Raw genomic sequence first — 84,011 nt, 5'->3', positions numbered from 1 at the left:
GCTTAACAGCCTGTGCCACTTTGCGCTGAAACTTTAATGAAGTTCCGGTTAAACGACGTGGTAATACTTTACCCTGGTCGTTAATGAATTTCAATAAAAAGTTAGCGTCTTTGTAGTCGATATACTTAATTCCGTTCTTTTTGAAACGGCAGTATTTCTTACGTGTGTCCTCTACTTTAGGGGCTGTAACGTATTTAATTTGTTCGTTTGCCATTAGTGTGCTGCCTCCTCTGTTTTAGGTTTTTTGTTGAAAGCGCCACTGCGTTTTTTGTCGTTATAAGCAACAGCGTGCTTATCTAAGGCAATGGTTAAAAAGCGTAATACGCGTTCGTCACGACGTAGTTCCACTTCCAATTTGTTGATTAAATCACCCGGAGCCTTAAATTCAGTTAAGTGATAGTACCCTGTAGTCTTCTTTTGAATAGGGTACGCAAGTTTTTTCAAACCCCAATTATCCTCCTGGACAATTTCGGCTCCGTTGTCAGTTAAAATCTTGCTGTATTTGGCGATAGCCTCGGCAGCAGTTTCGGTAGACAACAACGGGGTTAGAACGATCACGATTTCGTACTGTTGCATTGTTATACTTTGATTTTTAATTAAATACCCGCTATTACGGGGCTGCAAATGTAGTAAGTTTTTTTGGTTTTTAAAATCAATTTTTGTTGTATTTTAACTGCCCGAACACGGTATTACCCATATAACTAAATTTTTATGATGAAAAAGCTCACGCTGTTAATATTTACGCTATTTTTTGCCACGCTGCTGCATGCCCAGACTAACATAGGCCCGGTGCAAAAAAAGATGCTCGATTCGCTGTGCAATTGTATGAACAGACTCGATTTTTCTAAGATCACCACCCCGGCACAGGCTAATAAGGCCTTTACGGATTGTTTTACGGCGCATACCGAGTTGCTTGGCGAGGTTGCGGATGAACTGCACCTGAATTTGGCCGACGATGCAGCCGGAGATAGCATTGGCAGTATAATAGGCAAAAACTTACTTAACGAAAAATGTAGCTCGTTTTTGAAGCTGGCCGGCATTTTGGCAAAACAAAGCATGGCAGAGCCGGAAGTTGTACAGCAAAGCACCGCCGGTACTTTTAAACGGGTTGATCTGAAGGGATTCAATTATATTATTATAACCGATAAGGCTGGCAGCGAGCGGTCCTTCCTTTGGTTGCGTGAGTTCCCGGGGTCGGAAAAATTTACCGCTGCGCCTGCAAGCCTTGCAGGTAAAAAGGTGAAAATTACCTTTCAGGAGCTGGAGGTTTACCTGCCGCAGGCGAAGGGGTATTACAAGGTGAAGGAAATAACTGCCGTTGAATTCTTATAAACAATTGTTAAGGCTTTTATAAGGCATTTTTTAAAACATATGCAGCTGGTCATCGTTTCATCTGTAAACTATACCGTTATGCAATTTTCTGAAAGCAGGTACCAGGAAGCAGGTACATCAGGGTTTATGTATGATACGCTTTTCTTACAGGCTCCGGGTGGTGATGATGAAGTTTTTGAGGGTGATTGGAATGATGAGGAAGACGAAGATTTTGACGACCAAATGGAAAGCACCAATGATGAGCACGAGATCCGTGTAGGCGATGATGTGCGCGAGCCCGACCCGGATGAGGACGACCATCTGCCGGATGATGATCTGCAATAGCCGGCGGCAATTTATTCACAATCCATTTCTCAAGCTTTCAGGTAAAGCAATTTCTTGCTACCTTTATACCTGTGGATAATTTTATTGTTTCGGCACGCAAATACCGCCCGGCTACCTTTGAAACCGTTGTTGGTCAGCAACATATCACCAACACGTTAAAAAACGCCATAAAAAATAACCAGCTGGCGCAGGCATTTTTGTTCTGCGGGCCAAGGGGCGTGGGTAAAACTACCTGCGCGCGTATCCTTGCTAAAACCATCAACTGTACCAATTTGCTGCCCAATGGCGAAGCTTGCGGTACTTGCGACAGCTGCCGTGCGTTTTCCAATGGAAACTCCTTTAATGTACATGAGCTGGATGCGGCATCCAACAACTCGGTAGACGATATCCGCAGTTTGATAGAGCAGGTGCGCATACCGCCACAGGCTGCCCGTTACAAGGTTTATATTATTGATGAGGTGCACATGCTTTCGCAGGCGGCGTTCAATGCCTTCCTGAAAACGCTGGAGGAGCCACCCAATTACGCTATATTTATATTAGCTACTACCGAGAAGCATAAGATCCTGCCCACTATTTTGTCGCGATGCCAGATCTTTGATTTTAATCGCATCAGGGTAGAGGATATGGCCGGGCATCTCGCTAACATCGCGCAGAAAGAAAGCATTACATACGAGAACGACGGCCTGCACATCATCGCCCAAAAGGCTGATGGCGGTTTGAGGGACGCGCTTTCGATGTTTGATCAGATCGTAAGCTTCAGTGGCGGTAACGTTACCTACCGTTCGGTTATTGATAACCTGAACATCCTCGATTACGATTACTACTTCAGCATAACCGATAAACTGCTGGGCGAGGATAACGCGCAATCGCTGCTGCTTTTTGATGAGATATTATCTAAAGGATTTGATGGTGCGCATTTTATATCCGGTCTGTCCGAACACTTCCGTAACCTGCTGGTAGGGAAGGATGCATCTACCATAAAATTACTGGAAGTAAGCGAAACCATCAAGGCCCGTTACCTGCAGCAATCGCAGGCAGCAAGTACCTCATTCTTGCTTTCGGCCATGAATATTGCCAACCAATGCGATATCAATTATAAGCAGAGCAAGAACCAGCGCTTACAGGTAGAACTTGCCTTGCTGAAAATGTGTCACCTGCAATCGGTATTTAACCTGGCAACGGCACCAATGCCCCAGGCAGTAGCTGTCCCGCAAGGGGAGGTAAAAAAAAAACCTGATACAGTAGCACAAAGCACCCCGCAACAGCTAGAAAGGGCCGACGAAGTGCCTTTGCTGCGCGATACTGCACCTGCTGTTTATCAGAAAATACCGCCGCAACAAACTGCCCCGCCGGTTGCCGCAGCCGCCCCGCCCGAAGCTGAAAAGCCAAAGAACCAATTTATTGCTAACGTGCATTCCGGCGTAACTTCGGTTAAAATACCGAGTATGAAGGACCTGGGCAAGCAGGTAGAAGAAGCCCTGGCGGTTGAGGAAGACCCTTATTTAAAAGGCGATGATAAAGAACCCTTTACCATGGATGAATTTTTGCAACTATGGACCAACCACGGCGCTAAGCTAAAGGCCGAAGGCAAATCTGCCAGTTTGTACAACATTTTTACATCGGTTACGCCAAAGGTACTTTCGCCCGGAAATTTCGAAGTTTCCGTATCTAATAAAGTACAAGAGAAGGATTTTAGGGACGAGCGGCCAAATGTGCTCAACTTTTTGCGCACCACTCTAAAAAACTTTAGCATAGAGGTGAACGCGAGGGTAGAAGAATCTACCGCGGTGCGTAAGCCTTATACTTCACTGGAGAAATTCCAGCATATGGCAGCCAAAAACCCGCAGCTGATAGACTTGAAGAATAAGTTTAATTTGGATTTTGATTAACACTAATTCATTCGAATTTCACGAATTAGAATGTAAATAAAACAGGGATGGCTCCGTAAGAACCATCCCTGTTGCTTTAAATACATTTATCGTTTAAATCCTTCGGGTGTATCGTTTTTTGGATAACCTTCTTCGTCCAGATCGTCGCGGTCATCCTCGGGGGTGTGGGCCAGTTTGGCATCCAGCGGATCAAGTTCTACAATTTTGCCACTATCAATATGCATTCCCAGCGAATCGGCATCGGTTTCTATATTGCGTGCCGCATCATATTCACCTTTGGTATCGTAAGGGTTTGCCTCATCGTAGGTTGAACTGATATCGTCGCCGTTTTTTACGGTGGTGTCGTAAGGGTCGGGGTGATCGTAATCGGGGTCGTCGCCTTTTACATCATACTCAAAACTGCCTTCGGCCTCGTTAAAATTAAGGTCCTCGCTGTCTACAGTATCTTCGGCGTTGTTGTCCAGGTCGTTATCCCTGTATTCAGGGTCGATCTTGGTTTCCGGGCTTTCGTTATTGGTTATCATAGGTCTTTGTTTTGTACGTTTATATACACTAAAAACCCTGCCAAAAACGTCGGGGGCAAAAAACGGAGTTAGTAATGTATTTGCTTGCGGTATGAGGTAACGCCGCCAATTGCAAATTTTAAACCGATGCTGTATTGTATGAGTTTATCTTTGCTTTTACCCGCGTCGAAACCGTCCATATTGTCGCCAAAGTCCATATTGTACTGCGCACCAAGGTCTATTTTAAAGGATGGTTCGTTGTAGCGGTTAAATACTTTAAACTCGTAACCCAACCTTATGGGTAAAAAAAGCTCGTTGCTTTTATCAAGGCCGGTGGTAACAAAACCAGGTGTTACTATTGATTCGCGGTTGATATTGCCGTCCCGTATATCATTCATTAAATAACCCAGGCCCGCAGAAATGTACAGGTTTTTAAGCACGTTGGCAGCGCCGCTGCGCGAGTAGTCCATCAATTCGCCGGCCTGTAATTGTCCTTTAAATACAAAGGCTGTATAGTTGTTTTTAAAATACCTGCCCGATTTGGAAAGTAAAAGTTTATCGCCGCCCTCAAGCGTACCAACCTGCACCTCTACTACGTAGTTAACAAACGGAGTATGGTTATAGGTAAAGCTGATAGAGGCAGAGGGGGTTTTTGTAACGGATTCGGCATCGCCATAAACCATGTTTATGTTTCCACCCAAGCCAAAATCATATTGGGCGTAATCGTAGCCAATTTGTGCTTTTGATATGGATGCAACCGAGGTTAGCACCAGAACGAAGAATGTTGTTTTTAAAAGCAACTTTATCATAATATAACAGCAATGCTACGGGAAAAATAGCGGATGATTAAATTTTTATAAAAATAGCACCTCAAGGTTTAAAAGCAATACTGCCCTTAAATTAATTGCCGGGGTTAAAATACACTAAATATTTTATTGTTTAATTATTAGGTAAGTGAATTTTTATGTGTGAGAATTGTAAATAATATAACTAATGCACGTAATTAACGCTGTTTTTTTAAAATTATGTGCGCTTTGTGAAAATTTACAAATAAAATTTTATGTAAGTTTGAAACCGTTAAATCAAAAAATAACCCATAATAAGGTATGTCAAAAATTAAAGTAGAAAACCCGGTAGTTGAACTGGATGGCGACGAAATGACACGCATCATCTGGAAATTTATAAAGGATAAATTGATCATCCCTTATCTTGATGTGGACATAAAGTATTATGACCTGGGTATTGAGTATCGTGATGAAACAGATGACCAGGTAACCATTGATGCCGCTAACGCCATTAAACAATATGGTGTGGGTATTAAATGCGCTACTATAACGCCTGATGAAGACCGTGTAAAAGAATTTGGTTTGAAACAAATGTGGCGTTCGCCAAACGGAACTATCCGTAATATATTAGATGGTACGGTTTTCCGTGAGCCAATTGTTATGGCAAACGTTCCGCGTTTAGTACCAAACTGGACCGCCCCAATATGCATTGGCCGCCACGCTTTTGGCGATCAGTACCGTGCTACCGATTTCCTTACTAAAGGGAAAGGTAAACTTACGGTTAAGTTTACACCAGAAGATGGCAGCCCTGAACAATCATTTGAAGTATTTAACTTTAAAGGCGATGGCGTGGCTTTAACCATGTACAACACCGACGAATCTATCATAGGTTTTGCGCACGCTTGTTTTAACCAGGCGCTGATGAAAGGCTGGCCTTTATACTTATCAACCAAAAACACCATTCTTAAAAAGTACGATGGCCGTTTTAAAGATATTTTTGAAGAGATATACCAGGCAGATTACAAAGCCAAGTTTGTAGAAGCCGGTATTACTTACGAGCACCGACTGATTGACGACATGGTTGCATCGGCTCTTAAATGGAACGGTAACTTTGTTTGGGCCTGTAAAAACTACGATGGCGACGTACAGAGCGACACCGTAGCCCAAGGTTTTGGTTCGTTAGGTTTAATGACCTCTACATTGGTTACGCCTGATGGTACCGTAATGGAAGCCGAAGCAGCACACGGTACAGTAACCCGCCACTACCGCGAGCACCAGGCCGGCCGCCCAACATCTACCAACCCTATCGCATCTATTTTTGCATGGACTCGTGGTTTAGAGTTCCGTGGTATATTGGATGGTAACCAGGAGTTGATCGATTTCTGTAAAGCTTTGGAAGAAGTTTGCGTGGAAACTGTAGAAAGCGGCAAAATGACCAAAGATTTGGCAATCACCATAAAACCAAAGGTAGAACACGGTACCGATTACCTGTACACCGAAGAGTTTTTAGAAGCTATCGACGAAAATTTGAAAGCTAAGTTGGGTAAGTAATTATCCGCTTTTGATAAAAGAAAGCCCTGCGGTTAACGCGGGGCTTTTTGTTTTAAAGTGTTTTGAAATATTACATTTTTTGTCTGCCTATTTCATTGTAGCATTCGCCTGCGATTTTATACACCACATCCTTAGGAAGGGGAAATGTAATTGTAGTAGGATTTAGTTGCTTTAATTTTTCAATAACGCAATCACATAACTTGTTGTATTCTGCAAGTTCTTCTTTTTTTACATCTTTCAAAAATGCCTCGCGAATAAGACTTTCAACATCCTTTGTCCACGGTTGGGGAGCAGGTATTATGCCGATATTCGGTTTGTCGGAGTGTAAATATGCATACTCCTTACCTATTTTTCTGCTTAGCCTAATTACACTATCTAACTTAACAGATTCTATCCCTTGCGGTAATTCTTTTTTAAGCCTTTTAATAGTATAGTTTAAAAACTCTTTGCGGCTAATGCTATCGGGCAACCGGGGCCTAAAGTCCTTATCAAGTTGATCGTACCAACGCTGTTCGTATTCGTTTGTCCAAACTGTAGCACCTTGGCCGAACGAATTAACAGATATTAAAATGGATAGCGCAGAAAAGAAAAGGTATCGTTTCATTTAATGTAAGACTAATAGTGACCTAACGACATAAAAGTATGGAAATACGGAATGGTTAGCGGTATTTTGTTAAATCTCTTTTTATTTGCAACAGCAAATTCTATAATTTAGCCCTTCAAACACATTACCTATGTCAGCATTATATCCGCTAAAATTCAAAACCATTTACAAAGATAAAATTTGGGGTGGCCACAAAATAGAAACCTACCTGCATAAAGATATCGGCGACCTGCCAAACTGCGGCGAAACCTGGGAAATATCGGGCGTAAAATCTGATGTATCGGTTGTGAACGGTGGCGAATTTGATGGCGAATCGTTAGCAGACCTGCTGGAGAAATTCCAGGGCGAGCTGGTGGGCGATAAGGTATACGCGCATTTCGGTAACATCTTTCCGTTGCTGATCAAATTCATTGATGCTAACGACGACCTGAGCGTACAGGTACACCCCGATGATAAACTGGCTAAGGAGCGCCACAACTCCTTCGGTAAAACCGAAATGTGGTATGTGATAGAGGCGGACCCGGGCAGTACCCTCATCACCGGCTTTAACCGCGAAATGAACGAACAGGAATATGTAGAGGCGCTAAATAGCGGCCACATTATGGATATCCTGAACAAAGAGGAGGTTACCGCTGGCGAGGTTTACTTTTTACCTGCCGGCCGCGTGCATACTATAGGTAAAGGATTGCTGATCGCCGAGATCCAGCAAACATCTGATATCACGTACCGTATTTACGATTTCGACCGTGTAGACGATAAAGGAAACAAACGCGAATTGCATACCGAGGAAGCTCTCGCTGCTATAGATTACAAGCATTACGGCGAATACAAAACCCTGTACACATCGCAAAAAGATGAGACCGTGCATGTGGTGAGTTGCCCTTATTTCACCACCAATATTATGGATTTTACTCACGGTACCGAAAAGGATTACTCGGGTTTAGATTCTTTTGTAATACACGTTTGCGTGGAGGGCGAGTATACCATTAAGCATAACGATCTTGCCTACCCGGTTAAAATGGGCGAGTGCATCTTATTGCCAAAAACAATAGATAAGGTTATCCTCGAAACTACTTCGGGCTTTAAAATACTGGAAAGCTATATACAATAGTTTTAGAAAATCCGACCACTTTTTGTAGAGACGCGATACTTCGCGTCTCTTTTTATTTGCCGCAAATTAGTTCATGCTAATGAACCCGGGGCTGATATCGTGAGAGTTTATAATATCCGCCACATAGCTTTCACTTATGGGCTTAAGGATATAATCTTCTATTGCAGGATTATTTTTCGCGCGGCTAATATCATTGATATCTACAGAAGAACTAATGAAGTAAACAGAGATTTTTTTTCCCATATGGGATTTTATTTCCTCGAAGTTTTGGGTAAACTCCCATCCATCCATAACCGGCATATTAATATCAACAAATATAATATCAGGCAAATTGTTAGCGTAAAACGGATTTTTTAAATAGTCAATAGCTTCTTTTCCGTTGCTGAAATTGAGTATTTCAGCGGAAACCCCCCTTATCTCCATAAATTTTTTGAAGCCATAGATAAAGATATCATCGTCATCAATAATACAGGCTGTCACCATTTTTCTCTCTACACTCATTTTTTTCGGGTTGTTTATACCAACCTTACTGTAAATTTTGTGCCAACATCTACGGTGCTCTCCACAGCGATGCTTCCGCCGAGTGCCTCCACCTGGTTACGGGTAATAAAAAGGCCAATTCCTTTGGCGTCTTTATTTTGGTGGAAGGTGCGGTACATGCCAAATAATTGGTCGCCAAAGCGTTTCATATCTATACCCATTCCATTGTCCTCAAATACCAGGTATACATGCTTTTCGTGTATGTGGGTATAGCAATTTATAACCGGCTCGCGGTTAGGGTGTTTGTATTTAATAGCATTGGTAAGCAGGTTTTGAAAAATGCTCTCCAGGTACGCCGGGATATAACTTATCTCGGGCACCTCACTAAAATCGGCGCTTATTTGCGTGTCGCTGGCCTCTATATTGGCCCTCAGCGTGGCAATCACGTTATTAAATATGGTTTCGAAGGCAACGGACTTGCGCTCCTTGCTTATCTCCGATTGGATCTTTACGATCTCATCCAAATGGCCCATGGTAGCGCTCAGGCTGTCGCTGATGGTTTTGATATGCGAAAAGATCTCTTCCTTATCGTTCTCCGTTTTGGTCTCCTCAAATAGGTTAACCATAAATTTAAGGTTACCGGCATGCGAGCGGAGGTTGTGTGATACAATGTAAGCAAAGTTTTGCAGGCGTTTGTTCTGATCATCTAACAGGTTTATAGATGATTGCATGCTCAACCCGCTGCGTTTAATGATATCGATATCCTGAAAAATACCGCGCACTTTTACGCAGCTGCCATAATCATTAATAATAGGGATGCCCTTAGCACGTACCCAAATCACGTTGTTTTTAGCGGTCTTGAATAACACCTCCAGATCGTAGGGCTTGCAATATTTTATAGCGTCATCAATGGCTTTGGTTAGTACCGGGCGATAAGCCGGTTCAAAAAAGCTGATGGCTTCATCCACGCTGAGCTTAATATCTCCATACAGCTCATAAATGTTATAGATCTCTCGCGACATGTTCAGCGCCATGGAGGATATGTCAATTTCCCAGCCGCCAAGGCGCGCTATACGGCCCGTTTCAGCAGCCATAAAATCGGCTTCTGCAGCCCTAAACTCAGCAAGTTTATATTTATTGATGTTGTTTAAAACGCCGTGTATAAACTGCCCGTCATCATCGTCGTGTTTTAGGGCCGAGCTTTCGAACCACTGGTAGCCATTGTTTTTGGTGAGCAACCTTATTTGTGCGAGAGGGGCGGGGCCCGTACCGGCGTAATGTGTTGCCTTTAAAAAGATCTGCTTATCGTGGAAATAGAGGATGTTTTCGAAAAAGTTGTGATAGGAACATTCTATCTCGCCGGGTTGGTAACCTAAAATTGCGTAAAAGCCGTCAGACCACTTAGCCTTTTTGGTAGTGGTGTTATATTCCCAGATGCCGGTGTTAATATTATTTATTAAACGCGCAAGATGAGCTGTGCTTTCGCCAAAAAAGTTATGACCCTCAAAAAAACTCATTTTCCCGCGTTGTTCCTATTCATTTTAGTTATCACATCATTGCTAATAAACATGCCAAAAAAAAGCTATGGCTGCCAATACAACCTTGAGTTGTTGCAATTATTTTGTTGCAATAAGCATTACCCGAATTATAATTGATCTATTATTTTTTTACGAAAGTATCAAAGTAATTCGGTTTTAGTGTGCTTATTATTAGTGTTATAGCATAAAAAATAAACATACTTTAAAAAGTATGTAAGGCATTTATACGGTAAAATGTAATTATAGTTATGAATATTATATAGCTGATATTTAAGATACCGTTTCATCTGTTTTACACTAAGTATTTGAGGGTTTAATAAGTTGCCATAAGTTTGCTTATATACAGGTGCAGTTGAATTTGGCACCATAATTTGTAGCACCGCATTAGCCATAACGGCGGGACTCACCTAAACTCCTTCAACAGCAAACAAATTTTATATATTTACTCCTGCCAATTATTTTTCATGAAAAACATACACTACAAAATTTTTGCAGCTGCTTTAATTGCTGCCTTTACAACAACCGCCGCCTTTGCTCAAAAAGCACCTGTTGGTAAAATTTGGTCGCCGGCCAAAGCTAATGCATGGTATGCGCAGCATAAATGGATAAGCGGCAGCGATTTTATTCCAAGCACAGCCATTAATCAATTAGAAATGTGGCAAGCTGCTACCTTTGATGCTGCCACGATAGACAAGGAACTTGGCTATGCCGAGGGTATAGGCTTTAACACCATGAGGGTGTTTTTATACAGCCTTGCCTGGAAGCAGGATAAACCGGGGTTTAAAAAACGGGTGGAGCAGTATCTTACTATCGCTAACAAGCATCATATCCAAACGATGTTTGTGTTTTTTGATGATTGCTGGAATGCCGACGCTAAAATAGGCCTACAGCCGATACCAAAAGTGGGTATCCATAATTCGGGCTGGTTACAGGACCCTGGCAACAGGATAAAGGATGCCGGCATCTACCCCGAACTGGAAGCCTATGTAAAGGATGTAATGGGTGCCTTTAAACACGATAAACGTATTTTGCTTTGGGATTTGTTTAACGAGCCGGGCAACTCGGGCAAAAAGGAAGCATCGATGGGTCTGCTTGCCAAAGTATTTGGTTGGGCGAGGGAAGTGAACCCAGATCAGCCGGTATCTGTTGGGTTGTGGGACTGGAACTTTGAAAAACTCAACGCCTGCCAGGCGCTAAACTCGGATATAATTACTTACCATGATTATACCGACGAAAACTCGCATTTGAAAACAATACAATTGCTAAAAAGCCACGGCAAGCCGCTTATTTGTACCGAATATATGGCGCGTACCCGGGGGAGCAAATTTGCCAACGTAATGCCCATGCTGAAGAAGGAAAACGTGGGCGCGCTAAACTGGGGCTTTGTTATGGGGAAAACCAATACCATTTACGCCTGGGATAACCCTATGCCTGATGGCAGCGAGCCGAAGGAATGGTTTCATGATATCTTCCGTAAGAACGGCACGCCGTATAAGAAGGAAGAGGTGGACCTGATCAAAAAATTAAACGGTAAATAACATCACGATGAAAGAAAACCTTTTGTTTATCGTGGGTTTATGGGTGGCCATGCTTGGTGCGCAGAGTAGCTATGCACAGGCTGTGAAGAGGGCGCGGACACGGCCCATAACATTTACTACCAGGGATGCTGCAAATAAAAAGGTGCTGTATCCCCTTGCCGAGATGTTAAAAGCAGGGGAACTGGAACTGGTGAACCGGGAAGCCACAGCGTTTGAGGCCGATGGTAAAAAAGGCATTAAACTATCAGCCCGAGAAAATGACGGGGTAGCATGGCTAAAAAATGTGGACTTTACCGACGGTGTAATTGAGCTGGATATAAAAGGTAAGGATGTATTGCAGCACAGTTTTGTAGGCATTGCTTTCCATGGCACAGGTGCGCCAAATATAATGGATGTGGTGTATTTCAGGCCCTTCAACTTTAGGGCGCCGGATTCGGTAAGACGGATCCATGCGGTGCAATATGTATCGTTGCCGCAGTTTGATTGGGAGATACTCCGCGAGAAATACAACGGGCAATACGAAAAAGAAATAAGGCTGCCTCCTATGGCTGACGGCTGGTTCCACGTAAAGATAATGGTAAAGAACCTTCACGTACTTGTATTTGTAGATGGACACAGCAACCCGAGCCTTGCAGTTAAAAAGCTAAACAGCACTACCCATGGCAAAGTAGGCTTGTGGGTTGGCAATACCTCTGATGGAGAATTTGCAAATTTAACGGTTACCTACGAGCCCTAAGGAAACTACTGCGTTAGATTCTGTGTTGCTTGCAACGTATAATACATTTTTTATTTTGCTACTTAAAGGATTAAACGGGCTGGAGGCTCATTAAGAATATTAAATTCCTTGTAACTATTTGGATGCGTTTATCGTCTTCCAAGTAGTTTAACTGTTTATGAAAAAAATACTTTTTTGTTTTATCGCTTTCTTCCCCATAAGTACGTTTGCACAGAATTGTGATTGCCTTGTAAATTTTGATTACACCACCAGCCACATAGCTGACAGTTATTCGGGGTACAGCGACAAAGTAAAAAGTAAAAACCTTAAGGAGTTTAATAATTTCACCGAACGCCTGCGGAAAAGGGCAGCAAATGCAACCGGTACAGATTCTTGTTATGTTATATTAAAAACATTTGTCAACTACTTTAAAGATCAGCACCTGCGGGTACAATTAGACTGGAAGTACCGGAAAAAGTACCCCGAACAGGTTAAACAGCTTAATAAATTTTTTGAAAAGAAACCGGCTTCACCCGCGTCTGATGAAAGGTTAGACAACCAAACCAGTATAAAGCAGTTAAGCGCAAATACCGTATTATTAAGGCTACCTTCTTTTGAATGGGGCGAGAAAAAAATAATTGACAGCTTGTTTAAAGCCAATTATGAAAGCTTTAAAAAGATACCTAATTGGATTATAGATGTTCGTGGTAACGGCGGCGGTACCGACTACGCCTTCAATTCGTTACTGCCGTATATTTACGCCAACCCCACTTATATTAAACCGGATGAGTATCGGTCGTCGGAAAATAATATTGCTGTTTTAGAAGGTAATTTAAAAGATCCTGACATTTCCGGGTCGGCCAAAGAGCTTTTAAGCAACGTTATTGGCCTGATGAAATTACATCCTAACCAATTTGTAAATCCATCCGGTAAAGAGTCGTTCGAGGTCAAGCTTGACTCTGTTTACTCATTCCCCCAAAAAGTGGCGATATTAATAGACAGAAACAGTGCAAGCTCTACCGAATCATTTCTGTTAATGGTGATGCAAAGCAAAAAGGTAAAAGTTTACGGAGAAAATTCGGCAGGTATGTTGGATTATAGCAGCTATCAATATTTCGATATTCCCTGTGCCGACCTCAATCTTGTGATTCCTATAGCGAGGTCCAAAAGGTTACCTCAATACCCTATAGATAATATTGGGATAGCCCCAAACGTAAAGATTAAAGCTACTGAAAAAGACAAGATTAAGTTTGTTCAAAAACGATTGGAGCGATAAGCAAAACATTTCATACTAAGGCTGCCACTACGATCATCATTGTTCTGGAATCCCATCGATCCTTCGATCAAGTAAATCATGGTCAGCAAATGCGTTAGATAGAAGCGGAAACCCCGGAATGGAGTGCCGCTTCTATCCGCGGCGCGGATAGAGGAGTTGCAGTAGATGGCCCGGCCTGCCTGCCTGCCGGTAGGGCCGAAGGCAACGCCAAAAACTAGATATTGGTTGTCTCGGCTTTTTTTCTTGTTGATTTTCAATTTGTTAATACTAATTCACAATAAAATAATAAAGTCTATAGGAATTATAGTTTTTATGTCTACTTTTGTGATGTAATCGTTCTTTAAAATACTTATCCAGAAAGACAGAGGGAAAGGCCCTATGATGTCTTAGCAACCTGTACCGGCTTTAAGCCTGGTGTAAGGTGCTAATTCCTGCTTCGTTTAACGAGGACAGATAAGCTGATTTAAAAGAAATTGACCGCAGGTAATTGCGGGCTCTTCAGCTTTTTAGGCATTTCCATTCCACACTTTCCAGCGATAATTTTATTGATCCGCATTTGCAATTTTGCATAGCTTTATTGCAGCAAAACGATATTTAAAATTTAAACAAAACTAAAAAATTATGAGCTTACGAATTGGCGACGATGCCCCAAACTTTAAAGCAAATACATCACTGGGTGAAATTGATTTTTACGAATACCTGGGCGATAGTTGGGGCGTACTCTTCTCTCACCCGGCAGATTACACACCGGTATGCACTACCGAACTGGGCAAAACCGCATCTTTAAAAGATGAGTTTGAGAAACGCAGCGTAAAGGTAATTGCGCTGAGTACGGATAATGTAGAATCGCACAAGGGCTGGATAAACGATATTAACGAAACCCAGGGCGTAGAAGTTACCTTCCCTATCATTGGCGATGAGAGCCGCGAGATCTCGCTGGCTTATGATATGATCCACCCCAATGCTTCACTTGTTGCAACCGTGCGCTCACTGTTTATTATAGGCCCCGATAAAAAGATAAAGCTCATCATCAGCTACCCGGCATCAACTGGCAGAAATTTCCAGGAAATATTAAGGGTGATAGATTCATTACAATTAACCGCATACCATAGCGTTGCCACCCCGGCCGACTGGAAAGACGGCGAACAGGTTGTGGTGTTACCATCTATCAAAACAGAGGATATCCCTGCTAAATTCCCTAAAGGGTTTGTAGAGGTAAAACCATATTTGCGCTTAACACCGCAGCCTAACAAATAGTTAGAAATAAAGTCGTGTGGCCGAGAGGATAGGCATGGGTCTGCAAAACCTACAACGGTAGTTCGAATCTACCCACGACGTCTCATTTAGGTGATTTTAGTTTTCAGAAAGCGGCAAGCTGAGGGGCTTGTCGCTTTTTTTTGTGCCCGCTTTCGCCGGTTAAGATTATGCCAGTGTTAGTTTTTCTGCACGCACCAGGTGGTCATGCATCTTAAATTTTGTACGTTGGTAGTTTTTATAGGCTCAAACAGTTTGCCGTTTAGTTCCTGCGTGTATTCCAGTAAAATTTGTTCGTTCACCAAAAAGCGCTCGCTGCCATCGGGCAGAGCGTAACGGCTGTTGCCTAAGGGGATAACGAGGTCTTCTATGCCAATATCTGATGCCAGCCGGGCAAACAGATACCCACCGGGTTTTAGTACTCTCCAGGTGGAGCGGAGCATAGCATCGAAGTGGTTGCTGTCTTCGGCAAAGTGTAGTACGGCGCTGCAAATGACGAGGTCGAAGGTGGCGTCCTCAAACGGCATACTTTCGGCGGTGCAATTCACAAAATTTTTTACGGGGTTGGCAGGTGCCAGTATTTTGCATAAGGCCTGCACTTCTGTCACAGCATTCGGGTTGGGGTCCACGCCGTAAACATCATAATGGTTTTGGAGGAAATACACGATATTTCGCCCGCCGCCGCAACCAACATCCAGCACTTTTTTACAGTCGTTAAAACGCCCTTTCAACACCTGGTCGAACAGGTAAATATCAATATTGCCGTAAAGCTGCTGTGGGGTGTTTTCCATAAGTTAAATTAGGATAATATGCCGATAATAATTGATGGTGCGGTAATGACTCAGTTTGAAAACTTAATTCTCACTCGTAACCTCAACCCCATATCGTATGGCCGCTTCAAGTACATCAAGGTTGATATCTTTCAGTGCTTTAAACTTAATGCAATACCCCGTCACGCTCGCTTTGCCCAGTGTTTTCCCATAGGTTTGGGCTAAGTAAGTTTTATCCTCAATACCAAGAATATATACAGAGATGCCTGTTGTGTTAGCACTCAAGCCAATTTGGTAAAACTCTCTTGTTGTTCCATTGGTGTATTTCATGGTGTAAAACCCGTAGCCTATATTGGGGTTAGAAACAACTTTACCTTCTTCGTTTTTACCATCCAGGAACCATAACTTACATCCCGGTAATGTTTGAAGTATGTGCTTATGCAACGTTTCCATGTCACTCCGTTTTGGTTGGGGTTGACTATTAATATATTCCGCTATTTGTTCTTGTACGTCCATATGAAATATTAATTGATGGGTTACTAAATTGCCTTATCCAAATGTCGCTTTATTTTTAGTTATACACTAATTTGAAACCAACGCACTTTAGATAATGCCTTAAGTAACAATTGTGTGTAAAATACACTTTGATATATTTTTACCGGATAATATCTATATACTTGTTTTTCGTAGCCAAGTATTCAAAACCATTATTTTTCATCCATTGTCAACAGGAAAACTCACCTTACTGCTGCTTTGCTTTTGCCTGCCCGGCTTAACAGCTTTCGCCCAAAAAAAGAACGCCGCTTACCAGTATCATATTAAACGGGCCGCAGCCCCAATTAAAATAGACGGCATTGTTGATGACGCTGATTGGCAACGCGCCGATTCGGCCGCCAACTTCTTTTTGGTTTTACCCATGGATACCAGTTTTGCTAAGGTGAAAACCACGGTAAAAATGACCTACGATAACGATAACCTGTACGTAGTTGCCATTTGTTACGGCGGCCTGCCAGGGCAAAACATGGTGGAGTCGCTGAAGCGCGATTTTAACTTTGGGAAGAACGATAACTTTTTGCTTTTTATGGATCCCTTCGACGCCCGCACCGATGGCTTTAGCTTTGGTGCTAACGCGGCAGGCGCACAATGGGACGGCACCATGTACGAAGGTGGTAAGGTAGACCTCAGCTGGGACAACAAATGGTACTCCGTAGTAAAAAACTATCCCGACAGGTATGTATGGGAAGCGGCTATCCCGTTCAAAAGCATCCGCTATAAAAAAGGCATCCGCGAGTGGGGTATTAACTTTAGCCGTAACGACCTTAAATCTACCGAAAAATCGAGCTGGGCACCAGTGCCCAGGCAGTTCCCTACCGCGTCGCTGGCATATACCGGCACCTTGGTTTGGGACGAGGAGCCACCCGTTGCCAGCAGCAACGTATCGGTAATACCGTATGCGCTGGCCGGCTTAACCAAAGATTATCAAACCAAAACACCTATAGACTGGCGCAAAGATATCGGCGGCGACGTAAAAATAGGGCTCACCTCATCCCTAAACCTGGATCTCACCGTTAACCCCGATTTTTCGCAGGTGGATGTAGATCAGCAGGCTATTAACCTAAACCGCTATGAACTTTTCTTCCCCGAAAAACGGCAGTTCTTTTTAGAGAACGGCGACCTGTTCTCCAACTTCGGGTACTCGGATATCCGCCCATTCTTTTCGCGCAGGATAGGGCTCAACGCCCCCATTCGTTTTGGTACGCGGCTAACGGGTAAAATAAATAAAGACTGGCGTGTAGGGGTGATGGATGTGCAGACCGGACAAACAGGCATTAATAACTTGCCCGGCCAAAACTTTGGAGTGGTTACACTGCAAAGGCGGGTGTTCTCCCGCTCCAACATAGGCATTATGTTTATTAACAAGGATGCTACCGGCAGCGCGCCAAGCTCCGGTAATACGGCACCGGGCTATAACCGCAACGTAGGTGTAGAATATAACCTGGCATCCTCCAATAATTTATGGACGGGTAAACTGTTGGGCTTAAAGTCCTTCAGCCCGGGCGTTACCGGGCACGACTATGTGCAGGCCGCGCATCTGCAGTACCTCAGTAAATATTGGACGCTGTACATGCAGCAGCAATACGTGGGCAGTAACTACAATGCCGAGGTAGGCTATGTGCCACGAAGGGGTTACAACAAGTTGAGTCCGCTGTTGTTGCGTAACTTCTTCCCTAAAAGCGGGTCGGTGCTGATCCATAGCCTGCAACTAACTTCCACCTATTTTTTTGATGAGCATTTTAAACGCACAGATAACGAAACTGACCTAAGCTATATTATCACCTTCCGCAACCGTAGCCAGCTGTGGTTCTCCGGGTTTGATACTTACGTAAAACTGCTGCGCCCATACGATCCTACAAACATTGGCAAGGGCAACCTGCCCATTGGCTTCGAAAGTCACTGGAATACTGCCGATGTGCAATACATCTCCAAACCGCAAAGCGTTTTCACCTATGTGTTTGAAGGTGCCTATGGTGGCTACTACGACAACGGTACCAAGCTCACGCTCAGCAGCCAGCTGGGCTACCGCTTTCAGCCTTATGTAAATATAGCGGTGAACGCATCTTATAACGACCTGCGCCTGCCGCAGCCCTACGGCCGCAATACCTTTTGGCTGATAGGCCCGCGTACGGATGTTACCTTTACCAATAACTTATACTTTACCACCTTTGTGCAGTACAACGAGCAGGCACGTAACATGAACATCAATACCCGTCTGCAATGGCGCTACCGCCCGGCATCAGATGTGTTTATTGTGTATGGCGACAATTCCATCCCATCGCCCTTTATGGTTAAAAACAGGCAGTTGACGGTAAAGTGGACTTACTGGTGGAATATATAGTTAAATAAAAGGCTAATCAGGGTTAACATAACTTAACATAATTCAAAGTTCACTTTTATAAAGTATTAGTAATCAATTATTTGCATTTTTTCAGGGTTAACATAAAAAGCAATTTTTTCAGGATAATTTTTTGCATCTATAATCTTTCAAATCTCCAACCCAAATTGTAAAGGCTGTTTTATGCTGTGCAATTACTCGTTTGGCGGCATTGGAGAATTGATAACCCGCCAAAGAAGTACAATTATATGAGCAAAGAGCAAACCACCGATTTGCTAAAGTTTATGGAGCCCTTTAAGCCCGAAACCATCGAACTGGCTTTATGGCTGCGCGATTTCGCCTGGGATATGTTTCCTGAGACGAATGAGTTGGTTTACGACGCGTATAATGCCGTAGCGTTTGGCTGGTCGCCTACCGAGAAGTTGGGGCAGGTGTTTTGCAATGTGGCTATATGGCGCACCAATCAAAACGTGATATTCGGCTTCAATTGGGGCAGCGAACTGCACGACCCGCAAAAAATGCTGATAGGTAACGGTAAGCAGTTTCGCTATATACCGGTTACCAATAAGGATGATTTCCCCAAAGAATACATGTACAAATTAATGGCCGATGCCTATATCAACGCACTGGCCAAAGTGAAAAACCCGAAAGACATCATCAAAGGCTTTACCATTACCAAATCTATTTCACCGGTAAAAAGGGAGTTGAAGGCCAAAGTGGCAAAGAAGAAATAGACAGTAGTTATTGTTTAGAATAAAACGTCTCCCTTATCTCCACCAAAATATTTTCCGCTTTTTTAATATCCGGCCTATCGGGTAGGGATGATTTAGCATAGTTCACCTTTATCTCTTCTGTTTTTTCTTCCACCATTTGCATTAACCGTTCAAAGGTGTAGTCGCCGTTCCTTATTTTTAATAGAAAATCGCGGTCGGTTCTGTGCACGTTAACCTGTTGGTGTAGCGCTATCTCATTAGCCATGCTCAGCAGCCTGAAGGTATGCATCATGTTTTTAGCATCGTAATTTTGCCCGTGCGCTAAAGTGCTTTTATACCGTGCGTCGTTGCGCTTTTCTTCCCACTCTTTATATTCCCGATACTCTTTGCAATAAACCGAATAACCGTCTTTATTAAAATTCATCACCGCCAGTGGCTCTATTCCTTTTGGCACATGGCTTAATTGCACATCTTCGGCCGATGGGCCTGATATGATACCGTAAAGTTTCCCCTCGCCATTTAGCTGCGTTTGGTGGTAAAGCTGGTAACCATCCCTAAAATGTGGCACGCTGGTTAGCCCGCAACCTTGCTGATCGAACTGGTGTGCTGTGAGCCATTCGGTAACGGGGATGCTCCCGGTTCCGCTTACAACGTGGCAAAATTCAAGTACAGACTTCCGTTCTGGCTCGAATGTTTTATTGATTTTTTTATTTAAGCCTTTAGCTTTTTTAATTTGGGTTTGCGCGTAGCCGGCAAAAGTATCGAGGCATAATTTTGAAAGGAAATCTTCGGCCCGCACAAGATTCATCAGCGGATGGCGATACAACACGTGGGCCTGCGGCGTGCTTAATAGCTCCAATATATTGGGATTATTTTTGGTAAGCAGATCCAAAAACCGGGCTATCTCAAAATACACTTCGTCATTGGTGGCATTTGCAACCTGTTCTGTGTTGCCAAAGCCATATAGCTCCCGTTGTGGTAAAATAAAAATGCCTTTTTTGTCGATGTCCGACGTTGCGATGGCTAGGTTGTAGGCGTGGCTGCCGCTAACGCAATCAAGCAGTAAAAATTCGGGCTGTTGTTTTAATCCCTCAAAGGTCATTTAGTTACGTGTTTTCTAAAGATAGCGTTTAACTCGTCGGTTCCATTATTAGTAACGGGTAGTTCGGGCACTACAATTTTGCAGGCGCTGAGTGTATCGCTTAGCCATTCGTTCAGCAACGTAACCGGGCTTATCATCGTTTTCTCATCAGAAACCAATTTTCGTTCCATTAATTCATCAATCGCAGATTGAATAATGCTATCATTGATAAGCACCCTTAAATGCGCAAACTCCATGGGCGGCATGGTCCCTTTTTCAATTATCCACTGGCAAGCCAAAGCAGGGCGGAGCGCGTAAAAGTAGCGTTTCATTTTTACCTCGCTGCTTTGCAGGTCATTTGCCAGGGTATTAAACGCCATTGACAAGTAATGGTTAGCGCCTGATCTTTTTGAATAATAGGCCGGCATCAACGCCTGCAAGGTGGTTGCAAAACTATCGTCCTGCTGATATATAATTGGCGATTGCAGCCACTCATAAAGTGGCGAGTTTGACTTCAGGAAAAGCTTGAGTGCTTTGCGGAGATCCCATCCGCCAATATCTAAAATTTCGTTCACCGGCAATTCAACAACATCTTTAATATCAGCGATGTTCAGATAGTCGTTCAGTTGGCGCGCGTAAATAAAGCGCACATCAAAATCACTATCGGGCGATGCAAAGCCCCAGGCCCGGCTGCCCGATTCGCAGGCATACAATATCCTGATGTTTTGCTGCTGCTTCAGTTCGGCTAACTTTTGATTTATTGTTTCCCGCATCACCCCTTTTTCACCCCCACTACATTCACAATTATAAAACTCGAATGCGGTATACCAAGTGTGCTGCCGGGCGTTACGTTGAGGTAAGCTTTAAAGTATCCGTCTACAATGCCTTTCATAGCCCGGTTAGACGAGGCCACAAATTCCTCGTACATAAAGTTAACCGATCGTAAAAAATGCATGCTTCCGTCGGCATCTATCCTTACCGAAAAAGCATACTTGAAATCATCGTAGGCTTTTTTTATGGTGATGTTGTACTCGGGCAGCATGTAATCCTGGTTCATGCCTTCGCGCTGGTCATCTTCGGCTATGGGGTCTATCTGTTTTATGGTAAGCAGCGGCGTTTTGCTTTTTAACACGGCCTGGTCGCGGGCAGAGAAGGCTTTAGCGGTATCCTTGCTCGCCAGTGCCGCTTTCTTTTGGATGAACAGGGTGTCGGCCTTTGTGGGTTTCATCAGGGCTGCAGCATCGGTATGTAACTTGTTTTTAATGTAATCGTCTGCATAGAGGGTCATATATACCACCGAGCTGTCGCGCATCAGTTTACGCCCTTTTACCTTCATCACCTGGAAAATGATACTATCGCGGCTTAATCTACGCAGGCGCAACCACGACCATGCCACGTTAAAAAGGGAATCATGATCGAACAGTATCGGCGCGTTTACAAACATTTTGCGTTTGGGATTATAAATGTTCACCGAATCGTCCGACAGGAAGGAGAGGTGCCACTCCGGCTCCAACTGGTAGCCATCGTTATTAAAGGATACACCATTTTTAAAGGCGCGGCGCACTTCGGTGTAACGGATGCCCTTTACAGGCATAAAAGATGGCTTTACAGACTCATCCGCCTGAATGCTGGTATATACTTTATTCTTCTTACTGCCGCCGCATGCGCTCAAAAGGAAGGCTAATGCGAGAACGGTAAGAATGCTGAATTTGTAGCTTTTAAGGTAAGTGTACATCATACAATGGCGAAGATAATACAATGGCGGTAAACGTAAACAGGTAATGAGTATCCTTTTTCAGGTTCAATTTTCGAAGTCTGCAAATTTTATTACTTTTGCCCCATAGCAAAACAAGCTATTACCGCATTTTCGTGTAGTGTAACGGTAGCACCCCAGACTCTGACTCTGTTAGTAGTGGTTCGAATCCATTCACGAAAACATTAACGGGCGAGCGATTTAATAAATTGCCGTCCGTTTTTTTTGCCCTCCGTACGCCCACCTGCCAATACAGTGCATAACAGTTATCAAGTTGCCGTTAGGTAGCTTAGCCACGTTAATTGCCAATTAACCCCATTTCGCCCGGTTTAAATAATAAACTTAAATGTCGTTAAAACACATATGCTTTTACTTGCTGCCCTTTTGTTTGGCTGCAACCCAATCAAAAGGCCAAAAAGCGCCCGTTGCTGCTCCGTATCATTCGTCTAATTTCAAAGCTATCGAAACCGGGTTTATCACCATTCCCGATTCGGTACAAACCAGTGTTTACTGGTATTGGATCTCCGGGAATATTTCTAAGGAAGGTGTTGTGAAGGATCTGGAGGCCATGAAAAAGGTAGGCATCAACCGGGCTTTTATCGGCAACATTGGTTTGGACGAGGTGCCCTACGGAAAAGTGAACATGCTTTCTGACGAGTGGTGGGATATTATGCACACCGCGCTTAAAACAGCCACCAGGTTAAATATAGAGATAGGCATCTTCAACAGCCCCGGCTGGAGCCAATCCGGCGGGCCGTGGGTGAAACCGCAACAGGCCATGCGTTATTTAACATCGTCGCAGGTGATGATTAAAGGGCCGTTATTGTTCAAGCAGAAATTAGTAAAACCCCTGGAGAATTTTCAGGATGTAAAAGTGATAGCCTACCCGGTAGCGGATAATTACACAGCAGATATCTGCACCTTGAAGCCGAAATTTTCATCAGTTCCAGCCGTAGATTCATTGGCTAACTTGTTTGATGGGAATGATGCATCAGGCGTAAGTTTAAAGAACGGACAGCAATTTTCTGTTGAAGTGAATACGCAAAGCCCGTACACAGTGCGCAGTGTAGTAGTAAATACCGCCAGGAAGCCGGTTTACTTAGAAGGGGATATCCAGGCTAAAGTAAATGTGGATTACGTAACCGTAAAGCACTTTTCCATAGATCGTACAAACCCCGAGCTGAATACCGGCTTTAAGCCTTATGGCCCGGCCAATATTTCTATACCCGCTACCACATCAACAAGTTTCCGGGTGGTGTTTACAAAAGTTACTTCCAATTCCGGGCTCACGGAATTAAAATTGTCTGCGGTGCCGATGGTGGAGAATTACATGGAGAAGTCGCTGGCTAAAATGTGGCCAACGCCGCATCCTTTCTGGACGGCTTACCAGTGGGCGCCGCAACCTAACGAAACATCCAGCTATGCCATCGACCCGGTAAAAGTGCAGGATATATCATCCGCAATGGCCGCCGACGGAACCCTTAATTGGAAAGTGCCGGCAGGCAACTGGATCATTGAGCGCACGGGTATGACGCCCACCAAGGTTACAAACGCCCCCGCACCACCCGAAGGCCGCGGCCTGGAGGTAGATAAGATGAGCAAAGAGCATGTGGCGGATCACTTTAACGCGTTTATGGGACAGATCTTAAAACGTATCCCGGCAGCAGATCGCAAAACCTGGAAGGTGGTAGTACAAGATAGTTACGAAACCGGCAGCCAAAACTGGACGGATCACCTCGCGGATGAATTTAAGCAGGCATATCATTACAACCCGATACCCTACCTGCCCACGTTGCAGGGCAAAGTTGTGGGCAGCCAGGACATGTCCGACAGGTTTTTGTGGGACCTGAGAAGGCTGATAGCCGACGACGTGTCCTATAAATATGTGGGCGGCTTGCGCGAGATCAGCCATAAAAATGGCTTAACTACCTGGCTGGAAAATTACGGGCACTGGGGCTACCCCGGCGAGTTTTTGCAATACGGCGGGCAATCTGATGAGATAGGCGGCGAATTTTGGAGCGAGGGCGATCTTGGTGATATAGAGAACCGCGCGGCCTCATCTTCGGCGCATATTTATGGCAAGATAAAAGTTTCGGCAGAGTCGTTCACAGCAGCCGGGGCGCCTTTTGCACGCTACCCGGCGATGTTCAAAAAACGTGGTGACCGCTTTTTTACGGAGGGGATAAACAACACCCTGCTACATGTATTTATTCAGCAGCCGGTTGAAAACACTGCCCCCGGTTTAACCGCCTGGTTTGGCGTGGAATTTAACAGGCTCAATACCTGGTTTTTTGATATGGATGTATTGATGCGTTACTTAAAACGCTGCAATATGATGCTGCAGCAGGGGCAGTACGTGGCAGATGCAGCCTACTTTATAGGCGAAGATGCACCCAAAATGATAGGCGTTACAGATCCCGGATTGCCAACGGGCTACTCCTTCGATTATATTAACGGCGAAGTGATCAAACAAAAGCTTTCTGTAAAAAATGGTAAGCTTATGCTGCCAAATGGCATTAGTTACAGCATACTGGTATTGCCAAAGTTAGAGACCATGCGGCCGGAACTGTTGGCGAAAATAAAAGAGCTGGTACGGCAGGGCGCGGTTGTTTTAGGGCCGAGGCCATTGCGCTCGCCCAGCTTAAAGGATTACCCGGCATCCGACAAATCAGTTCAGGACATGGCCGCCGAGCTTTGGGGAAATATCGATGGCAAAACCAACAAATTGAACCATTACGGCAAGGGTATGGTGATAAGCGGCATGGACCTACAGGAAGCTTTAAACATACTTAAGGTTGGTGCCGACTTTAAAGCTGTTAAAAGCGACGACGTATTATTTATCCATAGGCAACTGAAGGAAGGCGAGCTTTATTTTGTATCGAATCAGAAGGATGTGCCTGTAAAATTTGATGCGGACTTTCGTGTTAAGGGCAAAAGTCCCGAACTGTGGGATGCGATAAGCGGAAGTGTACGCGACCTGCCTTCGTATCAGCAAACGGCAAACACAACCCGGGTGCCAATGCAGCTTGCACCCTTGGAGAGCGCGTTCGTGATCTTTAGAAAACCAGCGTCGGTAAACAAATCAAACCGCTCAAATTATCCCGACCCAATGCGATCAATAACCATTACCCAACCGTGGATGGTGAGCTTTGATAAAAGCATGCGCGGCCCGGCGCAACCGGTTAAATTCGAAACACTGACGGATTGGGCCAGAAGCGCTAACGACAGTATAAAATATTATTCGGGAACGGCTTATTATCGTACTACGTTTAAAACCGGTAAGTTGGAAAAAGGGGCCAATTACATCATAGATTTAGGTTTAGCCAAATCGATAGCCAAAGTATTTGTTAACGGGGTAGAAATGGGTGGAGCATGGACGCCGCCATACCGGGTTGATATTACTAAAGCGCTTAAGCCGGGAGAAAATAAACTCGAAATTAAGGTAGTGAACAATTGGGTGAACAGGCTGGTTGGCGATAGCCTGATGCCTGCCGGTACGCGGCCAACATCTGTAATTTTTGGTCCCGATCCGAAGGGTGGCTTGCAATCGTCAGGGTTATTGGGCCCTGTTAAAATTGAGGTTATAAAATATTAGCACTAATGAACAAAGTAAAGATGGTTATAACGTTATTGGTTTCCTGTTGTTTCACTATCATCAAAAAGGCAACAAATTGAAAAATGCTATGAAATTAAAAACAATTGCGGCAAGCTTACCGGCAGGCATTGGGTTTCTCCTTCTGTTTTCGTCGTTCACCGGCGCACCCAAACCAAAGGTAAAACCGCGGATAGTGAATATTGTAAACTTTATCCGTTTGCTGGAACCGAGAGACCAGGCAATAACCGAGGATGTGTTGTATCAAACGGTTGTAAAACAGGTAGAGATTATGAACAAGTATCAGCTGCGCGGAACATTTTTGCTGCAATACGATGCACTGATGGATACCCGTTACCAAAAACTGCTTAAAAGCCTGCCTGCGGATAGTTTTGAAATTGGCGCCTGGTGGGAGATCCCCCAGCCCATGGTGGAGAAAGCCGGCTTAAAATGGCGCGGCCGCTACCCCTGGGACTGGCACGCCAACATTGGTTTCTCTACCGGCTACACACCCGAAGAAAGAGAAAAGCTGGCTGATGTTTACATGCAGGATTTTAAAAGCATTTTCGGTTATTACCCAAAATCGGTTGGCTCCTGGTTTATAGATGAGCATACATTAAACTATTTGTACGAGAAATATCATATCGTAGCATCCAGCAATTGCAAGGATCAGTACGGTACTGACGGCTATACCCTTTGGGGTGGCTATTGGAACCAGGCTTACTATCCCAGCAAGGTAAACTCTTACATGCCGGCGCAGAACGAGAAGAACCAGACCCCGGTGCCGATTTTCCGGATGCTGGGGAGCGACCCGGTGAGGCAGTATGATACCGGCTTTGGAACCACCTGGCAGGGCGTAATCACTCTCGAACCCGTTTATCCCAAAGCGGGCGGCAGTGCCGAATGGGTAAACTGGTTTTTTAAGCAGCTGGTAGAGGGCGAACCGATGGAATTTGGATACACCCAGGCCGGGCAGGAAAACTCATTTACCTGGGATGCCATGGCCAAAGGCTTTGAGATCCAAATGCCGCTGATAGCAAAGTTGAGAGACGAGAAAAAAGTAAAGGTAGAAACGCTGGTAGAATCGGGAACGTGGTTCCGGAAGCATTACAAAACCACGCCAGCCACGTCGGTAACCGTTAACGAGGATATCGGCAACAGCGACCGTAAAACCGTGTGGTTCAACAGCCGGTTTTACCGCACCAATTTACTTTGGGAAAAAGGCACCTTGCGTTTTAGGGATATCCACCTGTTTAACGAAAAACTGCCATCGGCTTACCTAACAAAAAAGGTGGAAACCAATGTTTGCTCCTTTTACACCCTGCCGTTTGTAGATGGGTACTTGTGGAGCACTGCGGATGATATAGCCGGCTTAAGCTTTAAAACTATGGAAAACGGCGAGGTTGTACCCTTAACCGGCGGTAACCCAAAGGTCACTAACCCCTCGCCCGGTAAATTACATATTGCCTGGCCGCTGAGATCAGGCAAGGGTACCCTGGTGATAGATTTGGATGAAAAGAAACTAACTGTAAGCACTATAGGCAAAGCGGCAGGCGGGTGGTTCCTTGATCTTAATGTAGCGGCGAAGGCAGATCTGCCTTTTCAGGCTATCGGCGACTCTGATATCAGCTGTAAGTTCCAGGGGCTCGACTACCGCATTCATACGCCCAATGGCAGGTTTTCTAAGCTTACAGGTAAAAATATATTTCGAATAAAACCGGTAACAAATAGCCTGACGTTGAATTTTTCTGAGGGATATTAGCTATTCTTGAAGCTGAAATGGCTTTGTTTAAAATGATGGCACGAAATAGCATGGTCCCTGGTTATATCAGTCCGAAATATCTGATGCTTTGCGCGCTGCTGCCGGTGTTCAACAGCACTTGGGCGCAAACGCCCTGGCAGAAGGTAAAGGAGGAATTGGTATTCAGCAACCCACCCTTTGAGCAGTGCCATGCATCCACAATTGTTGAAACAAAAAAAGGGGAACTGTTGATGGCCTGTTTTGGCGGCTCCGCCGAAAGCAGGCCCGATGTTTCGATATGGCTTACGACGCTTAGCGGCGCAAATGGAAAAACGGAGCCAAAAATGGTGGCCGATGGTGTAATAGACAGCGCCACCCGTTTTCCGTCGTGGAACCCGGTGCTGTTTCAAACGAAAATAGGTAAGCTGTTTCTTTTTTATAAAGTTGGCCCCAATCCAAGGGACTGGTGGGGGATGGTAAAAACATCAACCGACAATGGGGCAACCTGGTCTGCGGGCAAAGCCTTGCCGAAGGGGATCCTCGGGCCTATCAAAAATAAACCTGTTCAGTTGGCCGATGGCAGTATTTTATCTCCGTCGAGCATTGAGGAAGCTAACGGGCGCTGGAAGGTACACATTGAGAGATCGACAGATATGGGTAATTCCTGGACGGCTATACAGGTAGATACCGCCGGTAAATTTGATGTGATCCAGCCGAGTATCCTCAAATACAAAAATGGCAGTCTGCAGATCTTATGCCGCAGCAAGCAAGGTAAGGTGGTGCAGGCATGGTCCTATGATAAAGGGAAAAGCTGGAGCGCACTTTCGGCGACGACGCTGTTGAATCCAAATTCGGGTACGGATGCCGTTACGCTTAAAAGCGGTAAGCAATTGATCGTTTATAACCCGGATGTGCCCGGTAAAGATTGGTTCAACGGGCGTGGTAAACTGCGTGTTGCCTGCTCTGCCGACGGTAAAACCTGGCACGATATATCGGTTTTAGAGGATGGCACCAAAGAGGAGTATAGTTACCCAGCCATCATTCAAACAAAAGATGGACTTATCCATATTACGTACACCTTCAATCGTAAAAACATAAAGCATGTGGTGCTCAAAGAAGGCGTATAGCTAATAAGTTACAATTACTTATCCCACCAAACCCGAGCTTTTTCATTAAAATCGTTCATGCCGCCGTATGCCGAAAGGGCGCTGGTTATGTTGGCATTGTTCAGCGTAAACTCAATTTGCGGGTAGGGCACTTTCCTTGGGATAACGCCCGGCGAGTTGCTGTTCCCGGTTACGGTGTTTGGGTTGGGAATCAGCTTTGGATAACCCGTGCGGCGCCAGTTGGCGTAAACCTCATCAGCATCTGCTATAAAACCGGCCACCCAAAATTCGGTGTTAATAATTTCTATCGACCGTTCTGTTGTTGGGTCCTTTGCATCAACCATCGGGTTTTTGGCCAGGTAGGCGCTGATCTGCGCGTTACTTATGGATGGGGCAGTAGGTAACATAGCTAAAGACTGCATGTGTGCGGTAATACCTGCCTGGTAGTGGGCGTTAGCGTCGCCGGTAATAAAACCCCTCAGGACGGCTTCGGCCAGCAAAAACTCCACCTCCGCGTACTGAAAGTCAAAAAAAGGAGTATCCTTAGGCTGATAAACAGCATAATTTACACGGGTGTTGGGTAAAGGGTCGGCTACATTAAAACTATAGCCTATGAATTTTGAGGTGTCTGAAGAAGTGATAATTCCGCCAAGGAAAGCTTCTTTATCGTAAACCCCGCCATATATTTTTAGCCTTGGATCGCCGCTTGCCCGCATGTGGTCTACCAGCGTTTTGTGTAAAAAAAAGTGCTGATCGGAAAGGTTAAACGCATAGCCGTTTGGCGCGTTGATATTGTGTTTCAGCACCGGCATATCTGAGTTTGACGCCATTACGCCATGGTTGTACGCCTCTTTAACCAGAGTCTCCGCCTGCGTTGCATCTACCTTGATCAGGCGCATCCCCATTCTAAGTAATAAAGAAGCGGCAAGTTTTTTCCAGCGTTCGGTGCTGCCTGCATAAAACTGATCACCCTGCACGGCCTCTGGCGCATTGTTGCTCAGCAGGGTAATAGATGCCCGCAATTCGCTGATGAGGTCAGCATAAATCATTTGCTGCTTATCGTATGCCGGTGTGAAAATTCCGCTCTCCAGCGCTTTTCCGGCCTGACTGTAAGGGATATCGCCGTAGTAGTCGGTTAGTTTTTGATAGATGAAAACACGCCAGATACGGGCTGCCGCATAGGTAGTAACCATGCTGGTATTTGTTTTTAACAGCGGCATGATAAACTCCAGGTTTTGCAGTACCGGGATGTAAAAGTTGTTCCAGTAACGCCGGGCAATATCATCAGACAACGTATAGCTTGTGCCCGACCAGAAATCGGAATACCCATATTGCATAAAGGCGTGGCAGTAGTTGGTGCGCGGCTCCATGTCAAGCCCGGAAGTTTTCACCAGCGCATCAGAAAACATGTAGGCAGGTTGCGGCGTGGTAACACCATCTGGATTGAGGTTGTATTCGGCAAAATTCTTCGTACAAGCCAATGGCGCAAAGGCCATCAGCAGCAGTAAGAGTAATTTTGGCGGTGTATACTTCATGTCGATATTAAAAACTTACGCTTAAATTAAAACCAAAGGTGCGGCTGCCGGGCAAACCGCCGGTGTCATAACCATAACCGTTGCCAATACTGTCGGAAGATTCCGGGTCGAATATAGGGAGGTCTTTCCTGATAAAGAATAAATTACGTGCTATTAGCGAGAATGTAGCGCTCTTGACAGGTGTTGCGCTGAGTATTTTTTTTGGAAACGAGTAGCCCAGCGAGATCTGCCTGAACTTGATGAACGTACGGCTGAATACCGACATCTCATCAGCATAATAGGCAAGAGAGGCAAATGAGTTATATTGCTGATATGGGCTGTATGGCAGGGTGTTTTTTACGTAAACGGGTGCCGCATCTGTACCGGTGTTTACCATGCCTTGCGGTATATAGGTGCCATCGCGGCCCAGCAGGGTGGCCCTTGAATTTCCGAAAAAGTTGGCCCACCTGGCCCCGTCTTCAAAGATCTTTCCGCCAAATTGCCCGTCTATTAAAAAACTGAACCTAAAATTTTTGTACCGGAAAGTGTTGGTAATACCGCCCGACCAATCGGGATTTACGTTGCCCAGGTAGGTTTCATTATCAACAACCAATGCGCCCGCCGCATTTTTTACAGGGTTGCCATTCCCGTCATAAGATAGCGCCCCTTTGTCTATAACAACCGCTGCTTTTACGTTGCTGCCGTCGATACTTACCGCTTTATAAAGCAAATTCCCGTTCCCGTCCCGGCGCAGTGGCGTCCCAAAAATCGAACCCAGTGGATAGCCGGCTTTGGCTTTTATGGTATAGTAAAACGCAACGCCGTTGGTGCCAAGGGCATCGCTTAAAGTTGTTACTTTGTTATTGTTATGGGCATAAGTAACTATAATGTTCCACGAGAAATTCTTCGTTTTTATAGCCGTTCCGTTTAGCATGATCTCCAGGCCCCGGTTGATCATCGAGCCCGCATTTTGGTAAGTGGAGTTAAACCCGGTGGTAGTTGGCAAGGTTACCGGCAACAAAAAATTCTTCGATTTTTTATTGTACCAGGCCACATCTAAATAAAACAGATCCTTAAAAAATTTAAGCTCAGTACCTATTTCCGTCTCGGTAGTGGTTTCGGGTTTTAAGGATGAAGGTGGCAGCGAGGTGTTACTTATTTGCTGCCCCGGTATATTGTTAACCGTTTCGGTATATTTAAAACTAAGGTCGGTTTGGTTAGGGTTGGGGTTGCTCCCGGTTTGGCCTACAGATAGGCGCAATTTTCCAAAAGAAAGCACTTTAGGGTTTATCCTAAACGCGTCGGAAAAAATATAACTCAAATTGGCCGATGGGTAGAAAATGTGGTTTACAAAGCCCGGGCGGACAGAGGACAGTGCCGAATACCAGTCGTTACGGGCCGTTACCTCTAAAAAAAGGAAGTTTTTGTAACCTAATTGCGTTGCGCCAAAAATGGCGTTGGTTTTTGAGCGGGGCGTAGATACCTGCACAGGCAGGCCGATGGTGGTATTATTTAAGTTGGTGGAGGTAGGGCCGGTAAGGCCTGTACCCGTGATATTTAGCGAACTAAAGGTGGATTTCTGGAACTCGGTGCCAGCAAACGCACTTACGCTAAAGTCGGCAAAAGTGCGGTCGTAATTCAACAATGCCCGCACATCACTTCTGCGCTGGGTAATGGTTGAATTGTTAATGGTACCGTTTCCGTTCTTATTGTTTGGAAAATTGACAAAAAGCCCATCGGTACCTACATAATCCAACCCGCCGATGAGGTTAAAATGAAAATGGCTGGATATATCGTAAGTAATATTGGCTGCCGATAAAACCCGGTTTTGAGTTTGATTATTGATCACTTTCTGAAGCTGTATATACGGGTTGGTGTATACATACAGGTAATTGCCGTTGGTATCTTTCTGGTTCAAAAAATCAATATCGGTTACATTGTCCGATCGGATGAAGTATTTGGAAAACGAGCCCCTGTCGTCGCCTCTTAGCAAGGGGGCATTGGTGCGCATCGTTTTAGATAGATCTACCTTAAAATCAGTATGGATCTTGCTGCCAAAATCCTGTACAAAACGCAGCACGCCGTTATAACGTTCATAACCCGAACCCGGCGTAGGTGTATTGTTTTTGGTTTGTGATAACGAAATCCTAAAACTATTGTTATCGGTGGTTTTTGCGAACGCGAGGCTATTGGTTGTGGTGATGCCGTTCTGGTATAATTTATTAAAACGTTCCCGGATAGTTTGGGGTTCGTATGGCTCAACTTTGCCATCGGCACCCAAGGCCTGTTGGCCCGCGAATTTAACACCCCATGACTGACCGGTTAAGTAGTTGCTGTTGCTGATATTATCGGCGACGGTGTAAAGCTTCCCATTGTTCCCGCGGCCATATTCGTACTGAAAGCTATCGTAGGGGATCATTTTTTCCATTACGGTATTGCTGTTAAAAGCGATACCTACCCCCGGGCTTTTTAATCCTTTTTTTGTACTGATCAGTATAACCCCGCCTTGCGCCCCGCCACCATAAAGCGCCGCAGCTGAGGCCCCTTTCAGGATACTTATCGATTCGATATCGTCCGGATTGATAGAGGATAAGCCATCACCGGGATCGCTGCCGCCGAACACCTTTAAAGGTTCTTCGGTATTCTCTTTAGTACTGCTGTTGATCGGCACACCATCTACCACGTAGAGTGGCTGGTTTGAGCCTGAGAACGACGAGTACCCCCTGAGAATAATCCTGGAAGAGCCACCCGGCCCGTTGGGTGGCGACTGTACTGTTAGCCCCGCAACTTTACCCGCAAGGGCATTGATAAAAGTGGTCTCGCGGGTTTCCGATACCTCGTTGCCGCTTAATTGCGTAATGGAGTAACCAAGCCGCCGTTCTTCTTTGTTTAAACCAAGCGCAGTAACAACAACCTCGTTAAGGGCCTTATCGTTCGGCGACATCCTGATGGTTAGGATAGCCGTTTCGTCGTAGGGGATCTCTACCGTGTTGTAACCAACATAGGTAACTACCAGTACCGAATTATCCGGCGCAACTATGGTAAAGTCGCCGTTGTTGTCAGTAATAGTGGTAAATGATGTTTTTTTGATCTGGATGCTGGCTCCGGGTAAAGGGTTATCGTTCTCATCTACCACCTGGCCTATGGCCTTGCCGGTATTGATCTGTTCGCCGGCAAGCAGGATAACGATCAGGTTGTTGGCCAATTTTTTATAAGTGTAGCCGGTGTTGGCGAATACCTCATCCAAAACACCGGTAACCTCCACGTTTTGAACATTAATGGTTACTTTTTTGTTGACGGGTATTTTACTCTCGCTGTAAACAAAATGGTAGTCGCTTTGCTTTTCTATCGATTTTAAAACTTTCTTAAAATCGGCGTTCTTTAAATTCAGCGAGATTTTATTTTGAGCAACCGCAGGCAGAATTGCCAGGGTGTTTATGACAACTATTAAAAGAATTTTCAGTTTCATATCAACGGTCTTTCAATAGCTTGCTTTCGCAATTTTACGCCCGGGGGATTGCATATACATTTATGGTAATAACCGCTTGCCAAATGTTGTTATGGATATTAATCTGCGTATAATTATTTAATTCTTTTTCGATTTGTTGTAGGCAATTAAGCCTGTAAAATTGTTCTTATAGCGGAGGGCAACTTCCGTACGTATAATATTTGATGAGAGGGTTAAATTGCGTTCATCAGAGAATTGATTGGTTGATTAGCCGGGGAGGAGTCCCCGGTTTTTTCTCAAAAAATCCCCATAAACAGCTATAACATATCACCCCTCTTAAAGCCAATTAAGATAGGTCAATAATCTTAGCAATACAAATAACTGGTTTGTTTTATTGCAACAATTCGCTATTTAATAACGAATTGTTGCAGAATAGCCTTGTCGGCAGCATCACGCCCAACCTTAAGTGTGTAAGTTCCGGGGAATAATTTAAGTTTATGTCTTTCAGCATCCCATTTTTGCAATTCAGCTACGGGGATCTTCAGTAGAACTGTTTTACTTTTTCCCGGTTCAAGGCTGAGTTTATCAAACGCTTTTAATTCCTGTACAGGTAAATTGTCGTTAGTAGGGTAAACAATATAGGCCTGCGCGGTTTCAATTCCCATCGCTTTTCCGCTGTTGCTGACGCTGCAGGCCACCTCGATGGTGTCGCCCAGCTTATATTCGGCTTTTACCTTGCTTTTTGCCTCGTAAGTAAAAGTTGTATAATTAAGGCCATAGCCAAAAGGGTATTGTACTTTACCGGTGTAATAACGATAGGTACGGCCCTTCATACTATAGTCGCCAAACGCTGGCAGATCATTTACCGAATTGTAGAAGGTTAAGGGCAACCTGCCTGATGGCACTACTTTACCATATATGAGGTCGGCAAGTGCATTGCCTCCCTGTTCGCCGGGATACCAGGCTAAAATAACAGCGTCGGCATATGGCGCGATAGCTGCAATATCAACATCGCTGCCCGCCGTTACTACGGCAATGATAGGTTTTTTAACATCCTTGCGCAAAGCCTTCATGAAGGCGATATGGCTTGCCGGTAAGCTTAAGGTTTTTTTATCACCGCCTGCTGCCGAAAGGAAGGCATCTCCGGCCTCGCCTTCATCAAGCGGGGTGAGCCCAATTACGGCAATGGTCAGGTCGGCATTGCCGGCTGCCCAAATGCCACCAAAATGGGTGGTGTCGGTTTGGCCGGCACCCAGATCATATTCTACACGGGTGCCCTTATCTACCGCTGCGGAGACCCCTTCTACAAAGTTCACCATATTGGCGTTGATGCCGTGGTAACTCCCCACCAGCGCATCAAGCGATGCGGCGTTAGGGCCTAACACCATGATGCTTTTGTAGGCTTCCTTTTTTAAAGGCAGTACGTTGTTTTTGTTCTCCAGCAAAACCATGCTTTGCTGCGCGGCTGCACGGGCAAGGCTGATGTGGGCTTGGTTGTGAATGCTATCCGCACCAAAAGTATAGTAGGGCGAAAGCTTTGGGTCATTGTAAAAACCCAGTTTTATTTGTGTTAGCAGCACGGGCGTTAAAGCCAGGTCAACATCTTTGGTACTGATCATCTTTTGCTTTACGGCCTCTTCTACATCAGATTGTAATACGCCGGAGCAATCTAAATTAAGCCCGGCCTTTATGCCTGCAGCAGCAGTTTCGGTACGCGTCTTTAGATATTTGTGGGTTAGGTAAACATCATCAAGCGCGCCGCAATCGGTAACTATGTAGCCTTTAAAGCCCCATTCTTTCCGCAGGATATTTTGCAATAAAGCATTGTTTACCGAGTTGGGGACACCGTTAACGCTGTTATACGCCGTCATTACGCTGGATACGCCGCCGTTAACTAATTTATGAAAAGCATACAGGTAGGTGTTACGCAGATCCTGCTCGCTTACTACCGAATTGAAGTAATCGCGGGTATTTTCGGGGCCGCTATGTGCCACAAAATGCTTTGCGGTTGCCGCTATTTTAAACTGGCCGGGAATGCCGCCTTGCATACCATTTACATAGGCTAACCCTATCTGGCTGGTTAAAAATGGATCTTCGCCGTAGGTTTCCTGGCCCCGGCCCCAGCGCGGATCGCGGAAGATATTGATATTTGGCGACCAGTAGGTTAGCCCTACATACTGCCCATGGTTGTTATTGGCAACGGCCAGGTTGTACTTGGCCCGCGCTTCGGTTGAAATTACATCTCCTATTTGCTTTACCAATTGCGGGTTAAAAGTTGCCGCCATAGCTATTGCCTGCGGAAAAACGGTTGATTCGCCAGCGCGCGCCACACCATGCAGCCCTTCGTTCCACCAGTTATAAGCCGGGATGTTAAGCCGCTCCACCGGCTGATTGCGGTAGCCTAACAGCATGGCTTTCTCTGTAAGGGTTAGCCTGCCTAAAAGATCTTTTACACGTTCCTCATCTTTTAGCTTTGGGTTTAAATACGCAGGTGCCTGCTGTGCATGTGTGGTATTGGCCACCAATACGATCGCTGTAACTGCAAGTAAAAAGGACTTAGATAATTTCATTTAATAAAAGTAAAATTTGCCGGTTTGGGTGTATTGTGGTTTGCCCTATTGATATGTGAAAACATAAGCGGTGGGCTACGATTCCAATGTTATAATTCGCGCTGTTTAGAAACTTATGCAGGTGTTTCGACATGTTTCCGGAGAAACCTGTGTCTGATCAATAGATATAAATTGTCGATCCCGAGATCTTGTAGTCGAATTTTTCGATATCGCGCAGTGCATTCAAGGCCTGTACTATGGTATCGTTTTCAAAAACACCGCTAAAATTGTATTGCTTAGCCTTATCATTTTTAAACTGGATATCTACGCCATACCACCGCTCCATCTTTTCGGCGAGTACAGCAAAGCTGTCGTTCTCAAACGAGAAGCGGTTATTTATCCAGGAGGTTTCTAATACGGAACTATCTTTCCCGCCGATGTAGTTTAATGAAGTAAGTACATACTGCGCTCCCGGTGTGTTGCCTGCATTACCCGCGTTAGGCAGTTGTTTCGCATCACCGGAGCCATTATTCTTCACAATAAGTTTTTCCTTTGGTTTCAGGATGATCCGGTCAGATGGCCTGTCGTTTAAAGTAACTTCGATGACTCCCGTGATGAGGGTGGTTTCGCTAACGGTATCCTGTGGGTACGATCTAACGTTAAATGTGGTGCCCAATACCCTTACGTTCATTTTATCGGTATGGATGATAAAGGGGTGTTCCTTATCTTTCTTTACATCAAAATAAGCCTCGCCGGTTAAAGTAATTTCCCGTGTATCACCGCTAAAATTTTCGGGGTATTTAATGGTACTTTGCGAATTTAGTGTGATACGGGTACCATCTGATAAGATGATGATTGATTTTGCACCCTTCGACGTTGTTTTTTGTTGCCAGCCAACGGTAGATATTGCGCCTGTATTTGCCGAAAAAACCGAAGCATTTAAAAGATAAGCGCCTGCTGCTATTAAAACTAACGCCGCCGCCGCAACAGGCCAAAGGCGAAATATATTTTTATTTTTACGATCGGGTGTTAACGGAAGTATGATAGCCCCATCGTTTGGTTCGCTTTCGGCTTTTTCATCCAGCCTTTTTATTTTATCCTGTATTTTCTGAAAAGCAATTGCGTCATCGGTGTACTCGTTGTCTGTATGGTCCCAGTACATGCCCAGGTCTTCAAATTGTTGCTTGTAGGCGGGAAAGGTACTAATGAGATGTTTGAGCTCGGCGCTTTCTGCCGGAGTAATATCATTTGTAAGGTGTTTTGAAACCAGTTCAATAAATTTATCGTTGCCCATCTTTTATAAATACCCGCACTTTTTACTTAGGACAACATTTCAATTGAAATCACTTACAAATTTTTTAAAAAAATGTACGTAACCAAAATCATGGGTTTATCCACCACTATAATTTGCTACTATTTTTTAAATTTATTACACTTAGGTTTAATTGGCCGGCCTTAATATATTTTTTTAGTTAAAACATTTTAAAACGGGCATTTACAGTGCCAATTTAGTTATAAGACGTTGATTTTTAGACAAAAGTTACACTTAATTTAAAAACGCACCTAAAAATGTTAAAAAAGTATTTCAATTTGCCTGTAGGCAATAATCGGGCAATCATTGTCAATAGGGTACAAAGGTGGTTTTTGTAACAAGCGGTATCGTTAACTCACCCGGGAAAACGTCTTGCTAAACCCCGGGTACTTTCAGGTCCACGTATTATACTTCAAAAAAATGATCAAACTTTTTACCCTTAACAAAGCTGCGCTTATTTTAATGTTGTTATTAAACCTGGTTTTAGTGACAACTGCGTCCAATGCGCAAAATAGCTATGAATTAAATTCCGGATGGAAATGCAACCCTATCGCCAAGGTAAAAGAACAGGGAGCGGCCATTTCAAATACTGCATACAACACTGCGAACTGGATGCCGGCCGCCGTGCCCGGGACGGTATTAACCAGTCTGGTAGCCAATAAACAAATGCCCGATCCATTTTACGGGATGAACAACGAGCAGATCCCCGATATTTACAAAACCGGCCGCGACTATTATACCTATTGGTTTGCAAAGGATTTCAAGCAGCCCGTACCGGCAAGAGAGAGCCAGGTTTACCTCAATTTTAGGGGAGTGAACTATAGTTTTGATGTGTTTTTGAACGGAAATAAGCTAAACGCGCAGCTTAATAAGGGCATGTTTATGCGCCGCTCGTTCAATATTACCAAATGGCTTGCTGCCAATGGCAATAACAGGCTGGCGGTGATCGTTTACCCGCCAGATGCGGTGGGGAATGCCAACGGCGGGCAGGGTGGCGATGGTACTATAGCGAAAAATGTAGGCATCCAATATACTGCCGGCTGGGATTGGATCCAACCCGTTCGCGACCGCAACACCGGGATCTGGGATAAGGTAACGATTCAAACTACCGGCGCGGTAAAAATAAAGGACCCGCATGTAATTACACTGGTGCCCGGCATCCGTAAACCCGAAGGAGCACAGCAGCCAGCTATTATTAAAGTAAGTACAGAGCTGGAAAATGCGACCTCGTTTCCTGTTAGGGGGACGTTGCAATACCTGTTAGACGGCAAAAAAGTATTTAAGAAAGTTACGCTTAAGCCAAATTCTACCCAGGAAGTTAAATTGGATGATTACACTTTGCCTAACCCTAAGCTTTGGTGGCCTAACGGATACGGTTCTCAAAATTTATATGATTTGAAATTGCAGTTTGTTGCGGCAGATAACAAAGTCTCCGATCAACAGAATATTTCTGTAGGGGTAAGGCAACTCACCACGGAATGGAATGTACGTACCGAAAGCCGCCAGGTAAACATTAACGGCCAAAAGATATTTATAAAAGGCGGCAACTGGATCATATCCGACGAGATGATGCGCTTTACCGATGCCCGTTATGATGCCGAGGTACGCTTTCACCGGGATATGAACCTAAACCTGATCAGGGTTTGGGGTGGTGCGCTGATAGAACGGCCTGAATTTTACGAGGCCTGCGATAAATATGGAATGCTGGTTTTCCAGGATATGTGGGGATCGGGAGATTGTAATGGCCGGTGGCTGGATCCGATGAAACTGGAAGACCAGTGGACGCGCAGAAAATACCCGGACGACCACGACCTGTACCTCGCATCCATTAAAGACCAGGTGAAAATGATCCGCAACTACCCATCGCTGGCGATGTGGTGCGGCGGTAACGAGATCACCCCGCCCGAGGATATCCTCAAAGCGCTGCGCGATACCATTATGCCCGCGCTGGATAATACCCGCTGGTTTATTGAGTATTCTAACTCGGAGAATATGTCGCGCAATGTGAACGGCGGCAACGGCGATGGTCCTTACGGCATACAGCCGCTATCGGTATTCTGGAACGATAGAACATTTCCTTTTAATTCTGAGGTGGGTTCGGTAGGGGTAAGCGACTATACATCATTGAAAAGATTTATCCCGAAGGAAAACTTAGTGGCACCTGTTTACGACCCGGCTACCGGTAAAACAAAAACGGACCCGGTTTGGGAATATCATAAATACATAGGCTACGATGGTTTTATTGATAAGTATGGTAAACCAAAGGATGCCGAAGATTTCGCCAATAAGGCCCAACTGGTAAATTACGACCAATACCGCGCGTTAATGGAGGGTTTTAGCTCGCACATGTGGGACTGGTATACGGGTACCATCATCTGGAAAACCCAAAACCCGTGGACCGCGATGCGCGGCCAGATGTACGATTACTACCTTGACCCTAACGCCTGCCTTTACGGCCTGCACAACGGCAGTGCCCCGCTGCATGTAATGTACAACCCAACAGATGGTATGGTGATGGTGGCCAATAACACTTTCAGCCCCAAAACCAATATGATGCTGGTTGCCAAAATGTACGATATGGCGGGTAAGGAGACCCTGATCACGCAGGTTTTTGTGGATGTAACAGCAGCTACTACCAAACGCTACCTATCTATCAAAAAAAATATCGACGCTGCTGCTAAGGATGATGGCACCTTTGTAGTGCTGGAACTTTTAGCGGAGGATAAAACGCCGTTAAGCCAAAATATTTATTGGGTACCCAACGAAAAAGGTGAATACTCCGGCTTGCAAAAAATGGATAAGGCCCAACTTGCGGTAAGCGCAAAGGCTTTAAAAAACGGTAAAATAGAAGTGATTTTATCCAACAGTAACAAAGCTCCGCTGGCATTCTTTAACCGTTTATCGGTAGTGGATGCGGGTACCAAAGAGCGGTTATTGCCGGCTTTCTACAGTGATAATTATGTGTCGGTTTTACCGGGCGAAGTAAAGAAGGTGATGATAGATTACACGCCGGTAAAAAATGCGCCTGCACCAATGGTAAGCATCAACGGCTGGAACATGGCGGAGAAATTTATTGCCGTTAGTAACTAAGTAAGCTTCGAGCTTATTCCTAACGGAGCAAAATAAAAGGTCAAAACCGCTATTGTTTTTTAGGCTGATGCAGCTGATTCTCCAGTAGGATAAGGCCATATTGCGCGCTCTTCCAGTGCTCATCGAAGTATTGGGGGACTGCCCCGGGTGTTTGGGCAAAATTGCCTAAGATAATATCCATGTCGCCATCGCTGTCAACGTCCGCCTTTTCGATGGTAAGCGATTTGATGGGCAGCCCGCCGTCAATGGTGTACGATTCAAAACTATAAATTTTACTCTCCTTATTCTCAAGATAGATGAATGACTCGTTTATCAGCCTCCCAAAATTGGGGAAGAAAGCGGAGGCCGCGAGGTCAATATCGCCATCGTTGTCAAAATCTTCGGCCAGTACTTTGGTAACGCCATAGATGGGGTAAAAGAATTTCTCCTTAAAAACATCGCTTCCCTGGTTGATGTTTAACCTGATGCCGTGATAGGATTTCAGGATGTTGGAGTAATCGGCATTGTCTCCGTGTACCGTAATAATATCGGTTAGGCCATCGTGATTATAGTCGGTCAGCGCCATATCGGTAGTGCCATAATTGGGCGGGAACCGGAGGACGCGTTTACCTTTAAATTTGAGATTCTCCTTTTGGTAGAAGATATAAACGCTTTCGTCGCCCTGCGAAAATAAGGCGATAATATCTTTTTTGCCGTCGCCATCCATGTCTTTTACGTAACACATAATAGCTCCGGGCATGGGCAGCAGTACTTCTTCCTTGTACGTTCCACCCGTTTTGCTTTTTTTGAAGAGCGATAACGAACCGGTTTTGTTGCCAAAATTACATACCACAATTTCTGCGATGCCGTCGCCATTGAGGTCGTCAATTTCGGTATGTACCGGGCGGTGGAGACTGCTTAGAAGGGGCACTTCTATATCATTATTTAACCGGGTATAACTGCCGGTGCTTAATTCGGTGGGGTACAGTTTGCCAATTTCGGTAAGGTAGGTTTGGTTTTGGTAAAAATTAAAGTCGACCACTGTACCGCCAACATCATAGGTTTTGGTGATGCCTTTATCGTACTGCCAATTGATGATCTTTTTATAGCCATTGCCTATCCACAGCGTTTTTGTCGCGTTGTTGTATTCGAGGCCGGTGATCAGCGAGGGTGTTTGCTCATCTATCTGGATATTCTTGCGGATAAATTTGGTAAGCGGTTTGTTACGGGTGATCCGTTTCTCGTCGTAGGGGATGCTATCAGGCGCGGCGCTTAAAATGTAGCTCTCCAGCTTATCCCAGTCTTCTTTTGATATGATGGGTTCATCGGGGATGATGTTATTCTTTTTTACCACCGCCCGTTCCTCCTCAGATAATCCCCGCAAGGGGTCGTAATTTGGGTAGATGATGCCCATGCGGCTGGCCATAATGGGCAGCACATGGTTTTTCCAGATCTCTTTGGTAAGGCTTTGAGGATCGGGCTGCATGTGGCAGAGGCCGCAGTACCTTTCAAACAACAAGCGCCCGTTATCAGCGGGCCTGCTTTTAATAGTTTTTACGGTGAAGGAATTGAGGCTGACCAGCAGGGTGATTGAAAAACATGCCGCTAAAATAAATCCTCTCCATCCCATAAACGCACATAGTTATATACATATATAACTACGCTTTTATAGGGGCTGCGGATGCCTTGTAATAAATATATTACGAATAATTACTTCAACGGGAGCACCTTAGCGGCCTTTAGTTTTTTAACAATATCGGCCCCAACATCGCGGCCCTGTTTATTGCCGTTCTCAATGGCATCTTTAAAGTGGATGCCGCCATAAAACCGCGAAACCGAAGCCTCTTCGGCTGCCTGGATGAACGATTTAAAGCTCCGCGGCCCCACACCATAAGGGATCTCAGAATCATCGGTATACTCAAAATGATCGCCTAAGAGGTATGATAATACGGTTGCCGAAGCGTTGGAAAGTACGGCGTGCCCGCTTGGGTATTCGGGGAATGGTGGGGTTTGTAAAAGCGGTGCCCACTTAATATCAATATAGCGGTTGATATAAGTTTCGGGGCGGATGCCGTTGCTGCGGTATTTCTCATCCCAGCAGCTGATGAAGGCATCCATTAGGGTAATGCCTTCCAGCGCCAGTACCTGTACCGAGGCATCGAAGCTGAGGTCGGCTTTTTTTGTTACGATGCCAACAATATTCATCCAATGGCCGCCCGGGCTTATCTTTTTAAAGCCAATTGCCATATGCCCCGAGGTGGTAACCGCAAAGGGGTTGCAATCCCAAAAAGAAGCTATGTTAACCTGCTCAGTGGATGGGTGATGCGATATCTTATACACTTCGTATGCTTGTTTGTAAAACTCGCTGGTGCTATCGGTACTAAAAGCGGCAGGTCTTGCCGGGATAAATTGCCTTGACGAGTCGATCATCATCGGCCGTACGGTTTTCCAGTTGGGCTCTACAGCTTCCATATACATGGGTGGGGTAGGGTACCAATTTTTGCCCCCTTTTAGGGGCGTGTAACGCAGTTTGCCGCTTAAACGGTTGTAGTTATCGCTGCGGGTAAAACCAAGTACCTTTGCGGTCATTTCAACAGCCGCTGCAACTGATGATTTGATAACCTCGTCGCTGATGTTGTTTTTTTTCAGCAAATCGATGTATTTGTCCTCATCGTCCTGCAACATAAAACCCGAGGGTAGCATTTGCTTGCCGGTTTCTAAAATGCAGTACACCGAAGCTATGCGGTAATCGTATTTTCCGGGTGCTATGCTGATGGCGTTGTCCAGTTTGTAGCTTTTGATAAAGTTGCCAAGTGGTACGATGTCTTTGTTGTTCAGGGATACCAGGTTGTAAGCACCCAGCATAAAATAATTATAGTAGCGGGCGGCGGCCGGCGGGTTAACCACATCGTGGATCATCACCGCCGATACCGAATTAATAGCCTTATCCAGTGCCAGATACACGGGCACCGTGGCTTTCGCCGGTTGTGCAACGGCAGGGCGGCATATTAATAGAGCAGCGGCAAAAAAGAGTATTTTTTTGATCATTAGTTTTCCTGGTAAAATTGTAAAGGCTGGTTAGATACGCCGAGCATTAAATACTTGGTCCCATTTATTTTTATTTCTGAAGCCGATTTTACATCACCATCGGTACACAACCCCGATGTAACCTGGGTTTGATATACAAAGCCTCCTTTACCATCGCCTGTTAGCAAGCAGCCGTAGTTGGCATCAAAGCTGCCCAGTTTAAGGCGGTTATCGGTATGGTTACCAAACAACAGCAAGTCGGTTTTACCATCGTGATTAAAATCGCTTGTCAATATTTGCGATACGCTCGAAAATTGAGCCTCAACAGGTATTTCGGCTTTTGCAAACTTCCCGCCCCGGTTTAAAAACAACGTAGTTTCAACATTAGCTGCCGTTAGTTTTGTCGCTTTTGCCAATTCTTCGGGCGTAAATAGTTGTTTCATGGTGGCGTCGCAATAATCCTTGTACGATCTGAACTTACGTCGCATCGGGAAGATCTGGTCGTTCAGCTCATCCCGGCTTACAAAGGGATAGCTTACGCCCTGCACATAAAAATTCAGGAAAGGATCTATCGAACCGTTGTTGTCAAAATCGGCAAAGTACATTTCGGCCGGCTGCGTTTCGCTGGCATGGATCTGCGTGTTTGTACCCAGGTTACCTGCAATTATATCCAGTTTGCCATCGCCGTCAACATCAGCCAGGCTGATAGTGTTCCAAAAACCGCTTTCGGGGTTAGCAAAGTAGTCGGCGGTTTTGTCTTCAAAGCCCGTCTTTGTGTTGATATAAACCGCTATTGGCATCAGCTCACCTGAGAGCACCATGTCCTGGCGGCCATCGCCGTTAAGGTCTGCCCATTGGGCATCAGTAACCATGCCTGCCTTGTTAAAGGGAGCGGGTATGGTAGTAAAGGTGCCATCCCCGTTATTGTTAAGCAAATAGCTGCGTGGTGTAACGGGGTACTGGCCGGGGACAATGCGACCGCCAATAAACAGATCTATTTTACCGTCGTTGTCATAATCGCATGGGCGCACGCAGGATTTACTACTGGCATTTAATACAGGTAAAGCCGCGCTGCTGAAGGTGAAATTACCTTTACCATCGTTCAAATAAAGTTTATCCTGTAATTCGGTTGAGCCTGGCTCCAGCAAAGCATAGCCGCCTTTGGCTATATATAGATCGGGGAAACCGTCACCATTGGCATCAAAAAAAGCCGCGGCGGAAGTGTTCTCGGCATTCAGGTCGGCTATTTCTTTTACCATCCATGCTCCGCTTTTAGTTTGCAGGTATACTTTACCGGCGGTTCCGTCGCCAATAAATACATCTTCCAGCCCGTCCTTGTTTAAATCGGCTTTGGCTATTACCGGCCCTGTTTTAGATGCCATGAACAGCATCAACGGCTGGCGTTTAAAATCATTAATGGTGTTAGCGGTGTTGGTGTAGGCGATAGGAGCTTTTACTATGCTGAACGACTGTTTTTGAGAAACTGAAGCCGAAACGTCTTCTTTTTTACCGGCATCGCCATAAACCAAATTGAGCTTTTGATTTGCTTTTATGTTAGTAAGCACCCGTGTGTTATTACCCGGCCATATCACCTTTACCGAATCTATTGTTTGCACATCGCCCAAGCCAAAGTTTAATACGGTTGATACACAGGAAAGGTAGCCGCGATTGGCGTTTAGTTCCTGGTACTGCACGGCCTTGCCGGTATAAACATACACTTTTGCGCCCGTGGCAATTATCTTGCCGTTCGCGGTACCCAGGTTTATGGCTATGTAATTTGTTGCCGCCGCGTCGCGACTGGTGTTTCTGAAGATGGAAGCAACATTATTGATATTGTTGGTGATAATATCCAGGTCGCCATCGTTATCCAGATCGGCATAGGCCGAGCCGCTGGAAATTCCCGGGTTATTGATGCCCCAATCCTGCTTTTTATCGGTAAAGGTAAGGTTGTGGTTATTTTTAAATATGTAATTGGATAGGGTGGTTGATGGCATGGCCTGCACCAGGTCCATCAGCAGGGTAGGTTCCCTATCCATTGCTTTTTTCATTTTATAATCGCCCCAGTAGCGAAGAAAATCTTTGTTGGTATAATCGCGCAGGTAGCCGTTGGAAATGAATACATCTTTGTACCCATCGTTATCAAAATCGGCAATAAGCGGGCACCAGCTCCAGTCGGTATTAGAGAGGCCGGCCAGCTGCCCTATTTCGCTAAAAGTGCCATCGCCGTTATTGAGCTGTAGCATATTGCGCATATACTGTTTGTATAAACCCTGGTTAAGCATCAGCTCAAAGGTTTCATAATTTTCTTGCAGTTGCAGCAGTTTTTGCCTCCGGTTATCGGGCGGAAGCATATCAAGGGTCAGGATATCCGGCAGGCCGTCGTTATTGATGTCGGCAATATCAACCCCCATTGAAAATTGCGAGAGGTGCCTCAGCATCTTTTGCGATTGCTCTGTGAAAGTGCCGTCACCCTTATTGATGTAAATATAATCGGGTTCGTTATAGTCGTTGGTTACGTAAATATCGGTCAGTCCATCCTTGTTAATATCGGCAAGGGCAACGCCCAGACCAAAGGTTAATGGGTTTTGTATGATGCCTGCTTTTTTAGAAACATCAACAAAATGCCCGCCCTGGTTTTCAAACAGTTTATTGCTTGCCAGTTCGTCGGTTTGGTTTTTGGCTTGCGCCAGTTCAATGTTATTTATCTTTTTAACGTTATGGTTCAGCAGGAACATATCCAGTTTGCCATCGTTATTGTAATCGAAAAATGCCGCCTGGGTGCTGTAGCCGGGGTCGTCCAGCCCGTACTCTTTGGCCTTTTCTACAAACTTGTTTTTGCCTTTGTTGATGAATAGTTGGTTACGGCGTATCTCGCTCTCGCCTAAGCCGGAGTAGCATATGTAAATATCCAACAAGCCATCGCCATTTACATCAGCCATGGTTGCGCCGGTTTTCCAGCCACCGGCCCGGCCGGCGAGGCCAGATGCAACTTCGCTGGTAATATCTTTAAATTTTAAATTACCCAGGTTAAGGTACAGCTTGTTTTGCCCCATGTTGCTGGTGAAAAACACGTCCTGCAAGCCATCGTTATTAATATCGCCAACAGCAACTCCGCCGCCATTGTATAAGTATTCGTAGGAGAGTACGTTGAGGCGTTCATCTTCCTTAAGGTCGTTTCTAAAAGTGATGCCGGTTTGCGCGGGGGGTAGTAAATTAAAAAGCGTTTGCTGAGCCCCGGCATTTGTGGTGGCACCCAGTACAGATAGCGCTAAAAGCATCGATCCGAAGCTTTTTTTAATAACACTGAAGAAACAGTAACGCATTTAATGAGGGGGATTATTGATTAATTACGGGAAATATAAAAATAGCGATTGCTATTGAAGGTATAGCTTTATATTTTGCTTTAAACAAAAAACCAAGGCTGCAAATACAGCCTTGGTTTTTTTAGAAGATTGTTTATTATTTATCCCACCATACTCTCGCGGTGAAAACATCACCGCCAGTTATAAGGGCAACTGCGGCAGCGTAATTTGCTGCGTTGGTTGATGGTAAGCCAAGCGGATAAGGGTTCCTTCTCGGGATAGAACCATCAGTAAATTGGCCGGCGTATTTAACAGGAGTTAAAACCGGGAACCCAGATCTTCTCCAGTTAGCCCATGTTTCGTTGAAGTTGAAGGTAGTAGAGGTAACTACAAAGTACTCCATGTTAATTTGCTGTAGTGCAGTAGCAGCTACCAAAGGATGTGCAGCTACATAAGTAGTAATACTTCCCGCTGGGATAGCACCGGCAGCACTGAACTGAGCGATAGAAGCCATATCTGCAGCTAATGCGTTAGCATAGTGTGTAGCTGCACTACCTGTAGCCCAGCCTCTGCTTGCAGCTTCGGCTAACAATAATTCGCTTTCGCCATAAGTGTACAACATGTTGATGCGGCTACGGTCGTCATATACTGCAAACCTTGGGCGTGAGTATTTGCCGTCAGGTGCTGCAACGTCGCCTGTAACGGCAGGGTTAGCAGGGGATGTTCCAGGGTAGTTTGGTGCTTTTGAAATGTCGGTAGTGCCACCGTTTTGGTCATAACCGTTTGGCATACCAATCTGTAAAGATGCGGTATTATCACCAGCTGCGTATGTTTCATTGGCTGCTTTACCTGTTCCTGCAGAAATTTCTGCCACGGCGCTAACGCGTGGATCGGCGGTTGATTGCATGTAGCTGATCAGCGTGTTTGACCACCTTACTTCCCTGTAATCGTCTTTCACCAATAAAGCGTTAACGTCGCTGTTGCTGTTACCGTTTGCTTCGTCGGCTTTTACTTTAGCATTATCATCAATTGAAGACATAGTACCGCCAGCGTATGCTTTTTCGGCATATTTCTGCGCGGTAGCAGCATCAACTTTAGTTAAACGCATAGCAACTTTTAACATTAAAGAGTAACCCAGTTTTTTCCACTGGGTAATGTTACCGCTGTACATCAAATCTGATGATGGCTTGTCTTTAGTTGCATCTAAAGCTGCTGTAGCGGCCTCTAATTGAGTTAGCATCGAGGTGTAAATGCTTTGTTGTGTATCAAAAACCGGAGTAATAACGCCCGATTTTGCCTGGCCTTCCTGGGAAAAAGGGATATCGCCGTAAGCATCAGTAACACGCTGCAAGATCAGGATACGCATAATGGTACCAACAGCATCAAGGTTTGCAAATTCTGCTTTGCCCTTGATCAGGTTTTTCATTTCATCAACCAAAGTTGATGCGCCATAGCTGGTATTCCAGGTACGCTCCAGGTAACCCCGTCCGCTACCGCCATAAACATACTTGTCGCCATTGCTGTAGTACGAGTAAGTTCCGGCTAATGATTGCGACCACATACTTTGAAAAAGTAGCTGATCGTAACCGCTGTTTGAAAACTTTATTTGAGATTGTGCCAGCAAAAAGTTTGGCGGAAATGTAGCCGCGTCTACTTTGGTTGGGTTGGTGTTGATTGTCTCAAAGTTTTTAGTACAACCCACTATAAAGGTGGCACCTACAAGCAGGCAACTATATATAAGTCGTTTTTTCATCTTTGTTATTTTTTAAATTTAAAGTTTACATTTAACCCGTAAGTTCTAACAGCGGGTACACTTGTGCCTTCAATACCAGCATAGTTGATGCCCGGAGCAAAATTTGATTCCGGATCGATGTTGTCGGTATGTTTCATGATAGTCCACAAGTTTCTTGCAACTAATGATAATGTTATTGAGTTAAACGGTGTGTTGGCTATAGTAGTTTTTGGTATAGAATAGCCTAAAGTAACCTGGCGTAGTTTAATAAAGCTACCATCAAGTACGTTTAAAGAAGAAATACCGCGGGCTAATGCCTGGTAATAAGTTTGTGCAGGTACATTAACAGTATTTGCAGTCCCGGCCTCGTTTACGCCTACACCAACAACACCTGTTTCGCGGCCGGCCAAAGTCATTTGGTTTAACCCGCGGAAAATGCTGTAATAGTTAGTAGCTGACAAAACTTTGTTACCATAACGATAATCGATCAGGAACGAGAAGCTAAAATTTTTGTAGCTGAAATCGTTATTGATACCACCATAAAACTTAGGCATAACGCTACCCATAGCCACACGGCCGGTAGCTTTAGGGATGCCTTGCGCGTCAAAGATGATCTGACCCTGAGCGTTACGCAAGTAATCGTTAGCCAAAATTTGCGGGCCTGCCATATCAACAATAAATGCTGTTGTAGCATTCAAAGGGCGATAAGTACCTAAACCAATGTTACTGTTATTGGCATCTGTTGATAATACCTTGTTTTGAACATAAGTAAAGTTGAATGATGACGTCCAGTTAAAGTCTTTGCTTCTGAATGGTGAACCATGTAATTCAACCTCTAAACCTTTATTTTGGGTAGAACCTGTTGGCACATAGTAGCTGGTGTAACCACTGGAGATATCAAGCGAACCTCTCAAGATTTCATTCTTGGTTTTTTTAGAGAAGTAAGTTACATCTAAGCCAAAGCGGTCATTGAAGAATTTCAAAGCAGTACCAATTTCTAACTCCCCTAATGTATAAGGTTTTAAGAAAAGGTTTGGTAGCGATGTATCAAAGCTGCCTGCACTTACGCCGTTTATTGCATTGTTTACATTATAATAAACTCTGTTAGCATACGGATCGGCACCAGCACTGGTTTTCGCATAAGACACGCGTAATTTACCAAAATCAAGTCCGTTAATGTGAGTAAGTTCAGAGAAGATAAAACTACCAGAAACTGAAGGCGTAAATATACCGTAACCAACGTCGCTGCCAATACTTGAGTAAGCATCGTAACGGCCTGTTGTGCTTAACACCAGGAAGTTTTTGATGCCAAAATCAGCCGTGTAATACGCCGAATTTACTTGTTGCTTAGAGATGCCCTGGTTGCCGCTGTCTCTTGTTTTACCGTTAGACAGATCGTAGAAGTAGGGAATGATGAATTGGTTTGCATTAATGAATGTACCAGCTGCATCACTCTTGCGGATGTTACCACCCACAGAGACATCCAGGTTTAACAGATCCTTGATCAGGTCATGTTTTGCTCCAATCAAAACATCAGAGTTTAATTCAGTGATTTGAGTAGTTTGGGTAGACATGCCCCCGTTGTTGCCGGTGAAAGCTGTACCTGTAGGCGTTATACCTAAACGCTTATCGTTTATTTTATCATAACCGATACGGCCTTGTATATACGCCCAGTTTGTTAATGCATATTTAGCAGATATCGAAGATATTAAACGCTCCCTGGTAGTGTTGGTTACAAAGTTGTAAGCAGCAAAGTAAGGATTGGTTACATAAATATCATCAGTGAAAGATTGCTCGGTACCATCAGCTTTAGTACCTGGCGCCAGGATGCTTTGGCCTTCGTTAGGTGCTAAGAACTGAATGTTGTTGGGGTTACCCGGTCCATCGCTCAAGCCCGAACGGTTTTTCGCGTTGTCTAAAATGTAGTTGGCTACCAAGTTGATATCCAGGTTTTTTATGACAGTTTGCGATCCGTTAAAGTTAAATGTTTTCCTGTTTAAACCGCTATTTGGTGTAATAGCGTGGTTGTTCAGATTCGAAGCTGACAAACGGAACGCGCCGGTTTCGTTACCGCCGGTTAATGAAACCGTATTGGTAAAGGTGTTGCCTGTTTTGTAGAATTTGGTATAGTCGTCGCTGGTTTTTGAGTAAGAGTAGTTTTTACCATCAAACTGAATAACCTGAGATCCATCCAATTTAGCACCCCATGCCTGGTTGCCAGATGCTAAAGCACCAGCCGCGTTAGTTGGTTTAGTACCGAGTAAGCCTTGCCCGTATGTGGTTTGGAAATCTGTATTATCATATACTTTATCCATTTGGTAGTTGCTATTGTATTCAACACCAAAGCCAGAATTTTTTTTGCCTGATTTTGTAGTGATTAAAATAACACCGTTTACTGCACGTGTACCGTATAATGCAGAAGCTGATTGACCCTTCAAAACGGTCATGGTTTCGATATCATCAGGGTTGATGTTGCTTATACCATCGCCAAAGTCTGCACCACCCCACTCGCCAGATTGGCCTCTTTGGGTGTTATCCATTGGTACGCCGTTGATAACAAATAACGGGCCACCTGCAGTTAAGCTGGTTACACCACGTAATAAGATACGTGCCGATGAACCCGGGCCACCGTTTGTACCGCTGATACTTAAACCGGCAACGCGGCCTTGCAATGATAACGCAACGTTGGTTTCTTTAGCAGTGTTTAATAAATCGCCCTTTACAGTTGTTACCGAGTAACCTAATTTTCTTTCATCCTTTTTAATACCCAATGCTGTTACTACAACCTCGGTTAGTTTGGTATTAGATACCATGGTAACCCTAAGGGATGTACCGGTAAAAACAACTTCCTGTGTTTTAAAACCTACGTAGCTGAATACTAATGTTGAGTTTACCGCAGCATCCAGTGTGAATTTACCGGTTGCATCGGTTTGTGTACCGGTACCTGTGCTTTTTAAAGCAACACTTACACCTACAAGCGCTTCGCCATTTTCATCGGTAACTACACCGGTAACAGGCACGAATTTGCTTTTGTTGAAATTTGTGGGAGCTGCATTTACCGGAGCCGCTACAGCCGATAGTTGCGTACTTGCAATTATCAGAACTGCCAGGGCAACTTTACATATCGGAAGCGCTTCTGACATCCGATACCTATTTCTTACACCCATTGGATGTTTAAAAAATTCCATATTTAATTAGTTAAAGAGGGGTTAATTTCAAAATCCCGTACTTCGGGTATTTTGGTTAAACAGTTTTAGTTTTCGTTCAGGAGTAGTTCCACCAGGTAACTATGCCTTTGGGGTGGGTAGGTACTTATTTTACATAGGCAACACTTGTTTTTTTAATTGTTAATACCGGCTCTCGCCCTTTGGTTGCGTTATGTGTTATTGGTTTTTACACCACGCGGGCTTCAAGGGTATGGACAATTAAAAACTTAACATTGCCTACACGATTTGTAAATATTTTAATTTTTTTCACAAAAAATCATAGATGTAGTTGCCGCACTAAGTGATGATAATGAATTTGTTAACAAAAAAATACCGCGACGCGGAGATTTGAAAGGAGTTAGAATTGGGCGAGCGAAAAACTGCCGACGAAAAGCCCGGCATTGCAGCGAAGAATAGAAGAGGTGCCTGTAAATTACAGGAAAAAATAGCCGGTAAAAAGTGCGGCCAGCACACAAATGATAGGAGTGTTTAAAACAGCATTTGGCGTTCGCCGCTGATCCGGATCTAAAACCATGCTTAGTTTTTTTAGCGCCCTGAAAAGTTGCGTTTGTACCGTTCTTGGCGATATGTCTAACACTTCGCCAACTTCTTTATATTTCATACCGTCTTCTTTAATCAACCTGAAGATAATTCGGCATTGTTGTGGTAAAGCGCTGATGGCCTTATCCAGTTTAAAAACAAGTTCTTTTTTTTCGAGTTCTTTTTGAGGGTTGTAAGTATTCACCAGCGCAAATTCATCCGTATCCTCTATTTGCACCATGTGGATATTAGAATACTTTTTTATGTAGTTAAGTGACTGGTTTTTTACCGCTATATACAGGTAGGTGGCCGGGTTATTTATACCGCAAAGTTTTTGGCGGTTTTGCCAGCATTTTACAAATAATTCTGATACGATATCTTCGGCTACCTCGTTTTGGCGTACATACAGTACACAGAATTTAATAAGAGGCCTGTTTAAAGCGTAAAACAGCTGTTCAAATGCTTTTTCATCGTCCTGGTTGCACACCCGGCTCCATAATTCAACGATATTGGCATTTTTGTTTCTCAAATTGTCTTTTAATTTACGAGCCGGTAGAAACTTAACATTTGCGTAACAATAATAGTGCTTTAAATACAAAATATCAACAACTTCGCTTAATTTTTAAAATATTTTAAAAAGATTTAAAACTTAGTGTACCATTTACATTAAGAAAAAGCATTGATTAGACACAAAATAGCTCTTCTTTTTGGAAAATAATCATAGAAGGTGTAAAAAGTACAATAAGCCTGTTTGTTTGGGTTGAAAAATAGGAAAAAGCCGCAATAGGGCATAAAAAATACTCCTTATGTAGGCAAAATCCGTTTAAAAAGTGTCAATAGGTTACAAAATGCATCAGTATACAATATAAACGTCGATGATAAAAAAATTCTCTACCCTGCTTTTAGTGCTGGTAAATACAACCGTATTGGTTGCGCAGCAGCATAATATGTCTAAAACATACCAGGCACCTACCGATGAACTGGTGCAAAAAAAGCTAAGCAATTGGCAGGACCTTAAATTTGGGCTTTTTATGCATTGGGGTAGCTACAGCCAATGGGGCGTGGTAGAAAGCTGGAGCATTTGCCCCGAAGATGAGGGCTGGACACAACGCAAGGGGCCTTACGGCGCTACCTATAATGGTTACTTAAAGGCATACGAAAACCTGCAAACAACCTTTAACCCGGTAAAGTTCAACCCGGAAAAATGGGTGGCAGCGGCAAAAAGTGCCGGGATGAAGTATGTGATTTTCACTACCAAGCACCACGATGGTTTCAGCATGTTTGATACCAAGCAGACGGATTATAAGATAACATCGGCAAAAACGCCATTCTCAAGCAATCCGCGCAGCAATGTTACTAAGGAGATCTTCAATGCTTTCCGCAAGGAAAACTTTATGATAGGTGCCTACTTCTCTAAACCCGATTGGCATTCCGAGGATTATTGGTGGCCATATTTTCCGCCTAAGGACCGCAACGTAAATTACGACCCGGCCATGCACCCCGATAAATGGCAGAAGTTTAAAGATTTTACCTATAATCAAATAGGCGAATTGATGACCGATTACGGTAAGGTTGATATATTATGGTTGGATGGCGGCTGGGTTCGCCCAAAAAGCACCATTGATACAACGGTAGATTGGCAGCGCGGCATCAAATTTAACCAGGATATTGATATGCCTAAAATTGCAGGCATGGCCCGCACCAAACAACCGGGATTGATTGTAGTGGACCGCACCGTAACCGGTGAATTTGAAAACTACACCACTCCCGAGCAGCAGGTACCCGAAACCCCGCTGGATCATCCCTGGGAAACTTGCATCACCATGGGCGATTCGTGGAGCTATGTGCCGAATGATCATTATAAAACGGCCAATCAAATTGTGCAGCTGTTAGTAAAGATCGTATCGCGGGGCGGTAACCTGTTATTAAACATTGGCCCCGGCCCCGATGGCGACTGGGACCCTGTTGCTTACTCGCGCCTAAGCGAAGTTAGCGCCTGGATGCAGGTGAACGGCGAGGGTATTTACGGTTCAACTTCGGTGGCACCGTATTCTACGGGCGATATATACTATACTAAAGCAAAAAACGCTAATACCATATACGCTTTTGTTTTGGCTGATAAGGACGGCCTAAAATTGGGTAAAACAATAAGCATGAAGGTTAACAACATAAAAGCCGTTAAAAAGGTAACTATGCTTGGATTTAAGCAAAGCCTCAAATATAAATTAACCGGCGATGATCTGATGGTTACCATCCCGGCAGCTATCCAAAACAGCACCGGCACCCAATACGCGTCCACTTTAAAAATAACGTACTAACTACTCCTCCTGATGAAATTATACAAAGCTGCGGTTTTAGCTTTTTCTATTACGGTACTGACTTTCGCAAACTCATCGGCACAGCAAAACGATGCGCGTTACCCCATTATCCCATACCCAACCGAGCTGATCCCGGCAAGCGGCAGTTTTGTTGTTACACCTGCTACTGCTATAGTGGCTGTTGCTTCGTTTAAAAATGAAGCTGCTATTTTAAACCAATTGCTTGCCAATAGTTTCGGTAAAAAACTGAAACAAAGTTCAGCAGCTGCGGGAAAATTCATCAGCCTGAAATATGATGGCAGCGTTAAAGCAGATGAAGGGTACAAATTAACCATCAACCCAAAGCATGTGGTGATTTCCGCTAAAACCGCTACAGGCATGTTTATGGGTGTACAAACCTTAAGGCAACTATTGCCCGCCACAGCGGAACGCGCTGGGTTTAAAGCGGCAACAAGCCTAAGCTTACCGGCTGTTACCATAAATGATGCGCCGGTGTATGCTTACCGGGGAATGCATTTGGATGTATCTCGGCATTTTTTCTCGATTGGTTACCTGCATAAGTTTATCGATATCATGTCGCTGTACAAGTTCAATAAGTTTCACCTGCATTTAACGGACGACCAGGGCTGGCGCGTGGAAATAAAAAAGTACCCCAAACTAACCGAGAACGGCGCATGGCGTACTTTCAACAACCAGGATACCGCCTGCATGAAACGCGCTGCGGATAATCCTGATTTTGAGATCGACAAAACCCACATCATTCAAAAGGATGGTAAAACGCTGTACGGAGGTTTTTATACCCAGGTACAGCTGAAAGAGCTTGTTGCCTACGCTGCCGCCCGCAAAATTGATATCATCCCCGAAATTGATATGCCCGGCCACATGATGGCTGCCATAAACGAGTATCCTTATTTAAGCTGCGACGGCACTAAAAGTGAATTTGGCGACTTATTCACCAAGCCAATTTGCCCATGTTTGCCATCAACCTTTGCGTTTGCGCAGGATGTTTACAGTGAGATAATGGATATTTTCCCGTCTAAATATATCCACATCGGTGGCGATGAGGTTGATCGCTCACTCTGGGGGAAATCTGAAGAATGTAAAGCTTTAATGCAAAAAGAAGGGTTGAAGAATACCGCCGAACTGCAAAGCTATTTCATCAATAACATGGAGAAGTTCTTCAATTCCAAAGGGCGCAAGCTGATAGGGTGGGACGAGGTGCTGGAAGGCGGCATCAGCCCAACTGCGGTAATCATGTACTGGCGTACCTGGGTGCCCAAGGGACCGATAGAGGCGGCGAAGAACGGTAACAAAGTGATAATGACGCCGGGCAGTCCGCTGTATTTTGATGTGCCGCCCGATAAGAACTCTATCCCCAATGTTTACAACTTCGAGATCATCCCCAAAGGCTTAACGGATGCTGAAGCGAAAAATATCATAGGTGCCCAAGCCAATATCTGGACGGAATACATCCCAACAGAAAACCGTGCCGATTATATGTACATGCCCCGCATGACGGCGCTTGCCGAGGTATTGTGGACGCATAAACAAAATTACACATCCTACCTGCAACGCCTGAAAGGCCAGTATAGCCGTTTAGATATCTTAAAGGTTCACTACCGCCTGCCCGATTTGACGGGTTTCTTGTTCAGCAACGTATTTACCGATCAGGTGATCCTCGATATTAAAAAGCCGCTCCCCGGTTCAACTGTCAGGTATACCACCGACGGTAGTTTGCCAAACGCCGGTTCAACAGCGTTAACCGAACCTCTTACCATTAAAACATCGCAGCGCATCCGCGTGGCCGCTTTTAAAGCGGATGGCAGTATGGGCGATGCCTACGATCTCCAGTATCAAAAACAAACCCTGGCAGAACCTGCTTCGGTACAAAACATAAGTAAGGGGCTGGCTTGCAGCGAATACAGGCAATTGTATAAGAACACCAGTCTGATACCAACCACCAAACCCGATACGATTTTTACGGTACAAAGCATTACCGTGCCCAAAGAGGCCGAAGCGCCAAGCTTCGCCATTAAATACCGCGGTTATTTTGATATCCCTGCCGACGGCATCTACAGCTTTTACCTCACCTGCGATGATGGCGGTACATTAAAAATAGCTGGTCGCGACGTGGTAAATAACGATGGCCTGCACGCCGCTATAGAAAAGAACGGGCAGGTGGCCTTAAAGAAAGGGCTGCAACCCGTAGCGCTTGATTTTATTGAAGGCGGCGGCGGTTATTCCCTCAAATTAAAATACAGTGTAAATGGTTCGGAGCCAAAAGATATTCCCTCAGAATGGTTGAAAAACCAAGCATCACTCTAAAAAAAACATCGGTCTTTCGTGCATATAGTATGTATGAAAAACTACCCGACATCGCCAATAGTAAATTACTAATGAAAAAGTATTCAAGATTATCCCTCTTATCAATAGCCTTATGCGCAGTATGCATTGGCGTTTTCGGGCAAACAAAAAAGGCAGCTGTTAAGGCAGTCAATTATACCCCATTTGTAGATCCATTCATAGGGACAGCCTTGCACGGGCACGTTTTTTTAGGTGCGAATGTTCCTTTCGGCGCGGTGCAATTGGGCCCGGTTAATATAAAAGCGGTTGATTGGGATTGGTGCTCAGGTTATAACTATTCCGACAGTACCATAGCGGGCTTCGCGCATACCCACCTAAGCGGTACGGGAATTGGCGATTTGGGCGACATTCAGTTTATGCCAACCACCGGCGATGTAAAAGTAGTGAGCGGCAACCTGGCTGATGGTTACAGCGGCGGCTATTATTCTTTGTTCAGCCATAAGGAAGAAGTTGCTCAACCCGGATTCTATTCAGTAAAATTAAAGCGCTACAATATCGGCGTCAGGCTTACTGCTACTACAAGGGTGGGGATGCATGAGTATACTTTCCCCAAATCAAACGATGCGCACATCGTTATCGATCTGCAAAAAGGTATCGGCTGGGATCACCCGGTAGAAACTTATATTAAACAGGTTAACGATACTACCGTAATAGGTTATCGCCATTCTTCGGGCTGGTCGGTTGATGACCGGATCTATTTTGCGGCTGTGTTTTCTAAACGCATCAGTAATTTTGCAGTTTATGATAGCCTGGCCAAAGCAAACGGCACAGCGTTGAAGGGTCGCAATGTAAAAGGTGTATTAAGCTTTGCTACAAGCGCGGGCGAGAAGGTGAAAATTAAAGTTGGCATCTCCCCGGTAAGTATGGATAATGCCCTGTTGAACCTTGGTGCCGAGGCTTGTAGCTGGGATTTCGACCAAATAAAAAGCGATGCCAATACTTTATGGAATAAAGAACTAAACAAAGTTGCCATCAAAGCTACCCCGGCGCGCATGCGTACCTTTTACACGGCCATGTACCACACCATGATAGCACCATCGGTTTATAACGATTATAATGGCGACTACCTGGGTACCGATAAAAAAGTACATCATAAGACGGACTTTACCAATGTTACTACCATGTCGTTATGGGATACTTACCGCGCGGAGAACCCGCTGATGACCATCACTCAGCCCGAGCGCGTTAACGATATCATCAGTTCGATGCTGGCGATATATCAACAGCAGGGGAGGTTACCCGTGTGGCATTTAATGGGCAGCGAAACCGATTGTATGGTGGGTAATAGTGCTATCCCGGTAGTTGCCGATGCCTTTTTAAAGGGCTACAAGGGTTTTGACCGGGAACTGGCCTACGAAGCTGTAAAAACCACCGCTATGGGCGACCGCCGCGGCTTAAAGTTTGTAAAGGACCTGGGCTACATCCCGGCTGATACCATGACCGAAACCGTAGCCACAGGTATGGAATACGCCATTGATGATTGGTGCATTGCACAGATGGCCAAAAAGCTGGGCAAGCAGAAGGATTACGAATACTTCAGCAAGCGTGGTAAAAACTACGTGAATTATTACAATAAAGAAACCCACTTTATGCGTGGCCGTTTGGGTGCGAACGAATGGCGAAGCCCGTTCAGTCCCTTTGTTTCGCGCCACATGAAAGATGATTTTACAGAGGGTAATGCCTGGCAGTATACCTGGCTGGTTCCGCAGGATGTGGAAGGGCTGATGCAATTATTAGGCGGTAAAGATGCCTTCGTTAAAAAGCTTGATTCTTTGTTCACCGTTCAGGGCGATATGGGTAACGAAGCCTCTAACGATATTACGGGCTTAATTGGGCAATATGCCCATGGAAACGAACCCAGCCACCATATCACCTACATGTATGCCTATGCGGGCCAGCAATACAAAACCGCCGAAAAGGTGCGTTATATATTAGATACTTTTTACACCAACAAAAAGGATGGTATTATTGGTAATGAGGATGTGGGGCAGATGTCGGCCTGGTATGTGCTATCGGCAATGGGCTTTTACCCGGCCAACCCGGCAAATGGTGCTTACGTGTTTGGCAGCCCGGTTATTAATGATGCTGTGTTGAAATTGGCGGGCGGTAAATCGTTCCATATCAGTGTGAAAAATAACACTGGTGCAAATAAATACATTCAAAGCATAATCTTTAATGGCAAGCCTTACGCCAAATCGTACCTGTTGCATAGCGATATGGCTAAAGGTGGCAATATGGTTATCACCATGGGCAGTAAACCTTCAACTGTATTTGGCGTAGCGTCGGCGTCGCGGCCGAAATCGGTTTATTAAAATGTAAAACCCTGTTATCCCTCTTCCCATAAAATTATTGGGGGAGGATATTTTATTACATGCTATTTAGGGTAATGAGGTTATTGATGGATTGCCGGTAGGTCTCGCCCAGCGGCAATTCGTTCTCGGCCATTAAAACAGCTGTTTTTTTAATAGCTGTAATTTGCTTTGAATTAATGATGAACGATTTGTGGATCCGCAAAAAATAGGAGGGCCATTGCTCTTCTATCGCCTTAAAACTGAGCCTCACCACGGCAGGTTTAGTATCGCTGGTGAAATAGATCTTGGCGTAATCCTTTAAGCCTTCTATGTATAATATGTCATCAAATACAACTTTCAGCAAGGTGTAGCCCACATTCAAAAAAGTAAATTTTGAAGATTGGTTTTGTAATGATCTTAGTTCGAACAGCTCGTTGGCCTTGTTACAGGCTTTCATGAACCGGTCTAATGGAACCGGCTTCATCAGGTAATCGATAATGTCAAGCTCGAAACTCTCCAAAGCATATTGCTTGTACGCCGATACGATAATGATCATCGGCCTTTTAGTGAGTGTACCAATAAACTGCAAACCCGAGATCCCCGGCATCTGGATGTCCATAAAGATCAGGTCCACATCAAATTCGCGCAAAGCGCTGGTAGCTTCTATCGCGTCACCGCATGTGGCAACCAAATTTAAAAAAGGTATTTTACTTATATTATCGGCTAATAGGGCGAGGGCGAGTGGCTCATCATCAACTGCTATGCAATTCATCAGGGTCGAGGTCTAAAAATAAATTAACTGTAAAACACGTCTCCTTTTTCTGGATACTTAGCTTGTGGCGCTCGCCATAGAGCAGCTGTAAACGACGGGTGACGTTGACTATTCCTATACCTGACGATGAATCTTTTTGTTTATTGTCGGTATCGTTAAAATTATTTACCACGCTGAAATTTAACTTTTGGTTATCAGCCTTTAGCGTTACAATAATGGTGGGGTTCTCTATTACACCTATTCCATGTTTAAACGCATTTTCCACAAAAGGGATGAGCAACATAGGTTCTATCTGCTTCTGGCTGTCTTGAATATCAAAGGTAGTCTGCACGTTCACCCGGCTACCAAACCGGTGTTTCTGCAGGTCGATGTACGATTGCAGGTACTCCGTTTCTACGGCTAAGCTCACCTTATCGTCGTCGGTATTATAAAGCATGTACTGCATCAGGCCAGATAATTTCATAACCGTAGGTTCCAACTCTTCGCTTTTAAGCCTTACCATGGCGGCAATGTTGTTCAGTATATTGAAGATAAAATGCGGGCTAATTTGTGAGCGTAAAAACGACAGCTCCGATTTTAAATTCTCCTTATCCGTTTCGCTGCTTCGCAGCTCTTCTTTAATTCTGTCGGCTATCATGATGTACATGGTACTGGCTGCCATGGTGAGTAAAAAGGCGGGCAGCTTTATATAGGCGGTTAACCAGGCGCTAAAATTCACGGGGATGTTTAGCAGCACAAATAAGCGGGAATCGAAAAAGATGCAGAGCGCGTACATCGCCAGGGCCGAGAGAGAAAAATAGATATACTTTCTTCTGTTAAATAAATAAGGTACCAGTAAATAGATGTTGATATAGAACAGCGCGATCCAATAAAAGTAGCTGATGAACCTTAACCTGAACCAGTAATTTTTGCTGTCGAAAAAGAGGTCGTGCCATGATCTGTTCTCGCTGGTATCTAAAATAAACGGGAAGGCCAGCATAGCCAGCCATACCATTACATGGATTATTATTTTAAAATACTTGTTTGACAAATCTAAGCGTATTAACGCCGCGTCATCTCTCATAACCTTCTAACGATCACTTAATTTTTTCTAAAGCATCATTATACCCCTCAATGGTAACAGCGCAAAGTGCCCTGTCCCCAATTAGGAATTAGTTATAAGCCCGGCAGATTAGGCCAAACTTAACTTAAATACATGATGGTGTTATAACTGGTTTATTATTCAGGACTAATATATCAAAAATATTACACTCATCAATAGTGGCGTTTTGGATGCCTTTTTTGATGTCTCAAACAATTAGGTGTTTGTCTTATCAAACCGCTGGTTTGTCGCTTTTGTGGTTTTGGATGGACTATTTAACTATTATTTGTAAAAGATTATAAAACCAGGGGCACCGTATTCACAAAGGCAAAGAACGTTTAATAACCTAATGCACGTTTAAACATCCTTCAATACTTCAGCCCGCTTCTATTACAGTAACATTTACCATGATCAATAAGGATTAATTATCCGCAGGTCATACAATCATATTAATGGACTTGGGCAATTTTTAACATGAGAGCCCGGGATTTAGTTGATCAATATCACGTGAGATATGATGTTGACGTGCGTTTCGGGGTGAGATCCGGAACGCACTTTTTTGCCAATGATTTTGCTTGATAAGCCTTTTACACGCAACAAATAAACCAAATATATAAAACAACCAAATCTCAAATTTTATGCTTAGAAGTTTACTCCTTAAAGGAAGAACGCTATGTGTGCTGCTATGCTGCATGGTATCTTCGCTGGTAGTTTCGGCTCAAACAAAGCACACAGGTAAGGTTACAGGCAGCGATGACAAGCTCCCTGTAGTTGGCGCCTCTGTGTACGTTAAAGGCACTACCACCGGTACGCAAACCGATGTTAACGGGCTCTTTACCTTAAACGTAAACCCTGGTGCTGTTTTAGTGATCTCCTACATCGGCTATAGCACGCAGGAGGTCACCGTAGGCTCCACCGATCCTATCAACGTTGTTTTGCAGGCCGGCAAAAACTCATTGAACGAAGTGGTAGTAACCGGTTACGCATCGCAACGCAAGAAAGACCTTGTGGGCGCAGTAGCGGTGGTAGATGTTGCCTCCCTCACCAGGCAGCCAACCGCATCTGTAGAAAACCAGTTACAAGGGCAGGCAGCGGGTGTTACGGTAGTTAACTCGGGTGCGCCGGGCCAAACACCACAAGTTAAAATACGCGGTGCCAACACGTTTGGTAATAACCAGCCGCTTTACGTGGTTGATGGTGTACCTACAACCAACATTAACGATATAAACCCTAACGACGTTGCCAATTTGCAGGTGTTAAAAGATGCGGGTTCTGCATCCATATACGGTGCACGTGCGGCAAACGGGGTTATTATCATCACCACCAAAAAAGGATCGGGCAAGGTAAATATCAGCTACGATGCTTACTATGGTACCCAGATCCCTAAAGGCGGCAATGTATACAACTTGCTGGATCCTACAGAGATGATGGCCTTGCGCAGATTGGCTATAAACAACACCGCAACTTTAAACACATCTACGCCTACAACGCCAAATTACAGCAGTAACCTTTACGGTGCTAATGGCGATGTATTGCCGGTTTACATTAGCGCTGGCGGCGCTGGCCCTGCCGGCATCAATGCAGGCGACCCGGCGGTAGACCCATCTAAATACAATGTTAACCCACTTTATACTACCGGCGATGCATCGGGTTTTTACCGTATCACCAAAGCCAACCAGGCAGGTACCGACTGGTATCACGAGATCTTTAAAAACGCTCCTATCCAAAGCCATAACATCGCTTTAAGCGGTAGCACAGATCAGGCTACCTACCTGTTCTCTATGAACTATTTTAACCAGCAGGGTAGCTTAATAAACACTTACAATAAACGCTACACCATCAGGGCAAATACAAGCTACAATGTAAGCAAGCATTTTAGGGTAGGCGAGAACATGGCGTTTTCGTTAACAGATAACCCACAGGCTAATCAAAATGACGAGGGCAGCGCGATAGGTATGTCGTTCCGCGAACAGCGTATTATTCCTGTGTATGACATTATGGGTAACTACGCTGGTTCAAATACAGCCAACCTGGGTAACGCCACAAACCCTGTGGCCAACCAGCAGCGTACCGCCAATAACTACGGTATTGGTAACCGGTTATTTGGTAACGTTTATGCCGAAGCAGATTTTACCAAACACATTACTTTGCGTAGCCAGTTTGGTGGTGAGTATTACTCGGGCAATAACCACAGTTTTACTTTCCCTACGTATGAGAACTCGGAGAATAACATCCTGAACACTTACTTCGAGAATTCCTACAGCGGTTATAACTACACCTGGACCAACACCGCGCGTTACCACCAGGTTTTCGGCAAGCACGATATCGCATTTTTAGCCGGTACCGAAATGTACCGCAACCAATACCAGGCATTGGGCGGCAGCAACAGCGGCTACTACACTTTCGACCCTAATTACGTAAACCTGTCAACCGGGACCGGTACGCCAACCGCTACCAGCAGCCTATCGGTAGATAAACTGTTCTCGCTTATTGGCAGGTTAGATTATACTTTCAACAACCGTTTCCTGTTAAACGCTACTATCCGTAGAGACGGTTCTTCCAGGTTCTTGAACAACACTTACGGCTGGTTCCCGGCAGCAAGTGTGGGCTACCGTTTATCCGAAGAAAGCTTTATGAAAGGTGTTAGTTGGATAAACGATTTAAAGATCCGCGGCGGTTACGGTATCATGGGTAACCAGATCAACGTAAACCCTGCAAACGCTTTCACAACTTTCGGTCAAATTAGAACCAATTCGTACTACGATGTTACAGGTTCGGGCAAAGCTACAGTACCTGGTGTCTCTCAAACTAATTACGGTAACCCTGATGCTAAATGGGAAAAAGACGGTAACTTAAACGTTGGTTTTGATGCGACCCTGTTCAATTCAAAATTAGAACTCTCTGCAGATTACTACGTTAAAGATATCACCGACCTGTTATTTAACCCGAATTTGCCGGGTACCGCAGGTACTGCCACCCAGCCTTATGCAAACGTGGCATCGATGAGGAACTCTGGTTTTGATATCGCATTAACAACGCACCAAAACTTGTCGAGCGAGTTGAAGATGAACGCTACCTTAACGTTCACCTCTTACAACAACAAAGTAAAATCTATTTCGGTAGGCCAAAACGAAATTCCGCTTCAATCGGGCCGTTTTAGCGGTTCATACATCAACCGTATTGCCGTTGGCGAGCCTATCAGCTCATTCTATGGTTATAAAACCAATGGTTTCTGGAATACCCAGGCAGAGATAGATGCGGCTAATGCCTCGGCACCAAGCGGCAATTACCAGGATGGTATTGGACTTGGCCGTTTTAAATATGCCGATATTAACGGTGACGGACAAATCACCGCTGCCGACCGCACAAACCTTGGCAGCCCTAACCCGGATTTTACAACCGGCTTAAATCTTGATTTTTCTTATAAAAAATTCGACTTAAGTATGTTCTGGTATGCATCTGTTGGTGCCAAGATCTGGAATGACGTAAAATGGTGGACAGATTTCTACTCCAACTTTGCAGGTGCCAAAAGCAAAACAGCCTTGTACGATTCATGGACACCAACCAATACCAATGCAACCGCACCAATACAGGAAGTTAACGGTTTCACCAGCAGCAGTACTGCGCCAAATTCTTATTACGTAGAGAGCGGTTCGTTCCTGCGTTTGCGCAACGTGCAGTTGGGTTACACGTTTGACCCAACCGGCTTGAAGAAAGTTGGTATGAGCAAATTGAGGGTGTATGTATCAGGTGTAAACCTGCTTACCGTAACCGGCTATTCTGGTGTTGATCCGGAGATCACCGGTTCTGGTGATAACGGCGCGCAGCAATCAAGCGTAAACTTTGGTATCGACCGTGGTAGCTATGCACCGGTTCGTACTATATTATTAGGTGTACAAGTTAAATTTTAATTAAACAGCGTATGAAAAATATAAAACTTTTATCAGTTTGCCTGTTGGCAACTGGTGTTTTACTGGGTTCATGTAAGAAATTTTTAGAACAGCCTGCTTTGGGCAGGTTAGATGTAGATAAAGTATATACCGCTGCCGGTGTTGATGGCCTGTTGATTGGTGCCTACTCGGCGCTCGACGGCAGCTCGGCAGATAATAACGCATTAGGCGGCGGATCAGCCTGGGAAGCTGCGGGTAGTAACTGGGTTTTTGGAAGTGTGGCCGGTGGCGATGCGCATAAAGGCAGCGATGGTACCGATCAAACGGCCATTAACCAGATTGCCGCCTGGACACTTGATGCAAGTAACGGTTTCTTAAACTCGAAATGGAAAGCCGTTTATGAAGGCGTTACAAGGTGTAATAATGTTATTAAAGGCGCAAATGCAGTTGCAACAATATCTGATGCCGACAAAAAGAACATTATAGCGCAGGCAAGGTTCCTGCGTGGCCACTACTATTTCGAATTGAAAAAAATGTGGAACATGGTGCCTTACGTTGACGAAACCACAACTGATTTTGTGGTAGCTAACGATGTGGATATCTGGCCTAAAATAGAAGATGATTTCAAGTTCGCTTATGAAAACCTGCCTGCAACGCAAACGCAAAAGGGCCGCGTTAACAAATGGGCGGCGGGTGCTTATTTAGCTAAAACTTATCTTTACGAAAAAAAGTATACCGACGCCGATGGCATCTTTACAACCGTTATCACTTCAGGTACAAACTCTGAAGGTTCAGCATACGGCCTTACCGATAACTATGAGGATAACTTTGGCGCGTCAACAAAAAACAATAAGGAAACTGTTTTTGCTATTCAACAGGCTGCTAATGATGGTAGCAACCAGATAGCCGAAGCAAACAACGGCGATATGCTAAACTTTCCTTACAACAGCCCTTTCCGTTGCTGCGGATTTTTCCAGCCGTCAATGGACCTGGCCAACTCTTTCAGGACTGATGCAGCGGGTCTGCCTTATGTTAACGATTACAATACCCATCCATTAAAAACAGATCAGGGCCTTGGTGGTGTATCATCAGGCAACTCATTTACGCCCGATGCAGGCAACGTTGACCCGCGTTTGGATTGGACAGTGGGCCGCCGCGGTATCCCGTTCTTAGATTGGGGTAACCACCCGGGTAAGGATTGGGTTCGCGAGCAGATCTACGCCGGTCCGTATTCTCCTAAAAAGAACACCTATTACCAATCAACAAAAGATACCTATTCAGATCAGCATAGCTGGGCGCCGGGTTCTGCTAACCAGATCAACGTTATTCGCTTTGCGGATGTGTTGCTGTTAGCTGCCGAGGCAAAAGTGCAATTGGGTAACTTAGATGGCGCGCAAACCCTGGTGAACCGGGTAAGAGCAAGGGCCGCAAATCCTGCCAGCTTTGTATATACCTACGCGAATGCAGCTAACCCAACCGGTGGGTTTACCACTACAAAAGCCGCAAACTATGTAGTTAGCCAATGGCCAACAGGTGCCTTTACCGCAATGGGTAAAGACCAGGCTTTAAAATCTGTTTATTTTGAGCGCAAGCTTGAATTAGGTATGGAAGGCCAGCGTTTCTTTGATATCTCTCGCTGGGGTATAGCACAGCAGGCCTTGGCTGCCTATTACGGCTTCGACGGGCAGTTTATTACCGATATTACCGGTGCCAGCTGGACTCCAAACAAAAACGAGTACTACCCGATACCACAATTCCAGATAGGCTTGGAAAGTAATGGTACCACATCAAAACTAAAACAAAACCCGGGTTACAATTAATAGTAATTTTACCCAATGCAAAGGAGGCGGCGAGAGCGGCCTCTTTTGCATTTATAATAAACAAGCAAGGCTTTCTATTTAACATGCAGCTTAAAAAAACTTCATTAATAGTATTGGCGCTGTTGGCTTTAACCACCGGCATTTGTGTTCTATCGGTAAGTTGCGGCAATAGCGAGAAAAAGATTGCTGAGACTGATGGGCAGGGGCTCTCAAAAAAGTACTGCGTAAGCTGCCATAAGTACCCCGAGCCCGCGCTGTTAGACCAGGATACCTGGGCAAAGCATGTACTGCCGGCAATGGCCCCGCATTTAGGTATAAAAGTGTACGCGGAAGATCAGTACGTAAACAATCCTTCCTCAAACTCCGGCTTAGGCTATGAGGACTGGCTAAAAATTGTGGAATACTACAAGTCGGCTGCCCCTAAAAAGCTGAAACCGGCAACCGTTCCCATTGCGCCGTTAAAAGATTGGGCAGGTTTTAAGCTTAACATGCCAAATGAAACCAAAGCAACGCCGGCCACCACCACCATGGTGGCGTTCGACACCATAAGCCACCAACTTTTCACCGGCGACAGGGCCACCAATAGGGTTTACATGTGGTCGGACAAGTTGAAATTGCGATCTGCCACCGGCCATAACTCACCTGCGGTAGACGTGCAATTCGGTAAGGACAAAAGGGGAGAAGAGTACGGCAGTTTTACCTTTATCGGCTCGATGGACGCCGTGGATGTAAGTAATGGTTCTGTAGTTGATATCCCATTAAAGAAATTCGGTTCAGCAGAAAATTTGATAGCCGATAAATTGCCCCGCCCGGTTCAATCCTTATCGGCAGATTTTGATAAGGATGGGTTGGAGGACCGCATCGTATGCGGGTTCGGGCATAACTTCGGTGGGTTATTCCTGTATAAACAAGTTTCCGGCAATCAATATAGAAAATCAACGATCAGTTCCATTCCCGGTGCCGAGCAAGCCGTTATTGGCGATTTTAATAAAGATGGCTGGCCGGATATAGCTTGTTTATTTGCACAGGCCGATGAAGGGATCTGGATGTTTTTGAACGATCACCAAGGAGGGTTTACAACAAAGAACCTGTTGCGGTTCCCGCCGGTGTACGGTTCAACCAGTTTTCAATTAATTGACTTTAATAACGATGGCAAGCTTGATATTTTATATACCTGCGGCGATAACGGCGATTTTTCTCGGGTATTAAAACCTTATCACGGCGTTTACATCTTTTTAAACCAGGGTGATCTTAAATTTAAGCAAACCTGGTTTTACCCCGTAAATGGCGCAACTAAGGCAATAGCCGCCGATTTTAATGGCGATGGTAAGCCTGATATAGCCTCGATTGCGTTTTTTTCGGACCTTAAAGATACCCCCGATGAAGGCTTTACTTATTTTGAGCAGGATGCAGGGATGCAATTTATACCGCATCGGTTACCCATAAATACTTTTGGGCGCTGGATCTGCACGGACGTTAAGGACATTAACTCCGATGGCCGACCGGATATAATATTAGGTAATTATGCTTTAGGTTTTATAAACGAAAACGGACTAAAACCCACCTGGAATATCCATACGCCATTTGTTGTACTTGAGAACGAAAAAGCTAAATTAGCAGCAAAAGAAAGTAAAAATTCAAAATAGATTACGCTAAATGGCAAAAATAGCTTTTAAAATGCAGCTAAAACCGGGTTGCAAAAGTGTTTATGAACAACGCCACGCCGAGATCTGGCCCGAGCTGAAAACTTTGCTAAAAGAAGCAGGTGTAAGCGACTACTCTATTTTTTTAGACGAAAGCACCAATATTTTATTCGCGGTGCAGGAGCAGTCATCAGGCCAGTCGTCGCAACATTTGGGTTCCCATCCCATTGTACAGCGCTGGTGGCAGTATATGGCCGATATTATGGAAACCAACCCGGATAATTCCCCCTTAAGCCAACCATTGGCGCAGGTGTTCTACATGCCCTGATGGTAAAGGCTTATCTCCGGCCAGTAAAAGCCCTGGTATTCATTTCCTTGCATCGTTTTTCCATTGTGCTTTTATCGCATAAGGTAATTATGGTACACACTTAAGTTTCCGAATGATTATTAAATCGTTAGGAATACACGGTGTTTTATAGAATTAAGGAAGCGTAAGTTTAATAATGTTATTGATTTGGTAATGTAAGCCAAAGTTGGGTTAACAGGGCAGAGGGTACTTTTGCCCAATTAACAAACACTCCAACTTATGTTACAAAACTTACGAAAAACGATAACTATCCTACTGTTTTTATCGGTTTGCCTGTGGCGAACGGAAACGGTAGCCCAAACCTCCCAGGCCGGTATAGTAGGTACCGTTACTGATGAAAAGAAAGAAACCATCCCCGGTGCTACCGTGGTGGTCCGTAACGAATCTACTGGTTTTACCACCAGCACCATAACCAACCCAAAAGGCGAATACACTTTTAAGCAATTGCCATTGGGTGGCCCCTACACGGTTAACGTTACATTTTTAGGATACGGCGCGCAAAAAAGAAGCGGTTATACGCTTAACCTGAGCGATATTTTACGCCTTGATGTAAAGATGCAGTTAGCAACCAACGCTTTAAACGTGGTGGAAATAAATGCCAGTAGTAGTATGCAGAATAACATCCCCAACCTGGGTGCATCTACATCGGTAAACTCGCGCAACATCAGCAAATTGCCGGTAAACGGAAGGAATTTCACCTCGTTGGTAGATCTTTCTCCACTTGCGCGGGGCAGCAGTATCTCCGGCCAACTGGCTACATCTACCAACTTTACTATTGATGGTATGACGGCCAAGAACGCCACTTTTGGCGGTACGGCAGGTACGGGCTCTCCATATTCTATCTCTATAGAAGCGGTGAGGGAGTTTAAAGTAGTAACCAACCAGTACGATGTTACTTATGGCCGGAGCGGTGGTGGTACCATCAACACGGCAACTAAATCGGGTACAAATACTTTAACGGGTAGTGCCTTCACCTTTTTAAGGGCTAATGAATTATCATCTCCTTATGATACGCGTGGCAATAAGCGTAACGTACCTTTCTCAACCTACCAATACGGTTTCTCATTAGGTGGCCCTGTCATTAAAGATAAGCTTCACTTTTTTGTGGCGTATGATCACCAGCGCGATGCAAGGCCATTGCAAATTGCAGATATACAAGGCCCAACCGATGAGCAGCGTTATAGCTTAACGCAAAGCACCCTGGATACTTATTTGGGTATAGCCCGCGGCAAGTATGGCGTAGCCAGCAGCCCGCAAACGGGTTCGTTCGATAAAAAAGAGAGTACAACTGCCGCTTACGGCCGTCTGGATTATCAATTGAACAGCAAAAACCTGTTAACACTAAGCAATAACTACATCTACGATCTTAATAATCAAAATATAGGTGATAACACCGCTATAAGTTTATACGAAGTTTACGGTACGAGCCGTAATAAGAGTAACAGTACGTTAGCAACCCTGCGGTCTACTTTGTCGCCACGTTTAACCAATGAGTTAAAGGCGCAATACCTAACCGCATCAATAGAAAGTATCTCCGGCAGCCAGTTACCTGCGGGTACAGCTACTATTCCGCGTGCCATTGTAGAGCGAGTGCAATCAACCGTTGGCGGTAAAAGCGTATTTACGTCAATCCAGTTGGGTGGACAGCGTTACGCGCCGGAGTATTTCTTCAGCAACGTTGCGCAGTTAACAGATAACCTGTATTACAACACCGATAAGATCAATTTTACCTTCGGTACCGATTTGATGTATACGCACATGAACTCCCGTTACGGCAGCGAGGTGAATGGCCGGTTCTACTTCACCGGGATAGATAATTTTAACAATCTTAACCCATACCGTTACGCAAGGGAAATCCCCTTAGTAAGCGACCCAAGCGTTCGGCAGAATTTTGTTAACGCCGGTTTGTACGCGCAAATGCAAACCAAACTGGCTCCGGGTTTAGATATGATGGCCGGTATCAGAGCCGATTATACCAATTACCTGGATAAGCCAAACTTTAACCAGGTAGTGTTTGACGATCTTGGCCTGAGAACAGATCATTCGCTTAACACTTTCCAGATTCAGCCAAGGGTACAATTTACCTGGGATATCGGCGAACGCCAGAAAGACATTATCCGTATAGGTGCCGGTATGTTTGGTTCGGATATATTGAACTACACCATGATCAACAACATGGTTTTCGACGGAACAAAACTGGCATCAGTTGATATTACACGGTCGGCAACAGGGCCAAACCTGGTGCCTTCTCCAAACTTCCCCCTTTACCGTAACGACCCTTCCAAAACCCCGGGTGCCGAACTGTTTAATGTGGCGGGCGTTTCGCGCTTATCAACCATCAACCTTAATCGCGAGGATGTGAAGATCCCGGTTTTGTATAAAGGTAACTTCTCGTACAACCGTTTTATAACCGAGCGCTTAAGATTAGGCATCAGCGCGTACGGAAGCCTTGCCCGCAATAACTACATGTACACGGATGCCAATATGGTAGATCAGCCGTACTTTAGGTTAACAAACGAAGGCAACCGCGGTGTGTATGTACCTTCTGCTACTATCAACCCAACAAACGGCGCTGCCGACTGGACCCTGGGCCGCAAAACCAACCGCGTTGGCCGTGTGCTGGCATTAAACAGCGATGGTAAGGTAAACCAATATGCGTTTGTATTTGATGGTACCTTCCGCTACTTTAAAGATGGCGAGATCTCCTTCAGTTACACCTATAACGATACAAAGGATAATACCTCATACAACGGTAACGTAGCCAATACCGCGACATTGGCTTTACCGGTGAGGGATGACCCGCGCGATCTGAGCAAAATGAGCGCTTCCGACAACCAGTTTAGAAACAAGGTGATTGTTTACGGTACGCTGCCAACTTTTTACGGTGTTACGGTAGGCTTAAGGTATTCGGGCATTGGCGGTACCAGGTACTCGCTTGTAGTATCGGGTAACGTAAACGGTGATTTTGTTGCCTCTAACGATCTGGCTTACATATTCGATCCTAATGACCCTGCCGTGCCTGCCGCCATCCGCACAGGTATACAAGCATTACTGGACAACCCTGAGGTAAGCTCGAGCCTGAAAGATTATGTACGCAAAAGCATTGGCAAAGTAGCCGAAAGAAACGGTGGCGTAAATGGATTTTATGGTCAGTTCGATCTTCGTATTGCCAAACGTATCAGAACCTTCACCAAAAAACAATACATCGAATTTTCTGGCGACCTGTTCAACGTAGTGAACTTGCTTAACAAAAAGAAAGGTGTAATAAAAACAATGGGTAACCAAAGTATTTACTCGCTGGCCAGCTTTAACGCGACTACCAACAACTACAACTATAATGTTAATCCAAGCACAGGTGTGGTAACCCCATCGGGCAACCCTTACCAGTTCCAGTTGGGCTTACGTTACGGTTTCTAAGCCTTTATATAAAAACAGAGCATGATAAAATATCTTGTTACAGTTATCCTGTGCCTTGCCCTAACCGGGGTTAAGGCACAGGTTGCTACAGGCCCTGCGCCAAAAAACATCCAATCGCCGCAGGTGAATAACGATGGGCTGGTAACCTTTAGGTTCCTGGCGCCTAATGCCCAAAAGATGATGCTGATAATGGACGATTCGAAACCCCGCCCAATGGTAAAGGATACCGGCGGTGTGTGGAGCTTTTCGGCAAACTTCGCGCCCGATATTTACCGGTACACCTTCAATGTAGATGGTAACGTTTTACCCGATCCCAACAACCCCTACATAAAACCGTTATTTAAGCGCGCGCTGGCACAAAGCCTGGCTTACGTACCCGGCCCGGCAGAACTAAGCTGGGAACTGAAGGATGTGCCCCATGGTGTGTTAAGTCAGCATTTTTTTAAATCGAAAATTGTTGGCGATGACAGGGATATGCGTGTGTACACCCCACCCGGTTACGACCCTAAACGGAAAGAGCCTTACCCGGTGTTGTACCTTTTTCATGGCCTTACCGATGAAACAAGCGCCTGGGTTACCGCCGGCAGGGAAAACATCATTATGGACAACCTTATTGCCGAAGGCAAAGCAAAACCGATGATCATTATAAACACGCTTGGTTATGGCGCGCCGGAGATGTTTGAACCGGGCACCGGCCAGCGCAGCAAAGAAGCCTACAAAAAGAACGAGGAACTTTTTATGGCAGAATTGTTTAAAGAGGCCATCCCAATGGTAGAAAAACTTTATAACGTGGGCAAAACCAAAAAATACCGGGCGGTGGCAGGGCTATCTATGGGTGGCGGGCAATCGTTAGATGCAGGGCTTAATAATCCGGACATGTTTGATTACCTGGGCTCGTTTAGTCCGGCGGTTATCCTGCTTGATCCTGACCTGAACAAGGCTTTCCCCAACCTAAATGAATCGGTTAATCAAAAGCTGAAACTGGTTTGGATAGCTATCGGGAAAGATGATTACCTCGCGCCATCGGTGCGGAAATATATCGATTGGCTACACACAAAAAACATTAAATTCGAATACAAAGAAACCGAAGGCGTGCATAGCTACCAGGTTTGGCGTAGGTACCTCACCGAGTTTGCACCTTTACTTTTTAAATAATCGCTATAAAACATCACCATGAAAAAAATACTAATGATAGCCCTATGCTGCCAGGCGCTTTATGCATCGGCACAGCAAAAATTAGATGTGCAGGCACACCGGGGAGGCCGCGCTTTAATGCCCGAGAACACCATCCCCGCTATGCTGCATGCTGTTGACCTCGGCGTGAAAACGCTTGAGCTGGATTGTGTTATTTCCAAAGACGGCAAAGTGGTGGTGTCGCACGATACCTATATGTCGGGAGATTTTATGCTGAAACCGGATGGTACCGAGATAAGCAAAACCGAAGAAAAGGGTTTACTGCTTTTTACGATGCCTTACGACAGCATCAGGCTTTACGATGCCGGCAGCAAACCGCACCCGCAATTTCCTGGTCAAAAAAAGCTTAAAACCTACAAGCCCCTGCTGGCAGAATTGATAGACAGCGTGGAGAGGTATATAAAAGTGAACCACCTGAAACCTGTTTACTACAACATGGAAATTAAAAGCGCACCCGCCGGCGATGGTACTGCCCACCCCGCGCCGGATGCTTTTGTGAAACTGGTAATGGATATTTTAAACAGCAAAAAGGTTGCAAAGCGCGTTACCATCCAATCGTTTGATGTAAGGCCCCTGCAGGTATTGCATGCGGGTTATCCTAAACAGGTGCTGTCGTACCTCATCTCTAATAAAGATGGTTTTGCTGATAACATCAAAAAATTGGGTTTTACACCGCAGGTTATCAGCCCGTATTATACGCTGATAGATAGCATCTTTGTGAAGCAGGCGCACTTGGCAAAAGTACAGGTGCTGCCCTGGACGGTAAACGACGAAGCCGGCATGCAAAAAATGGCCGACTTAAAAGTAGACGGCATTATCAGCGATTTCCCGGATAAGCTGGTTGCGCTATTTGGAAGCTACCAGGCTAAATAAGCCTGAGTTAAATCCCAATGTCATTATTTAAGGATAGTCACTGCACCATAGATGCAAAAGGTCGGTAGGATAGAGATATAAATAGGACTTAGTGTGCCGTTAGGTACACTACATGGCAAGTTTCGTACCTAACGGCACGATAAAATGTTTCTTACCAATTTACTACCGACCTTAAACCCCGCTGGGGTTTCTTAAATAATGGCATTGAGCTAAACCTTGTAAAAAACTTACTAAAAAGTTTACTTGAAATATTGGGCTAAATGCCACAGGAACCGGCTTATCCAAATAGCGGGATAAGTTTATGTAATAGAATAACAATTGCCCGTGGCCGCGGTCATGGCCAATTGTGTTTTTAAGTGATCTAATAACGCTCTGTTATCCAATATTCCTACAGATTGCAGCCTTATCATAGCGTAAAATTAAACCGACATTATGGTCCACTCAAAAACGATAAAGGGGCTTGTTGTAGTTGCAATGGCCGTGGCATCCTTAAATACATTCGCTCAAACTAAAACCGGTTTTCATGTGCTTAAAAGCCACAGCATAAAAAGCGCGGGCGGCTGGGATTATGTATCGGTAGATGCCGAAAATAAAAAGATATACGTATCGCATGGCGCGCAGGTAAACATCCTGAGCACGGCCACGGGCGATTCTATCGGTGTTATTACAAATACCAAAGGCGTACACGGCATAGCATTGGTAAAGACGTTAAATAAGGGCTACACCAGCAACGGCCGCGATAACAGTTGCACGGTATTCGATCTGCAAACCAACGCCGAAATCGCCCGGATTCCGGTAGGCACTAACCCCGACGCTATTTTTTATGATGATTTCTCCAAAAAAGTATATGCCTTTAACGGCCGCAGCAACGATGCATCGGTTATAGACCCTGCTACCGATAAAGTGGTAGCAACCATCCCGCTCGGCGGTAAACCCGAAACGGGCGTGTCTGACGGTAAGGGTAAAGTATTTGTAAATTCTGAAACCACCAACGAGGTGGTTGCCATCGATGCGGCTACCTACAAAGTAATTACCCGCTACAAAATAAACGACGGCGACGAACCATCCGGCCTGGCTATCGATCGCGCTACCAACCGCCTTTTTGTAGGTTGCGGTGGTAACCAAACTTTGGTTGTAATGGATGCCACCAACGGTAAAAACCTGGCCAAGTTTCACATTGGTGATTGCGATGGCGTAGCATTCGACCCAATACTGAAGAGGGCTTACACCTCCAATAACGAGGGTACCATATCGGTGATTAAAGAGATAAGCGCCAATAAGTTCGCGTTTGTGGGGAATATAGTTACCGAAAAAGGCGCGCGCACTATTGGCATAGATGTGCTTACCCACCATTTGTTTTTACCCACCGCAAAGCTGGAAGCGGTTGCGCCAACTGCCGAAAACGCTAACCCTCGGCCTAAAATGGTACCCGGTACTTTCCATGTAATTGAAGTCGGGAAATAATATCGATACTCCTTAAAACAGAAAGAGGCTGCCTTGTTTAAGGGCAACCTTCTTTCATCTATAGTGGGGGCAACTTTAGGCGTTGATAGCACCGATCCGCTTTAACAGCTTACGGTTCTCGCGTTTGTGAATAAATCTGTTCACAATAGCATAAATTACAGGCAGGATAAGCAGGGTAAGGATGGTTGAAGTAACCAATCCACCAATTACTACTACTGCTAAAGGTTTTTGCGTTTCGGAACCAATACCGGTTGATATAGCTGCCGGCATTAAACCAATGGCTGCCATCAGGGCCGTCATCACCACGGGGCGCACACGGGATATTACCCCGGTGAGAATCGCCTCATCCAAATGCAGGCCCGCCTCCAGGTTCTTCTTGAATACCGAGATAAGGATCACCCCGTTTTGGATACACACCCCAAACAAGGCGATGAACCCGATCCCTGCCGAGATGCTGAAGTTGATACCGGTAATATGCAGGGCCAATATACCGCCTATCAGCGCGAATGGTACGTTCATGATCACCAGCAGGGCATCTTTGGCGTTACCAAACATCATATATAATATCAGGAAGATCACCAGCAAACAGATAGGCACCACGTGCGCCAGCGTGTTTGATGCACGGATCTGGTTCTCAAATTCACCGTTCCAGGTAAAGGCGTAGCCGTGGTCTAATTTAACGTCCTTGTTTACCTTGGCCTGTGCTTCGGCTATGGTACTGCCAAGGTCGCGGCCCCGGACCGAAAATTTTACGGCGATATAGCGGGTGTTGTTATCTCTGAAGATGAACGCCGGGCCTGTTAATTCCTTAATGGTAGAGATCTCTTTGATGGAGATCTTAGAACCGTTAAGCGTTGGCACCATCAGGTTCTCTATTTTATCCTGGGTATCACGATACTCTTTCTGGTAACGGATCCGGATATCGAATTTACGTTCGCCCTCATATAACTGTGTTGCCGCTTTACCACCAATGGCCATTTCTATCACCGAATTTGCATCGGCGGTGGTAACACCATACAGCGCCATTTTACGCTGGTCAAGCTCTATCCTAAACTCGGGCTGGCCAAGGTTGCGCAGTACGCCCAGGTCATCCACACCTTTAATGTCTTTCAGTACCTTCATTACGGCATCCGCTTTTTTATCAAGCACCTCAAAATCGGTACCGAAGATCTTCACGGCCATGCTGGCGTTTACACCGGCTACGGCTTCGTCAACGTTATCGCGGATCGGCTGTGAATAGTTGAACACGATGCCCGGCAGCTTACGCAATTGCGTATCCATTTGGTCTATCAGTTCTTCTTCGGTTAAGCCGCTTGGCCAGGTCTTTTTGTTTTTCAGGTCCACCTGTATCTGTACATCAAAAAAGCCCTTGGGGTCGGTACCATCATTGGTACGGCCAACTTGCGCCAGTGTTTGTTTCACTTCGGGGAATTTCTCCAGTATCTGCATCATTTTTTGGTTGATGCTTTCCGCCTGGTTTAAGGATACACTCATCGGTAACTCGGCCTCTACCCATAACGCGCCCTCATTCAGATCGGGCAGAAACTCGGTGCCCAGGAATTTGGCAGAGAAGAACGTAAGCGCCATGAAACCGAACGCAATAATTAAGCTTAGCTTTTGATTTTTATAAGTGAAGGTAAACATCCGCCGGATCCCATTCTCGAAGAAGATCACGACCGGGTTGCGTTTTTCTTTTACATTTTTGCGTAACAGGATGCTGGATAAAGCGGGTACCAATGTAAGGGTAAACAAAAGCGCACCCAGCAAGGCAAAGCCCAGCGTATAAGCCAACGGTGAGAACATTTTACCCTCTACTTTTTGGAATGCGAAGATCGGGATCAGACAGGTGATGATGATAAGCTTGGAGAAGAAAATGGCCTTACCCATTTCGGCACCAACGTTTTTGAACAGGCCAAGTTTGGCCAGTCCGTTAAACTTTTGCATGCCCACTTCCTTAGCCTTATGATCGAGCGCCACAAATATGCCCTCCACCATTACTACCGCCCCATCTATAATAATACCGAAATCTACCGCACCCATCGAGAGCAGGTTGGCCGTCATCCCCTTAATGCGCATACATATAAAGGCGAACAACAAAGCCAGCGGTATAATAATGGCTACTGTTAAGGTCGTCCGCCAATCGGCCATGAACAGGAACACAATAACCGTTACCAGTATAATACCCTCGCACAGGTTATGGATCACTGTTTCGGTACAAAAATCCATCAGGTTGGTACGGTCGTAAAAGGTGTCGATTTTCACTCCTTTTGGCAGTATGTTATCGTTTAGGTCGGCAACCTTATCACGGATCTTTGCCAGTACTTCGGCGGGGTTTTCGCCCTTGCGCATCACAATAATACCTTCTATCACATCCTTTTGCCGGTCTCGACTAACCTGGCCCAAACGTGGCAGGCCGCTTTCCTTAATATCGGCAACGTTGCTGGCCAGTATAGGCACATTGTTCACGTTCTTGATGATGATGTTCTGGATCTCGCTGATGTTATTGATCAAACCGATACCGCGTACCACAAAGGCCTGGTCATTCTTTTCTATCACATCGCCGCCCACGTTGATGTTACTGCGGTTAATAGCGGTAAAAACATCAAGCGATGTTAAGCCGTATTTTGCCAGCAGGGAGGGGTTAACACTTACTTCGTAAGTTTTTTCCTCACCGCCAAAGCTGTTTACATCGGCCACACCCTGGATAGATTTGAACTGGCGGTCGAGGATCCAATCCTGTATAGCAGTAAGATCATGGATAGATTTTGTTTTGCTTTTGAGCGTGTAGCGGTAAATTTCGCCGGTTGGGCCATATGGCGGCTCCACCTCCGGTTTTACACCATCGGGCAGGTCTGCATTACCAAGGCGGCTAAGCACCTGCTGGCGCGCAAAGGCATCATCCACATCGTCATCAAAAATGATACGCACGTAGGACAAACCGAATGATGATGTTGTACGCAGGTTGGCCTTTTTTTGTACCGAGTTTAAAACGGTCTCCATTGGTACGGTGATCATTTTCTCCACCTCCTCGGCGCTGCGGCCGGGCCATTGCGCAATAATGATGATCTGGGTATTGGTTACGTCCGGGAATGTTTCAATAGGGGTATTTAAATAACTCCAGACGCCCAATACAGCCAGAACACCAGTAAGGAAAAACACCATCGCCCGGTGCCTGAGCGAGAAGTGAATAATGTTTTTTATGAGCTTGTTCATTTACTTAAAATAATGGCAGCCGGGTAGGTTACCGTAAAAACAATTTGTGTTACAGACAATCTTTTTGCGTGGGTTATTCCTCGGTTAAAGCATCGTACAGCAATAGCTGGCCTTTGGAGATCACCTTATCGCCGGGCTTTAAACCAGATGAGATATAAGTGATGTTATCAACCGTTTTTATTACGCTTACCTCGTGTACCTGTAAGTTGCATTTGTCGTGATACACTACCACAAAATTTTTGCTGCTGTCAAATATCACAGCCGATGCGGGGATGGCTACCGAGCTGGTGGCTTCTTTATTAGTGATGAGCACATTGGTGAACATCTCGGGTTTCAGCAGCATATCCTTGTTCTGTAAAGCGATACGCACTTTCATTACCTTGTTATCCGGGTCCAGTACCGAGCTTACTTCATCTACATTGCCGCTGAAAACTTTATCAGGATAGGCCAGCGTGGTGATCTTTGCATCATATCCTTTTTTAACCTTCGCGATGTCCGATTCGAACACGTTGGCCCAGATCCATACATCCTTCATATTGGAGATGGTGAACAGGCTGTTGCTGTTATCCGGGCGGATGAAGTTACCGGCGGTGATGTTTTTCTCTACGATGTAGCCATCGCCTGGTGCTTTGATCACCAATGAGCCGCTGGCGCTGGTATTGCCGCCGCCGTTGATGGCTATCTGCTGCTGCACCTTGCTGTTTGATGCTACGGCTTTGGCATAATTCTCCTTGGCTTCGGTATAATCGCGCTCGCTGGAGATGCCGTTTTTGTACAGGTATTCCGCCTGCTCCAACTGGCGCTTGCTAATGGCAAGATCGGCCTTGGTAGAGGTGAGGTCGGTATAGTTACCGGCTACATCGGCACTGCGTAGTACAGCCAGGGTTTGGCCTTTGCTTACCTTATCGCCCAGCGACACCTTTACTTCCATTACCTGCCCGCTGGTGAATGGGAACACTTTTACCACTTTGTTATCATCAAAAGATACCTCGCCCGACAGGGAAAGCTCATCCTTCATTTGCGTGGTTTTAGCGGTATCGATGGTGATGATCTTGGCCATGGAATCGCTTACGCAAACCTGTTTGCTTTCCATAGTGCCGGTTTTGTTTTCCTGGCAGGATGCGAGGGCCAATAACCCTGCTGCCATATATATGAGTTCTTTTTTCATGTTATTTTTATGCTGATGTGTTGCTGTTTTTTGTTTGATTAGAGTGGAGTTACTACCGTGGTACCTACCGCGAAGTTGAGATCGGCGATGGCTTTTTGCAGGTTAAGCTGTTGCTGTAAGATCTTCAGTTTGGTTTCGCGGTACGAGTCGAAGAAATCGATAAACTCCTGCAATCCCACTTGTTTCTGCTGGAAGCTTTTTTGCATGCTGTTGTACAACTGGTCGTACTTGTTGTAAAAATCCGTTTCGTTGGTGCTGAGCAATTGCTGGCTCAGTTTGTACTGGTTCACAGCTGAGTACACCTCGTTCTTTAACTGCAGTTCGTTGCCCTGTACGGTATACTCCTGGCTTTGGGCCGCAAGCTTAGCGTTTTTGATATTACCCTGGTTGCGGTTGAAGATGGGAAGAGGCAGGCTTATCTCTAAACCAACATAGTTGTTGGCATAACTACTATGCTGATCGTAAGTACTACCGATGGTGATATCGGGTACGGCCATTGCTTTTTGTAGGGCAAGGTTGTGTACATTTTGGTCGTACAGGTACTTGTTGGATAAATAATCGCCGCGGAAGGTTTTTGCCTGCTCGGCAAGGGTTGCGGCATTGAGTGTGGTATCGGTATTGTTAAAGGTGATCTGCGGCGATATGAATTGCGTTTCGTTGGCGGTAAGCAGGGTTTTCAGTTCGCTTTGCAGATCGTTTATCTGGCGGTCTATTTCTACCAGGTCGTTCTGCAGGCCAAAGTTTAAGGCTTTCAGGCGGATCACATCTTTTAGTGAATTGTTCCCCGCCTGGTAAGATTTTTCGATAGCGTTCACCATATTAGTAGCTGATGCTATCTCGGTTTGGTAAACCTTGCGCTGATCCATCAGGTTGGCCACCTGCGAAAAATCCAGGAGTAAGTTATAGTGCAGGTTGCGCAGCAGATCGTTAAACTGTGCCTGCTGGATCTGCACGCCATCCTGCGCTATCTGGATCTGTTTGCCACGTTTGCCTGCGGTTTTTATCAGCTGGCTCAGCTGTACAAATACCTGCCCGTTGCCTGCGCTATGGTCGAAGTATTTTTTGTTGGCATCAGTGATGTTTTGGTCGGTGCTTAAAACGGGGTTATCCCAAAGTTTGGCCTGCTTTACCAATGCCTGGGCGGCATCAACATTATACTTTTGGGCAAGCAGGTTGAGGTTTTTATCTAAAAAGGCCTTTTCGGCATCTTTAAAAGTTATTTTAAGCGTGTCTGTTTGTGCGTGTGCGCCCCGGGCGACTGAAATTAGCAGCGCTGCGATGAGGGCGATTCGGATGTACCTGGTTATCATGAGTTCAATAGAATTTGATGATACAAACCTATTTCACTCAAATTAGAGGCGCATTAAAACCAAATTAGATTAGCATTAGAATTACGATGGGGTATTGACTTTCAAAAAAGACACCGTGAAGGTGCTGCCCTTGCCGGGTTGCGAGGCCACATGGATGTTGCCTTTGAATAATTCGATGATCTTGCTGGTGATATACAACCCGATGCCGCTGCCCGATACCGATTTATCCTTATTCACCCTAAAGAAGGGCTGATATATTTTTTCGATGTCGGCCTTACTGATGCCCTGGCCTTTATCTGTCACGGCTATGGTGATACCTGTGGCATCAGCCTTAAAATCCAATACTACCGGGTTAGAGCCCGAATATTTAAAGGCGTTATCAATAATGTTATTCAGTGCGATATACAGCATGGATTTATGCGCCGGGATGGTGAGCAATTCCTCATCCTCGGGCAAGTCGGCCAGCTGAATCTTTAATTGGCCCGGACCTTTTTTAATGGCCCAGGATTCGTCCAGCTCCCATATCAATTCATCAACCCTAATGGGGGTCAGTGCGGCGCGGGTGTAGTTAAGGTCTACCTGTGCAAGTTCCATCAGGCTGGTAATGGTTTCCTGCAGGCGGCCGCCGTCGTTAGCGATGGAGTGCAGCACCCGCTCGTATTCGGCCATGTTGCGTTTTTTATTCAGGGCTACATCCACCTCGCCCATAATACTGGTAAGGGGCGTGCGCAACTCGTGCGACGCGTTTGCCACAAAGGTTTGCTGTAGCTCGAAAGCATTTTGTAAATGTTCCAGCAGGCGGTTAAAATTGTTCACCAACTGGGCTATCTCATCTTTGGTGTTCACCTCATCCACCCTTAAATGCAGGTTGCTGGCCTGGATATTACTTATTTGGGAAATGATCTTATCCACGGGCGACAAAGCCTTCTGGGCGAACACCCGCCCTGCGAAAAACAGCCCTGTACCAAATATTATAAAGAGCACCCCGGTTATTTTAGCCAGCACAATGGTGCGGTGCGACAGATTGGTATCCACCGCAGAAGCCAGTATTACGTAATTGCCCTGGTTATCGTGGTAGTATTTGCCAAATACTTTGCGCTTGCCTTCTTCATACTCAATAGTGCCTTCCTTACGTACCTGTTCGATGATCTCTTTGGTCCAGAAAATATGGTTTTTCATATTAAAGGCCGATAGGTTGTAATCATCGTAAATGCGGATCACTTCATCGGGCAGCCTCTCTAAATATTTTTGCTGCACCTGCATCAGCGAATCTGTTGCCAGTTCATCGGCCTTTAAATAAAATTGCGAGGCCAATTTGGTACGCTCCTGCAAGCGGTTGTAAAAATCGGCATTAAAAAAAGAGAACACCGCGATGTAAACCGCTACCAAAACCAATAGCAGCGCCCCCGAGCTAATCAGTGTAAAATAAAGGGAAAGGCGGGTTTTTATCTTCATGGCCGGTATTAGTCCTTTAAAATATAACCCATACCAATAACCGTATGGATCAATTTTTTATCGAAACCTTTTTGAATTTTATTGCGGAGGTAGTTAACATACACATCCACCATATTGGTGCCGGTATCGAAGTTGATGCCCCAAACTTTTTCCATGATAAACTCGCGCGAAAGGAGTTTTGCGGGGTGCTGGATAAACAGTTCCAGCAGGCTGTATTCTTTTGCCGTGAGGATGATCTGCTGGCCCTCGCGCTCGGCGGTTTTATCCCAGGTGTTTAGTTTTAACCCGCCAAAACTCAGGATATGGTTCTCTTCTTCGGCCACTTTTTTGCGGCGCAGCAGGGCTTCTATGCGGGCAAGCAGCTCGTTAAAGTGGAAGGGTTTTATTAGGTAATCGTCGGCGCCGGATTTAAGGCCGTTAACACGGTCGTCAATAGTGCCTAAAGCGCTCAGCATCAAAATGGGCAGCAGGGGCTGGTTCTTTCTCACCTCTTTACAAAGATCGATACCGCTCATGCCGGGCAGCATTACGTCGAGTATAACGAGGTTATATTTTTTTTGCTGCAGCATTTGCAGGGCATCTTCGGCGTTTGGGGTAACGTCAACGCCGTATTTATGCTCATTGAGCCCTTTTTTTATAAATGATGAAACCTTTTCGTTATCCTCAACAAGGCAAATGGTATCCATAGATCAAATAATGCCCTTTCAATAAGGCGATGCGGTAAAGTTAGCCTATTGGCTTTACAATATCCAATAGCAATAATAAGGTAAGTTTGAAACCCATTTGCGTGGTTTTCCCTAAACGGTGATATCCTTATGGATGAACACTTACCAAAGAGTAATTTTTATGCCATAGCCTATTCAATTACCGGGCTTTCTTGTGTGTGCAAGGGTTAACATAACTTAACACATTTCAGTAATTATATTTTTAAGTTATTGTTAATCAGTGTGTTATAATTTCACAGGGTTAACATAAAAAGCGCTTTTTTACCGCTATTTGACCCGTCCTGAAATAGCTATACAGATTTTGAGTAAATCCTGTAAAACCTATACCTTATAGCTTATTAATCCTAAAGGAACTATACAGGTCTTTTTTTTAAAGATAATCAATAATTGACTTGTTG

At 45.0% G+C, this 84,011-nt stretch carries 56 protein-coding genes, 2 tRNA genes and 1 riboswitch; of the genes, 28 read left to right on the top strand and 30 right to left on the bottom strand.

Annotation, left to right across the window (positions count from 1 at the left end):
• Together rpsR and rpsF are read right to left on the bottom strand one after the other, a co-directional pair.
• Positions 1-214, bottom strand: a 214-nt coding sequence (gene rpsR / locus ABIX36_RS01090; protein ID WP_348080319.1) for a 30S ribosomal protein S18, incomplete at its 3' end; no start/stop codon positions are given.
• Positions 214-576, bottom strand: a complete 363-nt coding sequence (gene rpsF, locus ABIX36_RS01085) for a 30S ribosomal protein S6 (RefSeq protein WP_348080318.1) — start codon at positions 574-576, stop codon at positions 214-216. The genes rpsR and rpsF, both read right to left, overlap by 1 nt.
• 135 nt (positions 577-711) lie before the next feature.
• Between rpsF and ABIX36_RS01080 the strand changes: the two genes are divergently transcribed.
• The 3 genes from ABIX36_RS01080 to ABIX36_RS01070 all read left to right on the top strand — a co-directional run bounded on the left by ABIX36_RS01080 (position 712) and on the right by ABIX36_RS01070 (position 3,545).
• A complete protein-coding gene (locus tag ABIX36_RS01080; RefSeq protein ID WP_348080317.1) occupies positions 712-1,332 on the top strand; it encodes a hypothetical protein in 621 nt (206 codons plus the stop codon).
• A gap of 39 nt (positions 1,333-1,371) precedes the next feature.
• Entirely contained in the window at positions 1,372-1,656 is a 285-nt protein-coding gene (locus ABIX36_RS01075; protein WP_348080316.1) for a hypothetical protein, read from the top strand.
• A gap of 71 nt (positions 1,657-1,727) precedes the next feature.
• Complete coding sequence (locus tag ABIX36_RS01070; protein ID WP_348080315.1) at positions 1,728-3,545, top strand: DNA polymerase III subunit gamma/tau; 1,818 nt, start codon at positions 1,728-1,730, stop codon at positions 3,543-3,545.
• A gap of 86 nt (positions 3,546-3,631) precedes the next feature.
• Here the strand turns inward: ABIX36_RS01070 and ABIX36_RS01065 are convergent, their stop codons facing one another.
• Positions 3,632-4,069: a hypothetical protein gene (locus ABIX36_RS01065; protein WP_348080314.1), complete on the bottom strand. Its 438-nt coding sequence runs from the start codon at positions 4,067-4,069 to the stop codon at positions 3,632-3,634.
• A gap of 68 nt (positions 4,070-4,137) precedes the next feature.
• Entirely contained in the window at positions 4,138-4,857 is a 720-nt protein-coding gene (locus ABIX36_RS01060; RefSeq protein WP_348080313.1) for a hypothetical protein, read from the bottom strand.
• 297 nt (positions 4,858-5,154) lie between these two features.
• On the opposite strand from ABIX36_RS01060, the gene ABIX36_RS01055 reads away from it, so the two are divergent.
• Positions 5,155-6,384: an NADP-dependent isocitrate dehydrogenase gene (locus tag ABIX36_RS01055; RefSeq protein WP_128535920.1), complete on the top strand. Its 1,230-nt coding sequence runs from the start codon at positions 5,155-5,157 to the stop codon at positions 6,382-6,384.
• Between the two features lie 70 nt (positions 6,385-6,454).
• Here the strand turns inward: ABIX36_RS01055 and ABIX36_RS01050 are convergent, their stop codons facing one another.
• Entirely contained in the window at positions 6,455-6,988 is a 534-nt protein-coding gene (locus tag ABIX36_RS01050) for a hypothetical protein (RefSeq protein ID WP_348080312.1), read from the bottom strand.
• A 130-nt stretch (positions 6,989-7,118) separates the two neighbouring features.
• Between ABIX36_RS01050 and ABIX36_RS01045 the strand changes: the two genes are divergently transcribed.
• The gene (locus ABIX36_RS01045; RefSeq protein ID WP_348080311.1) at positions 7,119-8,099 is read left to right on the top strand and encodes a type I phosphomannose isomerase catalytic subunit; all 981 of its coding nucleotides are present in this window, start codon (positions 7,119-7,121) and stop codon (positions 8,097-8,099) included.
• Between the two features lie 66 nt (positions 8,100-8,165).
• On the opposite strand, the gene ABIX36_RS01040 is transcribed toward ABIX36_RS01045, so the two are convergent.
• Positions 8,166-8,600 carry a response regulator gene (locus ABIX36_RS01040; protein WP_348080310.1) on the bottom strand — a complete coding sequence of 145 codons (435 nt, stop codon included), beginning with the start codon at positions 8,598-8,600 and terminating at the stop codon, positions 8,166-8,168.
• 14 nt (positions 8,601-8,614) lie between these two features.
• Positions 8,615-10,096: a PAS domain-containing sensor histidine kinase gene (locus ABIX36_RS01035; protein WP_348080309.1), complete on the bottom strand. Its 1,482-nt coding sequence runs from the start codon at positions 10,094-10,096 to the stop codon at positions 8,615-8,617.
• 485 nt (positions 10,097-10,581) lie between these two features.
• Between ABIX36_RS01035 and ABIX36_RS01030 the strand changes: the two genes are divergently transcribed.
• From ABIX36_RS01030 to ABIX36_RS01020, 3 genes are all read left to right on the top strand, one after another.
• Positions 10,582-11,655, top strand: coding sequence for a 1,4-beta-xylanase (locus ABIX36_RS01030; RefSeq protein ID WP_348080308.1), 1,074 nt, complete (start codon positions 10,582-10,584; stop codon positions 11,653-11,655).
• 7 nt (positions 11,656-11,662) lie between these two features.
• A complete protein-coding gene (locus ABIX36_RS01025) occupies positions 11,663-12,391 on the top strand; it encodes a hypothetical protein (RefSeq protein ID WP_348080307.1) in 729 nt (242 codons plus the stop codon).
• A gap of 157 nt (positions 12,392-12,548) precedes the next feature.
• Complete coding sequence (locus ABIX36_RS01020) at positions 12,549-13,646, top strand: S41 family peptidase (protein WP_348080306.1); 1,098 nt, start codon at positions 12,549-12,551, stop codon at positions 13,644-13,646.
• On the opposite strand, the gene ABIX36_RS01015 is transcribed toward ABIX36_RS01020, so the two are convergent.
• Entirely contained in the window at positions 13,625-13,903 is a 279-nt protein-coding gene (locus ABIX36_RS01015; protein ID WP_348080305.1) for a hypothetical protein, read from the bottom strand. The two genes, ABIX36_RS01020 and ABIX36_RS01015, sit on opposite strands and share 22 nt — an antisense overlap.
• 89 nt (positions 13,904-13,992) lie before the next feature.
• Positions 13,993-14,106: riboswitch (SAM riboswitch) on the top strand.
• A gap of 161 nt (positions 14,107-14,267) precedes the next feature.
• On the opposite strand from ABIX36_RS01015, the gene ABIX36_RS01010 reads away from it, so the two are divergent.
• The gene (locus ABIX36_RS01010; protein ID WP_348080304.1) at positions 14,268-14,903 is read left to right on the top strand and encodes a peroxiredoxin; all 636 of its coding nucleotides are present in this window, start codon (positions 14,268-14,270) and stop codon (positions 14,901-14,903) included.
• A 10-nt stretch (positions 14,904-14,913) separates the two neighbouring features.
• A tRNA-Cys gene (locus tag ABIX36_RS01005) sits at positions 14,914-14,984 on the top strand.
• A 95-nt stretch (positions 14,985-15,079) separates the two neighbouring features.
• On the opposite strand, the gene ABIX36_RS01000 is transcribed toward ABIX36_RS01005, so the two are convergent.
• Positions 15,080-15,691 carry a class I SAM-dependent methyltransferase gene (locus ABIX36_RS01000; protein ID WP_348080303.1) on the bottom strand — a complete coding sequence of 204 codons (612 nt, stop codon included), beginning with the start codon at positions 15,689-15,691 and terminating at the stop codon, positions 15,080-15,082.
• A gap of 63 nt (positions 15,692-15,754) precedes the next feature.
• Positions 15,755-16,123: a DUF1801 domain-containing protein gene (locus ABIX36_RS00995; RefSeq protein ID WP_348080302.1), complete on the bottom strand. Its 369-nt coding sequence runs from the start codon at positions 16,121-16,123 to the stop codon at positions 15,755-15,757.
• Positions 16,124-16,391: 268 nt separating this feature from the next.
• Between ABIX36_RS00995 and ABIX36_RS00990 the strand changes: the two genes are divergently transcribed.
• Positions 16,392-18,566: a DUF5916 domain-containing protein gene (locus ABIX36_RS00990; protein ID WP_348080301.1), complete on the top strand. Its 2,175-nt coding sequence runs from the start codon at positions 16,392-16,394 to the stop codon at positions 18,564-18,566.
• A gap of 245 nt (positions 18,567-18,811) precedes the next feature.
• Complete coding sequence (locus ABIX36_RS00985) at positions 18,812-19,297, top strand: hypothetical protein (RefSeq protein ID WP_348080300.1); 486 nt, start codon at positions 18,812-18,814, stop codon at positions 19,295-19,297.
• Between the two features lie 7 nt (positions 19,298-19,304).
• Here ABIX36_RS00985 and ABIX36_RS00980 read toward each other — a convergent pair whose 3' ends face one another.
• Genes ABIX36_RS00980 through ABIX36_RS00970 form a run of 3 tightly spaced genes read right to left on the bottom strand, consistent with a single transcriptional unit; the run spans position 19,305 to position 22,095 of the window.
• Positions 19,305-20,378, bottom strand: a complete 1,074-nt coding sequence (locus ABIX36_RS00980; RefSeq protein WP_348080299.1) for a nucleotidyltransferase domain-containing protein — start codon at positions 20,376-20,378, stop codon at positions 19,305-19,307.
• Positions 20,375-21,130 (bottom strand): nucleotidyltransferase domain-containing protein, encoded by a 756-nt coding sequence (locus tag ABIX36_RS00975; RefSeq protein ID WP_348080298.1) that lies wholly within the window; start codon positions 21,128-21,130, stop codon positions 20,375-20,377. The genes ABIX36_RS00980 and ABIX36_RS00975 overlap by 4 nt, the downstream gene beginning before the upstream one ends.
• A complete protein-coding gene (locus ABIX36_RS00970; protein ID WP_348080297.1) occupies positions 21,130-22,095 on the bottom strand; it encodes a hypothetical protein in 966 nt (321 codons plus the stop codon). Before ABIX36_RS00970 ends, ABIX36_RS00975 begins: the two co-directional genes overlap by 1 nt.
• Positions 22,096-22,222: 127 nt before the next feature.
• Between ABIX36_RS00970 and ABIX36_RS00965 the strand changes: the two genes are divergently transcribed.
• From ABIX36_RS00965 to ABIX36_RS00950, 4 genes are all read left to right on the top strand, one after another.
• Positions 22,223-22,293: transfer RNA gene (locus ABIX36_RS00965), tRNA-Gln, on the top strand.
• Between the two features lie 163 nt (positions 22,294-22,456).
• Entirely contained in the window at positions 22,457-25,705 is a 3,249-nt protein-coding gene (locus tag ABIX36_RS00960) for a glycosyl hydrolase (RefSeq protein WP_348080296.1), read from the top strand.
• An 88-nt stretch (positions 25,706-25,793) separates the two neighbouring features.
• On the top strand, positions 25,794-27,464 hold the full coding sequence (locus tag ABIX36_RS00955) for a hypothetical protein (protein ID WP_348080295.1): 1,671 nt from the start codon (positions 25,794-25,796) through the stop codon (positions 27,462-27,464).
• Positions 27,465-27,496: 32 nt separating this feature from the next.
• Positions 27,497-28,570 (top strand): sialidase family protein, encoded by a 1,074-nt coding sequence (locus tag ABIX36_RS00950; protein ID WP_348080294.1) that lies wholly within the window; start codon positions 27,497-27,499, stop codon positions 28,568-28,570.
• A gap of 14 nt (positions 28,571-28,584) precedes the next feature.
• Here ABIX36_RS00950 and ABIX36_RS00945 read toward each other — a convergent pair whose 3' ends face one another.
• From ABIX36_RS00945 to ABIX36_RS00930, 4 genes are all read right to left on the bottom strand, one after another.
• A complete protein-coding gene (locus ABIX36_RS00945; protein WP_348080293.1) occupies positions 28,585-30,084 on the bottom strand; it encodes a SusD/RagB family nutrient-binding outer membrane lipoprotein in 1,500 nt (499 codons plus the stop codon).
• 7 nt (positions 30,085-30,091) lie between these two features.
• Complete coding sequence (locus ABIX36_RS00940; protein ID WP_348080292.1) at positions 30,092-33,532, bottom strand: SusC/RagA family TonB-linked outer membrane protein; 3,441 nt, start codon at positions 33,530-33,532, stop codon at positions 30,092-30,094.
• Positions 33,533-33,918: 386 nt separating this feature from the next.
• The gene (locus tag ABIX36_RS00935; protein ID WP_348080291.1) at positions 33,919-36,081 is read right to left on the bottom strand and encodes a glycoside hydrolase family 3 N-terminal domain-containing protein; all 2,163 of its coding nucleotides are present in this window, start codon (positions 36,079-36,081) and stop codon (positions 33,919-33,921) included.
• Between the two features lie 157 nt (positions 36,082-36,238).
• On the bottom strand, positions 36,239-37,354 hold the full coding sequence (locus ABIX36_RS00930; protein WP_348080290.1) for a FecR family protein: 1,116 nt from the start codon (positions 37,352-37,354) through the stop codon (positions 36,239-36,241).
• Between the two features lie 438 nt (positions 37,355-37,792).
• Here ABIX36_RS00930 and ABIX36_RS00925 point away from each other — a divergent pair, with 438 nt between their 5' ends.
• Positions 37,793-40,462, top strand: a complete 2,670-nt coding sequence (locus ABIX36_RS00925; RefSeq protein WP_348080289.1) for a glycoside hydrolase family 2 TIM barrel-domain containing protein — start codon at positions 37,793-37,795, stop codon at positions 40,460-40,462.
• A 49-nt stretch (positions 40,463-40,511) separates the two neighbouring features.
• On the opposite strand, the gene ABIX36_RS00920 is transcribed toward ABIX36_RS00925, so the two are convergent.
• The 6 genes from ABIX36_RS00920 to ABIX36_RS00895 all read right to left on the bottom strand — a co-directional run bounded on the left by ABIX36_RS00920 (position 40,512) and on the right by ABIX36_RS00895 (position 52,777).
• Complete coding sequence (locus tag ABIX36_RS00920; RefSeq protein ID WP_348080288.1) at positions 40,512-42,071, bottom strand: VCBS repeat-containing protein; 1,560 nt, start codon at positions 42,069-42,071, stop codon at positions 40,512-40,514.
• Positions 42,072-42,151: 80 nt separating this feature from the next.
• A complete protein-coding gene (locus tag ABIX36_RS00915; protein WP_348080287.1) occupies positions 42,152-43,489 on the bottom strand; it encodes a vanadium-dependent haloperoxidase in 1,338 nt (445 codons plus the stop codon).
• Positions 43,489-46,746 carry a VCBS repeat-containing protein gene (locus tag ABIX36_RS00910; protein ID WP_348080286.1) on the bottom strand — a complete coding sequence of 1,086 codons (3,258 nt, stop codon included), beginning with the start codon at positions 46,744-46,746 and terminating at the stop codon, positions 43,489-43,491. Before ABIX36_RS00910 ends, ABIX36_RS00915 begins: the two co-directional genes overlap by 1 nt.
• A 181-nt stretch (positions 46,747-46,927) precedes the next feature.
• A complete protein-coding gene (locus ABIX36_RS00905) occupies positions 46,928-48,523 on the bottom strand; it encodes a SusD/RagB family nutrient-binding outer membrane lipoprotein (protein ID WP_348080285.1) in 1,596 nt (531 codons plus the stop codon).
• Positions 48,524-48,528: 5 nt separating this feature from the next.
• On the bottom strand, positions 48,529-51,690 hold the full coding sequence (locus tag ABIX36_RS00900) for a SusC/RagA family TonB-linked outer membrane protein (protein WP_348080284.1): 3,162 nt from the start codon (positions 51,688-51,690) through the stop codon (positions 48,529-48,531).
• Positions 51,691-52,141: 451 nt separating this feature from the next.
• The gene (locus ABIX36_RS00895; RefSeq protein WP_348080283.1) at positions 52,142-52,777 is read right to left on the bottom strand and encodes an RNA polymerase sigma-70 factor; all 636 of its coding nucleotides are present in this window, start codon (positions 52,775-52,777) and stop codon (positions 52,142-52,144) included.
• 346 nt (positions 52,778-53,123) lie between these two features.
• On the opposite strand from ABIX36_RS00895, the gene ABIX36_RS00890 reads away from it, so the two are divergent.
• The 3 genes from ABIX36_RS00890 to ABIX36_RS00880 all read left to right on the top strand — a co-directional run bounded on the left by ABIX36_RS00890 (position 53,124) and on the right by ABIX36_RS00880 (position 59,242).
• Entirely contained in the window at positions 53,124-54,566 is a 1,443-nt protein-coding gene (locus ABIX36_RS00890) for an alpha-L-fucosidase (protein WP_348080282.1), read from the top strand.
• 12 nt (positions 54,567-54,578) lie between these two features.
• Entirely contained in the window at positions 54,579-56,891 is a 2,313-nt protein-coding gene (locus ABIX36_RS00885) for a family 20 glycosylhydrolase (RefSeq protein WP_348080281.1), read from the top strand.
• 71 nt (positions 56,892-56,962) lie between these two features.
• The gene (locus ABIX36_RS00880; protein WP_348080280.1) at positions 56,963-59,242 is read left to right on the top strand and encodes a GH92 family glycosyl hydrolase; all 2,280 of its coding nucleotides are present in this window, start codon (positions 56,963-56,965) and stop codon (positions 59,240-59,242) included.
• A gap of 55 nt (positions 59,243-59,297) precedes the next feature.
• On the opposite strand, the gene ABIX36_RS00875 is transcribed toward ABIX36_RS00880, so the two are convergent.
• A complete protein-coding gene (locus ABIX36_RS00875; RefSeq protein WP_348080279.1) occupies positions 59,298-59,993 on the bottom strand; it encodes a LytTR family DNA-binding domain-containing protein in 696 nt (231 codons plus the stop codon).
• Positions 59,974-60,987 carry a histidine kinase gene (locus ABIX36_RS00870; RefSeq protein ID WP_348080278.1) on the bottom strand — a complete coding sequence of 338 codons (1,014 nt, stop codon included), beginning with the start codon at positions 60,985-60,987 and terminating at the stop codon, positions 59,974-59,976. The genes ABIX36_RS00875 and ABIX36_RS00870 overlap by 20 nt, the downstream gene beginning before the upstream one ends.
• Positions 60,988-61,712: 725 nt before the next feature.
• Between ABIX36_RS00870 and ABIX36_RS00865 the strand changes: the two genes are divergently transcribed.
• The 8 genes from ABIX36_RS00865 to ABIX36_RS00830 all read left to right on the top strand — a co-directional run bounded on the left by ABIX36_RS00865 (position 61,713) and on the right by ABIX36_RS00830 (position 75,742).
• Positions 61,713-64,985, top strand: a complete 3,273-nt coding sequence (locus tag ABIX36_RS00865; protein WP_348080277.1) for a TonB-dependent receptor — start codon at positions 61,713-61,715, stop codon at positions 64,983-64,985.
• A gap of 11 nt (positions 64,986-64,996) precedes the next feature.
• Positions 64,997-66,784: a RagB/SusD family nutrient uptake outer membrane protein gene (locus tag ABIX36_RS00860; RefSeq protein WP_348080276.1), complete on the top strand. Its 1,788-nt coding sequence runs from the start codon at positions 64,997-64,999 to the stop codon at positions 66,782-66,784.
• An 83-nt stretch (positions 66,785-66,867) separates the two neighbouring features.
• The gene (locus ABIX36_RS00855) at positions 66,868-68,430 is read left to right on the top strand and encodes a VCBS repeat-containing protein (protein ID WP_348080275.1); all 1,563 of its coding nucleotides are present in this window, start codon (positions 66,868-66,870) and stop codon (positions 68,428-68,430) included.
• A gap of 10 nt (positions 68,431-68,440) precedes the next feature.
• Positions 68,441-68,755, top strand: a complete 315-nt coding sequence (gene rhaM / locus ABIX36_RS00850; protein WP_348080274.1) for an L-rhamnose mutarotase — start codon at positions 68,441-68,443, stop codon at positions 68,753-68,755.
• Positions 68,756-69,013: 258 nt separating this feature from the next.
• Entirely contained in the window at positions 69,014-72,211 is a 3,198-nt protein-coding gene (locus ABIX36_RS00845; RefSeq protein ID WP_348080273.1) for a carboxypeptidase regulatory-like domain-containing protein, read from the top strand.
• Positions 72,212-72,232: 21 nt separating this feature from the next.
• A complete protein-coding gene (locus ABIX36_RS00840) occupies positions 72,233-73,366 on the top strand; it encodes an alpha/beta hydrolase-fold protein (RefSeq protein ID WP_348080272.1) in 1,134 nt (377 codons plus the stop codon).
• Positions 73,367-73,384: 18 nt separating this feature from the next.
• Entirely contained in the window at positions 73,385-74,278 is an 894-nt protein-coding gene (locus ABIX36_RS00835; protein WP_348080271.1) for a glycerophosphodiester phosphodiesterase family protein, read from the top strand.
• A 432-nt stretch (positions 74,279-74,710) separates the two neighbouring features.
• Positions 74,711-75,742, top strand: coding sequence for a YncE family protein (locus ABIX36_RS00830; protein ID WP_348080270.1), 1,032 nt, complete (start codon positions 74,711-74,713; stop codon positions 75,740-75,742).
• A gap of 75 nt (positions 75,743-75,817) precedes the next feature.
• Here the strand turns inward: ABIX36_RS00830 and ABIX36_RS00825 are convergent, their stop codons facing one another.
• The 5 genes from ABIX36_RS00825 to ABIX36_RS00805 all read right to left on the bottom strand — a co-directional run bounded on the left by ABIX36_RS00825 (position 75,818) and on the right by ABIX36_RS00805 (position 83,574).
• Positions 75,818-78,955, bottom strand: coding sequence for a CusA/CzcA family heavy metal efflux RND transporter (locus tag ABIX36_RS00825; protein ID WP_348080269.1), 3,138 nt, complete (start codon positions 78,953-78,955; stop codon positions 75,818-75,820).
• Between the two features lie 73 nt (positions 78,956-79,028).
• A complete protein-coding gene (locus ABIX36_RS00820) occupies positions 79,029-80,123 on the bottom strand; it encodes an efflux RND transporter periplasmic adaptor subunit (RefSeq protein WP_348080268.1) in 1,095 nt (364 codons plus the stop codon).
• Positions 80,124-80,161: 38 nt separating this feature from the next.
• Positions 80,162-81,433 (bottom strand): TolC family protein, encoded by a 1,272-nt coding sequence (locus ABIX36_RS00815; protein ID WP_348080267.1) that lies wholly within the window; start codon positions 81,431-81,433, stop codon positions 80,162-80,164.
• Between the two features lie 81 nt (positions 81,434-81,514).
• Complete coding sequence (locus ABIX36_RS00810) at positions 81,515-82,888, bottom strand: HAMP domain-containing sensor histidine kinase (protein WP_348080266.1); 1,374 nt, start codon at positions 82,886-82,888, stop codon at positions 81,515-81,517.
• Between the two features lie 8 nt (positions 82,889-82,896).
• Positions 82,897-83,574 carry a response regulator transcription factor gene (locus tag ABIX36_RS00805; RefSeq protein ID WP_348080265.1) on the bottom strand — a complete coding sequence of 226 codons (678 nt, stop codon included), beginning with the start codon at positions 83,572-83,574 and terminating at the stop codon, positions 82,897-82,899.
• Between the last annotated feature and the right edge of the window lie 437 nt (positions 83,575-84,011).

This window comes from Mucilaginibacter sp. (genome assembly GCF_039925265.1).
Taxonomy (GTDB): domain Bacteria; phylum Bacteroidota; class Bacteroidia; order Sphingobacteriales; family Sphingobacteriaceae; genus Mucilaginibacter.
This window is presented reverse-complemented; position numbering and strand designations above follow the sequence as displayed.

Bases quoted from the DNA above. Each gene is read 5' to 3' on its own strand.
- ABIX36_RS00875 (WP_348080279.1), bottom strand. From the start codon at position 59,993: ATGAATTGCATAGCAGTTGATGATGAGCCACTCGCCCTCGCCCTATTA.
- ABIX36_RS00820 (WP_348080268.1), bottom strand. From the start codon at position 80,123: ATGAAAAAAGAACTCATATATATGGCAGCAGGGTTATTGGCCCTCGCA.
- ABIX36_RS01045 (WP_348080311.1), top strand. From the start codon at position 7,119: ATGTCAGCATTATATCCGCTAAAATTCAAAACCATTTACAAAGATAAA.
- rpsF (WP_348080318.1), bottom strand. From the start codon at position 576: ATGCAACAGTACGAAATCGTGATCGTTCTAACCCCGTTGTTGTCTACC.
- ABIX36_RS01050 (WP_348080312.1), bottom strand. From the start codon at position 6,988: ATGAAACGATACCTTTTCTTTTCTGCGCTATCCATTTTAATATCTGTT.
- ABIX36_RS01080 (WP_348080317.1), top strand. From the start codon at position 712: ATGATGAAAAAGCTCACGCTGTTAATATTTACGCTATTTTTTGCCACG.
- ABIX36_RS01075 (WP_348080316.1), top strand. From the start codon at position 1,372: ATGCAGCTGGTCATCGTTTCATCTGTAAACTATACCGTTATGCAATTT.
- ABIX36_RS00985 (WP_348080300.1), top strand. From the start codon at position 18,812: ATGAGCAAAGAGCAAACCACCGATTTGCTAAAGTTTATGGAGCCCTTT.
- rhaM (WP_348080274.1), top strand. From the start codon at position 68,441: ATGGCAAAAATAGCTTTTAAAATGCAGCTAAAACCGGGTTGCAAAAGT.
- ABIX36_RS00865 (WP_348080277.1), top strand. From the start codon at position 61,713: ATGCTTAGAAGTTTACTCCTTAAAGGAAGAACGCTATGTGTGCTGCTA.
- ABIX36_RS00975 (WP_348080298.1), bottom strand. From the start codon at position 21,130: ATGCGGGAAACAATAAATCAAAAGTTAGCCGAACTGAAGCAGCAGCAA.
- ABIX36_RS01020 (WP_348080306.1), top strand. From the start codon at position 12,549: ATGAAAAAAATACTTTTTTGTTTTATCGCTTTCTTCCCCATAAGTACG.
- ABIX36_RS01025 (WP_348080307.1), top strand. From the start codon at position 11,663: ATGAAAGAAAACCTTTTGTTTATCGTGGGTTTATGGGTGGCCATGCTT.
- ABIX36_RS00900 (WP_348080284.1), bottom strand. From the start codon at position 51,690: ATGGAATTTTTTAAACATCCAATGGGTGTAAGAAATAGGTATCGGATG.
- ABIX36_RS00950 (WP_348080294.1), top strand. From the start codon at position 27,497: ATGATGGCACGAAATAGCATGGTCCCTGGTTATATCAGTCCGAAATAT.
- ABIX36_RS00860 (WP_348080276.1), top strand. From the start codon at position 64,997: ATGAAAAATATAAAACTTTTATCAGTTTGCCTGTTGGCAACTGGTGTT.
- ABIX36_RS00855 (WP_348080275.1), top strand. From the start codon at position 66,868: ATGCAGCTTAAAAAAACTTCATTAATAGTATTGGCGCTGTTGGCTTTA.
- ABIX36_RS00930 (WP_348080290.1), bottom strand. From the start codon at position 37,354: ATGGGCAACGATAAATTTATTGAACTGGTTTCAAAACACCTTACAAAT.
- ABIX36_RS01030 (WP_348080308.1), top strand. From the start codon at position 10,582: ATGAAAAACATACACTACAAAATTTTTGCAGCTGCTTTAATTGCTGCC.
- ABIX36_RS00915 (WP_348080287.1), bottom strand. From the start codon at position 43,489: ATGATCAAAAAAATACTCTTTTTTGCCGCTGCTCTATTAATATGCCGC.
- ABIX36_RS00880 (WP_348080280.1), top strand. From the start codon at position 56,963: ATGAAAAAGTATTCAAGATTATCCCTCTTATCAATAGCCTTATGCGCA.
- ABIX36_RS00905 (WP_348080285.1), bottom strand. From the start codon at position 48,523: ATGAAAAAACGACTTATATATAGTTGCCTGCTTGTAGGTGCCACCTTT.
- ABIX36_RS00835 (WP_348080271.1), top strand. From the start codon at position 73,385: ATGAAAAAAATACTAATGATAGCCCTATGCTGCCAGGCGCTTTATGCA.
- ABIX36_RS00890 (WP_348080282.1), top strand. From the start codon at position 53,124: ATGATAAAAAAATTCTCTACCCTGCTTTTAGTGCTGGTAAATACAACC.
- ABIX36_RS00995 (WP_348080302.1), bottom strand. From the start codon at position 16,123: ATGGAAACGTTGCATAAGCACATACTTCAAACATTACCGGGATGTAAG.
- ABIX36_RS00840 (WP_348080272.1), top strand. From the start codon at position 72,233: ATGATAAAATATCTTGTTACAGTTATCCTGTGCCTTGCCCTAACCGGG.
- ABIX36_RS00815 (WP_348080267.1), bottom strand. From the start codon at position 81,433: ATGATAACCAGGTACATCCGAATCGCCCTCATCGCAGCGCTGCTAATT.
- ABIX36_RS01065 (WP_348080314.1), bottom strand. From the start codon at position 4,069: ATGATAACCAATAACGAAAGCCCGGAAACCAAGATCGACCCTGAATAC.
- ABIX36_RS00925 (WP_348080289.1), top strand. From the start codon at position 37,793: ATGATCAAACTTTTTACCCTTAACAAAGCTGCGCTTATTTTAATGTTG.
- ABIX36_RS00955 (WP_348080295.1), top strand. From the start codon at position 25,794: ATGAAATTAAAAACAATTGCGGCAAGCTTACCGGCAGGCATTGGGTTT.
- ABIX36_RS01010 (WP_348080304.1), top strand. From the start codon at position 14,268: ATGAGCTTACGAATTGGCGACGATGCCCCAAACTTTAAAGCAAATACA.
- ABIX36_RS00980 (WP_348080299.1), bottom strand. From the start codon at position 20,378: ATGACCTTTGAGGGATTAAAACAACAGCCCGAATTTTTACTGCTTGAT.
- ABIX36_RS00960 (WP_348080296.1), top strand. From the start codon at position 22,457: ATGTCGTTAAAACACATATGCTTTTACTTGCTGCCCTTTTGTTTGGCT.
- ABIX36_RS01035 (WP_348080309.1), bottom strand. From the start codon at position 10,096: ATGAGTTTTTTTGAGGGTCATAACTTTTTTGGCGAAAGCACAGCTCAT.
- ABIX36_RS01060 (WP_348080313.1), bottom strand. From the start codon at position 4,857: ATGATAAAGTTGCTTTTAAAAACAACATTCTTCGTTCTGGTGCTAACC.
- ABIX36_RS00845 (WP_348080273.1), top strand. From the start codon at position 69,014: ATGTTACAAAACTTACGAAAAACGATAACTATCCTACTGTTTTTATCG.
- ABIX36_RS00970 (WP_348080297.1), bottom strand. From the start codon at position 22,095: ATGATGTACACTTACCTTAAAAGCTACAAATTCAGCATTCTTACCGTT.
- ABIX36_RS01000 (WP_348080303.1), bottom strand. From the start codon at position 15,691: ATGGAAAACACCCCACAGCAGCTTTACGGCAATATTGATATTTACCTG.
- ABIX36_RS00825 (WP_348080269.1), bottom strand. From the start codon at position 78,955: ATGAACAAGCTCATAAAAAACATTATTCACTTCTCGCTCAGGCACCGG.
- ABIX36_RS01040 (WP_348080310.1), bottom strand. From the start codon at position 8,600: ATGAGTGTAGAGAGAAAAATGGTGACAGCCTGTATTATTGATGACGAT.
- ABIX36_RS00920 (WP_348080288.1), bottom strand. From the start codon at position 42,071: ATGGGATGGAGAGGATTTATTTTAGCGGCATGTTTTTCAATCACCCTG.
- ABIX36_RS00910 (WP_348080286.1), bottom strand. From the start codon at position 46,746: ATGCTTTTAGCGCTATCTGTACTGGGTGCCACCACAAATGCCGGGGCT.
- ABIX36_RS00945 (WP_348080293.1), bottom strand. From the start codon at position 30,084: ATGAAGTATACACCGCCAAAATTACTCTTACTGCTGCTGATGGCCTTT.
- ABIX36_RS00885 (WP_348080281.1), top strand. From the start codon at position 54,579: ATGAAATTATACAAAGCTGCGGTTTTAGCTTTTTCTATTACGGTACTG.
- ABIX36_RS00935 (WP_348080291.1), bottom strand. From the start codon at position 36,081: ATGAAATTATCTAAGTCCTTTTTACTTGCAGTTACAGCGATCGTATTG.
- ABIX36_RS00805 (WP_348080265.1), bottom strand. From the start codon at position 83,574: ATGGATACCATTTGCCTTGTTGAGGATAACGAAAAGGTTTCATCATTT.
- ABIX36_RS00810 (WP_348080266.1), bottom strand. From the start codon at position 82,888: ATGAAGATAAAAACCCGCCTTTCCCTTTATTTTACACTGATTAGCTCG.
- ABIX36_RS00830 (WP_348080270.1), top strand. From the start codon at position 74,711: ATGGTCCACTCAAAAACGATAAAGGGGCTTGTTGTAGTTGCAATGGCC.
- ABIX36_RS00870 (WP_348080278.1), bottom strand. From the start codon at position 60,987: ATGGTATGGCTGGCTATGCTGGCCTTCCCGTTTATTTTAGATACCAGC.
- ABIX36_RS00940 (WP_348080292.1), bottom strand. From the start codon at position 33,532: ATGAAACTGAAAATTCTTTTAATAGTTGTCATAAACACCCTGGCAATT.
- ABIX36_RS01055 (WP_128535920.1), top strand. From the start codon at position 5,155: ATGTCAAAAATTAAAGTAGAAAACCCGGTAGTTGAACTGGATGGCGAC.